A 114,101-nucleotide genomic window follows, 5' to 3' on the forward strand; every position below is an offset into this window, starting at 1 on the left:
CGGCCAGGTGCACTCCGTCGACCTGTCGCGCGTGCGCTTGGGCGAGTTCACGATGTCACCGCTGAAGGGCTGGCGTACCCCCGCCCACATCAGCCGGCACGACCCCGAGGGCTACGAGCTCTTCCTGGTCCACGACACGCCGATCCGGCTCCAGCAGCGGCGCAACGACTCCTGGTTGCAGGCCGGCGACATATCGCTGTTCGACACGTCCTTCCCCTACGCCACCGAATTCCTCGACATCGGCAGCCTGACCCGGTTGACGCTCCTGTTCCTGCCGCGCGACGCGGTGCCCCTGCCTCGCGGCCAGGTGGAACGATTACTCGCCACCAGGCTCCCGGCCCGTACCGGGTCGGGGGCGATGCTGGCCCGCTATCTCATCGGCCTGCGTGAACACGCGGCCGAATGCCACCCCACCGAGCTCCCCCGGCTCGGCACCATCGCCCTGGACCTGGTCACCGCCTTCCTCGCCGGCCGCCTCGACGCCGAGCAGGCCGTGCCGTCCGACAGCCGGCACCGGATGCTGGCCGCGCAGATCGACGCCTTCATCACCCAGCATCTCGGCGACCCGGAGCTGACGCCGTCGAACATCGCCGCGCACCACCACATCTCCGTACGCACCCTGCACGTGCTGTTCGAACAGCGGCCGGAGACCGTCAGCGCCGCGATCCGCCGGCGCCGGCTCGAACGTTGCCAAACCGACCTGGCCGACCCGCGGCTCAAGGACCGCCCGATCGGCGAGATCGGCGTCCGCTGGGGATTCCGGAACGGCGCCGAGTTCAGCCGCGCGTTCCGCACCACCTACGGCATCAGCCCGCGGGACCACCGCCGCCAGGCGCTCAGCGCGCACCAGCTCTCCCCGCCGCCGGGTCAGCCTCCGGCGAGGTCCCGGTAGGTGTCCCTGACGACCAGCAGGCGATCGCGGCGGAAGCGCGGGGGCTCGGCGGCGCGCACCTCCCGGCCGCGTACGGACCAGAACGCCTCCGCGGGGACGTCGTCCTGCCCCTCGGGGATGAACTTGAGCACTTCCTCCATCGCCGAACGCGCCATGGACAACGCCCGGCGAGCGTCCTCCGGGTCGTCGGGGACGTTGCCGGCCGTGAGGTCGGCCAGCCACATCCACTCTCCGGCGTCGAGCAGCTGGGACGGCTCCGGCCCCCCGAACGTCGGCCAGCCGACGGGCATGACCTCGCGCGCGGGCAGCGTGAACAGGTACTCCCGCTCCGCGCCGCAGCCCTCGCAGTCGCCTTCGTAGCACTTGACCAGCGCGCCCTCGACGCTGACCACGCCGCTGGCCCACTCGGTCTCCACTGAGCCGCACTCGCACGGGTTGAGGTCGAGGTACACGAGAGCCTCGTCGCGGGTGCGGGCTACCGGCCGATCCGTCACACGCGCAACCTACAGGGAAGCCGAGTGCACCTACTAGGGTGTCGCCATGCAGGCACCGACCGCGTTCGAGGAGCGGCTCCAGGAGGCGCACGCCCGGGAGGACCTGACCACCTGTCTCGCGTTGTTGCGGTACGCGGACTTCGCCTGCCCGGTGACCGACGCCGCCGCCAGGGGCGACGAGCCGGTCGCCTGGGCGACGTTCCCCGGGGCGGATCGGGTGTGGGTGGCGGTCTACACCTCGGCGGAGGCGATGCGGGAGGCGACGGGCGACGCCGTACGGCACTTCCGGATCCTGTCGCTGGTCGAGCTCGCGGCCGGCTGGCCCGATCCCCGCTGGGGCCTGGCGGTCAACGCGGGGCTGGAGCCGTCGTTCCTGCTCGAACCGGGCACGGTCGCGAGGCTGGCGGTGCCCACGCTGGAACAGGACCTGGCGGCCGAGCCGGACAGCGGACTCCCGATCGTGCAGAAGGTGCTCGAAGTGGCGCAGATCCAGGAGCTGCTGGGCGGCGGGCCGCCGCGGGTCTCCGGCTACTGCCATCACGCCCTCGACGTCGCGCACATCGCGACGCCGTCCGTGCTCGCCGACGCGTTGCTCCAGGAGGACGCGCTGACCTCGGAGGGCGCGGTCAACCTGTTGCGCTGGCCGGCGATCGGGCCGCAGCTCTACCGCACGCCGTACGGCGGGGTGGACGAGGCGGGCCGGACGGCGGTGGCGGGCTGGGTGATCGAGGAGCCGCCGTTCGCCGGCATGGGGCTGGTGCCGAACGCGGTCGAGACCATCAGGGAGTACAAGATCGACGGCATCGGCCTGCCGCACGGCGCCGAGATCGTGGAGCTGGCGGCCGACGGCGAGGAGCGGGTCCAGGCGAGGTACGACGCCGACCACGGCCGCTGGCTCATGGTGGAGCAGTCATGAACCCGGAGTCCTACCGCGCCCGCTGGGCGGGGACCGACCACGAGGCGGCGGCGGACCTCGTCGACGGCCGGCTCTTCATGCGCCTGTACGCCTCGGCCCCCGCCGACGGCTTCGCGGAGGTGGCGCCCGGCCGGTTCGTACGCACGGTTCCCGCGGCCGACTGCTCGGCGGTCTGGCACGTGACGACCGTCTGCGAGTGGCGTGGCGCCCCGTTCCTGGTGCACGCGGCACGGGAGACGGAGCTGCTCATCGAGTACACCGGCGGGAACGCGCTGAACGCGGCGGACCTCGGTCTGGAACGGATCGAGCGCGGCGTGTACCGCATCTGGGCGAAACGGGACGAGGTGTCGGCACTCAGCGAGAAGGTTGTGCTGATTGCTGGCATCTGATGAACAACGTGACTCTTGATCTCTTTCAGGCCGGATGATGTTGTTGTTATCCTCACCCCAGTTAGGGGGTGGGGCCTTGACCGAAGACGCTGACATAGTGGGACTCCAGGCCTACGCCGACGAGTTACGCGAGACGTTCATGCGCATGCAGCGCGAGGCGACCGATCTCAACGCCCGCGCTCAGGCGATCCAGGTCACCGAGAAGTCCGCCGACGGGCTCGTCTCGGCCACGGTCAGCGTCCGTGGCGAGCTGATCAGGCTGGACCTCGACCCTCGCCTGTACCGCCGCCCCGACGCCCGGGGGCTGGCCGACGCGATCACCGACACCATACGGCGGGCCACCGCCAAGGCCCTGAACGAACTGGTCGAACTCTTCGAACCGGTGGTGCCGCCCGAGCGGTTACGGGCTCATCTGGAGGGCGATCTGGAGACCGTGCTCGACCAGCTTTCCGGCCCGGTGCCGAGAGAGAGACGCCGTCGATGAGCGCCGACGACCGGGCGGACGTGCACATCCGCGAACCGATCAGCAACAGCCTGAACCAGTGGGACGCCATGGCGACCGACCTGGCCGCCGCCTGGCCGGCCATCGCCGCGCGGATCCGGGCGCTGAACGCCGCCAGCCCCCAGGGCGGCGGAGCGGACGGCGTGTCCTTCAGTTCGAGTTACCTGGCCGGCGGCGGACCCGAGAGGTTCCTGCGCGACACCGAAGAGCTGGTCAAGGAGATCTCCGGTTCCGGGCCGCTGCTGCGGGCGACGGTCTCCAACACGCTCACCACTGAACAGGCGATCGACCTGGGGCTGACGAACGCGTACCGCCGGGCATGATGGCGGGCAAAGGCGACGTCGACGCCAGCGAGGCGCACAAGGCGGCCGGCGGTACGGGCGCGTTCGACGGCGGGATCGCGACCAAGGACGTGGAGCCCGTCTGGCGGACCGAGGCGCTGCCCGGCTGGGTGGTCCACCACCTGATCCCGTTGCTCACGGCGGGCCAGAGCTGGCCCGAGGGCAGCGAGAGCAAGCTCTGGGAGTTACGCGTCGAGTACGTCAAGCTGATGAACCTGCTCATCGGCACGCTCGACCCGACCTCCACCACCGTCCAGACCCTGAACGGCAGCCTCCAGTCGCCCGCCAAACCGGCCATCTTCAAGCGGCTCGCCAAGCTCTACGACAACAAGGTCGGCGTGGTCGCGAAGGCGCAGGAGTCCTTCTCCTACGCGAAGATGGTCGACAACTTCGCCCGCGAGACCCAGTACACCAAGCTCTCGATCAACGTCGCGTTCTGGATCGCGGTGATCGCCGCGTTCACCGCCCTGATCGCCGCGGGCTTCTTCCCGCTGGCCAGCCTCATGCTGCGCAGCGTGGGCGCCGCGGGCGGGTCGAGGATCGCCCTGATCATGGAACGGCTGGCGCTGGTGGCCGCCAGGTCGGGCCCGGTCGCCGCGAGCGGCCAGATCTCCAAGCTCGCCGGAGCAGGCGCGGGCCGCTTCTTCAACGCGGCGCTGGCGGCCGAGCTGTTCGAGGAGATCTCCGAAGAGCTCGTCATCGACCTCACCACCCAGTACCAGCAGATCAAGATGGGCACCCGCGACTCGCTGGACTGGAAGAAGGTCAAGGCGGCGGCGATCGGCGCGGGCGCCGGCGCGGTCGCGGGCACCAAGCTCGGCGATCCGATGTCGCGCTTCGCCAACAACCTACCTGGCATCTCGCGGCTGAACCGGATCGCGGGCGACAACCGCGGCGTCGGCAACGCGTTCCTGCGGTTCCCCGGGCGTGCGCTGAACACCGGCCTGAACAACATGGTCGCCTCGCCCGCCGGCAGCATCGTCGCCAACTACGCCGTCTACGACCAGTTCGCGCTGCCGGGCGCGGAAGGCTTCTACGGCGGCTTCCTCGGCGGCGCAGGGCGTACGAACACCCTCAGCCCGACCAACCTGGAGGTCCTGCACGCGGCCGTCACCCCCGTGACCTCGTTGAGCGGCGTGTTCGCCGAGGCGATGGCGGCCCAGCGGAACGCGTCCACCATCACGACGGCTCCCGGCCTCGGGGACCTCTCCTCCGTCCCCGGCCCTCAGGCCGGTTCGCCCGACGCCGGCGGGAGCCCGGTGTTGCCGCAGGGCGACCTCCCCGGCGGGGGCAGGCGGGACCGTACGAGCACGGTCACCGAACCGGCGGCGCCCCAGCAGACCGCGCCGAAGGCGAGCCGAGCCGTACAGACGCCGGACGCCACCCCGGACACGCCGCAGGCCCCCCGCCCCCAGCACACCAACGACACCAAACCCCGCCAGGACACCCCCACCCCTCAAGTTCAATCCCAACCGCAGGCCCAGCCGCAGGACCAGCCGCAGGACCAGCAGGACCAGCAGGACCGATCGCAGGACCCGCGCCAAGACGCGCGACCGGCGTCCCAGCCGGCCGCGCAGGACGCCGCCCCCGCCGCCGATCAGCAGCCCGCGCCCACCACGGACCAGGCGCCCGCCGAAACGCCGCACACCTCCCGCGACTCGGACACCACCGCCTCCCAGACGCCGGCCACCGCCCCGGACGCGGCCACCACCCCTGATGCGGCCCCCGCTCCGGACACGACCACCACCCCGGACGCGACGCCCGCTCCCGACACGGCCGGGGCCCCGGCCGAGAACACCACCCCGGACAGCACCGCAACCCCGGACAGCACCGGCACCCCGGAGACCGCGCGGACCGGGGACCCGCAGAACGTCGGGGAGCCCCGTACCGCCGACCCCGCTCCGGCCCCGCAGGACACCGGCGCCCTCACCACGGCCGAGACGGCGGCCGCCCCCGGCCCCGCCCCGCAGACCCAGGCTGACCCCACCCCTGTCCCCGCACCCGCCCAGCAGCCCGCCACCTCCGGCCCCGCCCTGGTCACCAGGCTGATCGGCGCCGTTCGCCGTACCAGGGACGCCTATGCCCTCGTGAGCGGGCGGCCCATCAAGGACTCCAGGTTCGTCGCGAACGGCCGCGACCGCGGCGTGCCGGTGCTCACGGTGGCGGAGGCCAGGGCGGCGTTCGAGGTCGAGGTCCGCGCGTCCGACCTCGGATCGGAGATCACCGGCCTGCGCTGGACCGCCCCCGGCACGCTGGTGGTCGAGGTCGCGGGCCTCCCCGACCAGACGTTCACCTTCGAGGTGGGCCGCGTCTCCCGGCGCAGGCTCGGCCGTACCGTGTTGTACGCGAACGGCGTCAACGAGGTACGGCTGACCCCGCGCGTGGCCCCCGACCAGGTGGCCAGGCTGATGCTGCACGAGATCGCCGACACCCTGCACGCCAGGAAAGAGCCTCGCCAGGGCCTGCTGCGCCGCCTGATCACCCAGCCGAACGAGCGCGACGAGTGCCTGACCGCCCGCCACCGCGAGCTGGAGTTCCTGAACCGCCGGATCGACCTGACGAGCGGCGCCGAACGATCCGTCCTGGAGGAGGAGCGGGAGGCCGTACGCAGGATCCTGGAGGCCCACGGCGAGCTGGAAGAGGCCGGGGCGCGACCGGCGCCGGCCGGTCAGTCGACGAACGACCTGATCGGCCTGCTGACCCACCACGACCAGGCCGTCGCCCAGCTCGTACAGGATCTCGACCAGGCGCTGGCGCGGCAGATCGACCGGCTCCTGCGCGCGGAGTCCGACCTCCGGCTCCTGGCGATGACGGTGACCGACATGGGCACCTCCCCGCTGCTGACGGCGGTGTCCCAGGCGAGGGCCGCGTACGAGAGCGCCCAGTCGCTCGTGCACACCGCGGGCGCTCCCGGCAGGAGGGGCACCGAGTTCGCCAGGGCGCTGCACGCGGCCCACCAGCTCCGCCTGCGGTACGAGGAGCAGGTCGACCCGGCCGTCCTCGTTCCCGCGCTGTCCCAGGCCACCGAACCGGACGTGCTCGGCGCCCACATCGCCGCGCTGCGGGCGGCCGCCGCCGAGCTCATCAGCCCGGCGCGACGTTCACCGGGCACGGCGGCGGAACGCCAGAGCGCGGCCGACTCGGCCGTACGGGCCGCCGAGACGTACCAGTTGCTCCTCGACGAGACGGTTCGGGCGCGGCGCATCCTGATCACCCCGCCGCACGTGCTCGCCTCGCAGCTGTTCCGCCTGGGCGCCACCCATGAGGGGTACTACCGTCAGCTCACGACGCCGGACCGCCTGGCGAACAGGCGCGACGCCCAGGTCATCGACGACATGCTCGGCGACCTCCTCCAGAGTGTGTCGGACCGGCGGGCCACCGCCACGGCGCTGCGTACCACCATCGAGAGGTTCGACGGGGTCGTCAGGGCGCAGCGCGCGGCGGTACGCGCCTACAACGAGGCGGCGAGCGCGCCGTACGTGCTCGCGGCGGAGGCGCTGGCCCGGCAGGACCTGGAGGGCGCACGGAGGTGGCAGGCCACCGCGGCGCAGCTCGCCCGGCTCGGCGCGCTGCACGAGACGGCCGAACGCCTGGCGGTCGCCGCCCGCGACGTCCACGAGGTGCTCGCCGAACTGCTGAAGAACGTGGTCTCGGGAGAGCCGGTCGACCACGCCATGCTGAACGCCGTCGCGCGAGCGGCCGCCGCGGACATGAAGGCGTACCAGGATGCGGTCGCCGCGCTGCCGCCGGCGACACCGCCCGCCCTCTCGGTGCCCGAGCCCCCGCCCACCGCGCTGTCGCAGCTGAGGGCGGAGGTCGAGGCGGAGGAGAGGAGGCTGGAGGCCGCCTGGGCGCACAACCTCGAACTCAACAGCCGTCACCGGCACCATGCCGAAGAGTCCTGGGACAAGGCTCGGGAGGCCTGGAATCACGCTTTCCTGCACGGTCTGAACCAGGACGACGGCGCTCCCGAGCGCGCGCGTCAGCAGGTGCTGGCCGCCGAGCAGGCGGAGTCCGCCGCCAGGTACCACGCCCGGGCAGCCGAGCGGTACGCGGCCGCCGCGATCGCCGCGAACCAGGCACTCGAGGCCGCCGACGCGACAATGACCGCCCTGAACAGGGTGAACAGGCCGGACAAGCCCAGAACGCTCCAGGTCGAAGTCGCCCTCCAGGAGATGCGGAGCCGATCGGACGCCTACGACTCGGCACACCGGGAGGCACTGCCGCCGCCGCACGCCCTGCTCGCCGCCGCCGCCGCCGGCCCGATCGCCAACCTGGCCCCGCTGACCGAACTGGTCAACAAGCTGCTCACCGACCAGGGCCTTTCCACACGCTTCTCCCAGGAAGAGCTGAGGCGGGCGATCCGCCAGGCCTTCCAGACCGCGGTCGCGCCGGACGGCCTGCTGCTGCGCCTGAACGGGACCGAAGGCGCGGAACTGCGGATCCGGTTGACGCTCGACGACCTCATGGAGGTGGTGAAGCCGGCCGCCTCCCACTCCGAGACCATGCTCGGGCAGCTGCCGCAGGGCGGCGGCAGGGCGTCCGCCACCGGCCGCCGCTCCAAGGGGTTCACCTTCGACCGGGACATCGTGGACCTGGGCCGGCGGTGGATGCGGAGCACGTCCTCGGAGACCCTCCACTTCATCGCCGACCACGGTGTCATGAGGGTCAAGTGGGGCAGGGGTGGCGCTCACTCCGTCTCCACCGCGGCTCAGGACAACTGGCTGGGCGGCAACGTCGAGGACAACCGCGGCTCGGCCACCATGTTCACCGCCAAGGCGAGCTGGAACGTGGAACTGCGCACCGCGTCCGGCACCTCGGTGACCGCCTCGCTGCCCGCCGGGGAGACCACGCGTCAGAGCCTGTGGCTCTCGCACGCCTATCTCCTCGACCCCAGTGACAAGCCCCTCCAGCTTCCCGAGGCCGACCGGCGGCGCTCCCCCTTCCCCGAGCACGTCGTCGTCAGCATGACCGGCCTGCTCGATCTGGCCGAGCGGGTGACCGGACGGCTGACGAAGGCCATGCGCAGCTCCGTCGCCCGCAACCAGGTCGTCACGGCGATCACCGAGGACCTGCCCAGCAACCTCGGCGTGGCCGTCAACGATCCGGCGGGGCTGCGCCGGCCCATCATCGTGAACGGCCGGATCCGTGGCGTGATGACGATACGCACGACCGTGCTCCCCGGGGACACACGTGTCGGCGGCCCCAGCACCAAGCATCACCAGGAACGGCTGCGCGTCGGATCCTCCCAGGCGGGCCAGGGCCACTCCGACAGCCACGACACGGACCTCGGACTGACCGCGGGGTTGACCACGAAGACGGCCGACCAGACCGATCAGGACTACCCTGCATGGGAATCCACCCTCCGCGGCGGTGTGAGCAGAGCGGCATCCGCGTCCACCGGCGTGACCGGCGTGGCCATCCATCCGAGCGTGCAGCGATGGGCGGGTGAGACCCAGGGCTACCTGCTGAACATGGTGCACACGGTGACGATCCAGATGGGCCGTAACGACCCGATCACCCTCGTCTCCGACCCGAGCACCGGACTGTTCCGCATCCCCGAACCGGACGCCTACCGCTACGGCCTGCCGGTCGACCCGGCAGCGGAGATCGGGCGCGACGCGGACGGCAACGTCGTGCTCAGAGGCGATCCCGTCAAGGTCGATCCGCCCGGCAGAGTCGGCGCACTGCCCACCTGGTACGGGACGGGCGAGAACCAGACGCGCGGCGCGGGCCCGGCGCTGGTTCAGCAGATCACCGGCATGGACTCGATCCGGGAACAGGTCGAGGAGTATCTGCGCCGCGAAGGCGTGTTGCCGAAGCTCAAGAACGGCGTCCCCCACTACGCCATCGACCCTTCGGTCAGGGCGAGCCAGATGGCCAACGAGCAACTGGTCGCCGAGCAGTTCTCCGCCGAACGCCTGGAGACCGGCTACGACCAGGCAGCCCAGGCGGGCCTGATCGTCAACCTGGTCCACCACAACCCCCTCGGCCCGGCCGAGCACTACACCCTGCGGATCAGCCTGAGACAGGACTTCGACAACGCCGTCTACGAGGGGGTGACCGGCGCCGAGCCGGTGGTGAACCTGGACATCGGCTCCGACACCTACACCTCGTCCCGGAACATGACCGGGTCGTGGGGAGCGGGGTTGGGAAGCGGCCTCTCCCTGAAGGACGACCCCGGCCTCGATCTCGGGGGATCCAGCCTCTCCGTCGGCGGCGGCCGGAACCACCAGGTGGAGCTCACGACGGGCAGCACCGTCAACCAGGTGAAACTCCTGGAGGGCACCGGGCAGAGCGCGGTCTTCCGCATCCCGCACGTCGTCCAGGTCGAGCGACTGACCGGGGCGAACCTCGGACGGACCGTGGCGGAGGGACGGGCCGGGGACGCGCGGATCGTGCTCCCCTCCGATCTGCTCCCGCTCGCGCTGTCGTCCGACGGGCACCCGCGGCCGCCGGGGCCGCGGCACCCCACCTCGACGTCGGTGCTCCGGCGAGCCACCGTCGCCCACCTCGACCTCGGCGACATCGACGTCGGCGACATCGCGACGACCGTCGCGGACCTGCTCGACGGTTCGCTCGACCGCGGCTCGCCCGCGTTCCAGCACCTCGCGGCGTTCTTCAACGTACGCAGCCTGGTCAGCCACCCCGAGGTGTTCACCTCCGGTCACCGGACCGGGGTGGATGCCCAGACGGCGATGGGGACGGCGCGGCACCAGCCGGTCCGCCTCCGCCTGACGCAGGGCCAGTCGCGGTTCCTGTCCGCCACCGACATCCTGGTCGGCGACATCAACCTCACCCTCAGCTCCCAGAGCAGCACCACCCGGGTCTCCACCCCATGGGACGCCGGGGGCTCCGTGGGAGTGCCGGCGCCCGGTGAGCGGGAGGGCGAGGGGAGCGGCACCGCCTCGGGGGGGCGTACGACCTCGAACGAGCGGAAGATCATCTCCGGCCCCGAGCGACTGACCATCGACACGGGCAGGCACTACTCCTTCGTGATGGACGTCGCCACGGAAGTGACCGTGGGTTCCGGCATCGGCGCGAAGACGATCACGCGGAACGACGGCACCGCCGTCTACCTGCTCGCCGAACGCGACGCGCTCGACCTGTACGCGAACGGAGAGGTGGAGCTGCCGCTGCACCAGCTCGCCGACGCGGCCGAACGGTTGATGAACGGCGACCTGAAGCTCGGCCGCCGGGTGGCGGTCAGGTTCATCACCCGGTACCTCGAGGACCTGGCCAGCGCGAGGACCGCCCATCCGTCGGGTGTCCCGGGCCTGACCACCTTGCCCGGCGTCCCGCTCAGCTGGGGGCACGACACCGGCAGGGCCCTCGCCGCGCTCCTCGAACTGTTCTCCTCCGAGACGCTGGCCGAGATGATGCCGCCGGGGGTTCCGCCGGGCCGTCCCGGCGAGCTGCCTGCCGAGACCATCGACCGCATGCTGAGCCGGCCGGAGTTCCAGGACCACGTCAAGGCGCAACTGGAGGCGGCCGCCCGGCGGCTGGAGAACGGCGAGGTGGCCGCCGTGCTCGCGCCGACGTACCAGGACGCCATCGGCATGAGCACCGTCAAGGGGGTCAGCCTCCACCCGGAAGACCGGCCGCGCGCCGAGGTCGAGCTGCTGGACGAGATCACGGAGGCGGTCGAGGCGGTGGCTCCGGGCGCGCTCGCCCAGGACACCGACCTGTGGCGCGCGTTGTCGGCCGACTTCTCCGGCGACACCTGGCTGGGCAAGATCGACACTCTGCTCGACCCGGACTCCCCGCCCGCCGAGTACACCGTCAGGGGCGACGGGGTCACGGACACCCTTGAGGTCACCGTACGGGCCGTGCTGAGCGATGACGTCCAGTATCGGGGCGAGGTCTCCGACGTGGGGCAGATCCTCCAGCTCTACACCATGCACGAGGAGAACGTCTCCGAGTCCTCGGCGCTGACCGGCACCTTCGGCGGCAAGGACACGGAAGGCGGCACGGAGTCGGGTTCCACGGGCACCGACCGCGGACGCGGTGCCTCGGCCGCGAGCAACCTGCAGGAGACCCGGGTGCAGCGGGCGGCGTCGTTCGAGGGGACCAGGGCGGAGGTGCGCCAGGGCATCCGGCTCGTGGTCGACGTACGGCGGGTGAGGTCCTCGTCGCCTGTGGAGGACGCGTCGCTGGTGGCGGAGGCTTCCCGGCGCGTCTCGGGAACCATCGACCGGCTCATCCCGCCCGGCATGGTCGCGCGCGCGGGCACCGCTCCGCAGCCCGCCGTGGCCGATCCGCGGCCCTTCCCCGTGCCCGAGAACTTCATGGTCGAGAGCACGCGGGTGAAGGACCTCGCCAAGGCCGTCGAACGGCACCTGAAGGCGACGATGGGCCTCGACCTCTCCCGCCGGGAGTCCCGTACGCTCGCCCGGATCCTGACCGGCAACAACCGGAACACCAACTTCGAGCTCATGACGGCCGAGGACGGGCTCATGGTGCTCGAAGTGCCGCTGGCGCACGGCAGGGTGGCCCGCGTGCACGTCGGAGCGGTGTTGTCCGAGCCCGTGACGATCGCCCAGGGTCACAAGGACTACGAGATCGGGCAGGTCGACCGCAGGCAGTGGGGCACGTCCGCGAGCTCGAACCGTACCCGGTGGCTCCCGGCCGGGATCACCGTCGGGAGCAGCGACATGCGGAGCTGGCTCCCGTTCGACCTCAAGTTCGGCATGGGCGGCAGCTACCGCAGCCAGGGCGGCGACGGCGCGTCGGTCGGCGGCGGCAACCGCAGGGAGACCAGCGTCTTCGAGAAGGCCGACAGCAGCTCGGTCAGGTTCCGGGTCGACTACACCGTGCGCGTCGAGGTCTCGCCGGCCCCGAAGTCCGGGCAGAGGCCGCCGCAGGGGGCCGTCCGCGTCGCCACGGGCCACGCCGATGTGATCGTCTTCGACGAGGTCATGCGGGAGCTGGCCGAACAGGCCGAGAACCCGCCGCCGGTTGTCGGCCACGAGGCTCCCGGGCCGGCCACCGCTGCTGCCGCCGCCCTGCCGGGGCCGGTCGGCTCGGGGACCGGGCGGCCCGTTCGTTCGTACGGGGAGCTCAGGCAGGCGCAAGTGGACGCCCGCGATCGGAACGAGAACGTCCTGGTCACGCTCCTGCCTCCGTACGGGCCGCCCCTGACCTACGTCGCCACCCCCGACGGCCGCCTGACGGCACAGGCGGACGACGCGGGATTCGGGCGGCGCTTCGCCGGACTGCCGTCCTCCCTGATCGCGATGGCCGAGCAGCACGGGATGGACCTGCTGGCCCTGCACGAGCGCACCATGCCGAGGACGGACACGAACCCCGCCACCTCCATCGACCCCGCCGACCCCGCCGGACGCACTGAGCGGCAGGCGGAGCAGGCCCCCAGCCTCGCCGAGCACCTGAGGAACGAGCTGAGCAGGCGCGGCATCCTGCCGGCCGCGGATCCGGCGGCCTGGCCGGCCGAGAACAAGCCCGACGACGCGGAGAACGGGCCGGGCGGCGCGCCCCGTTCCACCCACGGCTCCCCCCTCCCCGACTCCGGGTTCGTCGCGGACGGCCGGGCCGCTGGGGAAAGCGACCTCACCGTCGACGAGGCCAGGCAGGCGTTCAACAACGAAGTGCTGCTGGAGGACTTCGGCGGCGTCGGCGGCACCTGGCGGGTGCTCTGGAACGACGGCGACACGCTCACACTGGAGTCCGACCTGCTCGGACGGCTGCACTTCCGGTTCCAGGTGGGGCCGGTCCAGGGCGGCTACCTCGGCGAGACCACGGCGACGAACGCCGGCACGCAGGGCGATCCGCACGTGGTGACCCTGGCCCCCCGCGTCGCCTCCGACCAGGTGGCCCGGCTCGTCCTGCACGAGATCAGCGACGTGCTCCAGTTCCGTACGGAGGGCGAGCACACGCACCCGCACGCGCCGGGAGAGGCCACGCGCGACGAGTGCGTCACCGCCCGCCGCAACGAGCTGCGCTTCCTGGAACGCAAGCAGCGCGAGGCCCTGGCGGCGGGCGACACCGCGGCCGCGGACCGGCTGGCCGCCGAGATCGCCGCGGTGGAGGCCGACCTCACCGCGCGCACCGGCCCCTCGCACCCCATCGACGCCCTGATCAACTGGACAGAAGAAACCGACACCCAGGAAGCCTCGGACCCCCGAACCGCCCCGGAGCCGGAGGTTCTGGGCGCCCCGAGTGATCCGGAGCTGGCGGCTCTGGGTGTCCGGGGTGAGCCGGAGCCCCTCGGCGCGAACGTCTCCAAGGTGACGCTGGCCGACGGCTCCCCCGCCCTGCTCCTTGAGGAGTCCACCCCCCAGAGCAGGAACCTGACCCTGCTGATGACGCAGCTGGCCCACCGCCTGGGCCTGGTCGGCCCCGCCAGGGCGGCCGGCGACCGGCACATCCTGATCGACTGGACGCCCACCGCCACCTCCGCCGGCTTCCTCGGCACCCGCGAGGCGGTGCTGACCGGATACCTCGCCGCCCTGGCCGACATCACGCCGCTCGTCACCAGACCGGCCCTCCACGTGCTTCCGACCAGCCGCCCGCTGCTCGACCTGTTCCTGCGCGAGGACGCCTCCGGCCGCCGCAACTGGGCGAGCAACCCGCTGTCCCTCTCGGACCTCGTGGCGCTGGAGACCATGCTGGTGGCCGCACGTGAGGACTTCGCGCGGTCGGGCCTGCAAGCCCAGTTCGACCAGATCATGGAACGCCACCGATCACTCGCCGGCGGCCCCTTCGTCAGCAACGCGGCCGGCCGGGAGAGCGTGCTGGCCGCCGCGCCGGGACAGTACCTGCGTCTCGGCAGGGTGGAGCAGCTCAGAGCCGCCACTGACCAAGGCTCGCCCTCGACACGTGCAGGCACGAAACCCGCGGCCGGGAGCCAGACCATCGATCCTGTTCTGCGCCTGCGTGACAATCTCCGGCAGGGCGTCGTGTCGAAGCGGCGTTCAGGCTCCCTGGGGGACGTCGTCACGTTCGCCGACGGGTCCCAGGGGCTTGAGGTCCCCACCCACCTGGCCGCGCAGGTCCTCGTCCAGGCGCTGGTCAGGCGGGTGATGGGCGTCGCCGGTCCAGCCGTGCACGTCGACGGGGACGGAGTGGTCTGGCGTACGTTCGGCAACGACAGGTTGCGGGTGAGCCTGACCACGGGCATCGCCCGCTCGGTCGAGGCCCCCGGAGCGTACGGACGTACGACCGAGGTGACCTTCGGCGACGGCCGGCGAGCGCTGCGCCACGAGTTTCCGACCCGTGCGCAGGCCGACGAGTTCGAGGCCACGCTGGAGGAGCTCATCGAGGCCCGCGACGACGGTGTGCCCGGCTCCCATCGGGCCGGCCCCACCGTCGTCTACGAAGAGATCACCACCGAGTCTCCCGCCGAGGCGGCGGGCCGCCTGGCCACCCGGGCGCTGTACGCCCTCCTTCGTCATGGCTCGTCGCCGGACCAGGCGACCCTGCGACGGCTGCTCGACGTCAACCCGCTCCTCGCCCGATTCGGGAAGACCGTCGACGGGCGATTCCACGCGGGCGCGCCGGTGTTGTCGGCCCGTGTCGTCGCCGACCTGACCGTCAAGCTGGAAGAGTTACGCGCCGTCTTCGCAGCGCTCGACCTCGACGCCCGGCACGAGTGGCTCCTGAACACGCTGAACAGCCTCACCGGCTCCGACGAGGCCGGGCTGATCCCGTTGGCGTTCTCCGAAGACCTGACCACGCCGGAGTACCGCGTGCCCGCGTGGCAGCCTCCGCTGGAATCGGATTCCCTGCTCGCCGAGCTCCTGCGGAACGACCATCTGGCACAGGCGTACGAGCGTGGGCTGTTCAGCCTGATCGCGCAGGCCCAAGCCGAACTGGCGGGACGGCCCACCGCCGCCGGGCACGTGTTCGCCTGGGTGCCCGGCCAGCTGATCCCTTCGAATGCCGCGCCTGGCGACGGGTTCTTCATGAAGCGCCTTATCGACGGCGTCGACGACGCCGACCTGCTGGCCGAACGTCCCACCGGCGTGCGGGTCACCGTCCTGTCGACCGACTACGTGCCGGTCGGGGATCTGTCGGGCAAACCGCATCATGTCACCCTCAGGACCGACGCCCCGTTCGCCGTGACGGCCGTGCTGCCGACGCCCGACGGCCCGCACTACTTTCTCACCCAGACGTCCGCCCGGCCCCGGACGGGCATTGTGGTCACACCGGCGATCAATCTCAACCAGCATCTTGCGCACGATCTGGCGGCCCACTTCCAGAACACGGTCCACAGGACCCCCGCGGGCGTACGCTTCCACAGCAGTCCGGCCCTTGACGCCGCGCCTTCCACGACGCCGGCCACCGAGGGCGTCTTCGTGGTAGAGGGACGTTACGTGGAGCGGGGCATGATGGTCGGCGACCGGCGCCTGCGGGCCGAGGCGGTCGCGGCGATGCTGCTGATCTTCGCGGATCTGCCGCCGGGCGCGACGATTCTGCTCGCCGGTCCCCATGACGGCACGACGGGCTTCGCGCAGGAGCTCGCTCGATTCACCGACCGGGTGGTGCTGGCCGCAGACGGCCAGAACGCCATCGGGTCACCGGCACGGTTCAAGATCTTCCTCCCCTCCGACACCTCGGGCGTCGTGGCGGCACAACTCCGGGCCTGGCTCCGCTCCGAGCTCCCGAAGATGAACGAGCCCTTGGATCTGCGCACGCCCGGTGGCTGGGCCGGGCGCGAACGTCTTCCACTCGCCGAGCTCCGCCCTCGCAACACGGGCAGGCTCTATGTGCCCAAGTCGTTGACGGAGGAGGAAGAAGGCTGGCTGCGTTCGGGCTACATTATGGTCAGAACGGTCCTTGAGCAGGCCGGCGGACGCGCACTCCGTGCCTCTGAGATCGAGCGCCTGCTGCCGTACATCAACCCCCTGAAGCGCAACCCGAGGGGCATGATCAACTGCGCTGAGGTGGCTCTCGCGGTCGACGACATCCTCGGCGGCCGGCCCGCCGTCGCCGGACTGATCGGTGAGCACGCCGGCACCTGGTATGGCCTCTACACCGGCCGCGCCATACGCGTTCCGTTGCGCATGACCTCCTCACTGGAGGAAGCGGAGAACCTCATCCGGCAGACCCCCGGCTCCCGCGGAATACTGGTGGGTCATCGCGCCAGCGCTCCGGGGCATGCCTGGAACATCGTCAACACCGATGCCGGCCTGCTCTACATAGACGGACAGTCCGGATGGATGAGCGCCGTCAATCGAAATGATCGCGGATACGTGTCCTACGTGCTCTACCAGACGGCCTGACGAAAGAACCACTATGATCGACAGAAGTGCAGCCGAGCGCATCGCCCTCGAGTTCGCGCGCGAGCTCCTCCCCCAGTACGACCCGGAAGAGCTCGTCCTCAACGACGAGGCGGCCATCGAGAAGCCGTACGGATGGCTGCTGGTCTTCACCACGGCCGCGTTCCTGCACACCCGCGACTGGGAGGACGCCCTGCTCGGGGCCGGTCCGCTGCTGGTCCTGCGGGAAGACGGCCAGGTCGTCGTCCTGCCCACGTTCTACTCCGAGGAGGACGCGTTGCGGGCGTACGAGGAAGGACGCCTCGACGAGGGGTTCGAACAGGCCGAATGAGCTGAACGCCGCCAGTACGTTTTCGACGCGAAAGACGCGTCAAGAAGCCGGGCCGGACCCCGGTCGATCGCGGCCGTCGTCCTTCCGAGCGGTCCCGTCAGCCGATTTTGCCGGAGACGGCGTCGCCCGCGTCGTTGCCCCAGACGTCGTCGTCCTCGTGCAGCCAGGTGCTGTTCTCCTTCTCCTCCTCCTCGCCGGCCGCCCCCGCGCCGCCCATCGGCATGAACGGGAGGCCGCTGCCGCTCGCGGACGCGGATCTGGCGTTGAGCGGGAGGGCGCCGACGCCGGTCATGGTGCCGCCGACACCGTTGCCGGTGCCGTTGCCCGCGGGCGGGATGTTCCCGTTCGGGAAGGAGGTGGAGGTGTTCGGGTTCCAGCCGGCCGGGCGCTGGAAGTCCTCCAGGGTGGTCGAGCCGGAGGTGTACATGAGGCCGCCCGTGCCCGGCAGGCCGGCGCCGGTGTCCGGGCCGGTGCCGCCGCCGGGGTACGCGGCGCGGTCGGCGCCGCCGGGATCCCTGCCACCGGGGGTGCCGGTGCCGGGGTAGGTCCCGCCGGGGTCGGTGCCCGTGCCGGAACCGTCCGGGGTGGTCCCGTCCGGGTAGCCGTCCGAGCCGAGGGTGTCGCCAGGCAGGTCGGGTGTGGACGTGTCGTCGGGCGAGGTGTCGTCGACGCCGTCGAAGTCGTCGCCCTGGAAGTCGTCGTCGGGACGGGTGAAGGAATCCGGATCGATGTCGTCGCCCCCGGTGTCGTCAGGCGTCTCCACCGGGGGGCTCGGAGCCGTCGGTTCCTTGAGGTCGGGCACGACCTTGTGGATGCTGAACGGCCACTGCTCGTAGATCTTGTGCAGGTCGTTGTTGAGCAGCCGGAGATGCTGGCCGGCCAGCTCGTCCGAGGAGCCCCACTCGTACCCGGCGTTCATCGTCTTGTACCAGCCGGGGATGCTGTCGTCCCAGGTCTCGTCGTTGTCGCTCCACGCCTCGCCCTTGTTCTCCACGAAATCCTGGTGGGCCAGGAGCCGTGTGCAGAGCGCCTCCAGCGGCCGGCCCACCGCCCGGAACTTCTCCGCCAGCTCGCGGATGGTGGCGTGCAGCGTGCGCAGCGACTGCTGCGACTCCACCGACGAGGGCCCTTCCCAGATCTTGGCCATCGCGGTCGCGCCCGATACCAGGGCCTCGTTCATCGAGGTGAGCCGATCGGCGGCCGACAGGTAGGACGCCGCCACCCGCTGGAGGGACGGCACGTCGATCTCGGTGATCACTCTCTTGATGCCCGCCACGCTCCGGCCGTCGTCGTCGACGGCGAAGGACGCGCCCCCGCTGGGGCGGATCGTGTGGTCACCGGACACGTCCACGGCCATCTCTAGCCCCCGTTCGCGGCGTCGGCGCGCTTGTAGTTGCCCGCGCCCGCGTCGATGAGCGCGAACGCGATCCTGAGCTTCTCGTTGACCTGCTCGTAGACCGTGGTCAACTCCTTGTGGCCCTGCACGAGCGCCGCGCCGAAGCTCTTGCCGCCGTCCCAGCGCTTCACCTGCGCAAGGTGATGGGCGAACACCTGCAACGATCCGCCCTGTGCCTCCACGTCGGGCTGGGAGCCCTGACCGGGCGTCGTGGCGGTGGTTGGCCGGGCGTTCGGATCGCTGCCGTACAGTTCGGGGAATTTCGCCCAAAGGGCGTTGGCTACTTTTACCAGCTCCGCCGGAGCGTACTCGACACCGTCCCTGTCGGCGACCAGACCCGGCCAGCTCTGCTCCAAATGCCAACCATTGTCGGTTGGTGCCATGACAGCCTCCCGCATGCGGTTGATCAAGAAGCCTACTAGGCGGCCATGCCGTATAAAAGCGTGATATCCATCATCATTAAGTTTCTTTCGCAACCTGCGTTACATTGTCCGTCATGCAGACCCGAAAGGATCTCTACCAGGCGCACAAACTGATGACCCAGCGCCTGGGTCTGGCGCTGTTGCAGGGCGAGCCCGATCTGCCCGAGTCCCCCATGCGGCGGTACAACGTGGCGACCTTCGCCGGCATCATCCTGCTGGTGCTGATCACGGCCGGGTTCGGGATCTGGGGCATGCTCAGCCCAGGAGGGGCCACCAAGCTCAAGGAGGCGGGCCAGCTCCTCGTGGAGGAGGAGACCGGCGCCTCCTACGTCTACAACCAGAGCGACGGCAAGCTCCAGCCGGTGGAGAACTACGTCTCCGCCAGGCTCCTGCTGGACAGCCAGGAGATCAAGGTCCGTACGGTGTCGGCCGAGTCGCTGGCCGGCTTCGCACGAGGGCAGAAGGTCGGCATCTCGGGCGCGCCCGACTCGCTGCCGAAGCCCCAGAAGCTGGTCAGATCTCCGTGGACGGTCTGCGTGGTCGAACAGCAGGACGCGACAGGGGTGCGGCGTCCGTACGTCACGCTGCTGGGCGGGATCGACGTCGGCGGCACGCCGGTGGGCACCGACGCGCTGCTCGTCGACGACGGGCAGCAGAACTGGGTGTTGTGGAACAACTACCGCATGCTGGTCAGCAGCCCGCGCCGGCTCACCGACCAGACGCCGCGCCGCGTACCGATCTCCTGGGTGAACTCCATCCCCGCGGGTCCGGACTTCGCCGCACCGGCGATCGCGCAGCGCGGCAAGCGGGTGCCGGGCCCCGGCGGCCCGCCCGCGCGGGTGGGGCAGGTCTTCACGCTGGCCGCCGTGCCCGGCGTGCCGGAACGCTGGTACGTGCTGCTCGCCGACGGCCTCACGCCCCTCACCCACACGCAGGCGACGCTCCTGCTCCAGGACCCGGACACCAAGATCGCCTACGGCGGCGGCCGGGTACGCCCGATCGCCGTGGACGCCGCCACCGTCAACGCCGCCAAGATGTCGGCCCTGCGCGTCCTGGGCGGCGCGGTGCCGGTCACCATGCCGCGCTTCCGCGCCCCGGCGGCGGACGCGCCCTTGTGCGCGGTGTACGCCGACACGCTCAAGGGCTCGGTCCGGGCACGGCTGACGACCGGGGCGACGCTGGCCATCCCGAAGCCGCCGAGCAGCGGCAACCCCGACCGCGTCGACCAGGTGCTGCTGCCTCCCGGCGGCGCGGCGCTGGCCGGCCAGCTCTCGGGCGAAGGCCAGACCGACGCCATCCACGAGTACTCCCTCATCACCGACGAGGGCAAACGGTTCCGGCTGGCCTCCCCCGACCTCGTCGGCACGCTGGGCTACGACGCCGCCCAGGTGGCGCCGGTGCCCGCGCATCTGCTGCGGCTCATCCCGGAGGGCCCGCTCCTGGACCCCGCCGCCGCGCGGAAGCCCGTCGCGGAGACGTCGTCCGAACGCCTCCCCCGCCGATCCTGAAGCCCGTCCACTCAGGTGCGGGGGAGACCGCCCTGCGTGTCCAGCTTGGGCATCAGCGAGTGGCTCTCCACGCTGTACTCGAGCGCGGTGCTGCTGAACTCCGGCAGGTCGCCGGACTTCAGGGTGTCGAGCTCGTTCGGTACGCCCTTCATCGTGGGGAACAACTTCCCGCTGGCCTCGGACTGCTGGACGGCCTGGTAGAACAGGGTGCCGAGGAGGGTGACCGCGATGCCGTGCTTGATCAGCACCTTCCTCCCGGCGCTGACGGCGGCCTTGCCGACCTTGAGGTCGAGCATGTAGGCGAACGGGACATAGCGTTTCACGGCGAGCATCGCCAGGGCGTATGTCAGCATCATGCCGGCGATGCTGACGAAGGTGAGCCCCCCTATGTAGTACAACTTCGCGCTCTGGTCGACCGCCTCGCCGGTGGCGTTCCGTGTCGACCTGAGGGTGGCCAGGGACTTGGTGAACTCCGCGTAGGCCTCGTCGAACTTCTGGCGTGCCGTGCCCTCCCAGGTGGTCCCCGTGCCCGTGACCGTGGCCTGCAGTTGCTTGAGCTGTTCCTCCAGCGCGGCCAGTTCGGAGGTCGTCCCGCCGTTGTCGGTGGTGCGCCAGGTCTTTGACGACCCCGACATGCGCCCCGGATCGGAGATCATGATCCCGATCATGCTCACTATGTAGAAGGCCCAGGGACGCCTGATCAGGACCGCCGCGCCCAAGGCGGTGGCGGCCGCCTTGTAGTACAGGCCCTTGCCCGACTCGTAGCTCATCTACGCCTCCTTGCCGATGATCTCGGGGGCGATGTCCTCGTCGTCTTCCCAGACGCCTTCGTCCTCCGACAGCAGCGAGCCTTCCTGCCGGTCGCGTTCGTCGAGGCCGTTGCCCGAACCAGCCATCGGCATCATGGGCATCATCGGCATGCCGCTGCCCATCCCCCCGGCCCCGGACGTGCCCATGCCGGGAACCCTCGGACCGGCGGCGGCGCCACCGCCCGAGCCCGCGCCGTTGCCGGTCGGCGACCCCCATGTGGTCCCGGGCCGGGTGCTCAGGTCGGTCAGGTTCGGGTTCGGCGTCCCGTTCAGGGCCCTGGGGTCGTACGACGACAGGCCGGTCGTGTCCTGCGGCGAGTTGATCGCCGAGTCGATGTCGGGGACCTTCATGTTCGGATCGCCGGCGCCGGACAGGCCGGAGTCCGGCCGGTCGATCCCCGGCAGGTCGGTGCCGGGAAGGTCGCTCCCGGGCCGGTCGCCGTTCGGCAGGTCGCCGTTCGGCAGGTCGCCGTTCGGCGGGTCCGTGCCGGGCAGGTCGGTGTCAGGCCGGTCCGGGACGGGCAGGTCGGCGTCCGGAAGGTCGGCACCGGGCGGGTCGGCGTCCGGCATGTTCAGCTCCGGCGTTTCGGGCATCTTCGGGGTCGGCACTCCGCCGCCGGTCGGGTCGTACTCCTCGTCCTTGCGGTACAGGCCGGCGTTCGCCTCCTCGGCTGCGTGGTAGTTGGCGTCGGCCGCCTTCAGCGCGGCCTGCCAGCTCTGCAGCGCCTTCTTGCCTCGCTCCAGGGCGGTGGACTGGGCCGCGATCGCCCTGTCATGGGCCCTGGTGAGCCCGTAGCCGATCACGCCGAAAGCGGGGAAGGGCACCCCCATGTGGCCGGACTTGGCCCGCAGTGTGTCGATGATCGCCGTCTGTCCGTTGATCTGGCCGCTCGCCGTGTTGAGCGCGCCGTCCGTGAAGGAGATGCCCGACGACGGCAGCGGCACCTGGGTGCTCATCGGGATGCCGTACTGGCCGTAGGTCTGCTGCCCGGTCTGCTGCGCGCCTGCGCCGTAGGGCTGTTGCCCGGTCGGCTGCGCGCCTGCGCCGTTGGGCTGTTGCCCGGTCGGCTGCGCGCCGGCGCCGTTCTTCTGCTGGTCGCTGCTCACCTGATCACCGGATCCGTCACATCATGGTTGCCGTTCCAGGCGGACCTGTCCTCCGACAGGTAGGTGGTGCGCTCCAGGTCTCCGCCCGCGTCCCCGACAGGGCCCGCGCCGCCCGTCATCGGCAGGAACGGCGTGCCGGACAGGCCCGCCGCGCTGCCGCCGCGCATCGCCCCGAGTCGCCCGCCGGGTGTGTACGCGCTGTTCGGCGAGCCGATCACCGACGGTACGGGCTGGTTCGTGGCGACCGGCGCCGCGGTCGTGTTGGGGGTCGCCACGAGAGGTGGACGCTCGCCGATCGTGGGCTGGTAGGCCGAGCTCTCGGTCCGGACCGGGTCGGCGCCGGGAGTGGCGTCGTCGAGCTCGGTCCGGTCCTGGGAGCCGATCACCGGCGGGGTGGTACCGTCCTCCGTGCCCGCGCCCGTGCCGGTGTTGCCGGCCTGGTCGCCGGGTTGTCGTCCGGGTGTGTCCCCGCCCGCGGGCTGGTCACCGCCTGCGGGCTGATCGCCCGGGGGCGTCCCCGGAGCGGCGTCGTCCTCGCCACCTGGGGGGACCTGGTCCTGCGTGCCGTCCGGCGCGCCCGGGTCACCGGCGGCGGTCGTGCTTCCCTCGCCCGTGCCCGTCCCGGTCGGGGCGCCCGCGCCGGTCGTGGGATCGCCGCTCCCGCCCGTCCCGCCGTAGGCGACGCTCGTCGTGGCGAGCGGGCCGCCCGGGACCGTGACGGCCGGCAGCTCATAGGTGATGTTGTACGGGACCGAGCCGAGATGCAGGTCGCGGATCTTCTCGTTGAGCTTCCGCAGCGCCGCCTGCGCCCGCATGTTCTCCAGCAGGGCGACGGCGTTGGCCTCGTCGTCACCCTGCCGGTCGAGCCCGTACAGCGCCCGGTGGACCCGTACGACCTCCTGGACGTCCGGGTCGTTCTTGTCCAGTTTGATGCCTTCGACCTCGGCGACGGCCACGGGGATGGAGGCGGCGTAGCCCTCCAGGCTGCGGCCCATCTCCGCGAGCTTGCGCGCCAGCTCGTTGCCGGTGGCGTACAGGAGCTCAAGCGCGACGCGGGCCCGGTCGGCATCCGGCCCCTTCCAGATGGTGAGGATCCGGCCCGCGTGGTCCTCGATCCCGACGACCGCGTTGAGGACCGCCTCGGCCGTGCTGACGTACATGGATCCGGCCAGTTTGACCAGGTCCGGCTGTGACGTCGCCAGCAGGCGCTGGATCTCCGCCTTCGGATGGACCTCCGTCGCGCCGGAGGGGACCTGGTCGCCCCAGATGACGATCGTCTCGCGCTTCGAGCCGGCCATGGTCACCCGCCCTCGTTCCGGGTGTCCGCCTCGGCGTGGTTTCCGGCGCTCGCCTCGATCGCGTCGATGACGCTCTTGTACGCCTTCACGAACTCGGCGTAGACCTGGCCGAACTTCTGCCCCGCGCCGTCCCGGCCCGCGGTCGAGCCGAACGCCTTGGCGTCGATCCACTCGCCGAACTCGGCGGCGCCGGGCTGGACGTCGGCCAGGGTGCGCCCGCTGACGCCCGGCCTCTCCATGGCCTGCAGATTCTTCGACAGGGCCTCGGCGATCGACCGCATCACGGAGGGTTCGTGCACCCTGCCGTCGCCCTGGAACTTGTCGGCCGTGTGCGGCGGGATGCCGAGCGGGTCGGTCTGCGGTTCGGGTTCCTGGTTGCCCATCGCTTACCCCTGCGGATGCGAGTCCCCGGTCACCGCGTCGCCACGGTGACCGGGGAGAGGAGACGCGTCAGTCCGTCCAGATGGCGATGTTGCGCCGCTCGGCGGCCTCGTAGTTGCCCTTGGCGATGTTGACCGCGGTGGCGGCCTCGAAGAGCTGCCTGCCCATCGCCTGCTCGTGGGCGTTCCACTGGTCCTTCTTGGTGTTGAAGAACTGCTCGGCCTCGCCCTCCCAGCTGGTCGCCAGCTCCTTCTTGATGTCGGCGAACAGGTCGTCGGTGACCTTGTCGAGCTCGCTCACGACCTTCTTGAGCTCCTCGTACGCCTGCTCCATGCTGCCGAACTTGACGAATGTGTGATCATCGGGAACGGTCACTGGGATCTCCGTGGCGTCGGCCGGCTAGTTGCTGTTGATGACGTTGTCGATCCGGCCCGTGAGACCGTCCCTGGCCAGGGATCCCGACAGCTCCATGTTCTGGTCGGCGGCGTTCCGGTAGACCCCGGCGCCCATGTTGAGCCGGTCGTGGATGTCCTCAAGGATCTTGATCACGGCCTTGAACTCGACGTCCCACTCGTCGAGGGCGTGGCTGAACTTCTGGGCCGCGCCGCCCCGCCACCCCTGGGTGGTCAGGTCGCCCTTGATCGTCTGAACGCGCTGGCGCATGCCTTCGATGTACTGCGCGGTGTCCTGGCAGTACCCGGCAGCGTTGGTCAACTGCGTCGGACTTGCTCCGTACAGTGCCACTGGACCTCCAAGTGGACATTTCCTTGTCTCGCATGCCGGTTGGCCGACATGAATAGGGCGAACCCCTGCGAAACAACATCGACTCGCATGTTAACCACCACCCATCCCAGCGATCACAACCGTCTGGTCGACAAGAAAAAATCTGCGCTCATTGCCAAAACATTCTGCGCTCTGCGCTAAAGACGCGGGGAATCCGGCATCACAGGATTGCCCCTCGGACAAATCGCCTTTTTGACTCCTTCGGAGATGAAGAACTTGAGAATCACGAAGAGGACGGCCGGTGCGGTCATCGCGACCGTGCTCGGCACGACGGCGGTCTTCACCGCCACCACCGCCTCGGCCTCCCGCCAGGCGGCCGAGACGCCCGCCGTCGTCTGCGGCCCGGGGTACACCGTCCAGCGTCAGGCCGCGTTCGCCGGCGGCGTCGCCTACCTGCTCTACAACCCCGGCAAGCAGAACGCCTGCGCGGTGACGTTCAAGACCAAGGGCGTGGGCACGCGCAGCATGGTCTGGTCCGCGGTGGACGTGAAGGGCGCGGGCGTGGTGAAGAACGAGGAGATCACCCCTCTGCACACCGTGCCGGTCTACCACGCCGCGCCGACCGGGTCGTGGGTGAAGTTCTCCGGCGGCGTCAAGAGCGCCGACTCCGGCGGCGCGTACGAACGCATCGGCTGAGACCCTCGGGCGGCCCCACGACGGCCGACCTGTACGGCTGACCGTCCACACGGTTAGTGTTTCTGATCGTTTGGGCGGGTCGCGGGTTTTGGGGGCGCGGATGGCCGAGTTCGGGAGCATCGACAGCCTCGTCAACTGGACCACGACCGAGGACTCGGCGGCGACCGAACGCATGTCCGCCACGGTCGTCACGAGCGACGGAGACACGGGTGAGCCCGGACTGGTCGCTCCTCTGACGGCCGCCGCCGGCCTCGGACAGGAGCCGTACGTCCAGGAGGCCGAGGACGACGGCGAGCACCGGCCGGACGGCGGCACCGTGGAGCCGGGAGACCCGGGCGACCTCGTCGAGATCTCCGGCGACGGCACCCCACCCGAGCCACACGATCCGCCCCCCACCGACCCGACGGCGTCCACCGCCCCGACGGACCCTGCCCGCGAGGACACCCCGGCCACCGAGGACGATCCGGCCCCCCAGAGCCCGCCCACCCTGGAGACCGCCCCTTCCGACTCCACCCCCTCGGAGCCCCCCACCGACCCCGAGACGCCCACGACCCCCGACCGTCCCGAGGAGACCCCGTCGTCCGGGGAGCCGACGCCCGACCGACCGGCCGCGACCACCCCCGAGGACACCACGAAGGTTCCCGACGTCGCGAAACCCCCTACGGCCACCACCCCCAAGGCGGACGACACCGAGGAATCTCCCGAGGAGACCGCCCCGGCGGGCGGCGGCGGGATGCCGAGCGGCGGCACCCCCACCGGCGCGACCCCGGACCCCACCGCCGCCGCCGCGAACAAGAACGGCTCCGGCACGGAACGCCCCCAGGACCCGAAGGCGACCGCGCTGAGCAACGGCGGCGTGTCCGGCGACTGGCGCAAGGCCAGCCCGGACGCCATGGAACGGCTGGGCCAGAGCCTCGCCCCGACGCAGGCGGGCGGTACGCACACACCGGGAGACCGGTTCAGGGCGGTGGAACGCACGGTCAGAGGCGCCACCCCCGGCTTCCCGGGCTTCGGCCTGGTCGGGAAGGTCGCCTTCGACGGCGCCTACGACGCGGCCCGCAACTCCGCCGCCGACTACCTCAAGCACGCCAAGAACCAGCTCGGCCGCTGGCAGACCCAGCTCGACGAGGGAGCCAAGGTCATCAGGGCCGCCAACGACAAGAGCACGCTGAAGAAGTAGGAACCATGGACCATTACCGCAACGGCACGACCATGTACACGATGGCCGTGGCCTCCTGCAACGCGGGCGCCATGCTGAAGGCCAACGTGGTGCTCTCCGTCGTCTGCAAGATGTGCGCCGCGCTGATCGGCACGATGTTGTCCAGCCCCGAGGACATCCGCGGCACGGCCCGCGAGGTACGCGCCGCGACGCACGAGGTCGAGCAGGCGAAGGAGAGCGTACGGCAGCTCATCGCCGGGGTCTCCAGCCAGGACTGGGAGCAGATGGCCCGGCCCGAGATGGAGAAGGTCGCCGAGAAGTTCACCCTTGAGGTGGCCAAGACCGGCGGCGTGTACAAGGAGCTGGCCCACACCCTCGACCAGCTCGCGAAGATGTCCCACACGGGTGCGGTCACGTCCGTCACCCTGGGCGGGTTGTTGCTGAGCCTCTCGGCCCTCGGGCACTTCTTCCCGGGCAGTCCGCTGGCGGCCTCGGCGGCCGTGCGGTTGCAGGGGGCGTTCAGGCGGTTCCTGTCCAAGATGCTCGTGGTGTACGGCTCGGCCGCCACCCTGGCCTGGCTCGCCAGCGGGCTGATGTCCGCCTTCAAGGACACGGGCATGTCGGAGGCGGTCGCGCTCACCGGCAAGGACGCGCCCGCCTTCGAGCAGGTCGTCATCGCCGACCTGCCCACGCAACGCCCGGCCTAGCTCACAACTCCAGCCGCCGCCGGATGCGATCGAGTTCGCCCATCACGTCCTCGAACGTGCGGTTGTAAGCGGACTCCGCCTCCTTGATCTGGTTCAGCGCGGCGTCCGGGTTCCTGAGGTACGTCATGGGGTTGTCCTCGGAGTCGCCGAACGTCTCACTCATGCCCTCGGCGACCTGCCGCTGCAGGTCGGCGGCGGCGTCGTTCAGCGCCGTCTTGATGAGGTCGGCCAGCTCGCCGGACGACAACCGCAGGCCCTTGGGGTGCAGTTGCAGCTCGCGGACGCCCTCGTGGCCGCACTCGACGGTGACCAGCCCCTGCTCGTCCTGGGCCCGTCCGACGAAGGAGTCCATCTTCTTCTGGAACTCCTCCATGCGGGCGAACTGCTGGTCGGCCCCCTTGAGCAGCTTCTCGATGTCGATGTTCGCGAAGTCTCCGAATTCCTGCACAGCCTTACTCCTCCGCTCGAAACGGCCAGCAAAGTATCAGCCCGACAACCCGCGTACCCAGGTGTAGAGCTCCAGCACGCCGGCCGCGAGCGGGAAGAGCTCGACGATCAGCAGCAGGTCCAGGATGTCCCCGGCCCGTCCCCAGAACGGCGACGGCTTGCCCGTGGCCAGCCCCCTCCCGACGCCGACCATCAGCAGGGACGCCCACAACACGCAGACCGCCACCGCCAGCGCGCCGATGACCCCGCCCTTGGAGCTGAGCGCGAAGGCCGTCATGGCGAGCCCCGCCATGCCCGGCCCGACCAGCCAGAGCCGCTGGCCGACGCCGGAGAACACGCGGGCGCGCATGATGAGCGTCAGCGAGAGCGCGACGGTCATGATGTACGCGATCAGGCCGTCGTGCAGCACCAGCAGAGCCTGGGCGACCAGCGCGGCCAGCCCGACTGCGACGATCTGCGCCGTGGCGTAACGCTGGGCGATCACGGTGCGCTCCTGGATCGCCGCCGCGTCGAGCCGCTGGTTGTCGGCGCGCAACTCCTCGGCCGTCGTGGGCATGGCCGGCAGCGGCACCCGGGCCAGCCGGAACGACAACGTCGGCACCAGCGGGCTCAGCGCCAGCAGCACGGCGATGGCCACGGCCGCCACCCCCGCTGGGACGGTTCCGGTCAACATGACCACCGCCGCACAGACCGCGCCACAGGTCGCGGCGATGGACGTACCGAGAAAGCCGGGAATGCCGTGCGAGATCGTCATCCCGGCGACGGCGGCGGCGAGCGCGGTGCAGGCGAACGCGGCGAGCAGATGGGGAGCGCCGATCCCGGCCAAGCCGCCGGTCCCGGCCTGGCCGCCGCTCCCGGCGGGCGTGAACAGCCCGGCCAGGAAGGCGTACGGCAGCGCCGCGTGACCGATCAGCGCGCTGGCCGTGGAGTCGCCCATGGCCCGCGACAACACGGTTCCGGCGGCGATGAGCAGCACGGCGAGCGTTCCGAAGACGACCGTGCCGACCAGCGGGGGCAGACCTGCCAGGGCCAGGCCGACGGCCCCGAGGACCAGCAGCCCCGTGGCTCCGGCCGCGCCGAGGGCAGCGGTGTGGGCCGCCGTCCACTTGCCCGGCCCCTCGCGCACGCCGGTGGCCACGACGTCGGCGACGTCGTCGAAGATCGCGGCCGGCAGGATCGACTCGCGGGGGCGGAGGTAGAGGATCTCGGCGTCGAGCACGCCGAGCGCGCTGAGGCTCTGCTCCAGGTCGAGCGGGGAGCCGCCGAGCCGCTGCAGGGTCCATCCCGGCGACGACGTGGCGTCACCGCCCACCTCGCCGAGCATGCGCAGCAGCCCCGGCAGCACGTGCGGCAGCGGTATGTCGGCGGGCAGCGTCAGGTCGGCCTTCCTGCCGGGCCCCACGATCGTCACGTTGCACAACACCGGCAGCGGCAACGGCAGTTGCGCGAGCGCGCCCTGCTGAACCGGCCCCGACGGCGTCGGTGCGGGCGGCCCGCCGGGGTCCTCCGCGGCCGGCCGAGACTCGGGCGGCGGCGGCTTCTGAACCATCGATCCCACGGTCCACTCCGTCCCAAGAGGATCACGGACAGCACAGAACATAGCGGGTCGATTCTGGTAAGAACGTCGCGTGAGCAAAGTGGTTGTCCGGCGCCCGGAGCGTCGCCCCGGCCCCAAGCCACCTCGCGGAGAAGTCATGCTGGAGTCTCCGCCGGAGATCCCTGAGGTCCAGGGCCAGGGCTTCATGCTGGTGCTTTCGTACCTGCCCATGGTGGCCGGAGCCGCCGCGATGGCGCTGATGTTCACCTCGGGCGGCAACTCCAACCCGATCATGTACGTGGCCAGCGGCCTGTTCGCGGTCTCCATGGTCGGCATGACCATCGGCCAGATGGGACGCCAGTCGGGCGAGCGCAAACACCGCCTGAACGGCGCGCGCCGCGACTACTTCCGCTATCTCGGACAGATCCGCAGGAAGGCCAGGCGCGCCGCCAAGCAGCAGCGCGAGGCCCTGGAGTGGAGCGGGCCGGAGCCGGACTCGCTGTGGTGGATCGCCATGGGCCCCCGCCTGTGGGAGCGCCGCCCCCGCGACGAGGACTTCAGCACGATCCGTCTCGGCACCGGTGTGCAGAAGCTGGCCATCCAGCTCTTCCCGCCGGACTCCAAGCCGGTCGAGGACCTGGACGCGCTCTCGTCCGGTGCGCTGCGCAGGTTCATGCGCGCCCACTCCACGCTCTCCCGGCTGCCCGTGGCCGTCGCCCTCGCCTCCTTCGCCCGGATCCGGCTCAGCGGCGACCTCGCGGCGATGCGGGATCTCGTACGGGCCGTGATCGGCCAGGTCGTCACCTTCCACTCCCCCGACGACATGCGCATCATGGTCTGCGCCGACCAGGAGCGTATGGCCCACTGGGAGTGGGTCAAGTGGCTGCCGCACGCCCTGCATCCCGACATGACTGACGCGTCCGGGCCTGTCCGCCTGATGGCCGAGAACCTGGGCGAGCTGGACCGGCTCGTCGGGGGCGACCTCAAGGAGCGGCCCAGGTTCCAGCCGGGCGCGCCCTCCGACGAGCTGCCGTACCACGTGCTGATCGTGGACGGCGGGCACATGCCGCACGACTCGCAGCTCGGCAGCGACGCCATCATGGGCGTGACCGTCATCGACCTGACCGGCTCCACCGGCGCCGTCGAGGAGGGCAACACGCTGCGGATGGAGGTCCAGCGGGACGATCTGTACATGGTGAAGGTCGACCACGCGGGCAAGGAACGCAAGACGCGGCTGGGCGCGCCGGACAGGCTCTCCTTCGTGTGGATGGAGGGGCTGGCCAGGCAGTTGTCCCCGCTCCGGGCCTCGTCCAAGAGCGGCGGCGACGGCGAGGACATGTTGTCGATCAACACGACGCTCACCGACCTGCTGGGCATCAGCGACCCGCGCGCCCTCGACCCGGCGGTCACCTGGCGGCCGCGGGCCGGCCGCAACCGGCTGCGCGTGCCGATCGGGCTCGGTGCGGACGGCCGCATGGTCGAGCTCGACATCAAGGAGTCGGCGCAGGGCGGCATGGGCCCCCACGGCCTGCTGATCGGAGCCACCGGCTCCGGAAAGTCGGAGCTGCTGCGCACGCTGGTGCTCGGGCTCGCCGTCACCCACTCCTCGGAGATCCTCAACTTCGTCCTGGTCGACTTCAAGGGCGGCGCGACCTTTCTCGGGCTCGACTCGCTCCCCCACGTCTCGGCCGTCATCACCAACCTTGAGGACGAGCTCCCGCTGGTCGACCGCATGCACGACGCGCTGCACGGCGAGATGGTGCGCAGGCAGGAGCTCCTGCGGGCGACGGGCAACCACGCCTCGCTGCGCGACTACGAACGGGCCAGCGAGCAGGGCGCCGACCTGTTGCCGCTGCCCACGCTCTTCGTCGTGCTCGACGAGTTCAGTGAGCTGCTGTCCACGAAGCCGGAGTTCATCGACCTGTTCGTGATGATCGGCCGGCTCGGCCGCTCGCTCGGCGTGCACCTGCTGTTGGCCTCCCAGCGCCTGGACGAGGGCAGGTTGCGGGGGCTCGACACCCATCTGTCGTACCGGATCGGCCTGCGGACGTTCTCGGCCATGGAGAGCCGGGCCGTGCTGGGCGTGGCCGACGCGTACGAGCTGCCCCCGGCGCCCGGCAACGGCTACCTCAAGTTCGAGACCACCGGCATGACCAGGTTCAAGGCCGCCTACGTCTCGGCCGCCTACCAGCCCGACCCCCGGCACCTGGTGAGCAACGGGCAGCCCGTGCCACGCGAGGTCATCGCGTACGGCCACGCCCACGCGCCGCTGCCCTCCGTCGAGACGCCGGAGGCCGAGGCGCCGGCGGAGGCGGAGGAGAGCGGCCCCCGGTCGAGCCTGCTCGACGTCGTGGTCGGCCGGCTGGAGGGACGCGGCCCCGCGGCGCACCGCATTTGGCTGCCGCCGCTGGCCGAGCCACCGACCCTGGCCCACCTGCTGCCCGCGTTGTCGGTGACTCCGGAGCTCGGGCTGTCCACGCCGGGCTGGGACGGCAGAGGACGCCTGCACGCCGTCATCGGCATCATCGACCGGCCCTTCGACCAGCGGCGGGACCCGTACTGGCTGAATCTGTCCGGCGCGGCCGGGCACGTCGGCATCGCGGGTGGCACGCAGAGCGGCAAGAGCACCGTGCTGCGCTCGCTGATCGCCAGCATGGCGCTCACGCACACGCCCAAGGAGGTGCAGTTCTACTGCCTGGACTTCGGCGGTGGCACCCTGGCGGCGCTGGAGGGCCTGCCGCACGTGGGCGGCGTGGCCAATCGGCAGAACGCCGACCGGGTCCGCCGTACGGTCGCCGAGATCTCGGCCCTCCTCCAGCAGCGCGAGCGGGACTTCGCCGACAAGGGCATCGACTCGATCGCCACGTACCGCAAGCGGCTGGCCGACGGCAGCGTCGAGGGCGACGGCTGGGGTGACGTGTTCCTGGTCGTGGACGGCTGGCTGACGATCCGGCAGGAGTACGAGAGCCTGGAGCAGGTGATCACCGACCTCGCCGCGCGCGGGCTCGGCTACGGCATCCATGTCATGGTGACCACCAACAAGTGGTCGGAGTACCGGCCGGGCATCCGCGACCTGTTCGGCACCAGGATCGAGCTGAAGCTCGGCGACGCCTACGAGTCGGAGGTCAGCCGCAGCGCGTCGCTGGCCGTGCCCGAGGGCACGCCTGGACGCGGGCTCACGAAGGACGGCATGCACTTCCTGTCCGCCCTCCCCCGCATCGACGGGGTACGCGGCGCCGACGACCTCGCCGACGGGCTGCGTTCCCTCGTGGACGTCGTCAGCGAGTCGTGGCAGGGCCCCTCGGCCCGGCCCGTACGGCTGCTGCCGTCGCTGCTGCCCGCGGCCGGTCTGCCGGGCCCGGAGGAGACCGGCAGGAGCCGCATCGCGATCGGCATCGACGAGGCGACCCTCTCCCCGGTCACCGTCGACTTCGACGTCGACCCGCACTTCGTCGTGTTCGGCGACACCGGGTGCGGCAAGTCGAACGCGCTGAAGCTGATCATGGAAGGGCTCGTCGCGCGCCGCACGCCCAAGGAGGCCAGGCTGGTCGTGATCGACTATCGCCGCTCGCTCCTGGACACCGCGGTCACCGAGCACCGCATCGGTTACGCCGTGTCCAGCGCGGCGGCCGCCGAGCTGGTGCAGGAGGTCCGCTTCGCCCTGCTCAAGCGCCTGCCGCCGGCCGACCTGACCCCCGACCAGCTCCGTGAGCGCAGCTGGTGGAAGGGGTCGGACCTCTACATCGTGGTGGACGACTACGACCTGGTCGCCACCTCGAACAACCCCCTGCAACCGCTGGCCGAGCTGCTGCCGCAGGCCCGCGACATCGGGCTGCACCTGATCCTCGCCCGCCAGATGGGCGGCGCCTCCCGGGCCATGTACGACCACGCGGTGCAGCGGCTCAAGGAGATGGCCACCCCGGCGCTGATCATGTCGGGGAACCGCGAGGAGGGCGTGCTGTTCGGCAAGGTGAGACCGCAGCCGCTCCCGCCCGGCCGGGCCTTCCATGTGGACAGAAGGTTCGGAGAGCGACTGATCCAGACAGCATCCCTTGAAGGGGAGTAAAACAGGTCTCTTCAACCTCAATGATCTCCATTATGCTCAACCTTCATGAGCCAGGGCTTGGTTGGTGTTTCCTACAAGGCGCTCGACGAGTGCAGGACGCAGATCAACATCGCGGCCAAGAAGTTCTCCGTCGACGAAATACTCAAAATCGGCCAACGGCCGCCACCCGCCGAGCTGACGGACGTCAAGTTGTTCGCCAAGCTGGACGGCGCACGCGAGCTGGCCACTCAGATGGACGCCACCTGGGTCGCCATCCGAGTCGAGATCGACAGCGGTCAGCTCAAGCTGGAGAGCGTTGAGCGGGCGCTCGACGACGTGGAGACCAACCTCCGCAAGGCGGAGACAGCCTCGGGCGCATGAGCGACAACACCCCGATCACGATCACCATCACCGCGCCGGACATCACCGAGGTGCCCCGCGGGCCGGAGTTGCAGGCGCTGCTCGACAAGGTGACCGGAGGGAACCCCGCAGGCATCAGAGCCATCGCCTTGACCTGGAAAACGAGCTCGTTCCACGTCGCCGCCCAGACTTCGGCGCTCGTCAAGAACATCAACGACGTCGACAAGAAATGGGAAGGCGACTCAGCGGACGCCTTCGACCGCTACATGCGCCTTTACCCCAAGGCGGGCGACGAGTTCAACACCACCGTCCTCGACTGCGCGAAGGCGCTCGACAACGCGGCGGGGGCTCTGGAGAGGGCATACACAGAAATCCGGACGCTTTGCGATAAAACGGTTGGAAGCGCAACGCTTGTCATAGGGAACTACCGTGCCAAGCACCCCGACAAGGACGAGGCCGACGCAAGACGCGCGCTGGCGGAGGACTCGGGCTTCGCCGGCACCGTGAACGGCAACATCGAGCAGGCCAAGGGGCTCGTCAAGACGGCCGAGGAGGCCCTCACGACCGCCAAGAACACGCTGGCCAGCCACATCAAGCCCGGCGGCCCCGGCGAGAACGCCGGAATGGGTTTCTTGTCCGCCCTCCCCTATCCCGGCGGCGCGGACTTCGATCCCGGCGACAAGAAGGTCGTCTGGAAGACGACGCCTCAGGGCAAGACGCAGTTGTCGGGTGACAACGGCTCGGGCGGCGGCTCGGACTCCGGCGGCTCCGGATCGGGTGGCGGTTCGGGGGCGGGTGGCGGTTCGGGGGCGGGCGGCGGGGGCTCGTCCGCGAAGTCCACGCCCGCGCCCAAGGCCGAGGTCGTCGAGTGGATCAAGCAGGCCCTCACCGTCATCAGATCCCCCGAGATGGCGGAGACCCTGCGCGGACGCGCCATCGACGTCGGCGACCTGGACCCGAACGACCCCCAGGACGTCCAGCGCATCTGGACGATCATCTACCACGAGTCCGGCGGCAACCCCAATTCCATCAACACCTGGGACATCAACGCCAAGAACGGCGTCCCGTCCCAGGGCCTGATGCAGACCATCCCGCCGACGTTCAACACGCACTCCCTGCCCGGCCACGGCAGGATCCTGGACCCGGTCGACAACATCATCGCGGGCGTCCTGTACACCTACAGCCGCTACGGCAACCTCGCCGGCCACCCCGGCATCTCCTCCCTTGAGCGAGGCGGCGGCTACCAGCCCTACTGACCGCCCGGCCCTCGCGTCCGGCCGGAGGCAGCCTTCCGAAGCGGCGACAGAAAACGGGCCCCACCCGGAAGTCTCCGAGTGGGGCCCGTCCGGCGCTGGATCAGCCGCAGTTCCCCCAGTCCGCGGCGGTGCCCTGCCCACCGGCGCTGCCGGAGAACTTCACGCACTTGCCCGGCGCGGCCAGCTTCACGGGGCCGGCGTAGTACTTGTAGTTGCCGCTGTCGGTCGAGCTGCCCCCGCCCTGGACCTCGAGCGTCGCGCTGACCGGGGTCTCCTTGCCCACGTTCACGCTCTTCATCGTCACCACGCAGTTCTGCTTGGTGCCGCTGTTGTAGAGCTGGAAGGTCTCACCGCCGTTGAACGCCTGCGAACGCTGCACGTAGAAGCCGGATCCGCACGCCTGAACCGGCGTGTAGGGGTTCTTCGCCTCCGGCTGCGGCTGCGGCTGCGCGGGCGGCGCGTCCGCGCTCTTGGTCTCCGCCGGCGCGGGAGCCTCCGTCGTGGGCGCCGGAGCGGGCGCCTGCGGCGTACTCCTGGTCGGCGTCGGGGACGGGGCCTCGGTGCTCCTGGTGGGAGTCGGCGACGGGGACTCGGCGCTCCTGGTGGGAGTCGGCGTCGGCGTCGGCGGCTCCGTGCTCTTCCTCGGAGAGGGGGACGGGGACGGTTCCTGGGACTGCTCCGGCGTCCTCGTGTTCCTGGCCGTCGGCGTGGGCGTCGGCGTCGGCGTGGCCGTGACCGTCTTGGTCGCCTGCGGGCTCTTCGGCTGCGTGGTCGTCGGCTGGGGGGTCGTCGGACGCGGAGTGGCGACCGCCTGGTTCGGCGGCGTCGACAACGTCGGCACCGAGCTGTACTTCGGCACGGTCGGGACGCCCGACGGCTCCTCGGTGGGCAGGATGAGCGGGCCCACGCCGTCCGAGTCGGTGTCGGACTCGGTCGCCCACGGCACGGTCACGTCGGGCTGCGGCTGGTCGACGCTCGGATCGCCCTGCTGCGGAACCGTCCCGTCACCGGGATCGGTCTTCGTCCCGTTCTCCTTCGAGCCGGCCCACCCGGTGGCGCCGCGGGTGGCCTTGCCGTCGGCCGAGACGCCGACCGAGTTGATCTGCTGGGTGTCCGTGTAGCGGCTGGCTCCCCAGAGGCCCACCCCCGACAACACCATGAGCGCGGCCACGGACGCGGCCAGACCGACCGGGAACTTGCGGCGCGGCGACGCCGGGTCCACGACCGACGCCTGCCACACCTGGGGCCGCTGCGGCGCGTCCCACATGGGCGGCTGCTGCTGCACCTTGGGCGGCTCCCAGACCTGCTGCTGCTGGGGATGGGGCTGGACCGGGGGCAGCGCCCACGGCTGCACCGGCACGCCTTCCAGCGGCGCCTCGCCCCCCGCCGGCGCGACAGCGGGCGGACCGAACGCCGGAAGCTGGACCTGAGCCCCCGGCGGCGGCAGCAGCTTCGCCGTGACCTCCGCGTCGGCCGCCGAGCCGCCGAGCAGGCGCAACAGCGCCTTGTACGTGCTCGGCCGCTGCGCGGCGTCCTTCGACAGTGCCTCGGACAACACGCCCCGGAGCGGCTCCGCCAGCGTGCCCAGCGCGGGCGTACCGGTCAGCACCGCTTCGGCGTCCTGACCGAACGGCGCCTTCCCGGTGGCCGCGAAGACGACCGTGGCCGCCCAGGCGAACAGGTCCGCCGCGGGGCCGTACGGCTCGTTCCTCAGCTGCTCGGGCGAGTGGTAGCCGATCTCGCCGGCTGCCTCGCCGAGGCCCAGGTCGGTCACCCGGAGGCCGTCGGGGCCGATGATGACGTTGCGGGGGTTCAGCCCCCCGTGCGTGACGGCCGCCAGGTGCGCGGCGGTGAGCGCGGTCAACGTGCCGACGGCCACCCGCTCGACCCCGTCGGCGTCGAGCGGTCCGTCGGCCGCGACGATCTCGGCGAGGCTGCGCCCCTCGACGTGCTCGCGTACGACGTAGAGGTGGCCTTCGTGCAGACCGGCGTCGACCGTTCGCGCGACGGAGGAGCTGGAGACGCGCCGGACCGCGGCGAAGCGCGCGACGCCTTCCGCGTCCTCGTCCGGCTTCGCGCTCAGCAGCTTGATCACCCGGAGGGGCGCGTCGTCCGACTCCCGGCCGAGGAATGACGTCCCTCGCGGCCCCTCCGGCAGACGTCCCGTCAGGTCGTAGTCACCCAACCTTGTGGGGTCGTCCGGTTGTAATGGGTGCATCTAGGTTCCCTTCGTACCAAAGTCTTTGTAGTCAACAAGGTCATCAGGTCGGCGTGCGTGCCCGCCACCCGCGACTTCTGCCGAGCGGCAACACGAATGCGAGCGCCCCGGCCACGCCGACGGCCAGCAGCGCACCCGCCGTCACCGCGAGCGAGACGTTCCGGGCCATGACATCCTCCCGTGGCACCCTGGCGATCGCATCCACCGGGATGCCCGGAGGCGGCGGCGCGGCCACCAACGGCCGGCCCGCGGGCTCGAAGGGCAGCACGGCGCTGACCGCCTGCACCGGATTGACCATGCCCGCCCCCGTCCCCTCGCCGACGGAGCCGTCAGCCGTTGCGATGATGCGCCGCCGTACCTGCTCCTGGTCGAGGTGCGGGAAGCGGGCGCGTACCAGTGCGGCGGTCCCGGACACGTAGGCGGCGCCGAAGCTGGACCCCTCAAGATCCAATTTGTACGCCCCACCCGGCCACGGCGCAATGACGCCGACCCCGGGTCCCAGGACGGCGACCGGCGTGGCCGTGTTGGAGGAGTCGGCGCGCCGCCCGTCGGGGGTGGCCGAGCCGACGGCCAGCACCCCCTCGTACGAGCCGGGATAGGCGGGCACGTCCTCCTTCTTGTCGGTGATGTTGCCCGCGGCGGCGACGATCACGATGTCGTTGGCCAGGGCGTTCCGTACGGCCGCCTTGAGCGCGGGGTTGTCGGCGGCCTTGATCGAGATGTTGATCACATCGGCCTTGAGCTGGACCGCCTTGTCGATGGCCGCCGCCAGCGTGGCCACGTGGCCCTCCGCCTGGCTGCTCTGCTTGAGCTCGATGACGGTTGCGCGCGGGGCCACGCCGTGGAAGGCCACGCCCGGGTAGACGCGGCCGGCGATGATCCCGGTGACGGCGGTGCCGTGCCCGACGCAGTCGGTGTAACCGGTTCCGGTGAAGTCGACGAACTCGGCGAGCCAGGGCAGTTGCGGATGCTTGACGTCGAGGCCGCTGTCGATGACCGCCACCCGTACGCCCGCGCCGGTGCTCAGCCGCCACGCCGTCTTGATGTCGAGCCGTTTCTGCGCCCAGGGCTCGCCGCCGGGCAGCTTCACCACCCCCGGCTCAGGGGTGCACGTCTCGTCCGCCGGTGCCGCGGCCGCCACCGCCGCGGCCGCCGGAGCGGCGGTGACGCCGAGGCCCAGCACGGCCGCCAGCAGCACCCGGCCGAGCACGGCCGGGCGTACCGGCCCGCGCCTCCGGGGGACCCGCTCCGAGGGAACATCAGGGCTTCCGGCCAGCACGGATGCGTGGCCCGCGCTCCACCGCTCTACCAGGGTCATCTCAGCCGTCCGGGGTCGAACCGCGTCTAACCGCCGAGTACGGCGATCAACACGACCAGCGGGGCGACGGGCGACGCGGGCGTCCTGGCCCCGGCATCCGCGCCCACGCACACCTGCCCCGATCGAGTCGCATTCGTTCGAAAGGCAGTCTTGCGACGCCCGGTGACCCATGTCGTTAGCGGAGAGTGCACGATATCTTGGCGAAGAGCGCAGATTGTCGGCCCGCGTCCCGGTTAGAGGTCGTCGTCCTGCCGGTAGAAGTCGTGCCGCACGTAATCGATCAGGTCCCGGCCGTACGTGATCATGTCCGATCCCCAGATCGACAACACCGGACTCCCGTACGTGCCACGTCCGGCCGGGATGAAGCGATGTGCGTAGAGGGGGATCAGCTTCAGGGGCCGCGCGAACTCGTGACCGGCGATCCTGACCGTCTCCGCGTCGTTTCCCGGAGCACGGTCCACGTCGTGAACCGGCCACTCCAGGTGGCGGCGGAGTTCCTCCTCGTCGCCGTCACGCCAGTCCGGCCAGGGGCGCTCCCAGGTGGCGCCCTCCTCCGGCCGGGCCGAGTTGATCGGGAGGCCGCCGGCGAGGAAGGCGCGGTGATCGTCGGCGAACTCGATGTCGTACTCGGCCTCGATCCGGGCGAACTCCCGGTCGGTCAGACCGGGCCTGAGCTCGCACACGCCGGACAACGCGAGAAGCCGGGTCGCTTCGCGGCCGAGATGGAGGGCGTCCGGGTGCGGCACGGCGTTCACCCTATCGAGAGGGTCGGCCGTCAAGGAAGGTCAGCAGGGCGGCGGCCAGTTCGTCCGGGGCCTCCTCGGCCATGTGGTGGCCGCTGTCGATCGGGTGGCCGGTCACGTCGCCGGCCCAGGTGCGCCAGATCGCCAGGGGGTCGCCGTACAGGTCCTCCATGTCGTCCCTGGCCGCCCAGAGGAACAGGGTCGGGCAGGTGAGGCGGCGACCGGCGGCGCGGTCGGCGTCGTCGGCGGCGCGGTCGTCGGTCAGGCCCGCGCGGTAGTCCTCGCACATCGCGTGCACGGTGTCCGGGTCGTGGACGGCCCTGCGGAAGTCCTCGTACGCCTCCTCGCCCATCTGCTCGGCGGTCGTCCCGTACCAGGCGTCAGGGTCGGCGTTGATGAGGCGTTCGGCGGGTCTGGCGGTCTGGCCGAGGAAGAACCAGTGCCACCAGGCCGCCGCGAAACGGGCGTCGGCCCTGGCCAGCGCCTCGCCGATGGGGATGCCGTCCATGACGGCCAGGCGGGTGACGGCGCCGGGATGGTCGGCGGCCAGGCGGTGGGCGACGTAGGCGCCGCGGTCGTGGCCGGCCACGGCGAACCGGTAGTGGCCCAGGGAACGCATGAGGGCGACCAGGTCGGCGGCCATGGCGCGCTTGGAGTAGGGGGCGTGGTCGGGGGTGGTGGGCGGCTTGCCCGAACGGCCGTAACCACGCAGATCCGGGCAGACCACCGTGTGGTACGGGGCGAGCAGCGGCGCGACGCGATGCCAGGTCGCATGCGTACGGGGGTGGCCGTGCAGCAGCAGGACGGGTGAGCCCGTGCCGCCGTGCCGGACGTACAGCTCGGTCTCGCCCACGTCGATCAGGCCGGTCGCGAAGTCGTCGAACATCCGCCGCCCCTACCCGGAACCGCGCCGCCCATCAGAGGGCACCCGCGACGCCGGTGACGCCCTACTGGCCGATGCGGCCGTCGATGCGCTCGCGCAGGAGGTCGACGTGGCCCAGGTGGCGGCCGTACTCCCAGACCATCCCGATCACGGCCTCGCGCATCGACATCTGGCCGCCGCCGCTGCCGTGCAGGTTGTCCGGGTCGTCGACGGTGTCGTCGAGGCTGGGCAGTTCGGTAAGGAAGCGGGTCGCGAAGTCGGCCTCCGCGCGCCACGCGGCCCACGCCTCGGCGACCACCCGGGGGTCGGCGACGGCGCCGTCGAAGTCACCGTCGCGGTCGGTCTCGCCGGTGAACAGCTTGGGCGCGTCCTGTCCGGCCATCAGCACCCGGAACGTCGCCCGCTCGACCTCGGCCAGGTGCCGTACGAGACCCAGGAGCGACATCGTCGACGGCTCGACGGACCGCCGCGCCATGGCCTCCGCGTCGAGGCCCTCGCACTTCATCTCCAGGGTGAGGCGGGCGCAGCGCAGCGTCTCGATCAGGGTGGCGCGCTCGTCGCCCAGGGTGGGCCCGTTCTCACGCGGGTCGTCCGCGGAGGGCCTGCCGTCCGCGGTGAACATGTCAGCTCGTCGTGTCGTGGCCATGACGGCCATCATCGACGACGGTCCCGGCGGCGACAAACGATTAACCACGGCGGGCTCCGGCCGCTGAAGGGTCAAGGGGACGTTCTAGTATCGGGCCATGCCCTTGACCGTGGACGACGTCGACCGGTTCGTGGCCGCCAGACCGCGCCTGGAGGCCGTCGCCTATCGCATGCTCGGCTCCGCCGCCGAGGCCGAGGACGCCGTGCAGGAGACGTTCCTGCGCTGGCAGGCCGCCGACGTCGACCGCATCGAGGTGCCCGAGGCCTGGCTGACGAAGGTGCTCACCAACCTCTGCCTCACCCAGCTCACCTCCGCGCGGGCGCGCCGCGAGACGTACGTGGGCCAGTGGCTGCCCGAGCCGCTGCTCGCCGGCGACCCGATGCTCGGCCCGGCCGACACCGCCGAGCAGCGCGAGTCGGTCTCCTACGCCGTCCTCACCCTGATGGAACGCCTCTCCCCCAACGAGCGGGCGGTCTACGTGCTGCGGGAGGCGTTCGGCTACGCGCACCGGGAGATCGCCGAGATCCTCGACCTTACCGAGGCCGCCAGCCAGCAGATCCTCCACCGCGCCAAGAAGCACGTCGCCCACGGCAAGACCCGCGCCGAGGTCGACGAGGCCGCCGCCCGGCGCATCGTCGAGGAGTTCCTGGCCGCCGCCACCAGCGGGCAGACCGAACCGCTCGTACGCCTGCTCACCCAGGACGCCATCGGCATCGGCGACGGGGGCGGGAAGATCCCGGCCCGTACCAAGGCGTTCGAGGGCGCCGTCGCGGTCGCGAAGTTCCTGCGTGGCCTGTTCAAACCGAGCGAGGCCAAGCGCACCCTGGCCGGCGGCATGCCCGAGATCCACTCCTGGGTCGCCAACGGCGACCCGGCCGTCGTGGCCGTCGTCGACGGCCAGGTCGTGGGCGTGATGTGCCTGGAGGTCACCGCCGACGGCATCGCCGCGTTCCGCAACCAGGTCAACCCCGACAAACTCGCACGCGCGACCGCCCAGTGGGCGGCCACCGAGCATGGGGAGCCCCTGTTCAGAGCCTTCTGATCGAGATGTGACGCGCTTCACACCGAGTTCCTGTCAGGAAAGCGCGGGTCGTCCGGTTCAGGTGGCGAACCCGCGCAAGACAGGAGCGAGGAAATGCAGCACCGCATCATCGTCCTCGGAGCCGGATACACCGGAGCCGTCGCCGCCGGCCGCCTCGCCAAGCGGCTGAGCCGCGAAGACGTCGCCATCACCCTGGTCAACGCCGAGCCCGACTTCGTGGAACGCGTCCGTATGCACCAGGTGGCGACCGGCCAGGACCTCAGGCCGCGGCCGTTCCACGAGATGTTCGCGGGCACCGGCGTCAAGCTGCGGCTCGCGACGGTCACCGGCATCGACGTCGACCGCAGGACCGTCACTGTCACCGGCACCCGCACCGGCGCGGACGCCGGGAACGGCGGCGAGGAACTGCCCTACGACACGCTCGTCTACGCGCTCGGCAGCGGCTGGGACGCCGAGGGCGTCCCCGGGGTCGCCGAGCACGCCCACGACATCGCCGGCCGTCCGGGGGCGCTGCGGCTGCGCGAGCGGCTGGCCCGGCTCGACGCCGGGCAGAGCGTGGTCGTCGTCGGCGGCGGGCTGACCGGGCTGGAGACCGCGACCGAGATCGCCGAGGCCCGCCCGGACCTCGACGTCGCCATCGTCGCCCGCGGCGGCCTCGGCGACTGGCTCTCGCCCAAGGGCCGCGCGCACGTGCGGAAGGTCTTCGCCGAGCTCGGGATCACCGTGCACGAGCACGTCGCCGTCACCGGCGTCGAGGCCGACCGCGTCACCACCGCCGGGGACGACGCCCTCCCCGCCGCGGTGACCGTCTGGACCGCCGGCTTCGCGGTGCACCCGATCGCGCGGGCGACCGCCATGGAGGTCACCGGCACCGGCCAGATCGTGGTCGACGGGACCATGCGCTCGGTCTCGCACCCCGACGTGTACGCCGTCGGCGACGCCGCCATGGCGATGGGCCCCGGCGACAAGCCGCTGCGGATGTCGTGCGCGTCGGGCATCCCCACCGCCTGGCAGGCCGCCGACTCGATCGCCGCGCGCCTGACCGGCCGGAAGCTCCCGAGCACGACGATGCGCTACTTCAACCAGTGCGTCTCGCTGGGCCGCAAGGAAGGTCTGATCCAGTACGTCACCGCCGACGACCGCGCCGTGTCGGCCGTGCTGACCGGACGGACCGCGGCCTTCTACAAGGAAGTGATCTGCAAGGGCGCCGCCTGGGGGGTCGCCAACCCGATGCTCGGCCTGCCGTCCCGGCGCCGCCGCGTCGCCCGGGGGCGGACCGCGACGGGCCAGGCCGTCCGGGCGCGGGCCTAGAGCGGGTGGACGGGACGGCGTCAGGGGGTGGTGAGGATGGCCAGTTGCCGCGTCGCCCTGGTCATCGCCACGTAGCGGTCGACCGCTCCCTCGACGCCCGCGCCGAACCTCTCCGGATCGACGAGGATCACCAGGTCGAACTCCAGCCCCTTCGACAACTCCGGCGTCAGCGACCGCACCCGGGACGTCTCCCGGAACGCCGGGTCCCCGATCACGCAGGCGACCCCCTCGGCGTTCGCGGCCAGCCAGTCAGCGAGGATCGCGTCCAGGTCCACGGCCGATCCGCGCACGACGGGGACGCCGCCGGCGCGGATGGAGGTCGGCACGTTCGCGTCCGGGAGCACGGCCCGGATGACCGGCTCGGCCTCCGCCATGATCTCCGCCGGGGTCCGGTAGTTGACGCTCAGGGAGGCCAGGGTGACGCGGTCGATCCCGACCCGGCCGAGCCGTTCCTCCCACGACTCGGTGAAGCCGTGCCTGGCCTGGGCGCGGTCCCCGACGATGGTGAAGCTCCTGGACGGGCAGCGCAGCAACAACATCTGCCACTCCGCGTCGGTGAGCTCCTGGGCCTCGTCCACGACGACGTGCGCGAAGGGGCCGGCGAGCAGGTCCGGCTCCGGCGCCGACAACTCCGACTCGTCGACCAGGTTCCGCTGGAGGTCCGCCCGGCGCAACTGCGTCACCAGGCCCTCGCCGTCGTCGTCGGCCTCGATCAGGTTGTCCACGACCTGGGCCATACGCTCGCGCTGGACGGCCAGGGCGGCCTCCTGCCGGCGCTTGCGCCGGGACGCCTCCGGGTCGCCGAGCCGCTGGCGGGCGGCGTCCAGGAGCGGCAGGTCGGAGACCGTCCACGCCTGGGCGTCGGCGCGTTGGAGCCGCCGGATCTCGTCCGGGGTGAGCCAGGGCGCGCACATCCGCAGGTAGGCGGGCACCGTCCACAGGTCGCCGACGAGGTCGGCCGGCTCGATCAGCGGCCAGGCGCGGTTGAACGCCGTGAGCAGCTCCCGGTTCCGCAGCAGTGACCTGCGCAGCAGATCGGCCGAGACGTCGTCCTCGTCGTGCTTGTCCATGAGGATCGTGAGCAGTTCCTCCCAGATCTGGTCGCGTGCCTCGTTGTGGGGCGTACCGGGGTCCGCCGCGTCGAACGCCTCGGCCCAGTCCTCGGCGCTCAGCCAGATGTCGGACCAGTGCGTCGTGACCGTCATGCCCTTTGCGGGCGGGTTCTCGTAGAACCGGACGGCCGGCTCGATCGCCTTCACCATGTCCGCGGACGCCTTCAGCCGGGCCGCCTCCGCGTCCTTCTCGGGCGTCGCCGCGGCCCCCTCCGGTACGAGGTCCCGCAGGGTGCAGGTCTGCACGCCCTCCTCTCCCAGGCTGGGGAGCACGTCGGCGACGTAGGCCAGGTAGGGCTGGTGCGGACCGACGAACAACACGCCGCCGCGGTGGTGGCCGAGCCTGGGGTCGGAGTAGAGGAGGTAGGCGGAGCGGTGCAGGGCGACGACGGTCTTGCCCGTACCGGGGCCGCCGTCCACGACGAGGGCGCCGCGGGACCCGGCGCGGATGACGGCGTCCTGGTCGGCCTGGATGGTGCCGAGGACGTCCCGCATCCTGGGTGAGCGGTTGCCGCCCAGGCTGGCGATGAAGGCGGACTGGTCGTCGAGCGCGGCGTGCCCCTCGAAGCCGTCGGCGGTGAACACCTCGTCCCAGTAGTCGCTGATCCGGCCGCGGGTCCAGCGGTACCTGCGGCGGCTGGTCAGCCCCATGGGGTTGGCGTGGGTGGCGCCGAAGAACGGCTCGGCCGCGGGCGAGCGCCAGTCGAGCAGCAGGCGGCGGCCCTGGCTGTCTGTGAGGCCGAGGCGTCCGATGTAGACCGGTTCGGGGTCGTCCGCGGTGACCATGTGGCCGAGGCACAGGTCCAGGCCGAAGCGGCGCAGCGTACGCAGGCGGGCGGCCAGGCGGTGGATCTCCAGGTCCCGGTCGAGTGCCTGCCGGCCCTTGCCGCCGGGGGCTTTGCGTTCGGCGTCGAGACGGGCGGACAGGTCGGCGATCGACTGCTCGAGGCTCCCGGCGAGGGCCGCGAAGTGCCGCTCGTCGGCGGCGATCAGCGCCGGGGCGGCCTTGGCGGCGAGGGTTTCGGGCAGCTCGAACACGCTGGTGGTCAGTGAATTCATCTTTTCCGGCTCCGCTACGAGGTGGCTGGCGATGTTGGCGCGTGGCATGGCGTCAGGGATCGGGGTGACCTGCCTGACGGTCACGACGGGCACACGGACGGCACCTCATACACTTCGTCCCCCATTTCCGCAGGTTCTGGCCTCGGCGGATGATTCTGCGGCACGATGGGGGTCTTGCCGCAAGCCCCCGGGTGCGCTATACGTTGAGAGTGGAAAGGGGTAATCACTCCTTTCCCCGACTTCTCACCGCGATCAGCTGCGGTTCCCTGGGCACCCCAGAGGGTCGGACGACCCGCCGTACGGGTCCCCGTTCATCAGGGCGTCACCGCCCGAAGCCAACCCGCGCTCTCCACCGACGCTCTTCGTCGGGCCGACGCGCATACGCCAGAGACGCGCGCGCCCCGCCCACCGGCGGGGACACCGTTGGCGAAGTAGATCAAAAAATAGCGGCCCCATGATCACGTCTGTGATCATGGGGCCGATCCTAGGGCGACCAGTCTTGCCCGAGCTGATGCAATGCTCGATCGCGCCCATCGTCGTGCGTTCTTCCTGGGCGATGAGCCTCGTCGTGGTCCTCACCGCGCTGCCCGCGCGGCCAAGAGCTGTTTCTTGGATCAGGTTCGTAGTTCGATGACTTGGCCGACCGGCCGCGCTTCCACGATTTCCCGGTGGAGGGATCGCTCAGCCGCTGTGACCGAGAGCCGGTGAGACTCTGTCGCAGCGATCCGGTGAGGGGCCGATCGCCTCGTCGTCCCTGTGTGAGCGGCCTAATGCTCGCCGCTGCCAGTGGATCTCTATGCTCGTAGCATGGACACGGCGGAAACCGTCCCCGACACCTGGCGGCCCGGGCGGGCGGTGGCGATCGTGCCGGCGGTCGTCGCGGCCCTGGCGACCGTATGGGCGACGAGCGTTCCAGGCTGGTCCCTGATGTGGCTGGCGTTGATCGCCAATGTCTGGGTCTTCATCGGTCTCATATGGCTGCTCACGTTGGGCCGCATGCTGTTCAGGCGTGAACCTTTAGCGCGGTTGCGTCGTGAATGGCCGGTATGGTCACTGCCGCCCCTGATCGTTCTGCTGGTTTGCGGCCTGCTATACGTGGGTGCGCCCCTGGAGGCGCGCTTCGCCCTGTCACGCCCCGCCCTCGACGGCCGCGCCCAGGCCATCTCACACGGCGCGCCGCTGCCCGCAGACGACGAATGGATAGGGCTGTTCCCGGTCGGACGGGCTGAGAGGATCCCTGGCGCAGTGCGTTTCGCCATCGACGGCACCGGGTTTCTCGGTACCACCGGATTCGCCTGGAGCCCTGAGGGCGAGCCGCCTGAGCCCGAGGGCGAGGACCTCTATGAACACTGGCACGGCCCCTGGTACCTCTGGAGTGAGTCCGAGTAGGGAGCCTCTCATCCGGATGGCGATTGCCCTGATCATCTGGCTCCGCACCTCATCCCTATCCTCGCAGGCGCGTTCATGGTCTCAGTGGTGAAGCCGGCCAGGTACACATCCCCCAACATGTGATACGGCCCCGTGATCACGTTGGTGATCACGGGGCCGCTTCTGTCTTGTCTACTTCGCCAACGGTGTCCCGGCGGGTGGGCGGGGCGGCGGGATCCGGTTCACCAGTCGCCGTCGCCGCTCTCGTCGTCGTCGCCTTCGAAGATCTCCTCGACGATCTCGCCCGCCACCAGGCCGCCGACCACGCCGACGACGGCGGCCGCGGCCACCGCGCCCCAGCCCGGCCCGCCCTGGTGCTGCTCGTGGTGCCCGTAGCCGTGATGGCCGCCGTGGTGGTCGCCATGATGGTCACCGTGGTGGCCGCCGTAGCCGCCGTGGTGGTCGCCGTAACCGCCGTGGCCGTGGGAGGCGAGGCCGGACAGCCAGCGGTCCAGCTCGCCGGCCCAGTCGGTGTGCAGGGCGTCGGCGTGGCTGACGGTGAAACGGCCGATCGCGTCGCCGGAGTAGCGGCCCGCACCCTTGTCGGCCTCCAGGACCACCTCCAGCCCGGCCGGGTCGGCCACGAAGGTCACTTCGAGCTCCCCGACCACACCGGCGTACCGGGCCGGCGGGTGGAACTCGATCTCCTGGTAGAACGGCAGCTGCTGGTGCACGCCGTACAGGCGGCCGGCCTCCAGGTCGGCGGACTTGAAGGCGAAGCCGAGCTGCAACAGCGCCTCCAGGATGCCCAGCTGGGAGGGCAGCGGCTCGACCGCGATCTCGTCGAGGTCACCCTTGTCGACCGCCTTGGCGATGGCGAGCTCGGTGCGTACGCCCAGCGCCATGCCGTGCAGCGGCTGCCCGCCGATCCGGCTGATCGGGGCCTCCCACGGCACGCCGATCTCGAAGGCGATCGTGCGCTCCTCGCCCTGGCGCAGCAGGAACGGCCCCGACACCTGGACGCGGGAGAACTCGCCCGCCCCCGCGTGCTCGCCGTCGCCGTGCTCGAACTCCACGCGGGCCACGAGGCCGAGGGTGACGTGCTCGATCTCGGCGTCGAAGTCGCCGCCCTTGAGCCGTACCTCGCCGGACAGCGTGCCACCCGGCTGGACGCGCGGGGTGGCCAGGACGGTGTCCACCGAGGGCGCGCCGACGCCGAAGGCACCCAGCATGCGTTTGAAGACCACGGCTTTGTTCTCCCTGTCGAAGATCGAATGTGTGCAGCCGCCCGGCACAACGATCTTCGGCCGACGCCGGTTCCGGTCATAGCGAAAACGTATGACCAAGGAGGACCGAGAACGGCAGGATCCCGGAGGCCTGGTGCCGTTCCTCCGGGATCCTGTGACATGTCCCGCCTTTACGGGACGCTGCGCCTGCCGTAGAGGCCCGCCGCGAGGGCCACGCCCACACCGGCCAGCACCACCTGGATGACCAGTTCGATCCAGTCGATGCCGCGGGTGTCGGCGACGCCGATCGCGGCGGCGATCGCGGTGCCGATGAGGGCGGCGACGATGCCGATCACGATGGTGAGCCAGATGGGGATGCTCTGACGGCCCGGTACGACGAGCCGGCCGAGTACGCCGATGACGAGTCCGATGATGAGGGCGGAGATGATGCCGGTGACTTCCACGCTGCACGCTCCCGTTCTGCCGCGCCGGGGGTGGCCCCCGTTCTCTTGGGGGAGGCGGGACCCCTGGCCTGACAGCGGCATAGCTTCCCTGCTGGATCTCGAAGAAACGGGACGAATCGGCCTGATATCGGTTCATGACGGGCCCGGTGGCCGAGTCATGACGGGGTGCGGGTGAGAAAGGTCGCCACGGTCAGGGCGAGGAGGGTGAAGCCGCTGAAGGCCGCGCCGCCGGTCAGGATCGCCAGCGCCGTCTGCACCCCGCCGATCCAGGCGAGGCCGCCCGCCACCACCGCGACCACGACGCCCGCCACGACGATGATCGCCAGCCAGATGCCCCTGGTGTTCATTCCGCTCTCCTCCCGCAGGTCACGCCCGCTCTTCCGGGTCACGTCCAGCCTGTGCCCGGCGGGCGGTGTTGCGGGGGACGGCAACGGTGCCCGTCTCCGCAACACCCTTGCCTGCCGCATGCAATGCCTCAGACTGGAACGATGAGCGCAGACGAAGGCCCGGCCGCCGGTCTGGAGATCCCCGGCGACCGGCCGGTCACGTTCCCCCCGGACGAGCCACCCGACCGGCTGCTCGCGCAGGTCCTCATGCGGCTCTTCCAGCAGGTGGCGAGCGCGCGGGAGCTGAGCCAGAACGGTTACGCGGCCCGCATCTACCAGTCGCCCGCCAGCGTGTCCCGCTGGCTGCGCGGGAAACGGGTGCCGCCCGCGCAGTTCGTCGAGCAGCTCATCCGCGACGTCGAGGAGGCGACCGAGGTCGTCATCCCGCCCGACGTGCGCGCCTCCATCGAGGACCTGCACGTGCGGGCGCTCGCCGCGGTGAGCCCGGCGGTCGCCAAGGAGCAGGCGTACGTCTACCGGCTGCACCAGGCCCAGGACCGCGTCCAGGAGGCCGAGGCCACCATCAGCCTCCTCCAGGCCGAGGTGGTGAGCCTGGAGGACAAGGTCAAGCAGCGGGACGCCGAGATCAGGCGGATCAAGGAACGCCACCGCCAGGCCGCGACCCACACCGCCGAGATCATCGCCGACTACGAGACCCGCGTCCGCCGCCTGGAGGACGAACGCGACGAGCTCGACGCCGACCTCACCCGCATGAAGGTCAGCGTCGAACGGTACGAGTCCGAACGGGAACGGGCCCGCCAGGAGTCGGAACGGCTCGAAACCGCCCTCGCCGAGATCCAGCACACGATGACGGTCGCGGACGGCGGCGACGAGCCGGCGGTCGCGGACGTCCCGGCCGGCCACGAGGTGGTGGTCGAGCCCGACCGGCAGCCCGCGGTCTGGGAGCGGGTCCCGCTGCGCAACCGCAACTTCACCGGCCGGGAGCAGGAGCTCAGGCGCATCCGGGACGACCTGCGCTCCTCCGCCCAGCCCGGCATGCCCCAGGCCGTGGTGCTCCAGGGCATGATCGGCGTCGGCAAGACCCAGCTCGCGATCGAGTACGCGTGGCGCAACCGGGCCTCCTACGACCTGGTGAGCTGGATCTCCGCCGACTCCCCCGCGTTGCTCGCCGTCCGCGTCGCCGCGATGGCGCCCCTGCTCGGCTTACCGCAGGAGGGGGCCGGGCGCGAGGAGACGGTGGCGGGCGTGGTCAAGGCACTGGGGCAGGGCAGGCCGTACGCGCGCTGGTTGCTGGTGTTCGACCAGGCGGTCGATCCGCGGGACGTGCTGGACCTGCTGCCGCCGGGGCCAGGCCACATCCTGATCACCTCCCGCAACCCGGAGTGGGAGGGCCCGTACGAGGTCCATCGCGTCGAGTGTTTCCCCCGGGAGGAGAGCGTCTCCTTCCTGCGGCGGCGGCTCGGCGTGGATCTCGGCGAGGAGTCCGACCGGCTCGCCGCCGAGCTCGGCGACCTGCCGCTGGCCCTGGAGCAGACGGCGGTGTTGCAGATCCACACCGGCATCTCGATCGAGGAGTGCCTTCCGCTGCTGCGGCAGAGCCCCACGGAGCTGCTGAACATGAGCAGGCCGCACGACTACCCGTCCACGCTTCCGGCGGCGTGCGCGGCGTCGATCGCGCGGCTGGCCGAGGAGTCACCGGACGCGGTCACCTTCATGTGGTGGTGTGCCCTTCTCGGGCCGGCGCCCGTCCCCCGCGCCTTCTTCCGGCGGTTGCCGCCCGGCCGGATGCGCGAGATCCTGTCCGACTCCCTGCGGCTGAGCCGGATCCTGCGCAGCCTCACGCGGCTCGCGCTCGTCCGGCTGGAGCCGGCCGGCGGCATGATCCACGTCCATCGGCTCGTCCAGGTGCTCTGCCGTGCCGACCTGCCGGAGGCCATGCTCGCGCAGAGCCGTCAGGACGTCTGCCGGCTGCTGGCGGTCAACACGCCGGACGACCCCGGGAACCCGGCCGGCTGGCCGGCCTTCCGGGCGCTGACGCCGCACGTCGTCCCGACCGGGCTGATCGGGTGGACCGAGCCGGAGGGGCCGCAGGCCGCGCTGCGCGTGACCCGCTACCTCTGCCTGTCGGGCGACTACGAGCGGGCCAGCGCGTTCCTGCGCGTCATGGACGACGAGTGGAACGTGAACGAGCGGGACCTGCACCTGTTCGCCGCCCGGAGCCTGCTGACCGACCTGCTGCGGGCCCTCGGCCAGTACACGGCGGCGTACAAACTCTCCAAGGAGAACGTCTCGGCGATGCGCGACGAGCTCGGCGGGGACCACCCCGAGACGCTCGCCGCGGTCAGCGGCTTCGGCGGCGCCCTTCGCGCGTGCGGCCGTTTCCTTGAGGCCCGCCACCTGCACAAGGAGAGCCTGCGCGACCACGAGCGGCACCTCGGCCCGGACGAGCCCGAGACCCTGCGGGTGATGAGCGAACTGGCCCACGACCACGGTCTCACCGGCGACCACGCCACCGCCGTCGAGCTGTTCCGGCGCGCACACGCCGGGCAGAGCACCGGCCCCCGGCGGGCCGGGCCCGTGGACGTGCTCGTCTCCCTGAGCGGCCTGGCCCGCGAACTGCGCCTGAACGGCCATCACGTGGAGGCCCGCGCGGTCGGCGAGGACGCGTACGCCCACGGCGCCGGGACGCTGGGGGCCGAGCACCACCTGACCCTGCTGGCCGCGAAGGACCTGGCGATCGCGGTCAGGAGGTGCGGCGCCGTGGGGCAGGCGCTCGACCTGGCCCGTGAGACCCACCTGCGGCTCCGGCTGCTCCTCGGCGACGAGCATCCCGACACCCTGGCGGCGGCGATCACGCTGTCGAACTCGCTGCGCTGGACCGGCCGGGTGGAGGAGGCGCTGACGCTGGCCAGGCACGCGGTGGCCGGGTACGCCGACGCCCTCGGCCCGGACCATCCCTTCAGCCACGCGTCCGGGATGACCGTCGCGCTGCTGAGCCGGTTGTGCGGCGTGCCCGCGACCAGCGAGCTCCGGCTCAGGCGGGCCCACGCCGGGCTGGTCGAGACGCTCGGCCAGGCGCACGACCTCGCGCTCGCCTGCGCCGTCAACCTCCAGTCGGACCTCGTCTCCTCGGGCGCGGTGGCGGAGGCGCGCGCGTTCGGCGAGGTCAACCTCGCGCACGCGCGCAAGGCGCTGGGCGAGGACCATCCCCTGACCCTGGCCTGCGCCGCCAACCACGCCCTGGACCTGGCGGCGGAGGGATCCGGCGACCTGTACGCCGAGACCGTCGAGCGATACCGGCGGGTTCTCGGGCCCGAACACCCCGAGACGGTGATCGTGCGCGAGGGGGGCCGGGTCCACTGCGACTTCGATCCCGTACCGCTGTGAACGGGGTGTGCCGGCCGCGGCGATGGCGGGATCGGCCCGCGACGCCTAGACTGCGCACACACCCCGAGTGACACAGCAGACGCGAACGAACGGCGCACCGACCCCCCAGGAGCCCTTTGTGACCGTCAGACGAATCGTGTTGTACGCCCTGCTCGCCGCGACGACCGCCGCGGGCGCGGCACCGGCCCACGCCGCCGCCTTCACACTGACCAGCACCGCCTTCGCCCCGGGTGGAATCATCCCGAAGGTGCACGAGTGCACCAGCGGCGGCCAGACCGACCCCGGCCGCCGCAACGAGTCGCCGCCCCTGACCTGGAGCGGCGGTCCGGCCGGCACCCAGAGCTACGCCCTGGTCATGAGAGACCTCGACAACGCCAACCTCATCCACTGGGTGATCCACGACATCCCGGCGGGCGCGACCTCGCTGCCCCAGAACGTCGATCACGCCTACCGTCCCACGGTCCCCGCGGGCGCCCGGCAGATCTACTACCGCGGCAGCGCGAGCCTGTACGGCTACCAGGGCCCGTGTTCCCCCTGGTCGATCAACACCTACCAGTTCACCGTCCACGCCCTCAACCGGGCGACCCTGTCCGAGCTGAGCTCCAGCTCGTCCACGACGACCGCGGCGCGGGTGATCTCCGGCGCGTCACTGGGCACGGCCACGCTCTCCGGCGAGTCCTGAGGTCCGGGAAGCAACAGGGCAGGCTCCAGAGCCCGGTGCCGGTCAGCCGAGTGCGCGGTCGAGGTTGAAGGCGGCGCTGATCAGCGCCAGGTGGGTGAACGCCTGCGGGAAGTTGCCCTGCTGCTCCCCGGTTTGGCCGATCTCCTCGGCGTACAGGCCGAGGTGGTTGGCGTAGGTCAGCATCTTCTCGAAGGCCAGGCGTGCCTCGTCCACCCGGCCGGCGCGGACCAGCGCCTCGACGTACCAGAAGGAGCAGATGGAGAACGTGCCCTCCTGGCCGCGCAGGCCGTCGGGGCTGGCGTCCGGGTCGTAGCGGTAGACCAGCGAGTCGGACACCAGGTCGGCGGTGAGCGCGTCGAGGGTGGACAACCACTTCGGGTCGGTGGGCGAGACGAACTTGGCCAGCGGCATCATCAGCAACGCCGCGTCGAGCACGTCGCCGTCCTCGTGCTGGACGAACGCCTTCCGTACGTCGGACCAGCCCTGGGCCATGATCTGCCGGTACAGGGCGTCGCGGGACTCCCGCCAGTGGGGGATGTCGGCCGGCAGGCCGCGGTGGGCGGCCATGCGCATGGCGCGTTCGATGGCGACCCAGCACATCAGCCGCGAGTACAGGAACTTCTTGCGCCCGCCCCTGGTCTCCCAGACGCCCTCGTCAGGCTGGTTCCAGTTGTCGCAGACCCAGTCGACCAGGGCGCAGACGGCGACCCAGTGGTCGCTGGAGATCGGCTCGCCCCACTTGTCGTAGAGGTAGATCGAGTCGAGCAGGGCGCCGTAGATGTCGAGCTGGAGCTGCCCGGCGGCGGCGTTGCCGACACGGACCGGGGCCGAGCCCCGGTAGCCCTCCAGGTGGTCGAGCCGCCGTTCGGGCAGGTCGGTACGGCCGTCGATGCCGTACATGATCTGGAGTGGGCCGGTCGGGCCGGCGCCGCGCAGGCTGACGTGCCGGGTCAGGAACGACATGAACGCCTCGGCCTCGCCGGTGAAGCCCAGCCGGAGCAGGGCGTAGACGCAGAAGGCGGCGTCGCGGACCCAGACGTAGCGGTAGTCCCAGTTGCGCTCGCCGCCGATCAGCTCGGGCAGGCTGGTCGTGGGGGCGGCGACCATCGCGCCGGTCGGGGCGTACGTCAGCAGCTTGAGCGTCAGCGCCGAGCGGTGGACCATCTCCCGCCACCTGCCCCGGTAGCGGGAGGCCGACAGCCACTTGCGCCAGAACGCCACCGTGGCGGTCATCGCCTCCTCCGCCTCGACGTGCGGGCACCCGAGCAGCGGCACCTCCTCCTCGACGCGGTCGAGCGCGAACACCTGCGTCTCGCCCTCCACGAGGGTGAAGGCCGCGCGTACGTCCCGGCCGTCGGACTCGACCGGCACGGTGGCGCTCAGCGAGAGCGTCAGGGACGCCGACTCGAAGATCGTGAGCCCGTCGCCCATCCGTACGGTGTGCGGGTCGGCGCCGTAGCCGAACCGCGGGGCCACCCGCGCGTGGAAGGGCAGCGAGCCGCGTACGCAGAGCACCCGGCGGATCAGCCGCTGCCGTCCGCCGCCGCCCTCGCCGGTGACCGGCATGAAGTCCTGGACCTCGCCCACGCCGTGCTCGGTGAAGAAGCGGGTGATGAGCACGTTGGTGTCGGGGAAGTAGAACTGCTTCGTACGCGCCGGGACGTCCGTGGCCAGCTCGAACGCCCCTCCCCGGTCGGCGTCGAGGATCGCGGCGAAGACGCTGGGCGAGTCGAAGGCCGGGCAGCAGTACCAGTCGATGGTGCCGTCGGTGCCGACCAGGGCCACGCTGCGCAGATCGCCGATGAGGCCGTGCTCGGCGATCGGCAGGTAACGGTCCCCGGCTGCTCCACCCATCGCAGCAGTTCTCCCAGGTCAGAGCCGTTCTCAAACCTCGCCGGCGGCCCCCTCGGCCCCGGCCAGGCGGCGGCGCAGGAGGGCGCGCTCGGGCTCGCTCCCGGCCGCTTCGAGGGCGGAACGGTAGGCCGCGGCGGCCTCCGGCAGGCGGCCGAGCCGGTGCAGCAGGTCGGCGCGGGCCGCCAGGTACGGCTGGTAGCCGCGCAGCAGCCGAGCGCCGGCCAGCTCCTCCAGCAGCGCCAGGCCGGCCTCGGGCCCGTCGCGCATGGCCACGGCCGCCGCCCTGTTCAGCGCGACCACCGGGGAGGGGTCAAGCGCGAGCAGCACGTCGTACAGGGCCACGACCTGCGGCCAGTCGGTCGCGGCCAGGTCGGGGGCCTCGTCGTGCAGTGCCGCGATCGCGGCCTGGACGGCGTACGGGCCGGGCGGGCCGCCGCTGAGCGCGGTCACCACCAGGGCCGTGCCCTCCTCGATCATGGACCGGTCCCAGAGGCCGCGGTCCTGCTCGTCGAGCAGCATCGGCTCGCCTCCCGGCCCGGTACGTGCCGCGCGCCGCGCGTGGACCAGCAGCAACAGCGCCAGCAGCCCGGCGACCTCCCGCTCGGCGGGCAGCAGCCGGCGCAGGATCCTGGCCAGCCTGATCGCCTCCTCGGCCAGGTCGAGCCGTTGCAGGCGGGGGCCGGAACTGGCCGCGTAGCCCTCGGTGAAGATCGAGTAGATCACCTGGAGCACGCCGGGCACCCGTTCCGGCAGCTCACCGGGGTCAGGCACGCGGAACGGGATGCGCGCCTCCCGGATCTTCTTCTTGGCACGTACGATGCGCTTGGCCATCGTCTGGGCCGGCACCAGGTAGGCCCGCGCCACCTCGGGGGTGGTCAGGCCGGCCAGGCAGCGCAACGTCAGCGCCCCGCGGTCCTCGGCGGGCAGCGCCGGATGCGCGCAGGTGAAGAAGAGCCGCAGCCGCTCGTCGGGCAGGCCGCCGTCCTCGCCCGCGGGCGCCTCGGGGGCCGCCCGCTCGGCCTCCGCCCACAGGACGGCCAGCCGGGTGGCCAGCGCCTGCTCGCGCCTGAGCCGGTCGACCGCCTTGCGCCGGGCCGTGGTCATCAGCCACGCGCCCGGGTTGGGCGGCACGCCCTCGACCGGCCAGTGCCTCAGCGCCGCCTCGACGGCGTCGGAGGTCACCTCCTCGGCCAGGTCGAGGTCGCCGAAGCGGCGGACGAGCGCGGCCAGCAACCGGCCGCGCTCCTCCCGGAAGACAGCCTCGACTTCACGCACCGAAGCCCTCACTCACCGAAGTCGGCGACCGGGCGCACCACCACCGAGCCGCCGCCGCGCGCGCCCGGGCAGCGGGCGGCCCAGTCGAGCGCGACGTCCAGGTCCGGCACGTCGATCACGTAGAAGCCGCCCAGGACCTCGCGGGTCTCGGCGTACGGGCCGTCGGTGACGGTGGGCGTGCCGTCGGCGCCGACGCGTACGGTCGTGGCGGTCACCAGGTCGGCCAGCGACTCGCCGGAGACCATGATGCCCGCCTCCCGGACGGCCTTGTCGTAGGCCATCCACTCCTGGAAGTCGCCCGGCTCCTGCTCGTCGGAGGTGCCGGCGTTGATCAGCAGCATGTACTTCACGGTGTTCCCTTCCCGGGGTCGGCGTACGGCGGGGCCGCCGTACGCCATCACCACGAACGGGACCCGCCCGGATGGACATGCCGTGGCGATGAGTTTTCCGGCCCCGGCCGGTCATTGTCACGACACGTCACTTCAGGAGGAGCGATGAGCGTACTGGAACGACGGATGCGCGACGTGCTGGGCGGCTTCGTGGCGCGGGGCGAGGTGCCGGGGCTGGTCGGGCTCGTCCACCACCGGGGAGAGACCCATCTCGTGGCCGAGGGCACGCTGGAGTCCGGCGGCGGGGCGCCCGTCGGGGGCGACTCCCTCTTCCGGATCGCGTCGCTGACCAAGGCCGTCACCGCGGCGGCGGCGATGGTCCTGGTGGAGGAGTGCGTGCTGCGGCTCGACGAGCCGATCGACGACCTGATCCCCGAGCTGGCCGGGCGCCGGGTGCTGCGCGCCCTCGACGCGCCGCTGGACGACACGGTGCCGGCGGTGCGGCCGATCACCGTACGCGACCTGCTGACCTTCCGCCTGGGCACGGGACAACTCTGGGTGCCGGGCGGTGAGGACTTCCCGATCCTGCGCGCGATGCGGGACCCCGCGATCGACCGCGGCCCGGACGGCCCCGACAGCGGCCCCGACGAATGGCTCGAACGGCTGGGCGCGCTGCCGCTGATGTACCAGCCGGGCGAACGCTGGGCCTACCACACGGGCGCCGACGTGCTGGGCGTCCTGATCGCGCGGGCCGCGGGCAGGGCGCTGCCCGACTTCGTGACCGAACGCGTCCTGGAGCCGCTGGGCATGCGCGACACCGGCTACCACCTGCCCGCCGCCGAGCTCCACCGGCTGGCCGGCTCCTACCGGCCGGACGGCTCCGGCGGCGTGACGCCCAGGCCGGATCCGCGTGTGTGGGACGAGCCGCCGCTCTTCCCGTCCGGCGGCGGCGCTCCCGGGCTTCTCACGACGCCCCTGGACTACGCCGCGTTCTGCCGCATGCTGCTCGCCAAGGGACGCCACGACGGCGGCCGGCTCCTGTCGCGGGCCTCGGTCGAGCTGATGACGACCGACCATCTGTCACCGGCCCAGAAGGCGGGCAGCGAGACGTTCCTCGGCGAGGGCGGGTGCCAGCACCAAGGCCCTTTTCCTGGCGGATAAGGTGGTTATGCGGCGTTTCGGGGGATTTCGCCGTACATGATCACGAGGGGGACGGGTGGCGGAGTCGTTCGGCACGATGTTGCGGAGCCTGAGACACGCGGCCGGGCTGACCATCGAGGAGCTCTCGCACGCCTCCGGCGTCAGCGTACGGGCCATCGGCGACATGGAGCGCGGGGCCAGCCGGGGGCCGCAGCGGCGTACCGTCGCGGCCTTGGCCGAGGCGCTGCACCTGGACGAGCCGCGCCAGGCCGCGCTGTCGGAGGCGGCCCGCGCCGGCCGGCCGCGCCAGGAGGCCCCAGCCCCGGGCGCCTGCGAACCGCCCCGCGGCGTCGGCGACTTCACCGGACGCGACCGGGAGCTGGGCCTGCTGTACGACCTGGCCACGCGCACCGCGGAGGACACGGACGCCGTCGTCGCCGCCGTCTCCGGGACCGCGGGCATCGGCAAGACCGCCCTGGCCGTACGCGCCGCCGGGCACCTGGCCGAGCTGTTCCCCGACGGCCGCTTCTACCTCGACCTGCGCGGCATGGACCCGGTACCGCTCGACCCGGGCACGGCGCTGTCCCGGCTGCTCAACGCCCTGGGCGTGGCCGAGCGGCGCATCCCCGCCGACGAGGACGACCGCGCCGGCCACTACCGCGCCCTGCTGCGCGGACGGCGCTGCCTGGTCATCCTGGACAACGCGGCGCACGAGGCCCAGGTCCGCCCGCTGCTGCCCGCCGAAGGACCGGCGATGACACTGGTCACCAGCCGCCGCCCGCTGGCCGGGCTCGAAGGCGTGCACCAGATGCCGCTGGCGCACCTGGCCGCGGGCGAGTCGGCCGCGCTGCTGCGCGCGATCGTCGGCGCCGAACGGGCCGAGGCCGACCCCGGCGGAGTGGCGCGGGTGGCCGACCTGTGCGACAACCTGCCGCTGGCGCTGCGCATCGCCGGCAACCGGCTGCAGAGCAGGCCCGGCTGGACCATCGGCCAGCTGGCCACCCGCCTCGGCGACGAGGGACGCCGGGTTGAGTCGCTGGCCGCCGGCGACCTGTCCGTGGCGGCGGCCTTCGCGCTGTCGTACCGGCAGCTCTCGGCGTCGGCGCGGCGCAGCTTCCGGCGCCTGGCGCTGGCCGCCGCGCCGGACTTCGGGGCGCCGATGACGGCGGTCCTCGCCGAGCTCGGCCCGGACGAGGCCGAGGACGCCCTGGGCCAGCTGGTCGACCTCGGCCTGTTGCAGTCGCCGTACCCCGGCCGCTACCGCTTCCACGATCTCGTACGGCTGTTCGCCCGCGCCCGGCTCTCCGACGAGGAGCCCATGACCGATCAGCGGCAGGCCCGGCGGCGGATGGACGACTGGCTGCTGGAGGTCGCCACCGTCGCCGGACGCTGGTTCGAGCCCGGCTTCGGCGCGCCGCCCGCCGGCTGGAGCTCGCTGGTCGAGCTGGACAACGCGCGGCAGGCACAGGAATGGCTCCAGGCGGAGGGCACGGCCTGGCTGGCGGCGCTGCGGCAGGCGGCCCGCGTCGGCGAGCACGCGCGGGTCGTCGAGGTGGCCGAGTCCATGCACTGGTTCTCCGACCTGTGGATGCACTGGGGACACTGGCCCGAGGTGTTCGAGTTGTCGTCCGCGGCCGCCCACGCGGCGGGTGACCGGGCGCAGGAGGCGGTGCACCTCAACTACCTGTCCTGGGCGCGGACGCACTGCCAGGGCCGCTACGACGAAGGCGAACGGACCGCGCTGCGCGCGCTGGAGCTGGCCCGCGAGCTCGGCGACGTACGCCAGCAGGGCTGGGCCCTGACCTACGCCACCTGGGCGCTGTGGGGGCGCGACGACCAGAACAGCCTGGAGACCGGCCTCGACCACGCGCGGCGGGCGGCCGAGTGCTTCCGGCAGGCCGGCGACCCGGAGGGGTACGCCCAGGCCATGCTCAGCGTGGGCAACGGCCTGCGCAGGCTCGGCCGGATCGAGGAGGCCGTACAGCACGGGCTGGCCCTGCTGGAACGGCTGCGTGACCCGGCGTTCGGCGGCACGCCGGTCATCGTCGCCCACGCGGTCGGCGCGGCGCTGGACCTGCTGAGCGACGGCTACTTCGCGCTCGGCCGCTGGCAGGAGGCCGCCGACCACTACCGCGAGGCGCTGGTCGAGCTGCGCAAACGCCCGATCAACCGGGCCACGGCGCAGACCCTCACGAGCCTCGGCCGGGCGCTGGTCGAGCTGGGACGGCGGGAGGAGGCCCGCGAGGCGTTCCAAGAGGCCCTGGAGCTGTACGAAGCCTCCGCCGACGCCACCCGCGCCGCCCGCGTGACCGCCGAACTCGCCCGGCTGACCCCGATCACCACCCCGCACACCACCCCCTGAAGCCCCCGGACGCGTCGCCTCACGGCTCCACGAAACGCTGGATGAAGGTCAGGGCGGTGCCGCAGACCTCGCGCCAGCCGTTGTCGACGGTCATCGAGTGCCCGCGTCCCGGCAGCTCGACGATCTCGGTCAGGTGGTGCTCGTTGCGCGTCTGGCACAGGTAGGAGTCGTGCGCGGCGGCCCACGGGACGACGCGGTCCATCTCGCCGGCGACCAGCAGCAGCGGCCCCCGGTCCGGCGACGTGCCGTCCACGCTCCACGGGTCGGCCGCCTCTCCCGCCGGGACCGCGTACCTGTCGTACAACCGCCGGGCCTCCTCCTCGCCGACGGCGTTGGCGACGGCGTGCCGGAACCGCCCGTACGTGAGCGCCCCCCGGAAGGGCGCCGGACTGACGGCCACGCACGCGCGAACCAGACCGAGCCCGGCGAGGACCTGCGCGACCAGCCCCCCGGCGGCGTGCCCGACGACGCAGGGCCGGCGCGCCAGCCCGCCGACCAGCCCCGCGAAGTGCCCCACCGCCTCACCGGCCGCCGCAGGCCAGGCCGGGATGACGGGTACGAACCCCGCCTGGCCGAACACCTCGGCCCAGGGCTCCCAGCTCTCGGCCAGCAACCACGGGTCGTGCACGAAGACGACCGGGACCCGGCCGGTGGCGTTGGCGTGGCGTACCTGGTCGAGGTCGTAGGCGGAGGACATGGCGCGGCGGGTCAGCTCTCGTGCAGGGCCCGGCGCAGCGTGCCGATGGCCAGCTCGATCGCCGACCCGGCCGCGTACGTGCCGCGCAGCGCGTTGAGCATGACGAAGTCGTGGATGATGCCCTGGTAGCGCACGGCGGTCACGGGCACCCCGGCCGCGCGCAGCTTGGCGGCGTACGCCTCGCCCTCGTCCCGCAGCACGTCCGCCTCGCCGGTGATGACCAGCGCCGGCGGCAGCCCGGCCAGCTCCTCGGTGGTGGCCCGCAGCGGGGACGCGGTGATCTCGGCGCGCTCGGCGGCGGAGGTCGTGTACTGGTCCCAGAACCACTGCATGCCGTCCCGGCGCAGGAAGTAGCCCTCGGCGAACTGCCGGTAGGAGTCGGTGTCGAAGGACGCGTCGGTCACCGGGTAGAACAGCACCTGCTGGCGCAGCGGCAGCCCGCCGCGCCGCTTGGCCATGATGGTCAGCGCGGCGGTCATGTTGCCGCCCACGGAGTCGCCGGCCACCGCGAGGCGAGTGGCGTCCAGGCCCTTGGACGCGCCCTCGGCGACGATCCAGCGGGCGACCGTCCAGTTCTGCTCGATGGCGACCGGGTAGCGGTGCTCGGGCGACAGGTCGTACCCGGCGAAGACGACGGCGGCGCCGGCGCCCACGGCCAGCTCGCGGACCAGCCGGTCGTGGGTGCGGGCGTTGCCGAACACCCAGCCCGCGCCGTGGATGTAGATGATCACGGGCAGGTCGCCGGCGCTGCCCGCGGGCCGCACGATGCGGGCCCTGACCTCGCCGGTGGGGCCGCCGGGGACCGTCACCCACTCCTCGTCGACGGCGGGCAGGTCGGCCGGGCCGGACTGCACCTCGTCCACGGCCTTGCGGCCCTCCTCCGGCGGGAGCTGGAAGAGGTACGGCGGCTCGGCGGTGGCCTCGGCGAACGACTGTGCGGCGGGTTCCAGGACGGGCTTGTTCATGATGGCTCCAAAAAAGGTGGAAAGCGGGGGGCCGTCGCCCATCAAAGCAACCCCCCCGGGTGAGGACGAGGCGGAACCACAGGCAGAAGTACGTTTCCGCCTCGTGCCCGCGCGTGGCCGGCTGTTTGGATCTCCGGTGGAGACAACCGGTCCCCGTATGCCCCGAGAAGGAGCTTTTCCCCATGACGCAGAGCACCACCCCGACGGCCGTCCTCGTGCACGGCGCGTTCGCCGACGCCGCGAGCTGGTCCGGCGTCATCGCCGGGCTGCAGCGGGACGGCATCCCCGTGCTGGCCCCGCCCAACCCGCTGCGCGGCCTGGCCGCGGACGCGGCGTACGTCGCCTCGGTGGCGGCCCAGGTCGACGGCCCGGTCGTGCTGGTGGGCCACTCCTACGGCGGCGCGGTCATCACCGTGGCCGGGGCCGCGGAGAACGTCGTCGGCCTCGTCTACGTCGCCGCGTACGTGCCGGAGGAGAACGAGAGCCTGGCCGACCTGCAAGGACGCTTCCCGGAACCGCCGCTCGCGGCCGGCCTGCGACAGGCGTCCTATCCCACGGCGGACGGCGGGCAGGCCGTGGAGTTCACCATCGCCGCCGACGCCTTCCCCGAGATCTTCGCCGCGGACGTGCCCGCCGAGGTCACCCGCGTCCTGGCGGTGGCGCAGCGGCCGCTGGCGGCCGGGGCGTTCACCGAGGCCCCGGGCACGGCGGCCTGGCGGACGAAGCCGTCGTGGGCCGTCATCGCGGACGCCGACCAGGCCATCAACCCCGACGTGCAGCGGTTCGGGGCCGAGCGGGCCGGGGCGAAGGCCGTGGAGGTCGCCGGCGCCTCGCACGCGGTCGCGGTGTCCCGTCCGGAGGAGGTCGCCGGCGTGATCCGCGAAGCGGTCCGCGCCACCGCCTCCTGACCGGCCGTCCCGGACGGCGGCGGGGCAGGTGCCGCCGTCCGGGGCCGGGATGGTCAGGACTGCTTGCCGAGCCCCTGGAAGCGGCTCTCGATGAAGTCGCCCCATGTGGAGTTCAGCGTCATCAGCTCGCCGTCCACCATCTTCCATTGACGTGCCTTGTGCTGCGGGTAGGCGAAGAGCACCGACGACAGGCGCTCGTACCCGGCGGGCATCGGCCTGGTGTGCACGCGGTGCGTGGACGGCCGGAACCGTCCGTCGGAGGCGCTGGTCAGCATCCGGCCGATGTTGCACAGCACCACGTCGGTCCCGGCGATCACCGGCTCGACCCACGTGCCGTCGTGCAGGACGTACTGGAGGCCCTGGTCGGACGGGGGTAGCTGGAGGCCGAGCATCTGGATGCCGGAGTGCTCGTGGGCCAGCACCTGGCGGTCGCCCACGTCCCGGTAGTGGATCACCCGCAGGTTCGTCGCGTCGTGCGACAGGTCCAGCTCGGGCGTGCCGGGCGGCAGCATGCCCCGGACGACCTCGCCGAACAGCGAGATCAGCCGGAAGGCGATGTCGAACACCTCGGCGGCACGGGTGCCGAACGCGGGGAAGGCGCGCAGCACGTCCCCCGCCCCGGGCGGCTGGTCGCCGATCATGGCGCCGCTGACGTGGATGAACTCCTTCGGGTCCGGCACGCCGTTGGCCAGACGCGGGATCTCCGAGTTGTACGGGAAGAACCCGTGCGTCCCGCCGACGGCGAGCTGCGGGACGGCGGTGTAGGCGTAGTCGGACAGGCGCGGCTCGGCCGATCCGCAGGCCGCGGCGAACTCGTTCATCATGGCCTCGACGCGCTCGCCGATGCCGGGGACCTCCGCGGCCATGAAGCCCCATCCGGTCAGCTGCGACCTGATGGCTTCGGTGGAGGCGGCCATGTCCGCCTCGATGTCATGCAGCCTGACGACGGGAGCGCGGCCGCTGAGTTCCATGAGAGGGACGTCCATTGCCACTCCATTTCTCGATGACCGTTCTGGGATGGTTCGTCGTACGTGCTACTTGCCGGTGGTGCTCAGATGGCGCTGGTTGCGGGAGTCGAGGCCGAGGCGCTGGGCGACCAGGGCGACCTCGGTGCGGTTGGAGCAGTTGAACTTGACGAGCAGGTTCGAGATGTGCCGTTTGACGCCGTGGATGGAGATGTCCATGGCACGGGCGATCTGGTGGTTGCTCATCCCGCGCAGCAGCAGCGCCAGGACGAGGTGCTCGCGTTCGGTCAGGCGTCCGAGCAGGTCAGGGCCGCGCCTGGACGGGACGGGCGCGTCGCCGCGCAGCAGCCGTTCGAAGGTGCCCGACAAGCCCGCGACATTGATCTCGTCCCACGGCAGGCAACCGGCCAGGTCGTACCGCTGGGCGAGGCAGGGGGCCGGTTCCTCCCCTTGCCGCACCATGGCCAGGATCCGCGGGCGCGCCCGTCGGGGACGCCCGCCCAGCACGTCCGGCAGGACGGCGAGCGGGATCACCGCCACGTCGAAGTCCTCACCTGCCAGCAGCAGCGCCCTGGCCTCCGACACGCTGCGCACGACCGCGACCCCGGCCACGTTCGACACCTTCATGAGCAACGGCGGGAGCCCGTAGTAGGAGACCTCGTCCTCGGCGAGCCAGAACACGGACAGCCTGGAGCACCTCGCACGGAGGCTGGAAGGGGAGGCCGGGATCGGCTGGCCGGCCTCCAGCGTGATGGCACTCATCGCATGATCCTCTCTGCGTCGGCGAACGGCGGTCGGTCGGTACGCGGCGGGAGTTCTGTCAGTCGCGGCGTCTCACCAGGTGGAAGGAGAAGTCGGTGCCCCTGTGGTAGTCCTGCGAATACAGCAGCGGCCGTCCGGCGCTGTCGTGGTGGGTCTGGAGGAGCAGCAGCCAGGCGCCGCCGTCCTCGTGGCTGCCGATGCGCTCGGCCTGGGCGTGGCTGAGGGTCACCGCGCGGACCTGGGCGACGGCGTACGCGATGGTGTGGCCGTACTCGGTGAGGAGCTGAAACAGCGACCCGGTCCAGTCCACCTCGTCCATGGGACGGCCGATGAGCGAGCGCGGGAACAGGTCGATCGAGTACAGCAGCGCGTCGTCCCGGTGCCGGCGCAGCCGTTCCAGCCGGACGATGGCCTCGCCGGGCGGGAGCTGGAGCAGCTCGCGCTGGTGCCGGTCCGGCTCGGTGGCCACGACGTCGAGGACGGTGTTGTCGGCGGTGAACCCGCGGCTGGCCAGCATCTCCGTCACGCCTTCGAGCCTGGTCAGCGGCCGGTCCAGGCTGGGTTGCGAGGTGAGGTAGCGGCCGTCGCCGTGGCGGGCCTGGATCAGCCCTTCCTGCTCCAGGAGCTTGAACGCCTCCCTGATGCTCGTACGCCCGACGTCGAACAGGGTCATGAGCTCGTTCTCCGAAGGCAGCCTGTCCCCGGGGCGCAACCCCTGTTCGACGATCAGGGCGTGCAGCCGGTCACGGATCTGGATGGCCAGGGTGGGATGACGTCGTGTCACGCGGGTCTCTCCTGCACGGACGGACCGTGGAGCGGGGCGATGCCGAGCTCTGCGGCCGATGGGTAGCTGGGGGCACAGAACCGGCGCGTGACCGAGACGGTCGCCACCTGACAGGCGAGCCGGACGCCGCGCACCAGGCCCGTGCCGGCGCGGAGGGCGGCCGCCAGCGCGCCGGTGAAGGCGTCACCCGCGCCGGTGGTGTCCACAACGCGCACGCTGGGGACGTCGATCAGCATAGTGCCGCCGTCGTCGGCGATCTCGGCGCCGTGCTCGCCGCGGGTGACGACGACGGTGCGTCCTCTGGTCCTGCCGCGCAGGTCGTCCAGGTCGCCGGGGGTGTCCCCGGCCAGGGCCGACAGCTCGCCCTCGTTGAGCACGAGCACGTCGGCGCGGGCCAGCAGCTCCTTGCCCGTACCCTCCCGGAACGGTCCCGCCGGGCTGGGGTTGAGCAGCACGCGCACGCCCACCGGGGCCGCCGTCGCGGCGGCGTACGAGATCTCCAGCGGGATCTCGCCCTGGAGCACGAGCACCGATCCGGTGGGCAGGTCGGCGACCGCGGTGGCCGCCTGGGCGGGCGGCAGCAGGTCGGCGGCCCCCGGCCAGGTCATGACCAGTTGCCCGCCACCGGCGTCGACGTAGACGAAGCTGCGCCCGGTCGCCACGCCGATGGCGGTGGTGCAGTCGCCGACGTCGATGCCCTCGGCGCGCAGCTCGGCCAGCGCCACCGGCCTGGCGCCGTCGTCGCCGAGGCAGCCGACGAAGCTGGTGGGGGCGCCCAGCCGGGCGGCGGCGACGGCCACGTTCGCGGCCTTGCCGCCGTGGGCGGTGGCGTAGTCGGCGGCGTTGACGCTCTGGCCCGGCTCCGGCAGCCGGTCGCCGAACATGTAGAGGTCGACGATGTAGGCGCCGATCGCGACGACGGTCATGAGCCCAGCCCCAGGGCGCACGGCGCGATGCTGTCGGCGTCCACGGTCACTCGTACGTCGGGGTGGCGGTGGGCGAAGGTCACCGGGAGCAGCACGTCCGGCTCGGTGGTGAGCAGGAGGACGCGGACGATGTAACGCTTCCATGCGCCCCCGTCGGTGATCAGGTGCAGCCGCCGGGCGGAGAGGATCTCCGACATGCCGACGGTGATCGCCATACGTGGGATCGCCTGCGTATATCCGCCGGTCACGCGGTGGGAGTGGGCCACGATCGTGTCTTCCAGCAGGGGGACGACGCGCGTGGTCGAGGCGGCGAACTCCTCGGCGGTGTACTGGTGCCAGCGCGTGGACGGCGGCTCGTTGAAGGCCAGGTGCCCCCGGTAGCCGAAGCCCGCGAAGCAGGTGTCTGCGCCGCCGGCCCGGCGCAGGCGCTCGCCGAAGGCGTCGGGGTCGAACACGTCGGGGAAGACGACGTTGTCCGGGTGGGGCCGCAGGTCGGGGTCGAGAAGCTGGTAGAGGTTGCGGTCGCAGTAACCCCGGAAGCTGAAGGGGTGCGACGGGTCCACCGGCCTGCCCTGCCAGTCGAGGAACTCGTCCATGTGGAAGGCGAACACGTCGGCCCAGCTGATGCGCTCCTCGTTGCAGATGCGCGCGAGGATCGGGTACTGCGCCTTCGGGCCCACGGGCAGGATCCAGCGGGTGGGCTCGCCGCGCATGTTGTTCGCGCGCAGCTCGTCGGCCATCTCCCGGGCCAGCCGGTAGTAGAGCTCGGTGGTGTCGGGGTAAACGGTCAGCGGATGGCGGGCGATCGCCGCCAGCTCCTCGGCGGGCATGGATAACATCTCGTCGGTCAGATCGCCCGACGTGCGGGGATAGGGGTAGTCGAGGTGCCTCGCGCTGGCGGTGGTCACGTCACTCCTCCTCACGAGCTGCGGGAGAGCAGGAATCGGGACAGGACGTTTCGGGTGATCCGCCTGATGTCACCATCACAGCAGGCAAGACTGGTCACCCAGTTGATGGATCCGGCGGCGAACACCGCACCGCCGTTCCCGAGCCGTCGCAGGGTCATGTCGGCGCGTACGGTCTCCGCACCCGGCCCGGCCTCCTCGGTGGGTGGCCGGTAGTGGTGGCTGTGGGCGCCCGCGGAGGTCGCGAGCAGCAGGGTGCCCGGCGGGGTGCCGAGCTCGGGCGCGGCCCGGTCGATCTCGTCCCCGGCGGCGCCGCCGAGCGCGAGACCGCAGGTCCCCACGGGGTTCGTCCCGACGCCCTCGAAGACCCAGGACGCCTCGTCCCGGTAGCTGTCGGGCAGGCGGGTGTAGCCGGGCGCGGGGCCCCAGCCCTGGGCGGCGAAGCCGACGCCGAGCAGCTCCTGCGGCGCGAGGCCGCGGTGGCGCCAGAGGCCGCCGGGCTCGCCGGTGGAGGTCAGCACGTCCTCGCCGGGCTCGTCGTCCCACCAGTCGCCGACGTGGCCGCGGCGGACCTCGATGGCGTGCGGGTGGCGGGGATCGACGCCGGTCACCCAGTAGAACCCGTTGCCGCCCAGGTACATGAGCCGGCCGCCGCCGGACACGTACGCGCTGAAGGCCGCGCGGCCGGGGGCGGTGACGTACTCGGGGTGGCTGCCGGTCAGGACGACGCGGTAGCCGGCCAGCAGGGCGGCGCCGCCTTCGTGCACGTCCTCGTCGGCCAGCACGTCGAAGTCGAACCCCTCGGAACGCAGCCAGCGCAGCAGCAGGAGGTCGGCGGCGAAGTGGCGCGGCGCGCCGGTCATCCACCAGCGGTAGCCGGGGTCGAGGTTGAGCACCGGGCGCAGCCTGGAGGAATGGGTGACGTGGCCGCCCTCCCGCCTCTGGTCGTAGAGGGACAGGCCGAGCTCGCGGTGCTCGTTGAGGTAGACGTCCACCGGGGAGAGCGTGATCCCGCGGTCGGTCACCCGCGTGTAGTCCCCGAAGTACTCGGCCTCGCTGGACTGCCGGTGGTTGGCGTAGGCGAGGTAGGTGAACGTGGGCAGGACGACCGCCACCCGGCTCCCGCGCGCCCCTCCCGGACCCGCGATCACCGGGACGACGCAGGACTGCCCCGCGGCGCGCAGCCGGACGCCGAGCACGGTCGAGCCGCAGTCCTCGGGGACGGTCAGCTCGCACGTCGCCGGCCAGCGGGCGTCGTCGAGGTCCTCCGGGCTGACCTGGAGGGCGGTGCGGGCGACGCCTCCCGGGCCGATCAGCCCCGCGAGCGGCCGGTTGACGGCGCCCGCGTGGTGGCCGTTCCCGCTGACGTCGGGTACGACCGGCGCGCCGGGGTCGCCGGACGGGTCCCACAGGGCCAGAAGGTCCGAGCCGAGGTGTTTGACCAGGTCGGGACCGGTGGTCAGGTCGCGCAGCAGGGTGTGTTCAGAGGTGGCGAGCAGGCTGGTCGTCACCATGGGCAGGGCGATCCGGCCCGCGTACGGGTGCTCGTCGCCCGCGCCGACCACCAGGTCGCCGGTCGGGGACGGCACCGGCAGCCGGCCCCGGCCCGAGCTCACCCCAGGGGCACGGAAGTCGGTCAGGTGCAGGACGGTCATCAGCGGCGTCGTCTCCCACGCCACCGCCAGCAACGTCCACTCGCCCGGCGGGACGGCGGAGCGCAGCCGGCAGCCCATGCTCCCGGACGGCGTCACCACGGCCGCCTCCGGCCGGCCCGCCTCGTCGAGCGTGAGCAGCAGCCGCCAGCCGGAGGCGCCCAGGCGGGCCACGACCTGCCGCGGGCCGAGCCGCTTCGGCCGGATCCAGAGGGCGAGGCCGCCCCTGGGCGGGGTCGGCACCGCGACCGCCTCCAGCCGGGAGCCGGGGCGCAGCGGCCGCGGCTCGATCGGCGCCGGTACGGGCGCGGTGAGGTCGCGCTCCCGTACGAGGTCCACGAGGGTGACGTCGGCGTCCCCGGCCGGGCCCGAGGCGTGCACGGTCAGCCGCTGTCCGGGGAGCGAGGACCAGCGGTCGGCGTAGCCCATCAGGCGGGGCTCGCGGTCTATGGCCATCACGCGTCTCCTCGCCGGTAGGGGATACCGACGTAGGCCGGCATGCGCAGTCGTTGGGCGACCGTGACCAGCACCAGGAGGGTGGTGAGGTACGGCGTGGCGTACACGAGCTGGGTGGGGACGGAGTCGGTGCCCTGGAAGAGCGCGAACGCGGCGGCGCCGAGCAGCGCCAGCGTCCCGGCCAGGCGGAGCCGCGTACGGACGAGGACGATCGCGGCGGCCCACGCCAGCACGGCCCCGAGGAGCAGCAGCACGTGCACGGCGCTGGCCTGGCGCAGTTGCAGGGCGTCGGCGTAGCCGAACAGCAGGGCGCCCGCGGCGGTGCCGGTCGGGCGCCAGTTGCCGAAGATCATGGCGGCGAGCCCGATGAAGCCCCGGCCGCCGGTCTGCCCCTCGCGGTAGACGGTCGAGGAGACGGTGACCAGGTACGCCCCGCCGAGCCCGGCCAGCCCGCCGGAGACCAGCACCCCGTAGTACCGCATCCGCAACACCGGCACGCCGAGCGAGTCCGCCGCGGCCGGGTGCTCCCCCGCCGACCGCAGCCGCAACCCGAACGCGGTGCGCCACAACAACAGGAAGCTGAGCGGGACCAGCGCGACGGCGACCACGGTGAGCAGCGAGACCTCGTGCAGCAGCCCCCGGACGATGCCCGCGAGGTCGGACAGCAGGAAGATCCGGGCCCGCTCCAGCCCGCCGAGCAGGTCGCCGCCGCCCCCGCCGCCCGCCAGGACGGGCACGCTCACCGTGCCGATCGTCCCGCGTACGGGCGGCGACTGGGTGGCGCCCGCCCCCGGCAGGCCGCTGAAGGCGATGACCGACATGAACCGGGCCACGCCCACCGCCAGGATATTGATCGCGATGCCGCAGACGACCTGGTCGACCCCGAACGTCACGGTGACGACCGCGTGCAGCAGCCCCGCGGCCACCCCGCCCAGCACCCCGGCCAGCACCCCGGCCCAGACGCCGTACGCGTACCCGGCCCAGGCGCCGCAGACCGTCCCGATGATCATCATGCCTTCGATGCCGAGGTTGGCGACGCCGGCCCGTTCGCTCCACAGGCCGCTGAGCCCGGCGAGCCCGATGGGGACCGCCAGCCGCAGCGCCGCCCCCACGACGCCGGACCCGGTGAGCTCGTCCACGCCGGTGACCGTCCTGACCGCCGACATCGCGAGCAGCAGGACGAGCGCCGCCCGCCACCACCGGTGCCGTCCCGTGGCCGCGCTCATACGGCCGACTCCAGCGCCGGGGAGCTCTGCTCCCGTACCAGCCGGGCGGCACGCCTGCGCTCCACGCGCCGCGCCACCTCGTACGCCACCACGACGCTGAGCACGATGACGCCCTGCATGATGGTGACGATCTCCTTGGGGATGCCCTCGATGTCGAGGATCAGCGCCGACCGTTCCAGGAACCCGAAGAGCAGGGCGGCCAGCGCGATGCCCGCCGGGGTGTTGCGGCCGAGCAGGGCCACGGCGATGCCGGTGAAGCCCGCGCCGGAGGGGAAGTCCATGCCGTACCGGTAGGTGTCGCCCAGCAGGTCGGGCAGCCCGGCCAGGCCCGCCAGGCCGCCGGACAGGAGCATCGTGACGAGGACCATCCGGCGCGGGTCGACGCCGTGGACGCGGGCCGCCGCCGGGTTCAGGCCGCCGGCCTTCAGCTCGTAGCCGTAGCGGGTGCGGGTGAGCATCAGGTGCACGGCCACCCCCAGGACGACCGCGCCCAGCGTGGCCGAGCCGAGCTGGTCGCCCGAGGGCAGCGTGAGCTCGGGCAGGCGGGCCGACGGCGGCAGGTCCGGCGTCGACCCGGACGGGCTGCCCACCGCGAAGACCTCGGCCAGCAGGTAGGCGACGAGGGCGGTGGCGACGTAGTTGAGCAGCAGCGTGGACAGCACCTCGGAGACCCCGCGCCACACCTTGAGCACGGCGGCGATCCCGGCCCACAGGGCCCCGGCGACCACGGCGACCAGGCAGACGAAGGCCAGGTGCAGCGGGCCCGGCAGCCGTACGGCCGCCCCGGCGACCGCCGCGAACAGCGCGGCCACGTGGTACTGGCCCTCGACCCCGATGTTGAACAGCTTCATCCGGAACGTCACGGCCACGGCGAGGGCGGCGAAGAAGTAGACGGCCGCCCGGTTCACCGCCGAGACGAGCGAGTCCGGCCGGAGCCCGAACTCCAGCATCGTCAGGTACGTCCGCCCCGGCGCGGCCCCCACCGCGGCCAGCAGCGCGGTGGCGACCGTGAGCGCGATCAGCAGCGCGAGCGCCGGTACGGCGAGCACGCCCAGCGCTTCCCGGCCCGCCGCCCGCGCCCGGCTCATCGGCTCTCCGCCGGCCTGACGGGCACCTTGATCTCGCCCGAGACGATCTGCTTGCGAAGCTGCTCCAGGCGCGGCTGGATGTCGGCCAGCTCGCCGCCGCTGGTGGCGTAGCCGACGCCGCCCTCCTTGAGCCCGAACTCGTGCACCCCGTTGATCGGGCGGCCCGCCGCCGCGTCGCGGACGATGCTCAGCACCGCGACGTCGAGCTGCTTGGTGGCGCTGGTCAGGATCACCCCGGCGAGCCCCGCGTCGACCGTCTTGCGCTGGTCGACGTCCACGCCGATCGCCCACTTGCCGGCCGCCTTGGCCGCCTGGAAGACGCCGAGCCCGGACGCGCCGGCGGCGTGGTAGACCACGTCGGCGCCGCCGTCGTACATGCCGCGGGCGGCTTCCTGAGCCTTGTCGGGGACGGAGAAGCCGCTGAAGTCGGGCGGCTGGGACATGAACACGCTGGAGAGCCGGATGCCGGGGTTGACCGCGCGGGCGCCGGCCTCGTAACCGGCCAGGAACTTCTCCTGCGGCGGGGTCTGCACGCCGCCGACGAAGCCGATGCGGCCGGTGGCGGACTTGAGCGCGGCCGCCGCGCCGACCAGGTAGCTGGCCTGCTCCTCGCGGAACACCACGTTGGTGACGTTGGGCAGCTTCACGGTGGCGTCGTCGATGATGACGAACTGGGTGCGGGGGAAGGCGGGCGCGACCTTCGCCAGCGGCTGGGCGTAGAAGAAGCCGACGGCCAGCACGGGGTTGTGGCCGGTCTCGGCCAGCAGCCGCAGGATCTCCTCCAGGTCGGACCCGGCGGCGTTGGGGCTGAGCTCCTTGGCGGAGACGCCCAGCTCGGCCTTCGCACGGTCGACCCCGGCCCCCACCGAGTCGTTGAAGGATCTGTCGCCCCGCCCGCCGCGGCTGAAGGCCACGCCGACCGAGGTGGCGCCCTTCGCTCCGGCCTCCTTCGTTCCGGCGGCCGGGGAGACGGCGGTGCAGGCGGCGAGCGAGCACAACGCCGTGCAGACGGCGAGGACGCGCACGAATACAGGGGCAACGACTAATCGGGGCACTGGAGGCACCTCTCAGACGGGACGCCCGCGCGTGCCGCGGGCCGTGGCGGCCTGCCTCCGCAGGCCGATCCTGGCCGGTGTGTTCCCGGCTCCAGCGACCATCATGAATAGTCGTCAGACAAGCGTCAATACTTCTCTGAGAAATCGGCCGTGGCGTGCCGTTCCAGCCAGGCGGCCACCCCGTCGTCGTCGTTGGACGCGGTCACCTCGCCGACCGCGCCGAGCACCGAGGGATGGGCGTTGGCGACCGCCACCGCGGTCCCGGCCCAGGTCAGCATGGGGAGATCGTTCGGCATGTCACCGAACGCGATCACGTCCGCGCTGCCGAACCCGAGCCGGTCCGCCATCGACTCCAGGGCCGCCGCCTTGGTGACGCCGGCCCGCATCACCTCGCAGAACACGTCCGCCGAGATGGTGACCTCGCAGCCGGTCAGGACCCCGCGTACGGTCTCGTAGTACTGGCGGGCGGCGCCTTCGAGCTGCACCATGAGCTTGCCGACGTCGTGCCGGTCGATCTCGCCCTCCAGCCGGGGCACCCGCCGCGCGCCCCGGGACAGCGGCTCGGGCAGGTGGAACTCGTCCTCCAGCAGGAGCTCCAGGCGGCATTCGGCGCCCAGGCGGACACCAGGGAACCGGTCGCGGAGCGCCGACAGGGCCGCGGCGAGCGGCTGCCGGTCCAGCGGGCGGTAGTCGACCACCTCGTCGCGGCCGAAGTCGAAGGTGATCGAGCCGTTCCCGCACACGGCGACGGCCGCGTCGTCCAGGGCCGCGGCCACCGGACGGGTGTCGCGGACCGGGCGCGCGGTGGCGATGACGAACACGTGCCCGGCGGCGCGGGCGCGGCGCACCGCCGTACGGGTGCGCTCGGAGACCTGACCGCGGGAGTCCAGCAGCGTCCCGTCGAGGTCGCACACGATCATCCGGCGGCTCACGGCGTGACGTCTTTCCCGACGTGCGACTCGATGACGTCGAGGGCGCCCGCGGCCAGGATGCCGCCGATGGTCTCGGCCAGTCCCCGGCGGGCCGCCAGCCCCTGGACGACCACCAGCCCCTCCGTCAGGCCGGTCCCGGCCCGCCAGGACCGCTCCGGCATGGAACCGGCCACGCTCGGCAGGTTGCGCGAGGAGGTGCGGACGGTCAGCAGCACGTGCGCCGCTCCCCCGTCCACCGCGGCCAGCAGCCGTGCGACCTTCTGGATCGCGGCCCGTTTCCCGGTCTCCCGCCAGGCGGCCGGGCTCGCGACGAGCTGCGGGACGCACGTGCGCAGCGTGGCGATGACCCGCAGGTCGTGCTCGTCGAAGGCGGAGTCGGGGCCGTCGGCCTCGATGACGGCGTCGGCGAGCTCAGGGACCTTGGCCTCCGTCGCGCCGAAGGACGGCACGATCCGTACGGGCAGCGGCACGCTCTGGAAGAACTGCCGGGCGATCTTCGGGAACCCGGTCGCGACCCGGACCCCGGGCGGCAGGCCGGCGACGTCCACGGCGGGATGATCGGCGGGTACGGCGAGCACCAGCCGCCACGGGGGCACGCACCCGCTCGTGTCGACCAGTTCGACCTTCGCGCCGGTCTCCTCGATCCAGTCGGCGCCGGTCACGCCGAAGTCGAAGATGCCCTTCTCCACGGCGAGCGGGATCTCGCGCGCCTTGTGGAAGGCCACCTCGATGTCGCCGTCGTAGTCGATGCGCGCCCGATAACTGCGTTCGGACGGCCGCCGCACCTCCAGCCCGGCGGCGGCGAACCGGCCGAGGACGGGACGTTCCAGGTAAGAGCCTTTGGGCAGCGCGAGCGAGACCATGCAGTCCTCCTCGGAACAGGGGGACCGAACCCCCGGTGGCGTCCAGCGCGCACCGGCAAGCGTCCCCGTCCGGCCGGGCGGCGGCAAGTGAACCATGGGGGTGGCCGAAGGTTGACTTCGATTCCTGACCATTGTCGACCATGATGGGAAAGGGGGGTTCACGGGAGAGGAAACGACGAGTGTCCACATGCCTGACCCTCCTGCCCGCCGTTGACGTGCGCGGCGGCCGGGCCGTCCGCCTGGTACGCGGCGAGTCCGGGACCGAGACCTGGTACGGCGACCCGCTCGACGCGGCCCCGGCCTGGCAGGACGCGGGCGCCGACTGGGTGCACCTGGTGGACCTCGACGCCGCCTTCGGCACCGGCACGAACCGCGCGCGCATCGCCGAGGTCGTCGGGGCCCTCGACGTCCCGGTCGAGCTGTGCGGCGGCGTACGCGACGACGACGGGCTCGCGGCGGCGCTGGCCACCGGCTGCGGCCGGGTGGTGCTCGGCACCGGCGCGCTGGAACGTCCGGAGTGGGTGGCGGGCGTGATCGCCCGGCACGGCGACCGGGTCGCCGTCGAGCTGGACGTCTGGGGCACCACCGTACGCAGCCACGGCTGGACCCGCGACGCCGGCGACCTGTACGAGACCCTGGCCCGCCTGGACGCGGCCGGCTGCGCCCGGTACGTCGTCACCGACATCGCCAGGGACGGCACGCTCGGCGGCCCCAACCTCGGCCTGCTGCGCGACGTCTGCGCCGCCACCGGCCGGCCCGTCGTGGCCTCCGGCGGGGTGTCCTGCCTCGACGACCTGCGCGCCATCGCGTCCCTGACCTCGCTCGGCGTCGAGGGCGTGGTGGTGGGCAAGGCGCTGTACGCCGGCAGGTTCACCCTCGGGCAGGCCCTGGACGCGGTACGCAAGCCGGAGTCCTAACCCGGCCGCATGGCCAGCGCGCGCAGGGCCAGCTGGATCATGCCGGACTCGGCGGACCCGGCGGCCAGGCGGCGCAGCTCGTCCTCCTCCAGCCAGCGGGCCTCGTCGAACTTGTCCCGTTCGATCCTGGGCCGGGTCAGGTCGCCCTCGACCGTGGCCAGCACGTCGATCTCGCGCCGGAGGCCGCCGTCGCCGCCGGTCCAGTCGAAGACGTCCACCAGGCCGCCCACCTCCAGCAGGCGCCAGCCCGTCTCCTCCTCGATCTCCCTGGCGAGCGCCGCGCACAGGGTCTCGCCCTGCTCGACGTGCCCGCCGACGATGTCCCAGCAGCCGGGGAAGAGCCGTACGTGCTCCGCCCGGCGCTGGAGGAACACCTCGCCGCGCGGGTTGACCAGCACGGCGCCCACCACACACCGCACGCCCGCCGCGGACGCCTCCCGCTGGATCGGCTCGAACTCCGCCGGATGGGGGGCACAGGTCATGCGGACTCCTGATGGGCGTAGTAGGTGGCGTAGAGCGCGGCGAACGGGCCGTCGCGGCGCAGCAGTTCGTCGAAGCCGCCCTGCTCGGCGATCTCGCCGCCGTGCAGCACCAGGACGCGGTCGGCGCGCCGGATGGTGGAGAGCCGGTGGGCGATCACCAGCACGGTGCGATCGGCGCACAACCGGGACAGCGCGTCCTGGATGCCGCGTTCGGTCAGCGGGTCGACGCTGGCGGTGGGCTCGTCCAGCAGCAGGATGTCCGGTTCGCGAACGAACATCCGGGCCAGGGCGATGAGCTGCCGCTGCCCGACGGACACCCCCTGGCCGCCGGCGGCCAACGGGTCGTCCAGCGACATCGGCATGCTGCGGTCCCACACACGGTGGCCGATCCGCTCGACGGCCCGTACGACGTCGGCGCGGTCCGCGCCGGGCCGGCCGTAGGCGATGTTCTCCGCGAGCGTGCCGGCGAAGATGAACGGATGTTGCGGCACGACGCCCACCCGCCGCCGGTAGGCCCGCAGGTCGAGACCGCGGATGTCACGGCCGTCGACCAGCAGTTCGCCGCCCTGGAAGTCGTAGGCGCGGGCGATCAGCTTGGCCAGCGTGGACTTGCCGCCGCCCGTGTGCCCGACGACCGCCACCGTCTCGCGGGGGGCGAGGCGCACGTCGAAGTCCCGGAACACGGTGGCGCCGGAGCCGTACCGGAAGTGCAGGCCGCGGGCCTCGACCGCGCCGGTCAGCGCGGTCACCGGCGCGTTCCCGCTCTGGACGACGGCGTGGTCGCTGTCGATCAGCGCGAACACCCGCTCGGCGGCGGCCAGCCCCTGCTGGAACAGGCTCCAGAACGAGGCGGCCTGGGTGACCGGCTGCCACAACATGCCGAGCGCCTGGAGGGCGAAGTACCACTCACCCGCCGAGAGCCGGCCGAGCACCGCGAACCGCCCGCCCTGGTACAGCACGACGGCCGTGGCCAGCCCGGCCAGCAGCGTCAGGACCGGCAGGATGACCGCGTAGATGAGGCCCTGCCGGACGTACACGCGGTACGACAGGCGGTTGACCTCGTCGAAGTCGCCGTAGACGGCCTGCTCGCGGCCGAAGTTCTTGGCGACCGCGATGCCGAGCATGGTCTCGTGCACGTTGGCGTTGACCTTGGCCATGACCCGCCGCGTGGCCGACGCCGCCGTACGGGCCACCCGGCGGAAGGCCAGGGCCGTGCCCAGCAGGAACGGCAGCGCCGCCACGATGACCAGGCCGAGCCCGGGGTCGATCCAGAACACCACGCCGCCGAGCAGCACCACCAGGAAGAGCTGGCTGATCAGGTTGAGGGTGAGGGTGAGCACCGAGCCGAAGCCCTCGGTGTCGCCGGTGACCCGGCTGAGCACCTTGCCGACCGAGTTCTCGTCGTAGAAGGCGACGTCCTTGGCGAGCGCGGCGTCGGCGGCCTCGCTCTGCAACTGGTACACCATGCCGCCGACCAGCCGGGCGGTGATCGCCTGGCGGGCCCAGTTCATCGCCCAGGCCAGCACCGCCGCCACGACCACGAACAGGCACAGCAGCAGGCCCGGCCCGCTGCCGCCGCCGGCCTGGTCGATCAGGCGGGAGACGACGATCGGCACCGCGGCGGTCAGCAACACCGAACCCGCGACGAGCAGGGCCGAACCGACCATTCCGGCGCGGTGGGCGCGCAACTGACGCAGGATGCGGGCCAGCAGGCGGCGGTTGCCGTACACGCGGTCGTAGGCATCGGCGTGCAGACCCGCGAACAGGTCGCTCACGGCCGCCGCCGATCCTGGGCGTCATCCACTGTAGATCTCCCGGTAGAGCGCGCAGCGCGCCATCAGTTCGTCGTGCGACCCCTGGTCGACGACCCGGCCGCCGTCCAGCAGCAGGATCACGTCGGCGCGGCGGATCTGGCCGGGGCGGTGCGAGACCAGCACCGTCGTACGGCCCGCCGTCGCGTGCTCGATCGCCTCGGTGATGGCCGCCTCGGTACGGGCGTCCACCGCGCTGGTCGCGTCGTCGAGGGTGAGGATGCGCGGCTCGGTCAGCAGGGCCCTGGCGATGGCCAGCCGCTGCCGTTGCCCGCCGGACAGCGTGGTGCCGCCCTCGTTGAGCGTGGTGGCGTAGCCGTCGGACATCGCCTGGACGAACTCGTCCGCGCACGCCTGCTTGGCGACGCGCTGGACGTCCTCGTACCCGGCGGCGTGCGGCGCGCCGAAGGCGATGTTGTCCAGCACGCTCTTGGAGAACAGGAAGATCTCCTGGTCCACATGGCCGATCTGGCGGCGCAGCGCGCCCGGCTCCCACTCCCGTACGTCCCGCCCGTCGATCAGCACGCGGCCGTCGGTGGCGTCGTACATGCGGTTGACCAGCTTGATCAGCATGCTCTTGCCGCTGCCGGTGGGGCCGACGACGGCGAGGGTGCGCCCGGCGGGCAGGTGGAAGGAGACCTCGCGCAGGATGTCCCGGCCCTCGTGGCGCAGCGAGACCCGGTCGAAGGTGATCGCCCCCTGGACGGCCTGCGTCGTGCCGTGCGTGTCCTCGCGCTCGCCCGGGGCGCCGTCGATGATCTGCCGCATGCGGGCGGCGGCGGCGAACCCCTCCTGGATGACCGGCACGGCCTGCTCGGACATGGTGACGGGCTGCGCGAACAGCAACAACCAGCCGAGATACGTGACCACCTGGGCCAGGGTGAGCTGCCCCTGCGAGTAGAGGTAGAGCGAGTGCAGGGAGCCGGTCACCATCGCCAGTGCGAAGCTCAGCGCGGGCAGGTAGACCGCCTGCGCCCGGCCGCGCCGGACGAACGCGTCCCGGTAGGCGGCGGCGGCCGATCTGAGGGCGTGCCGCTCGTGGTCCTCCTGCGTGGCGGCCTTGACGGTGGCGATGCCCGAGAGCGTCGTGGAGAAACGTTCGTTGAGGTCGGCGAAGGTCTCGCGGGTGCGCATGACCAGCGGGTAGAGCCGCCGCAGGTGGTAGCGCAGCGCGTAGGCGAACACCAGGACCAGCACGCCGGGGGCCAGCAGCAGCCACGGGTCCAGCGAGGCGATGAACAGGATCGGGACCAGCAGGGCCAGGACGCCGTTGGCGGCGGTGGCCGCGCCTGGGCTGAGCATGTAGTCGACGAGCCTGGCGTCGTTGATGGCGCGGGCCAGGATGTCGCCGATGCGCTGCTGGTCGTGGAAGGACATGCGTTTGGCCAGCAGGCTGCGGTACAGCTCGTCCCGCAGGTCCCGTTTGACGCGCTGGGCGACGACCTCCATCGAGCCGTTCGACAGCAGGTCGGCGACGAACCGGCCGGCCGCCAGCAGCGCGGCGGCCACCGCCGCCGCCCCGACCGCGCCGAGGTCGTGGCGGGGGCCGGACACCTCGGCGAACGCCGCGCCGATCTGCACGGGGACGAGCGTGGAGCACAGGCTCGCCGCCACGGCCGCCACGGTGAACAGCAGCAACGACGGCCGCTGCCGCCGCAGGTGACCGGCGACCCATCGCCCTACGCGCGGTGACGCGACCGGCCGCCCGCTCGCAGCCGGTCGCGCCCGTTCAGTCATGCCTCCCCCTCTTGGTCAACGGCCCCCGCCTAGGCCGAGGCCCGGACGGAGTCGGTCAGGTAACCGAGGCCGTTCGTCGCGGCGGCGTCCAGCTCCGCCATCACCCGGTCGCACAGGGCCGAGGCGGCGAGCGCGTCGGAGATCGACGGCACGCCCTTGACCGGGGCACGACCGCCCGTGTGAGGCTCGGACTGCTGCCCGGCGCAGGCGTCCACGAACGCCTGGAGCTCCGGCCCGAAGCCGCTGCGCCCCCACCCGTGGTCCAGGTTGCGGGTGGCGTGCAGTTCCTGCCCGTACGGCAGCCCGTCGGACAGTTCGAGGGTCACCCGTTCCAGGGACGGCGCGCTGTACCGGCTGCCGTCCATGCCCTGCACGGTGACGCCCACCAGGAACCGCTTGACGTGGTTGCCCATGCGCAGCGTCGACAGCGAGCCGTCGTGGTGCCGCAGGAACAGGTTGACCTGGAACCGGTCGGCGTCGCCGATGGCGTGCGCGTCCAGCTGGACGACCGGCGACGGCGTGAACCACCGGGCCAGGTCGAGGGCGTGCACCCCGTTGTGCCGGATCCACGCCTCCAGGGTGGTGTCCACCCCCCACTGCGGCGCGGACGGGTGGCGGCTGTAGAAGTCGACGGTCACCGAGCACGGCGTGGCCCGGATCTCCTCGCTCAGCTCGTGCAGCCGCTGGAGCGTCTCGGCGTAGCGGAAGTTGAAGCCCACCTGGACGTGCCGCCCGCTGCGGCGCACCACGTGCTCCAGGTCCTGGAGCGCGGGCGTGGACGGCCCGGCCGGTTTCTCGACGAAGCAGTCGATCCCGCTCTCGGCGAGCTGCCGGACCAGCCGGTACGACGGCTCCGGCGGTACGGCCAGCACCGCGGCGTCCACGGTCTCCAGGTCCAGGTCGTCCACCGACGACGCACAGGTCGCCCCGCCGGCCAGCGACTGGACGTCGGCGGCCAGCGACAGGTCGGGGTCGACGCAGGCCACGACCTGGTGGCCGCGGATGCGTTGCAGGAACGGGAACAGGTTCTGTTGCATCTGGCGGCCGCAGCCGACCAGGGCCAGGCGCAGGAGGTCAGCCACGGCCGGCCCCCGCGGTCGCGTTCCACGCCTCGAACGCCTGGCGGGCCCGCTCGCGCAGGTCGCCCCAGTCGATGTCGCGGTGTGCCAGGCACACGAAGGACGGGTGGCCTTCGAGCAGCAGGATGCCGACGGCGGCCAGCTCGGCCAGCAGCGCCTCGCGGCGCTCCTTGTCGCCCAGCAGGTCCACGTCGTGGTAGACCAGCTCGAACATGCCGCCGCCGAGCACCGGGCGGGCGCCGACCAGCGCCTCGACCCCGGCGTCCGCGGCGGCCGCGGTGAAGGCGGCGGCCGTCTCCGTGCCGATCCGGCCGATCTCGGTCCACCCGTCGGGCGCGTCGCCGACCGGCTTCTCCAGGATGTCCCGGGTGGCCAGCGCGGCGTAGACCGCGATCATTTCCTTGGAGAACGTGCCGCTCAGCCGGGCCCGCTCGGCGAGCGCGAGCAGGTCGGCGTCGCCGGCCAGGATGCTCAGCGGGGCGCCGTTGGCCAGCGCCTTGCCGATCACGATCAGGTCCGAGCCGAGGGCGTTGTCGTGGTCGTAGCCGAGCGCCGAGATGCGGCCGCCGGTCTTGGTCTCGTCGAAGACCGTGAGCAGACCGGCCTCGCGGCACATCGCGACGGCCTGGCGCAGCACGTCGGGCGTGGTGAAGGAGGCCAGGTAGGCGTCGAAGACGAAGCAGCCCAGCCGGCCGCGGTGCCGTTCGAGCAGCTCGGCGAGGGATTCCAGGCGCAGGTCCACCCAGTTGGCCACCGGCTCGGTGTCGCCGATGCCGCGCATGCCGTCGGTGTAGCGGAGCTTGTTCCGCAGCGGGGAGTGCAGGGGCTCGTGCCACTTCAGGGAGTCGGCGATCTGCGCGTCGTGCCAGCCGACGTAGCCGCTGCGGATGATGCCGAGCCGGCCGGTGCGCATCGCGGCCAGCCGGAAGGCGGCGGTGACGGCCTCGGAGGCGGTCTTGAAGAACGCGCCGCGGTCGCCGGGCAGCGTGCCGAGCAGCCGGTCCAGGTATTCCTGGTGGAACGTGGTGTAGCCCGGCAGCATGACGCCGTTGCCGAGATAACCGCACAGAATTTCGTTGAATTGGGCGTCCGCGTGACCGATTATCACTGGGCCATAACCCATGACGAAATCGATGTACGGCACGCCGTTCGCGTCCGAAACCTCGCCCCGCCGCCCCCGCGAGAACAAGAGCTGCTGCCCCGCGGACCGGAACTTACGAGTGATCTTCGAATGAGCGATGCGCTCATATTCTGACAACGATCCTCCCCCCATTGGGATTCTTAATAAGATCGGGAATTTCAATTTCTGAAGACAGTACCGTCAGGCCGCCGGGCTCCGTCAAGTACTCTTTCTTCCAGGAGTCACGGGCCGGACCGGCGACATATCAAGACCGTGAGAGCCCCGTCAAGTGCACCTTTTTCCAGGGTCACGTCTCCTTGACAATCGGGTACCCGCAATATCAAGTTGTGTGGGCCATTGTCGGTGGATGGAGGCGACGTGGATTACGGATCCGATCCGGGAAGTCCGGCCGGTGCGGGAGAGCCGGATATCGTCGGACGCAGTAAGCGTCTGTGGCTGCTGCCCGGCGGGCGGTGCCTCGTGCAGATAATCCCCAGCCTGCGCAGTTTCACGTACCACCGTGATGAAATCGTCGAGCGCACCGGGCCGCTCCGGCTGGATTTCTATGAAAGGGCGGCGGGCCGGCTGGCGGACGCCGGGGTGCCCTGCGCGTTCAGGGAACGTGTCTCGGCCGACTCGTACGTGGCCGACTACTGCCCGGCGCCGCCGTTCGAGGTGATCGTGAAGAACCGGGCCACAGGATCGACCACCCGCAAGTACCCCGGCCTGTTCGAGGACGGCGCCCCGCTGCCGCGCCCGGTGGTGAAGTTCGACTACCGGACCGACCCGGAGGACCAGCCGATCGGCGAGGACTACCTGCGGGCGCTCGGCCTGCCGGTCGAGGAGATGCGCGAGCAGGCCCTCGCCGTCAACGACGTGCTGCGGGCCTGGCTGAGTCCGCTGGAGGTGTGGGACTTCTGCCTCATCTTCGGGCAGACGGAGGACGGCGGGCTGACCGTCATCTCCGAGATCTCCCAGGACTGCATGCGCCTGCGCCACCAGGACGGCTCCCCGCTGGACAAGGACCTGTTCCGGGACGGCGTCGCGGGCGAGGAGATCGTGAACCAGTGGAGCCGCGTCCTCGATGTCATCACATGAGACCCCGCCCGCCGAGAGGCCGGGCAGCGGGGGGCCGTACGGGAAGAGGCCGGTCGCCGGGAGGCCGGTCGCGTTGGTCACCGGGAGCAACCGCGGCAGTGGCCGGGCCATCGCCGAGGAACTGCGCGAGCGCGGCTACCGCGTCTTCTCCCTGAACCGCTCGCTCGCCGGCGAGGACTGGCTCGGCGAGCGCGAGTGCGACCTCGCGGACCCCGCGCAGATCAGGGAGGCGGCCGGCCAGGTGCTCGACGAGGCGGGCCGGCTCGACGTCTGCGTGTCCAACGCGGTGGACCGGGTGCTCGACCCGATCGCCGACCTCAGCGGCGAGGACTGGGAGCGGCTGGTCGCGATCAACCTGAGCGCCTGCTTCCACCTGCTCAAAGCCGTCCTGCCGGCGCTGCGGGCCGCCGGTGGGATGTTCGTCGCGATGGGCAGCCACGCCGGCACCCGGTACTTCGAGGGCGGCGCCGCCTACAGCGCCACCAAGGCCGGGTTGAAGGCGCTGGTCGAGACGCTGCTGCTGGAGGAGCGCCGCAACGGGGTGCGTGCCTGCCTGGTCTCGCCGGGCGCCATCGCCAACCTCGACGGCGACGGCTCGCCGCACAAGATGAGCACCCGCTCGGTCGCCCGCTGCGTGGGCACCATCGTCGACTCCTGGCCGGGCGACCTCGTGGTGGGCGAGATCGAGGTGCGGCCGTCCTGCCTGCCCGAGCCGCCGATCATCGGCATCGACCGGCTGCTGCACGTGTGAGCCCGTGTCCCCTTCGCCCCCGCCGCGCCCGCAAGGAGGAAGCATGATCTCGCTCGCCCTGCCGAAGGGGTCGCTGGAGCGGCGGGCCCTGGAGCTCTTCGCCGCCGCCGGGCTGCCCGTACGGCGGCGCTCGGAACGCTCCTACCGCGGCACGGTCGACCACACCGGCGTGTCGCACGTGGCCTTCTACAAGCCGCGCGAGATCCCCCTGGTGGTCGGGGACGGCACGTTCGACCTGGGGCTGACCGGAGCCGACTGGGTGGAGGAGACCGGGGCCGAGGTCGAGGTGGTGGAGTCGTTCGACTACTCCAGGAACACCGAACGGCCCTGGCGGCTGGTGCTCGCGGTGCCGTCCGGCCATCCCGCGCGCAGCGCCGCCGACCTCGACGACGGCGTCCGGGTGGCCACCGAGTACCCGAACATCGGCCGCCGCTTCTTCCGCGAGGCGGGCCGGCGGGCCGAGGTGATCGTGTCGTACGGCGCGACCGAGGCCAAGATCCCCGAGCTGGCCGACGCCATGATGGACGTCGTCGAGACCGGCCACTCCCTCCGGCAGAACGACCTGCGCGTCATCGAGATCGTACGGACCTGCGGCGCGCAGCTCGTCGCCAACCCGGCCGCCTACGCCGACCCGGCCAGGCGCGGCGTGATCAGGAACGTCGCCCTGCTGCTGCGCGCCGCCTGGGTGGGCCCGGCCCACGTCCTGCTGACGGTCCGCGCGCCCGCCGACCGGCTGGCCGAGGTGGTGCCCGCCATGCCGGGGCAGTCCTGGCGCGCCGGGCCCGGCCTGGCGGACGCGACCATGGTCGTCCTCCAGGGTGTCCTGCCCAGGCGGGACGTGCCGGAGACGATCGACGCACTGCTGTCGGCGGGGGCCGTCAACGTCACCGAGTCGGGCATCGGCATCTTCGCCACGGGAGAAGCGGGTTGATCGGCGCCGCCCGCATGGCGAAGATCGTACGTGGGAACCCTGGCCCGCGCGACGCAGTGCGAAGGAGACTCATGGACCCCCGGCCGGTGGCAGACATCTCGGAGGCGCCCCCTCGGCGCTCCCCTTGGCTGACGATCCTCATCGTCTACGCCGGCGGGGTGGTCGCGGCGGTGAGCCTCGGCAAGTTCTCCTCGGTCGGTCCCGACGTGGCGGCCCAGCTCGGGTTGTCGCTGTCGGAGCTGGGCTGGGTGATCTCGGCGGTGGTCGGCGTCGGGGCCGTCGTCGGCCTGCCCGCCGGCTACCTCGTCCGCCGTTTCGGCACCGAGAGGTCGCTGGTCGCCGGGCTGGCCACGATCGCCCTGGCGGGCGCGGCGAGCATGGCGGCGAACGACTTCGCCTGGCTGCTCATCGCCCGCGGCGTCGAGGGCATCGGCTACGTCCTGGTCACCATCTCCTGCCCGGCGCTGATCCTGCGCCTGGCCCACGAACGTGACCGCGGCACCGCCCTGTCCGTGTGGGCCACGTTCGTCCCGGTGGGGCTCGGGGCCGCCACGCTGGCCGGCGGCGCGGCGGGCTCCGCGCTGGGGTGGCGCGGCTGGGTGGGGCTGATCGCCGGGCTCACGCTGCTCATGGCGGTGGTGAGCTGGGTGCGGCTGCCGCGCGCCGCCGGGGCGCAGGCCGCCGGGCCGGTTCCCCGGGCGCGGGCGCTGGCCTGGCCGGGCGTGCTCGCCGGGGCCTTCTGCCTGACCGCGCTGGTGACCATCCCGGTGGTCGTGCTCCTGCCCACTTTGCTCATCGAGCAGTACGGCCGCTCGGCCGCCGCCGCGGGCGCGCTGACCTCGGTGATCTCGCTGCTCGGTGTGGCCGGCGGCCTGGCGGTGGGCGTCCTGCTGCGCAAGGGCGTACGGGTGGGCGTGCTGGCCCTGTCGGGGCTCCTCGTCGTACCGGCCGCCTGGATCCTCTACTCCGGTGGCTCCTCCGGCGAGGCGCTCACCGGCGCCGGCGTCATCTCCATGGAGAACGGCTTCCTGGGCGCCCTCGTCTTCGCCGCGCTCCCCCTGGTCCTGGAGCGTCTCGACCACGCCGACGTCGGCAACGGCGTCATCGCCCAGGCCGGCAGCCTCGGCTCACTGCTCGGCCCCCCGATGTTCGGCCTGGTGGCGGGCGAGCTGGGCTACCCGGCGCTCATCCCCGTCATCGCCGTCGGCAGCCTCGCCGCCGTCGGCGCCCTGCTGCTGATCGGCAGGCGGGCGGCCCGGCCGCTCCCGGCCGCGGACTGACACGGACCGACGCGGACCGACCTCGGCGGGGGCAACCCATCGCGGAGTACGCAGGAAGGTGCGACCATGCGCGGAGACGACCCGCTCGACGACACCGAACAGGCCCTGCTGCCCGCCCCCGCCCGGGGTCTGGCGGTCGCGCTGCTACTGATCGCCGTGGCCGGCGTGGCGATCCTGCTCGTGTTCGGGCCGGGCGCGCAGCCGGCCGGGCACGCTGCCGCGCCGGCCCCGCACGCGGGGGTGGCCCCGGCCCAGTCGATCCTGCGGTTGTCCTTCGCGGTGGCGGTCATCGGCGGGCTGGCCTCGCTGGGCGGCGTCCTGGCGCGCCGGGCCGGACAGCCGTCCGTGGTGGGTCAGATGGTGGCCGGGCTGCTGCTGGGGCCGTCCGCGCTGGGGGCGCTGGCACCGGGTGTGTCGGCGCTGATCCTGCCCGGGTGGGTCGCGCCGCAACTCGAACTGCTGGCCCAGGCCGGGCTGGCGATCTTCATGTTCACCGTGGGCCGGGAGTTCGATCCCACCGCCCTCGGCCGGCAGCGCACGGTGGTGGGCGTCGCCGCGCTGGCCATGATGGCCGTGCCCTTCGCCCTGGGGACGGTCGCCGCGCTCCCGTTCGCCGACGCGCTCGCCGGGCCGTCGGCCTCGGGCACGGCGTTCGTGTTGTTCGCCGGGACCGCGTTGAGCGTCACCGCGTTCCCCGTGCTGGCCAGGATCCTTCAGGAGGCGGGGCTGACCGTCACCCGGCTGGGCTCGCTGGCCATCCTCTGCGCGGGCCTGGCCGACGTGCTCGCCTGGTGCGCGCTGGCCGCGGTGATCGCGCTGGCCCACGCCGGTTCCCCCGCGGGCGTGCTGACCTCGCTGGCGCTGGCCGCCGCCCTGGTGCTCGTCGTGGTCCTCGTCGTACGCCCCGGGCTCGCCGCCCTGGCCGCCCGGTACGACGGGCGCAGGCTGCCCACCCCCGCCGCGCTCGCGATCGTCCTGGGCCTGATCTTCGCCCTGGCGGCCGCGACCGACGCCATCGGCGTGCACGCGATCTTCGGCGCGCTCCTGGCGGGGGTCGCGTTCCCGCGCGAGACCCGCGTACTCGGCACGGTGCCGGAACGCCTCGGGTCGCTCAACCGCGCGCTGCTGCTGCCGGTGTTCTTCGCCTCGATCGGGCTGCGCACCGATGTGCACCTGGCCTTCGGCCACCCGGCGGTGCTGCTGGGCGGGGCCGTCCTGCTCGCCGCGGCGGTCCTCGGCAAGCTGGGCGCGGCCGGGGTGATCGCCTGGGCGGGCGGCATGCCGGGGCGGCTCGCGCTCGGGCTCGGCGTGCTCATGAACGCCCGCGGCGTCACCGAGATCGTCGTGCTCAGCACCGGGCTCAGCATGGGACTGATCGCGCCCGGCACGTTCACGGTGCTCGTGCTGATGGCCCTGATCACCACCATGATGACCGCCCCGGCCCTCCGCCTGCTCGGCCTCTACGCCCCGGCCAGGGCCGAACCGAGGACGCCGCAACCGGCCTGAGCAGCGGCTACTCGGCCCCCGCAGCCCGGACGGCGGTGAGCACCAGGACGTCGTAGTGGACGGTGAACGCGCCGCCCGCCGCGTCTACGGCGGCGCCGAGGCCGTCCAGCAGTTCCCGAAGCTGCTCCGGCGGCAGCCCGGTGGCGGGGCCGTGCGTGGGCACCTGCTCCAGCCACTCGTCACGGGTGTAGACCCGCTCCCAGCCGTACCGCCACTCCTCCGGCTCGCCGAACGCGCCCACCGCCCGGATCCCGTCGGCGATCTTGTCGAGCAGCGACAGATACATGCCCACGGCCGGGCCGGCCTGGGCGAGCGCGGGCATGCCGGGCAGCACGCGGCGGTAGACCTCGGCGAAGACGTCGCCCAGCGCGGCGGGCGGCTGGAACACGTTCCAGAACAGCGCCAGCCGGCCGCCGGGCCGCAGGACCTCGGCCGCCTTGGCCGCGCCCGCCACCGGGTCGATCCAGTGCCAGGTCTGCCCGGCGACGACCCCGTCGAACGTGCGCCCGGCCGGGTCCCACGACTCGAAGGCGGACACCTCCACCTCGATGCCGTCACGGCGGGCGAGCCCGGCCATCCGGGCATCGACGTCCACCCCGAACACCTCGCAGCCGGCCGCCTGGAACTGCCGGGCCGCGATGCCGGTGCCGATGCCGACGTCGAGCACGTACGGGCCGGGCAGGGACTCGGCGACCCTGGTCACCATCGCCTCCGGGTAGCGGGGGCGGGTCCGGTCGTAGCGGTCGGCGTCGGTGCCGAAGGACTCGGCCATCCGGCGCTGCTGGTGTGGCTCGTTCTCGGAGGGGCCTGGCGCCCCTGTCGCAATAGTGGGCATGCGCCCACTCTAGTGGGCACGTGCCCACTCGTCTAGGCTGGGCAGGGGTTCGGCGGAAGAAGGAGACAGGCTCGGTGCCCACAGGCGTAGCGCTCCGCGACGTGCGCGAGCAGCTCTTCGACGCCGCCGAGCGCATCCTGCTCAGAGACGGCCCCAACGCGCTGACCAGCCGCGCGGTCACCGCCGAGGCGGGCTGCGCCAAGGGCGTGCTCCACCGGCACTTCGCCGACTTCGACGCCTTCCTCGCCGAGCTGGTGACCGACCGCATCCGCCGGGTCGAGGCCCAGGCCGCCGCCCTGCGCGAGGACGCCGGCACGGCCACCGTCGCGGAGAACCTCACGCTCGCGCTGCTGGAGTTGTTCGGTTCGGTCGCCGTGGCCGTCGTCAGCCTCGTCATCGCCCGCGACGGGCTGCGCGCCCGCCTGCGCCTGGCCGGGTCCACGGGCATCCCGGTCCTGTCCGAGGCCACGTCCATGATCGCCGCCTACCTGACCGCCGAGCGCGAGATGGGCCGCATCGCGGTCGACGCCGACGTCGACGCCCTCGCGCTCACCCTGATCGGCAGCGGCCACCTGCTGTTCGCCGGCCGCGAGGACAACCCGCCCGACGCCGCCGCCGTCCAGTGGATCGTGACCACGGCCATCGCCGACGTGGTGCAAAGACGCCTGCTCTGACCCGTCCGGATCAGGACGGCCGGACGGGGGCGCTGGTGGCGATCTTGGGGCTACGATCTTTCAGGTAGTCCCTTTCGTCCGGAAGGCGTCGCGATGAGCGAACGTTCGCTGAACACCGATGTTCCGAGCCCCGCCCGCATCTACGACCTGTGGCTGGGCGGCAAGGACAACTACGAGATCGACCGGGTGGTGAGCGAGCAGATCCTGGCCGCCGTACCGGACCTGCCGGTGCTGGCGCGTACGAACAGGGAGTTCCTCGGGCGCGCGGTGCGGTACATGGCCGGGGAGGCGGGCATCCGGCAGTTCCTGGACATCGGCACCGGCATCCCCACGGCGGACAACACCCACCAGGTCGCCCAGGCGGTGGCCCCCGACAGCAACGTCGTGTACGTCGACAACGACCCCATGGTCCTCGCGCACGCGCGGGCGCTGCTGCGTGCCGCGCCCGCGGGCACGACCGCCTTCATCGACGCCGACCTGCGCGAGCCCGGCAAGATCCTGGCCGCCGCCGGCGAGCACCTCGACTTCGACCGGCCGATCGGGCTGACGCTGCTCGGCGTCGTCGACTTCCTCCCCGGCACCGACCAGGCCCGGTCGATCATCGCCGAGCTGCTGGCACCCATGGCCCCGGGCAGCCACCTGGCCATCTCCCACGGGCTCGTCGGCAGGCAGCTCGAAGAGGGCGTCCGCCACTGGAACGAGAGCGGCGGCGCGCCCATGACGCTGCGCACCCTGGAGGAGGTCACGAGCTTCTTCGACGGGCTGGAGCTGCTGGAGCCGGGCGTGGTCCCGCTGCCGCGCTGGCGTCCCGCCCCCGAGACGCTGTACGCCGACCGGGAGGCCGTCTACTACGCGGGCGTCGGCCGCAAGCGCTGAGGCCCGCGTTTTCCGGCCGTACCCGGGGTTCTCGACCGGCGGACGCCACCGAGTGGGCGCGCGTACCCTGAGTCCTCGATCGACTTCGCTGGGTTACGGGACGGGTGCGCATGGACGAGGGGTTCGGGGCAAGGCTGGGGCGAGCGTGGGGGCGGTACGCACGGGATCCGTGCCTGTTTCCCGGGCCGTTCGCGGCGGGCGGGACCGGGTGGTTCGCCGTCGTCCGGGAGGTTCGGGGGCTGCTGCTGGCGCTCGCGGCACTGGTGGTGGTGGCCGGGGCGGCGGCCGGGCTGGCATGGCGGGAGAGCGGGCGCGCCGGCACCGCGCGCGTCATCGCGCTCGCCGAACGGGCCGCCGACCAGGCACGCGCGCTGCGGGCGACCGATCCGGAGCTGGCCGCGCAGGTGTCGGTGGCCGCCCACGACCTGGCCGACACCCCGCGGACCCGCGGCGCGCTGCTCAACAGCGCCGAGCCGTACGCCACCCGCCTGCGTTCCTCCGGCGACCGGCTGCGGATGATCGCGTACAGCCAGGACCGTGCCGTGCTCGCGACCGGCGCCGACAACGGCGTGGTCGAGTTGTGGGACGCCGCCGACCCGCGCCGCCGCACCCCGCTCGCCACTCTGCCGCGCACCGCCGGCGGGCCGGTGGGCGCGCTCGCCTTCCGTCCGGCCGGCGGGGACCGGGTGCTGCTCGCGGCCACCCGGCGCGGCGTCGAGTTGTGGAACGTCGTGAACCCCGCCCGCCCCCGCCACGTCGCCGCCCTGCCCGGCGCGGCCGCGGCGGCGTTCACGCCGGACGGCCGCACGGTGCTCGCCGCCGCCGCGCGCGGCGTCGGGCGGTGGAGCCTGGCCGGCAAGCCGGTCCCGCTGCCCCCCGTACGCACCTCCGCCCAGGTCACCCGCTTCGCCGTCGGCGACGACACGGTGGTCACCGGCCACGGCGACGGAAGCGTACGTGTGTGGGATCCCGCCACGCCCGCCACCCCCGCGGACACGATCAGGACCGGCGCCAGGAACGGCCCCGCCGCGCTCGCGATCAGCCCCGACGGTGGCACGCTGGCCTGGTCCGCCCCGGAACGCGGCACCTGGCTCTGCCGCCTGGACGCCCGCCGCTGCGGCAGGCCCACCCGGTACGGCGCCCCCGCCGGCGCCCTGGCGTTCAGCCCCGACGGCGCCACCCTGGCCACCGCCGGCGACGACCGGACGGTCCGCCTGTGGAGCCTGGCCACCCGCGCGCAGGTCACCTCGTTCCGGCACCCCGACCGAGTCCTCGGCCTGGCCTTCGCCTCCGACGGGCAGGCGCTGGCCGCCGGGTCCGTGGCCGGCGCCTTCTACCAGTGGCACCACGCGGCCCGCGTGCCCGACCCGGTGACCGGCCTGGTCCTGAGCCGGGACCGGACCTTGATGGCCACGACCGGCGCGCGCGGCGGCGCCCTGTGGGACGTCCGCGACCCCTGGCACCGCGTCCTGCTGTCCCGCTGGAACGTTCCACCGACCACCCGGATGGCCATGAGCGGCGACGCCCGCCGCCTGGCCACCGTCGAGGACGGCGAGGCCGTGACCGTGTGGGACCTGCGCGACCGCTACGCCCCCGCCCGGCACGCCCGCCTGCCGGTACCCGGGCTCGCGGCCGCCGCGCTCAGCCCCGACGGCCGTACCCTCGCCACCGGCGACCACGCCGGCCGGCTGCTGCTCTGGGACGTCGCCGCCCGGCCCCGCCGCCTGGCCGCCCGGGACGGCTTCGGCGACGTCGGCGCCCTCGACTTCAGTCCCGACGGCGGCCTGCTGGCCAGCGGCGGGGCCGACCGCGGCGTACGGCTGTGGGACGTACGCCGGGGCGCCCTCGACGAGGTCGCCCACCACGAGGAGCACGAGGACGCGGTGGCCGGCGTGCGCTTCGGCCCCAAGGGAGACGTGCTCGTCAGCACCGGCCGCGACCGGACCGCCCGCGTCTGGAGCATCGCCGACCCCCGGCACGCGCCGCGCCCGGCGGCCCTGCGCGGCCACGGCGACACCGTGGGAGGCGCCGGGTTCAGCCCCGACGGCGCGGCCCTGGCCACCACGGACGTCTCGGGCACCACCCGCCTGTGGGACCTGCGCGCCGGGCGGCTCATCGCCGAGCTGACCCACCCCGACCTGGGCACCGTCCTGTACGCCGACGACCGCACGCTCGTCTCGGCCGCCGGGCGCGACCTGCGGTTGTGGGACCTGCGGCCGGAGGGGGTGGCCGCGCGGGTGTGCGAGGTCGCCGGGATGCCCCTCACGCGGGTGGGGTGGCGGCGGTACTTCGGCGACGTCCCGTACCGGCCGCCCTGTCCCTCGGCAGGGCGCTGACAGAGATCTGGCAGCGGGCCCTGGCACGGTCGCCGCATGACAGACAGGACGGACGTGCTCATCGTCGGCGCCGGACCCACCGGCCTCACCCTCGCCGTGGAGCTGGCCAGGCGCGGGATCGCGCACCGCGTCGTCGAACGGGCGGCGGCGCCCTCGCCGGGTTCCAAGGGCAAGGGCCTGCAACCGCGTACGCAGGAGATCTTCGACGACCTCGGGATCATCGACCGGGTGCTGCCCGCGACGACGCTCTACCCGCCGATCCGGGTCAGGATCGGACGGCTGCCGGTCTACCAGGGACGCATGCACAAACCGGCGGCGGCGACGGACGAGGTGCCGTACCCGGCGGTGCGGATGCACCCGCAGTGGCGCACCGAGGCGGTGCTGCGGGAGCGGCTGGCCGAGCTGGGCGGCACGGTCGAGTACGGCGTCGAGCTGGCCGGGTTCGAGCAGGACGCGCAGGGTGTCACGGCCCGGCTGGGCGCCGGGGCGCGGCTGCGGGCCGGCTACCTGGTCGCGGCCGACGGCGGCAGGAGCACGGTCCGCAAGGCGCTCGGCGTCGGGTTCACCGGCGAGACCCGCGAGGAGCAGCGCATGGCACTCGGCGACGTGCGCGTCGAGGGGCTGGACCGGGAGCACATCCACGCCTGGGTACGGCCGGGGAAGGGGATGGTGGCGCTCTACCCCATGGCCGGCACCGACACCTTCCAGTTCATGGCGTCGCTCAAGCCGGGCGCGACGCCGGACCTGACGCTGGGCGGCTTCCGGCGCATCCTCGCCGAACGCTCGATGCTGCGCGGGCTGCGCGTGACCGAGTTGTTGTGGTCCTCCCTCTACCGGGTCAACATCCGCCTGGCCGACGCCTACCGCTCGGGTCGCGTCCTCCTGGCCGGGGACGCCGCCCACGTGCACTCCCCGGCGGGCGGCCAGGGGCTCAACACCGGGGTGCAGGACGCCTACAACCTGGGCTGGAAGCTCGCCCGCGTGCTCACCGGGGGGCCGGCGTCGCTGCTCGACACGTACGAGGAGGAGCGCCGGCCGGTCGCGGCCCTCGTGCTCGGGCTCAGCACCGACCTGCACGACAGGAAATCGTTCAGACGGGACGAGGAGACCTACCAGCTCCGGATCGGCTACCGGGGCGGCTCGCTGGCCCGCCACGGCGGCGAACGGGTGCCCGACGGGCCGCTGCGCCTGGCCGACGGCTCTCGCGTGCGCCTGTTCGACCTGCTGCGCGGGCCGCACTTCACGTTGTTGTCGCCGGATCCCGCGCCGCGCGTGCCGGGCGGGCCGGAGGTGCGGGCGTACGCGCCGGCCGAACCGTACGGCGGGTTTCGGCACACGCTCGTACGGCCGGACGGCCACGTCGGCATCGCCACGGACTCGGCCGAGGAGCTGGCCGCCTATCTGGAGCTGGTGTGAGCCCTCTCGTACGTGCGGCTCAGCCGCAGACGGGCCGGTAGGGCAGCGCGGGCACGTACGTCCGCCACTCCCGTTCGGTCAGCGCGCGCCCGGCGCGGTCGCAGACCATCCGTTCGACCAGGCCGGCGGCGGCCGGTACCCGCCCGACGGTGCCCCCGGCGTCCACGGTCAGGACGTGCGAGCCGTCGGGGGTGAAGGCGACCGACAGCAGCTCGCCCTCGTCCCGGTCGAGGCCGCCGCCGGGGTCCGCGGACCGGCCGAGGTCGGTGCCCGTACGCGGGTCGATCAGGCGCACGCGCCCCTCCCCCACGTCGACCGCGACGAGGTCCTCGGCCGGCGAGTACGCGGGCGTCCCGGCGTAGGCGAACCCCTCGGTCTCCTCGACCAGGCGCCGGCCGCCCGCGTCCCACGTGCTCATACGGCCGCGCGAGTCGAACACGACCACCCCGTCCCCCGCATGCGTGAACCGCACCCAGTTCCCCAGCACACCCTGGCCGTACGCGCCGAACGGCGAGCCGGCCGCCTTGCCGTCCGCCGCCCGCAGCAGGCGTACGTCCAGCCCGGTCAGCGCCAGCCGTCCGCCGTCGGGGGAGAACGCCAGGTCCACGACCCCGCCCGCGCGCGTGCTCCACAGGCGGCGCCGCGCCTGCCAGTCCCAGAGCTCGACCGCGTCCGTGCCGCTTCCCGGGCCGTCGAGCACGAGTGCGACCCGGCCGCCGTCGGGGCTGAAGCGGACGACCTGGGGCCGTGTGCCGCCCGTACCGGCGGTGAAAGCGGCCACGGGTTTCCTCGTCGCGGTGTCCAGGACGGTGACGTCGTGCCCGGACAGCAGGGCGAGCCGCCGGCCGTCGCGGCTGAAGCCGAGCGCGTCCGAGGCGGGCAGGCGTCCGGACGTCCCACCCTGGACCGGGCCTCCCTGGCCGACCGGGTGCAGGGTGCCGTCCATGACGAGGTGCAGCCCGTCCTCGCCGAAGTCGGCCCGCTCGTACGGCGGGCCCTCGGCCGGCTCGGTCAGCAGGTCGGCGACGTCCACGGCGAACACCTGGTCGCCGACGAGGTAGCGGAAGGTCGTACCGTCGAAGGCGGCGGCGGGCGGCGTCCCGGTGTCCCCGTCGCCGCGTACCGGGACGGCGCTCAGCAGGTGCGTGTCGGGCAGGCGCCAGAACTGGACGGTGGTGTCGGTGACGGTGGCCAGCAGCCGGCCGGAGCGGTCGAAGACGGGGCCGCCCTTGTTCCAGGCGCCTTCCGTGCCCTCGCCGACCTCCTCCGTCCAGCCCTCCTTGAGCTGGGTCAGGGTCAGGGTCCCGTCGCCGGACATGGCCAGCCACCGCCCGTCGGGACTCTGCGTGCCACGTCTGGCGGCGGGGTCGGCGGCGTCGGCGACGTTCCACTGCCCGCTGTCGTCCGGTCTGACGATCACCTTCCTGCCTTCGTGCCGGCGGACGGCTTCCGTCCAGCCCTCGGTCAGGTCGCGGGACCGGCGGCGCGGCCAGGTGGAGATCGGCCGTCCGGTGGCGGTGTCCCAGGCGCGGGCGCGGCGCGCGGTGGCCGCGACCAGCGTGCGGCCCGAGGGGGACAATCCGATGTCGGTCACCCGCTCGCCGCCGAGGCCCAGGCCGGAGATCAGCGTGGTGCGGCGGCCCGTGCGCACGTCCCACAGCCGGGCCGCGTCCTGGCCGACGCTGAGCAGCGTGCGCCCGTCGGCGGCCAGCGCCCGCAACGTGCCGCGCGCGGCGGCCGGGTCGCGGAACATGCCGCGCTCGCGCCGCGCGAGCGCGGCGGTCAACGCCGCCCTGGCCTGCGGTGTCGCCCGCAGCCGCCAGGCGGCGACGGCGAGCAGCCCGGCGAGCACGGGATCGTCGCGCCCGGCTGCCTCGGAGCGTGCGGCCAGGCGCGTGGACTCCGACGTCGTCAGACGGTCGTGCAACTCGTCGGCGCGGGCGGCGGCGACCCGGCTCTGCTGGACGGCCACGCCACCCGCGGCGAGCGCGACCCGCAGCAGCCCCGCCAGGCTCAGCGTCAGGAGCCGGGCGCGGCGGGCCCGGCGTTTGCCCAGCCGCGCCGACGACTCCAGGAAGTCGCGCTCGGCCTGGGACAGCCTGATGTCGCGGCGGACGGTGGCGGCCCAGTTCAGGGCCTCGTCGAGCATCGTGCCGTGGAACAGGCCGCCGTCCCTGCGGCCGCCCTCGTCCCAGCGCCGGACGGCGGCCAGGATCGGCGCGTGGACGGCCAGCCCTTCCCTGTTGGCCTCGATCCAGCGCCGCAGCCGCGGCCAGGCGTGCGGCAGGGCCGGGCGGGCCAGCCAGACCTGCTCGCCGTCGCGGCCCAGCAGGTACGCGAACACCTCCAGGATCCTGGTCACCGCCGGGACCTCGCCCGCCGGCCTGCCCGCCACCAGCTCGTCCAGGCGGGCCCTGCGGATGGCCAGCTCGCCCTGCCCGTCCACGGTGAACAGGCGCAGGAACACCTCGGGCGCCAGCTCCCGTTCGGCCGGGGCGAGCAGCTCGTAGGAGTCCTCGGCCAGCGTGCCGAGCGCGGGGTCGCCGCCGGTCCCGGCCACGCGCGCGGCGGCGCGTCCCCGTTCGAGCAGCCGTCCGGTGTCCAGGCCGCCGTCCCCGCTGACCAGCGCGAGCAGCAGTTGGCGGGCCTCGGGACGCAGGCCGGGCTCCTTGCTCAGCGCCGCCGACACCAGCGGGCGCAGCGACTCCGGCAGCGCGGACAGGTCGGGGGTGGCCGACAACACCCGGTGCATGACCCCGCCCAGGCTTTCGGCCTCGAACGGGTCGGCGCCCGTGGCCGCGTACAGGACGACGCAGCCCCAGGCGAACACGTCCGCGGGCGCGCCGGCCCGCTGCCCGCCGAACACCTCGGGTGCCATGTACGTCGGCGTGCCGGTGACCAGGCCGGTCGCGGTCAGCGACATCTCGGCGGTCCGCGCGATGCCGAAGTCGATGACCCGCGGGCCGTCCGGGCCCAACAGCACGTTGTCCGGTTTGAGGTCGCGGTGCACCACGCCGGCCTCGTGGATGGCGGTGAGCGCCGTGGCCACCGCCGTGGCCAGGCGGTGCAGGTCGCCGCCGAGGAACCGGCGGCCCCCGGCGATCGCCTGGCGCAGGCTCGGGCCGGCGACGTACTCGCTGACGATGTAGGGCCGCGGGCCGTCCAGCTCGGCGGCCAGCACGCGGGCGGTGCAGAACGAGGCGACCCGCCGCGCCGTCTCGGCCTCCTTGGCCAGCCGTCCGGCCTCGTCGCCGTGCAGCACCTTGATCGCCACTCTGGCGCCGTCCTCGGCGTAGCCCTCGTAGACGACGCCCTGACCGCCGACGCCCAGCCGTCCGGCGAGCCAGTAGTCGCCCAGGCGTTGCGGATCTTCCGCGGTCAGCACGTTCACGGCACGTTGGATGCGGTGATCGACCAGAAAGTTGCGATCATTTTTCCCGAAATATCCGCCCTTGACAGGGTTCTCGGAGCGTGACCTATGATCGCCGCCGTGCTCATGACCTTGACGCTCAGCGCCGCGCTCGTCCTGACCGGAACGCCCGCGCAAGCCACGAAATCCGTATCTTTCCAGGGCTTCACCATCCAGATCCCGGCCGCGTGGAAAGTGAAGAAAGACCCGGTAGGCGGCCTTGCCGTGGTGACCGGCGCCTGCTCCAAGCGGGCGGCGGAGTGCCCCGGATTCTCCATCGGCGGGGCGCGGGACATCGCCTACGCCTCCGAGGGCGGCCCGTACAAGGTGGGCGCGCCGTACCACCCCAGCAGCGGGGTGATGGAGTGCGTCCCCGACAAGCGTTACTGGGAGGGCGTTCAGCCCGTCAAGCCCGCCCGTACCTCGACCGTCGCCGTGGGGGCCGGGCGTACGGCCCGCTTCACGGAGTGGAGGCTGACCTGCCAGACGAAGACGAGCAAGCCGACCTCGGTGGCCTACACCCAGCGCATCTGGTACCTGCGCAAGGAGAAGGTGCTGGTCGTCGACCAGTGGAAGACGCCCGGACTCGGGAACATCCTGGCCAAGGCCGTCTGGAAGTGACCGGGTTGCCCGCCCGCCCTGCGGGCAGGGGGCCGTCATGCGCAGCAAGCGGCTCTCGACGGTCGAGGAGCAGACGTACGCGGTCGTCCTCGACCGCGGCGACGAGGTGGTCGAGAGCCTGACGGAGTGGGCGGCCGAGAACGGGATCCGGGCCGCCCGGCTCACCGGCATCGGCGGGTTCCGGCAGGTCACGCTGGGTTTCTTCGACCCGGGGACGCTCGACTACCGCCGGATCCCGGTGGACCGCCAGACCGAGGTGCTGTCCCTCATCGGCGACTTCGCCATGGCCGAGGACGACGTACGTCCGCAACTGCACGCCCATGTGGTCGTCGGCCTGCCCGACGGCACGACGCGCGGCGGCCATCTGCTGTCCGGCGAGGTCTGGCCGACCCTCGAAGTGCTCGTCACCCAGTCGCCGCGCTACCTGAAACGCCGCCACGACCCCGCCACCGGCCTGGCCCTCATCGACCTCGACTGACCCCCGCCCCCGGGGGTTCAGCGAGAGCTCTGGCGCAGCCCCAGCAGGGCCAGGACCACCGAGACGAACGGAATGAGGTCCGGCCAGGCCAGGACGATGACGATCACCGTGGCGGTGAGCACCGCCTGCGTGACGTCGGGGCGTTCCCTCCGCGGCTCAGGAGGGAGGGGGTTGCGGGGAAGCGGTTCGTTCATGATGCCCGCCCGTCATTTCTATATAGAAGTTGGAGGACAAGCGCACCACACCCACCGCAGAGCGGTCTATATCTAGCAGGTCAGGGTGATGTGGACGGGAAGACTGGAGAAATCGTCCAAGAGGTCTACGATCGGGGGAGCGTCCACTTCTGTAGAGAAAAACTGGGAGCCTCCACTCGTGACGGCAAGCCGTACACCTCCTCCTCGGCGTGCGATGTACGAGCGCATCGCGGACGACCTGCGCGACGCGATCCGCAACAACACCCTGAGAGACGACCAGAACAATCCGACCGATCAACTGCCCGGCGAGATCGCTCTCGCCGAGCAGTACGGCGTATCTCTCGGTACCGCCCAACGCGCCCTCAACCAGCTGAGGGACGAGGGCCTCATCGATCGCACCCCCAAGCGGGGCAGCCGGGTCAGGCAGGCCCGCAGGAAGTTCCTCCGCGACGGCATCCGGCGCCTGGAAGGGGACTCCGAGCACCGGTTCATGCTCGCCGACATCGACACCCGCCAGTTGCAGGTGCGGCACTTCGAGTCCGGCAGCCGTACGGCGGAGGCGCACGAGGAGGAGATGGTCCGCTGCTTCGGCAGCCACATGCGGCTGCTCTACCGGCATCGCGTGTACGAGGTGGACGACAGCCCCGCCTCCCTGGCCACCAGCTACCTGCCGCTCTACCTGTTCCCCGACGGCGGCGAGGCCCTTCTGCGGCCGGACTCGGGCAGCGGCGGCATCTGGGCCCGGCTGGCCGAGGCCGGGCACGAGGTCGTGGACGCGGACGAATATCTCGACTGCCGCATGCCCACCGCGGAGGAGGCCCAGGAACTGCGGATCCCTCCTCGTACGCCGGTCTTCGTCCTTTACCGGGTCGCGGAGAACAGCCGCGGACAGGTCGTCGACCTGGCGGTCATCGTCCTGCCGGGCGACCGGTGGCGACTTCGCTACAAGGTCCTCCAGCAGGTGCCGGCCAGGAACGCCGGGGCCCGCGGCTGACCGTCGGACGGGGAAGGGGGCGTCCTGACACTGGGTGAGACGCCACAACCTCGGGACGCCCCCTTCTTGCCCGAACTGTAGGCAGAAGAGCGTTTTCTGACAGGGCCCCCAAGGGCGACATTCGCCTGGCGGCCTTCGCGGGCCCGCGGCTACTCGAAGTCGTCCGGGTTCAGTTCCTTGAGGTGTTCGAAGCGTTCGCGCTCCTCGTCGTACGGTTCCTCGTCCTGCGGACCTTCGAGGTCGGCCGCCGGTGTCTCCGGCTCTTCGGGTTCCTTGCGTCGCATCATCGTCATCCCCCCGGAAGATGAGCGCGGGGGCGCCCCCGTGCCCTCGTTCCGGCTACCCCCGCGACCTGCGGGCAAACGGGTACGCCGCCCGATGCCGACCGGCGCTTGTTGACCGGCTCTTGTGCAGGCTCGTGGGGGCCCTTGGCGCGGCAGAGGGGAGGTTTCCGGGCGATTGTTCCGACTATCTGAGGAGATGTACGTGCCCACCAAACGTGCCACCAAGCCCACCCGGTCGAAGCCCGACAGCCAGCCGTGGCTGCACGTCAACGGCGTGGAGATCCAGGAGTTCGGCAGCGTGCGGATGTTCCCGCTCGGCCTCTCCCGCGACGCCCGCGAGTACTCCTGCCAGCGGCTCAACCAGATCCTGGCCGACACCCAGATCCTCTACAGCCTCTACAAGAAGCACCACTGGCTGATGCGCGGCCCGACCTTCTACCAGCTCCACCTGCTGCTGGACAAGCACGCCTCGGAGCAGGTCGAGCTGGTGGACGAGATGGCCGAGCGCGTCCAGACCCTCGGCGGCGTCGCGGTGGGCGACCCGCGCCACGTGGCCGAGATCACGGTGATCCCGCGTCCGCCGAACGGCTGCGAGGAGGTGCCGGCCATGCTCTCGCGCCTGATCGAGGCGCACGAGACCATCCTGGTGGCCGCCCACGACGCGGCGAACCGGGCGCAGGAGATGGGTGACGACGGCACCAACGACCTGCTGGTCTCCGACGTCATCAGGACGAACGAGCTGCAGACCTGGTTCCTGATCGAGCACCTGGTCGACACCCCGCTGGTGGAGAAGCCGGGGAGGTGATCGAGGGCCCCGGTAAGCCGGGAGCCGATCGCAGGTGAAGGAAATGTCTGGATTTCTACGGACATCGCCCTCCGGACGTAACGGTTCATTCCGGGCGCAGTAAGGCACCGCATCGAGCCTGCGCCCCCGGGTACGGGAGGAGCGCGGGCCTGTGGGGGGCGCCGGCGAAACCGCCCGCGCCACCACAGAGGCACGCCCACGAGGCGGGGACGCCCTCCGACCAGGACTGCCCCGGACCGGGGGCCACTTCCGACCGGGAGCGACGGAGAACGACATGACCGAACCGCTGACCTCACCGCCCGCCCCCGCACACGGCGTCGCGGAACGGGAGCGGCGGCCATGAGCCTGTCGGACCGCGAACGCCGCATCCTGGCCGAGATCGAGCAGGATCTGCGCTGGCAGGACCGCGACTTCGCCTGCCGCATCGACGCGCTCAACGCCAAGCCGGCCCGGCGCCGCCGCTGCCCGGTGACCCGGCGGGAGATGGCGTTCGTCCTGATCATCGTGGTCGCCATGTCGCTGCTGTCGGCGGTCGTGTTCGTCGCGGCCGGCCGGCCGCGTACGCCGCCCGCGCCGCGTCCCACCCGCGAGGTGGTGACCACCTCGCCCCAGGTCACCCAGCATTGACCGGACGCCGGGGAAGCACGCCTTCGGCCCGTGTCCCGTGGCGGAGCGCTGCCCGGCCTCCGTACGGGCAGCGCTCCCGGGGTCTCACGACCCGGCGGCTCCTGGCACGGCCCCGCCTGACTTCCCAGCCTCGGAATACTCGGTCACCAGCCGGGTCCCGCCGGTGCGGACGTCCACCGCGTAGGCGCGGACGGCCTGCCCTCGCTGGACGAGGAGCGTGACCTCCGACGGGCTCTGCCAGATCGTGGTTCCGTGGATGCCGGCGCCCTTCGGCAGGCCCTTCACGGCCACCTTCCGCAGGATGCGGCCGGACCGGGCGTCGAGCAGGGTGAGCCTGCGGGTCGCGTATTCGGGCGTGCCCTTTCCCTTGTCCGGGAACTCGAAGGCGGCCACCGTGCGGCCGTCCGGGGCCAGCTCGCTGAACATGATGAAGACGCCGTCGAAGCGTACCGGCCGGCCGCCGCCGGTGACCGGCATCAGCAGCAGGTCGGTCTTGATGTACCGGACCAGTTCGGCGACGCCGTCCTTGATGCTGACCGGTTCGTACACGCCGGGCACCGACACCGTCCTGCCGGTCCGCATGTCGATCAGCAGGCCCGGGTCCTTGGTGCCCTCGCGCGGGTCGAACGCCACGTACCGGCCGTCGTCGGAGACCACGAGCATGGAGCCGCGGCCGATCCGCTCCTCCGGCACCGCGACCGGGGAGACCGTCTCCGCACCGGTCACCATGTCGCGGACGACGTGCGCCCCCGCCTCCCTGCTGTAGTAGGCGAGCATGCGCCCGTCGCGGCTGATCGCGACGGGCACCTTCGACCTCTTGGTCTCCGCGAGCGCCTGGGGCATCCGGTACGTCACGCCGTCGCGCGTGACCACCAGCCATTCCGCCGCCGGGCAGTCGGGCGGCCCGCCCTTTTTCTTGGGCGGCCGGCAGCCCGGCCGGTAGGCGTGGCTGAGCACCCCCACCTGGCCGGCGGGCAGCGTCGGCACGGCGGCCGGGCTCTGCGCCGCGGCGCTCTCCATCCGCCGCGGCATCGCGAGCAGCACGGTCGCCGTCACCCCGGTCAGCACCGCGACCGTCGCGACGGCCGCCAGCGTCGCCGTGGCCCGGCGTCTGCGCCGGTATCCGGTCACGGCCAGCTCGGCCAGCTCGGCCAGGTCCGCCGGAGGGGCCTCCTCGGCGATGCCGTCGAGTGCGTCACGCAGTCTGGTCATCGGGCCATCTCCTGAGCGGCTTGTGAGTCCATCAGGTCGGGAGCGAGTTCGCGCAGGCGTGCCAGCGCGTGGTGGGTCTGGCTCTTCACCGTGCCGACCGCGCAGCCGAGCGCGTCTGCCGTCTGGGCCTCGGTGAGGTCCTCCCAGAAGCGCAGGACGATCACCGCGCGCTGCTTGCGGGTCAGCTTGCCCAGCGCCTGGCGGAGCACGATCCGGTCGAGCGCGGCCTCGTCGTAGCTGATCCCGTGCTCGGGCGGGTCGGCGCTCGGCAGCTCGCGACTCGGGCGCCGCCGCCACGAGATGTACTGGTTGACCAGCGCCCGGCGGGTGTACGCCTCCGGGTTGCCGTCCCGCGCCAGCTTGGGCCAGTGCGCCACGACCTTGACCAGCACGCTCTGGAGCAGGTCCTCGGCCTGGTGGGGGTCGCCCACGAGCAGGTAGGCGGTCCGCATCAGCACCTGTTGCCGGGCGACGACGAACTCGCGGAAGCCGTCATGAGCGTTCAAAATGGTGATCTCCCTTCGTCCGTTCCCAACGCGGGAGGCGGGGCAAAGGGTTGCAGGGGTCACCCAGGTTTCTACGGCCTCACGGGACCCGCTGGGCCGGACGGCTCCCCCACGTGGCCCAGCGCCACAACCACTCCATCGGGCCGAAGCGGTACCGGCGCAGCCAGAGGGTGGACCACACCCATTGCAGGACCAGGATGACGGCGGCGATCGACACGATCGTGGTCAGCGACCAGCTCTCCGGCCTTCCGCCGACCACCTTGCCGATGATCAGGACCAGGGCCGTGGCGCTCAGGTAGTTGGTCAGCGCCATGCGGCCCAGCGGGGCGAACAGGGTGCGCAGCACCGGGCGCAACGGGGTCCTGAACAGGACGAGCAGGGTGCACACGTACAGGCCGGCCATGGCCAGGCCGGACGCGGCCATCGGGAGGCCCTCCGCGCTGCCCTGAAGGGTGAGGGTGGCGACCGTGCCCGCGCCGAAGAGCAGGGCCAGCAGGGCCGGGACGAGGGTGGAGCTCTCGATCCGGGCGATGACGCCGTACCTGGTCAGGGCCGAGCCCAGCAGGAACAGGCCAGGAACGATCATGGTGCCGCCGCCGAAGACGATCATCGCCGCGGCGACCAGCACGACGGCGAGCCCGGCCACGGCCCAGCGCGGCAGCCAGGTCGAGGGCAGCAGCACCACCAGGCCGACGAGCGCGTAGATCGTCAGGATGTCGCCGCGCCACAACAGGAACATGTGCGCCAGACCCATGACGAGCAGCACGAGGAGCCTGCGTACGAGCAACACCCGCGGACGGGGGACGCGCCGGCCCGCGGAGTCGAGCAACAACGAGAAGCCGACGCCGAACAGCAGCGAGAAGATCGGGAAGAAGCGCTGCTCGACGAGCAGGCCCAGCCATCGGGCGGCGTCGTCGATCGTCGCCTGCGCCTCGGTGACGGCGGTGGTGCCGATGTGGGAGATCGGCTGGACGTTGGCGAGCAGGATCCCGCACAGGGCGAACCCGCGTACGACGTCGAGCGCGATGATGCGCGGACGGCCAGGGGCGGCGGGCGGGGGCATGGTGCGGGCGTGCCGCGGGTCTTCTTGGGGCATGGGGCCTCATCCTGCGGTGGCGGCGCGGGGCGCGGGGAGGGTCGAAAGCAGGGTTCGGGCCGGCTCGACCGTACTTTCGGCCGGTGTGGCGGACGGGCCCGGCTCCCGAGCCTGGAGGCGTGAACGTGGGGAACCTGCCGGCGTCCGCCTGGCCGGGCGGGCGGGCCGTGCACGGCGGCGCGGCCGTGACGGCGGAGGTGGCGCTCGGGGTCGCGGCCGTCGTCGTCCTGGTCTTCTGGGCCCGCCTGATCGCCGCGAGCTGGGGCGGCGGCTACTGGGTGTTCGACATCGCGGTGGGAGCCGCGGTGTGTGCCCTGGCCCTGACCCGCCGCCGCGGTCGGGTGTGGACGGCCGCGGCCGGGCTGGGGATCGCGGTGGTGGCCGTCGTGGTCGCCGCGGCCGCCGATCTGCCGAACGAGCCGGGGCCGGGCATGGCACTGGGCCTGTCCGTGCTGGTCGGATCGGCGGTCAGGACGCTGCCCGCGCGGCCGGCCGGCGCCGTCGCGGCCGGCGGGCTCCTCGTGGCCGCCGCGAGCGCGCCCATGGCCCACAACGGGTCCGTGGTGGTGCTCAACGCGGGCGGCTGGCTGGCCGCCGTGACCGTGGGCGGCGGCCTGAGGCTGCTGGCCGAGCGCCGCCGGGCGGCCGCCGACCGGGTACGCCACGACGAGCGCCGCCGCCTGGCCAGGGAGCTGCACGACGTGGCCGCGCACCACATGACCGGCATCGTGCTGCAGGCCCAGGCCGCCCGGCTGCTGGCCCGCAGGCGTTCCCGGCTTCTGGAGGAGTCGCTGGAGGACATCGAGGAGGCCAGCACCGGAGCCCTGTCCGCGCTGCGCCGCGTCGTCGGCCTGCTCCGCGAGGCGGCCGACGGCGTACCCGGGCCGCCCGGCCGCCTCACCGACCTGATCGACCGCTTCGACGGCCCGCCCGTGACCCTGCGCGGCCCCGCCGACGCGGGAGACTGGCCGCCGGAGGTGACCAGCACCGTGTACCGGATCGTCCAGGAGTCACTGACGAACGTCGCCCGCCACGCCCCCCGCGCCCGCTCGGTCACCGTCGAGATCGGCGGCGGGGACGGCACGGTCGTCGTCGAGGTCGCCGACGACGCCCCGCCCACGCCGCCGTCCCGGAACCGCGGCGGCTACGGCCTGCTCGGCATGCGCGAACGCGTCGAGGCCCTCGACGGCACCCTGCGCGCGGGCCCGCGGCCGGAGGGCGGCTGGTCGGTCCGGGCCGCGCTCCCCCTCGGAGCACGCCGATGACGATCGGAGTGCTGCTGGCCGACGACCAGGCGATGGTCCGCCGGGGCCTGCGGCTGATCCTGGAGGACCAGCCCGACATCCGCGTGGTCGCCGAGGCCCGGGACGGCGAGGAGGCCGTGGAGCTGGCCCGGCGCGTACGCCCCGACGTGTGCCTCGTGGACATCCTGATGCCCGGCATGGACGGCATCGCGGTCACCCGCGCCCTGGCCGGCCCCGGCGTGCCCGACCCGCTGCCCGTGGTCGTGGTCACCACCTTCGACCTCGACGAGTACGTCTACGACGCGCTGCGCGGCGGCGCGGCCGGGTTCGTGCTGAAGGACGCCGGCCCGGCCCTGCTCGCCGAGGCCGTACGGGCGGCGAGCGGCGGGGACGCCCTGATCTCGCCGTCGATCACGCACCGCCTGCTGGGCCGGCTGGCCGGGCGGGCGCCGCGGGCCGAGGGGGCGGTGCGCCCGCTGTCGGAGCGGGAGACCGACGTGGTGCGGGCCGTGGCGGCCGGGCGTACCAACCGGGAGATCGCCGGGGACCTGTGCATCTCGCTGAGCACGGTCAAGGGCCACATCTCCGCCGTCCTGGACAAGCTCGGCGTGCGCAACCGCGTCGAGATCATCGCGTGGGCCTGGGAGAACCGGGTGGCGGGCTAGCGGGACTCGTCGCCCAGCCGCACGCTCGCCCCGGCGATGTCAGCCAGGGTGATGTCGGCCAGCATCATCTCCTCGTGGTCGCGCAGCGCGCTCCACACCTCGGCGAGCGGGCTGGCGACCCCGGGGTATCCCCCGTGGTCGCCACCCTCGGAGACCCCTTCGACGATCACCACGATGTCGGCGAGGGTGATCTCGCCGGCGGGCCTGGCCAGCCAGTAGCCGCCGTCGGGGCCGCGCTGGCTGTGCAGCAGACCGGCCCGGCGGAGCTGGAGCAGGATGTTGTCGAGGAACTTGCGCGGGATGCCCTGGGCCGTGGCGATCTTCTCGGCGGGCATGGGGCCCGGCGGCGCGGCGGCCAGTTCGGCCGCGGCGCGCAGGGCGTACTGAGTTCTGGCGGAGATCCGCATGACCGTCTACTGCTCAGGTGCTCACCTGGTGCAGGCCCCAGCGGCGGCGCAACGCGCCGTCGGCCACGCCGAAGACGCGGTCCACCACGATGCCGATGACCAGAATGACGATCATGGTGGCGAGCAGGCCGGGTGAGTCGGCCAGCTCGCGGGCGTAGTGGAGCTGCTCGCCCAGCGAGGCCTGGTTGGCGATGATGACCAGCAGCTCACCGGCCATCAGGGAGCGCCAGGCGAAGGCCCAGCCCTGCTTGAGTCCGGCCAGGAACGACGGCAGCGAGGCCGGCAGGATGACGTGCCGGTAGAGCGAGATCCGGCGGAAGCCGAGCATGTGCCCGGCGCGCAGCAGGATCGGCGGCGTGTAGTCCACCCCGGCGATCAGGCCGTTGGCGATGGACGGCGCGGCGCCCAGCACCACCACGAACAGGATCGCGCTCTCGGACAACCCGAACAGCAGGATGGCCAGCGGGAACCAGGCGATGGACGGCATCGTCTGCAACCCGGTGATCAGCGAGCCCGTGGCCCGGCGCAGCGGCCCGATCCGCGAGACCAGCGCGCCGACGACCAGCCCGACGGCGATGGCCAGCGCGAACCCGGTCACCGCGCGGCGCATGGTGACCGTCAGCGCCGTGTAGAACTCGGGGTCGCCGAGCCGGTGCCCGAGCTCGGAGAGTGTGGTGACCGGGCCGGCGAAGACGTACTCGGGCCACCAGCCGGCCCACACCACGGCCTGCCAGATCGCCAGCACGATGACCACCGCCGAGGCGATCGGCCACAGGCCGGACCACAGCCGGGAGGCCAGACCGGCGCGGTGGCCGGTGCCCAGTTCCAGCGCGTCGAGGCCGGCGAGCTGCTGGGCGTGGGTGTCCGTCGTCGTCATGCGGGCTCCTCCTGGCGGGCGTGGCGCAGGACCTCCTGGCGGAGGCGGCCGGTGATCTCCCCCGCCAGCTCGGCCACCTCGCCCGAGTCGGTACGGCGGGGCCGCTGCAGCTCGACGGGGAAGTCCTCCACCACCCGCCCCGGCCGGCTGGACAGCAGGACGACCCGGTCGCCGAGCCGTACGGCCTCGCGCACGTTGTGGGTGACGAACAGCACCGACAGAGAACGTTCCCGCCAGATGCGTTCGAGCTCGTCGTGCAGCAGGTCGCGGGTCATGGCGTCCAGGGCGCCGAACGGCTCGTCCATCAGCAGCACGTCGGCGTCCTGGGCGAGCGCCCTGGCCAGGGCGACGCGCTGGCGCATGCCGCCGGACAGCTCGTGCGGCCGCTTCTTGCCGAACCCGCCCAGGTGGACGATGTCGAGGAACTCGGCGGCCCGGTCCCGGCGTTCCTGCTTGCCCACGCCCTTGGCGCGCAGCGCCATCTCGACGTTGGCCGAGACGGTCAGCCAGGGGAACAGCGCGGGCTCCTGGAACATGAGCGCGACGCGGCTGTCGTCGGCGTCGATGTGGCCGGCCGTGGCCCGGTCGAGCCCGGCCACCAGCGAGAGCAGCGTGCTCTTGCCGCAGCCGGAGGCGCCGAGCAGGCAGACGAACTCGCCGGGGGCCACCGACAGGGAGACCTGGTCGAGGGCCAGCAGGGCCGTCCGGCCCTGGCCGTAGATCTTGGAGACGGCCTCCAGCCGGATCGCGGGACGCTGCCCCTCGATCCGGCCGGTGGCCTGCTCCGTGAGCGGAGCGGACATGGTGTACGCCTCCTACTTGTCGGAGATGGCCTGCTGGCCCTTGGCGGCGAGGACCTCGTTGAGGACCTTGAGGTCGTAGATGCCGTTCAGGTCGACCGGGTCGAGGAGGCCGACCTTCGTCGCGTGCTCGGCGCTGCCCACCAGCGACGAGGCGATCGGGTCGTTGGTGAAGGTGATGTTCTTGAACGCGCTGTCGAGCACCTCGGGCTTGAGCGCCTTGCCGGTGAGCTTCTGCAGGGCGGCGTTGGCGGTCTGCGCGGCGCCGGCCGGGTCCTTGGCGATGACGTCGTTGGCCTCGACGTGCGCCTCGATCAGCTTCTTGAGCAGGTCGGGGTGCTCCTTGGCCCACTCCTGGCGGACGATGAGGTGGGTGATCACGAACTGCTTGTTGGGCCACAGGTCGCGCTCGTCCACCAGCACCTTGCCGCCGCTCTCCTTGATCAGGCGGCTGGCGAACGGCTCGGGCACCCAGGCGCCGTCGATGTCGCCGGTGGCGAAGGTCTGGATGGTCTGGGAGTTCTCCTGGGGCACGATCGAGACCTCGCCACCACCCTTGGTGTCGGTCTTGATGCCCTTCTCCGTCAGCCAGTAGCGCAGGGCGACGTCCTGGGTGTTGCCGAGCTGCGGCGTGGCGATCTTCTTCCCCTTGAGGTCCTCCACCGAGTTGATCCCGGGCTTGACCACGAGGAACACGCCGCCGGACGCCGCGCCCGCGACGATCTTGATGGCCTGGCCCTTCGACTTCGACCAGGCGTTGATGGCCGGGTTGGGGCCGACGTAGGTGGCGTCGATGGCGCCGGAGAACACGGCCTCGATCGCGGCCGGGCCGGCGTTGAACGTGCTGGTCTTGGGCTCGGCGCCGAGGTACTTGGTGAAGATGCCCTTCTCCACGCCGACCAGGGCGGTGGCGTGGGTGATGTTGGGGAAGAAGCCGAGACGCACCTGCGTCGTGCCGGCCCCTCCGCTCTTCGCGCCGGTGTCCGCAGGGCTGCCGCTGCCCCCACAGGCGGCCGCCATGGTCGTGAGCGCCAGGGCGGCCAGAGTGGCCACCGTTACGCGAACCCTGCGAGCGTTCATTGCTTCTCCCTATTTCCCACTTATTTAGTGGCTTTAGAGTGTTTATAGGAGGAAGGGAGGAGGCCCGTCAAGCCCACCGAGGGTCACAGACTCGCCACGAAAGGCAGTCGCCCGCCGGCGTTCACCCCTTCTGGCGCGGCAGGCCCGGCGGGTTGATCCTGGACTCGGGCACCGCCTCGTTGCCCAGCCCCCACCGGTCGAGCACCTGCTGGTACGTGCCGTTCCTGATCACCGTGTTCAGCGCCTCGCCGACCGGCCCGATCAGGCCGTTGCCCTTCTTCGTCATCGCCGCGATGAGCCCCTGGAGGTCCGGCCCGGCGCCCGAGGCGGTGCCCACGATCCTGGAGTCCCCGCTGATCGCGACGTTGTAGGCGATGGTCGGGTTGGGACCGAAGTACGCCTGGACGCGCCCCGACTTCAGCGCGAGCAGCACGTCGCCGTACTTCTGGTAGTAGAGGATCTCGACCGGCCGGCGGCCGGCCTTCCTGTTCTGCTTGTCCCAGTCGAGCAGGATCTTCTCCTGGTTGGTGCCCGAACGTACCGAGACGCGCAGCCCGGCGATGTCGGCCGGTACGGAGATCTTCCTGATCGGGCTGGAGCCGGGCACCTGCCAGCCGAGCTGATCGACACGGTACGTCGCGAAGTCGTAGACGTCCTTGCGCTCCTCGGTGACGGTGACGTTGTTGAGGACGAGCTCGTACTTGCCGGACCTGGCGCCGAGGAACAGGTTCTCCCAGGACGACCGCTCCGACCGCAGCTCCAGGCCCAGCACGTCGGCCACGAGCTGGGCGAGGTCGGTCTCCACGCCGATCAGCGTGGTGTCGTCACTGGCCGGGAAGACCAGCGGCGGCGTGCCGTCGCCGCCGCTGAAGCCGACGGTGAGCAGGCCGTCCCGCGCGATCTCGGCGGGCACCCGGGCGGCGATGCCCGCGACCTCGGCGGTGCGCACCCGCTTCTGGTCGGGACCGGTGTCGATGGTGCGCCCGGCGGGGGCGGGGACGGCCTTGGGGACGAGCGCGGGCTCGCCCGCGCAGGCGGCGGCGGACAGGAGCAGCAGGAGTGCGGGCACGGCGATGAGACGCATGGCGGTTCCTTGGGTCAGAGGACCTTGCCGATGAAGGCGCGGGTGCGTTCGTGACGCGGGGCGTCCAGGACCTGGGCGGCCCGGCCGCGCTCGACGATGCGGCCCTCGTCCATGAACACGACGGTGTCGGCCACCTCGCGCGCGAAGCCGAGCTCGTGCGTGACGACGATCATGGTGGTGCCGCTGCGGGCGAGGTCCTTCATGACCTCCAGGACCTCGCCGACGAGCTCGGGGTCGAGCGCGGAGGTGGGCTCGTCGAACAGCACCACCTTGGGCTCCAGGGCCAGCGCCCTGGCGATGGCGACGCGCTGCTGCTGGCCGCCGGAGAGCGTCCGCGGATAGGCCGCGGCCTTGTCGGCCAGGCCGACCCGGTCGAGCAGGCGGGCGGTCAGCTCGGCCACCTCGGCGCGCGGCCGGCGCTGGGCCGACAGCGGGGCCTCGGCGATGTTCTGGCTGACGGTCAGGTGGGGGAAGAGGTTGAAGTTCTGGAAGACGAAGCCGATGCCGGCCCGTTGGCGGAGGATGTCGCGTTCGGGCAGCTCGTACAGTTTGTCGCCGGACCGGCGGTAGCCCAGGAGCTCGCCGTCGACCGTGACCGTCCCGCGTTCGACCTTCTCCAGATGGTTGATCACGCGCAGCAGGGTGGACTTGCCCGAGCCGGACGGGCCGAGCACCACCGTCACCTCGCCCTGACGTACGCGCAGGTCGATGCCCTTGAGCACGTGCAGCGCGCCGAAGCTCTTGTGCACGCCGGCCAGCTCGACCATCATGAGCGGCCCCTGCCGTAGTGGCGTTCCAGGAAGTGTTGCCCGATCGAGAGCGTGGTCGTCAGGACGAGGTACCAGATGGTCGCGACCAGCAGCAGCGCCATCACCCTGCCATTGCGGTTGTAGATCACCTGCACCTGGTAGAACAGCTCGGGCAGGGCCATGATGTAGACCACCGAGGTGCCCTTGACCAGGCCCACGATCTCGTTGCCGGCGTTCGGCACGATCGTCCGCATGGCCTGCGGGAGGATGATCCGGAACAGTCTGCGGCCCCTCGGGATGCCCAGTGCCGCCGCGGCCTGCCGCGGCCCGGGATCGACCGACAGCAGGCCGCCGCGGACGATCTCGGCGGCGTAGGCGGCCTGGTGCAGCGAGAGCCCGAGCGCGGCGGCCGTGAGCGGCCCGATCAGGTCCATCGTCCCGACGTCGAAGAAGGCGGGCCCGAACGGCACCCCGAACGACAACCTCGGGTACAGCAGCGCCAGGTTGTACCAGAACAGCAGTTGCAGGATCAGCGGCACCGAGCGGAACAACCACACGTACCCCCACGCCACCGACGACAGCAGCCGGTTGGGCGACAGGCGCATGAGGGCGAGCACGGTGCCGAGCGCGAACCCGAGCCCGATGCCGAGCACGGTCAGCTCCAGCGTGAGCAGCACCGAACGCACCACCGAGGGCGCGAACAGGTACGCCCCGACGACGTCCCACTCCCACGCCGGGTTGGTGACCAGGGCGTTGGCCGCCATCGCCAGCAGCACCAGCACGCCGAGCGCGGCCAGCAGGCGTGACGGATGGCGGGCGGTCACGACCTTCGGCGCGGGCTCCTGCCGTCCGGCCGCCGGGACGGCCTCGGCCGTGTCATGCAGCGTCATGGTCCGCACGCGCGGCGTCGCGCCTGGCCACTTCCGCGCGGACGAGCGGGATCACGTGACGGCCGAAGTCGACGGCGTCGTCCAGGATGGCGTAGCCGCGGGCCGAGAGGATCTCCACGCCCAGGTCGTAGTAGTCGAGCAGGGCCCGCGCCACGGTCTCCGGGGTGCCGACGAGGGCCGTCGAGTTGCCCGCGCCGCCGGTGGCCGCCGCGGTGGGCGTCCACAGGGCGCGGTCGTGCCGCTCGCCTCTGGCGGCCACCTCCAGCAGCCGTTGCGACCCGGCGTTCTGCGGCGGTCCCGCGGGACGCCGCCGCGGGTTCGCGCCCGCCTGCCGCAGGTCGCCCAGGATCCGGTACGCCTTCTCCCAGGCCAGTTCCTCGGTGGGCGCGATGATCGGCCGGAAGGCCACCTGGATGCGCGGCACGTCGGTACGCCCGGCCGCGCGGGCCGCCTCCTTGACCGCCTCGATCTGCTGCGCGGTCTCGGCCAGCGGCTCGCCCCACAGGCAGTAGACGTCGGCCTCGGCCCCGCCCGCCGCGTACGCCGCCGGCGAGGAGCCCCCGAACGAGACCTGCGGCCGAGGCTGCTGGACCGGGAAGACGTCGGAGACGAAGTCCCTGAAGGAGTAGTGGGCGCCCTCGTGGTCGAACGGCTCCCTGGAGGTCCAGCCGCGCTTGACGATCCGGATGTACTCCCGCGTCCTGGCGTACCGATCGTCCTTGGTCAGGCGGTCGCCCTCCCTGCCCTGCTCGTGGTCGTTGCCGCCGGTGATGAAGTGCACGGTCAGGCGGCCGTCGCTGATCTGGTCGAGGGTGGCGAAGGTCTTGAGCGCGTACGTCGGGTAGGACACGTTCGGCCGGTGGGCCAGCAGGATCCGCAGGTCCTCGACCCGGCTCGCGACGTAGGCGGCGACCTGGGCGGGGTCGGGCGCGCCGGAACCGTAGGCGAACAACACCCGGTCCCAGCCGTACTCCTGGTGGGCCCGCGCGAGCCTGAGGGTGTACTGCTTGTCGAAGGACGGGCCCGAGCGGGGCGTGGTCTCCGAGCCGTCGTTGGTGCCGCCGATACCGAGAAACTCCACAGGCATGTCGAGCCCTTTCTCGCGTCCGTGAACGCCCTTCACCCCAGCACGGTGATCGTATTCCGTCAAGCCCTACCAATTTAGTTGGTTTTTATTTACGGTGGAGGCGTACGGAAGGAAGGACACCATGCCATCCCTGACCATCACCCCCGTCGCCGGCCGTATAGGCGCCGAGATCACCGGCGTGCGGCTCGGCGGCGACCTGCACCCCGACGTCGTCGCCGAACTCCGCCAAGCCCTGCTCACCCACAAAGTGATCTTTCTGCGCGGTCAGGACCACCTCGACGAGCAGGGCCAGGTGGGCTTCGCCCGGCTGCTCGGCGAGCCGACCGCCGCCCACCCGACCGTCCCCGCGCTGCACGGCAACGCCCACATCCTCGACCTCGACTACAGCAACGGCCACAAGGTCGACCGCTGGCACACCGACGTGACCTTCGTGGACCGGCCGCCGCTGGCCTCGGTGTTGCGGGCGGTCATCGTGCCGGAGGCCGGCGGCGACACGTTGTGGGCCAACACCGTCAGCGCGTACGAACATCTGCCCGTCGAGCTGCGCGACCTGCTCGACCGGCTGCGCGCCGTCCACACCAACCAGTACGACTACGTCCGCGCGGCCACCGTTGACGAGCGGGCCCGCGAGCACGCCGAGGTGTTCACCTCCACGCTGTTCGAGACCGAGCACCCGGTGGTGCGCGTGCACCCGGAGACCGGGGAACGCTCGATCCTGCTCGGCGACTTCGCCAAGCGCCTGAGCGGGCTGTCCGCGCTCACGTCCGGCTCGGTCATCCGGCTGGTCCAGGAGCACGTCACCGAGGTGGAGAACACCGTGCGCTGGCGCTGGTCGCCCGGTGACGTGGCGATCTGGGACAACCGGGCCACCCAGCACCGCGTGGTGCACGACTTCGGCGACCGTCCCCGCCGCCTGCACCGCGTCACGATCGCCGGGGACGTCCCGGTGGGCGTGGACGGCCGCGCCAGCACCGTGCTGTCCGGGGACGCCGCCGCCTACTCGCCGATCGCCGCCTGACCCTCGCCCCGGCCGCCCCGGCCGCGAACGTCGCCGTGGCCGGTGCACGCGATCGGCGTCAACCGTGCGGGCGGGGTTGGCTGGGCCCCGCCCGCACGTTCCACCCCCCACGAAAGGCACGTACATGAGCACCGACGATTCCCCCACCGCACGCGAGAGCCGCGTCGCGATCAGCGAGGACTGGGCCGCCACGGCCGTCGGCCTGATCCTGCTCGTCCTCGTCCTCACCGGCGTCGTCCCCGTCGGGCTGGTGCCCTGATGAGCGCCGGAACCGCCACCAGGGACCGCCTCACCTGGCAGAAGACGGCGCTCGGCGTCCTGGTCGTCCTCGTGCTGGCCGCCGCCACGCGTTTCCTGGAGAAGGGCGTCCCGGGCTGGTTCCCGGACTCCGGCCTGGCCAAGGCCGTCGAGTTCCCGGTCTACGCGATCGCCGCCGGACTGCTCGGCAACGCGCTGCTCACCGCCACCGGCCTGCGGGACCGGCTGGCCGGCGGGTTCCGCACGGAGTTCTTCATCAAGACCGGGCTGGTCCTGCTCGGCGCGTCCATCAACCTCAAGGTCATCGTGACCGCCGCCGGGCCGGCCGTGCTCCAGGCGATCGTGCTGATCAGCGCGGTGTTCCTGTTCACCTGGTGGCTCGGCGGCCGGCTCGGGCTGGACGACCGGCTGCGCGCGCTGCTGTCGTCGGCCGTGTCGATCTGCGGGGTCAGCGCCGCCATCGCGGCGGCGGGGGCCGTACAGGCCAGGAAGGAGCAGCTCGCCTACAGCGCGAGCCTGGTGATCGCGTTCGCGCTGCCGTCGATCTTCATCCTGCCCGCGCTCGCCTCGCTGTTCGGGCTCTCGCCCGAGGTCGCGGGGGCCTGGATCGGCGGCAACATCGACACCACCGCCGCCGTCACGGCGGCGGGCACGATCGCGGGCGAGGACGCCCTGGCCATCGCCACGATCGTCAAGGTCACCCAGAACGCGCTCATCGGCGTCGTCGTGGTCGTGCTGACCGCCTGGTTCGCCTTCCGCGTCGAGCGCCGGGCCGACGCCGAACGGCCCGGCCTGATCGAGTTGTGGCGGCGTTTCCCGAAGTTCGTGCTCGGGTTCGTGGCCGCGTCGGTGATCGCGACCTGGTGGCTCACGACCGTCCCGGCCGCCGAGGGCAAGGCGGTCATCGGGGTCGCCAACGACCTGCGGACCTGGTTCCTGATCCTGGCGTTCGTCAGCATCGGG

At 72.1% G+C, this 114,101-nt stretch carries 98 protein-coding genes (2 of these 98 running past the window's edge); 42 read left to right on the top strand and 56 right to left on the bottom strand.

What is annotated here, in order from left to right:
- Nucleotides 1-892, top strand: the 3' portion of a protein-coding gene (locus DMB42_RS07490; RefSeq protein WP_185844502.1) for a helix-turn-helix domain-containing protein. The gene continues 197 nt to the left of window position 1, outside the view; 892 of the gene's 1,089 nt are visible here — the last part of the coding sequence; its start codon lies beyond the left edge, outside the window; the stop codon is at nucleotides 890-892.
- Here DMB42_RS07490 and DMB42_RS07495 read toward each other — a convergent pair.
- Complete coding sequence (locus DMB42_RS07495; protein ID WP_125631956.1) at nucleotides 868-1,386, bottom strand: hypothetical protein; 519 nt, start codon at nucleotides 1,384-1,386, stop codon at nucleotides 868-870. The genes DMB42_RS07490 and DMB42_RS07495 overlap by 25 nt on opposite strands.
- A gap of 46 nt (nucleotides 1,387-1,432) precedes the next feature.
- Here DMB42_RS07495 and DMB42_RS07500 point away from each other — a divergent pair, with 46 nt between their 5' ends.
- From DMB42_RS07500 to DMB42_RS07525, 6 genes are all read left to right on the top strand, one after another.
- Nucleotides 1,433-2,302 (top strand): SseB family protein, encoded by an 870-nt coding sequence (locus tag DMB42_RS07500; protein WP_125631958.1) that lies wholly within the window; start codon nucleotides 1,433-1,435, stop codon nucleotides 2,300-2,302.
- Entirely contained in the window at nucleotides 2,299-2,691 is a 393-nt protein-coding gene (locus tag DMB42_RS07505) for a hypothetical protein (RefSeq protein WP_125631960.1), read from the top strand. The genes DMB42_RS07500 and DMB42_RS07505 overlap by 4 nt, the downstream gene beginning before the upstream one ends.
- A gap of 97 nt (nucleotides 2,692-2,788) precedes the next feature.
- Nucleotides 2,789-3,175 (top strand): YbaB/EbfC family nucleoid-associated protein, encoded by a 387-nt coding sequence (locus tag DMB42_RS07510; RefSeq protein WP_260477547.1) that lies wholly within the window; start codon nucleotides 2,789-2,791, stop codon nucleotides 3,173-3,175.
- Complete coding sequence (locus DMB42_RS07515; protein WP_125631962.1) at nucleotides 3,172-3,516, top strand: hypothetical protein; 345 nt, start codon at nucleotides 3,172-3,174, stop codon at nucleotides 3,514-3,516. The genes DMB42_RS07510 and DMB42_RS07515 overlap by 4 nt, the downstream gene beginning before the upstream one ends.
- Entirely contained in the window at nucleotides 3,513-16,775 is a 13,263-nt protein-coding gene (locus DMB42_RS07520; protein ID WP_125631964.1) for a toxin glutamine deamidase domain-containing protein, read from the top strand. The genes DMB42_RS07515 and DMB42_RS07520 overlap by 4 nt, the downstream gene beginning before the upstream one ends.
- 13 nt (nucleotides 16,776-16,788) lie before the next feature.
- Nucleotides 16,789-17,103: a YrhB domain-containing protein gene (locus DMB42_RS07525; RefSeq protein WP_185844503.1), complete on the top strand. Its 315-nt coding sequence runs from the start codon at nucleotides 16,789-16,791 to the stop codon at nucleotides 17,101-17,103.
- Nucleotides 17,104-17,200: 97 nt separating this feature from the next.
- Here DMB42_RS07525 and DMB42_RS07530 read toward each other — a convergent pair whose 3' ends face one another.
- Nucleotides 17,201-18,460, bottom strand: coding sequence for a hypothetical protein (locus DMB42_RS07530; RefSeq protein ID WP_125631968.1), 1,260 nt, complete (start codon nucleotides 18,458-18,460; stop codon nucleotides 17,201-17,203).
- Between the two features lie 2 nt (nucleotides 18,461-18,462).
- A complete protein-coding gene (locus tag DMB42_RS07535; RefSeq protein ID WP_125631970.1) occupies nucleotides 18,463-18,882 on the bottom strand; it encodes a hypothetical protein in 420 nt (139 codons plus the stop codon).
- A gap of 113 nt (nucleotides 18,883-18,995) precedes the next feature.
- Here DMB42_RS07535 and eccB point away from each other — a divergent pair, with 113 nt between their 5' ends.
- Entirely contained in the window at nucleotides 18,996-20,429 is a 1,434-nt protein-coding gene (eccB, locus tag DMB42_RS07540) for a type VII secretion protein EccB (RefSeq protein ID WP_125631972.1), read from the top strand.
- An 11-nt stretch (nucleotides 20,430-20,440) separates the two neighbouring features.
- On the opposite strand, the gene DMB42_RS07545 is transcribed toward eccB, so the two are convergent.
- From DMB42_RS07545 to DMB42_RS07570, 6 genes are all read right to left on the bottom strand, one after another.
- Complete coding sequence (locus DMB42_RS07545) at nucleotides 20,441-21,199, bottom strand: WXG100 family type VII secretion target (protein ID WP_125631974.1); 759 nt, start codon at nucleotides 21,197-21,199, stop codon at nucleotides 20,441-20,443.
- Nucleotides 21,200-22,345, bottom strand: coding sequence for a hypothetical protein (locus DMB42_RS07550; RefSeq protein ID WP_125631976.1), 1,146 nt, complete (start codon nucleotides 22,343-22,345; stop codon nucleotides 21,200-21,202).
- On the bottom strand, nucleotides 22,342-23,643 hold the full coding sequence (locus tag DMB42_RS07555) for a hypothetical protein (RefSeq protein ID WP_125631978.1): 1,302 nt from the start codon (nucleotides 23,641-23,643) through the stop codon (nucleotides 22,342-22,344). Before DMB42_RS07555 ends, DMB42_RS07550 begins: the two co-directional genes overlap by 4 nt.
- Nucleotides 23,644-23,645: 2 nt before the next feature.
- Nucleotides 23,646-24,026, bottom strand: coding sequence for a hypothetical protein (locus tag DMB42_RS07560; protein WP_125631980.1), 381 nt, complete (start codon nucleotides 24,024-24,026; stop codon nucleotides 23,646-23,648).
- A 67-nt stretch (nucleotides 24,027-24,093) separates the two neighbouring features.
- Nucleotides 24,094-24,399 (bottom strand): WXG100 family type VII secretion target, encoded by a 306-nt coding sequence (locus tag DMB42_RS07565; RefSeq protein WP_125631982.1) that lies wholly within the window; start codon nucleotides 24,397-24,399, stop codon nucleotides 24,094-24,096.
- A gap of 24 nt (nucleotides 24,400-24,423) precedes the next feature.
- Nucleotides 24,424-24,738, bottom strand: coding sequence for a WXG100 family type VII secretion target (locus DMB42_RS07570; RefSeq protein ID WP_185844504.1), 315 nt, complete (start codon nucleotides 24,736-24,738; stop codon nucleotides 24,424-24,426).
- 285 nt (nucleotides 24,739-25,023) lie between these two features.
- On the opposite strand from DMB42_RS07570, the gene DMB42_RS07575 reads away from it, so the two are divergent.
- From DMB42_RS07575 to DMB42_RS07585, 3 genes are all read left to right on the top strand, one after another.
- Complete coding sequence (locus tag DMB42_RS07575) at nucleotides 25,024-25,443, top strand: hypothetical protein (RefSeq protein ID WP_125631986.1); 420 nt, start codon at nucleotides 25,024-25,026, stop codon at nucleotides 25,441-25,443.
- A 100-nt stretch (nucleotides 25,444-25,543) separates the two neighbouring features.
- Entirely contained in the window at nucleotides 25,544-26,623 is a 1,080-nt protein-coding gene (locus tag DMB42_RS07580; RefSeq protein ID WP_125631988.1) for a hypothetical protein, read from the top strand.
- 5 nt (nucleotides 26,624-26,628) lie between these two features.
- A complete protein-coding gene (locus DMB42_RS07585) occupies nucleotides 26,629-27,309 on the top strand; it encodes a hypothetical protein (protein ID WP_125631990.1) in 681 nt (226 codons plus the stop codon).
- A gap of 1 nt (nucleotide 27,310) precedes the next feature.
- Here the strand turns inward: DMB42_RS07585 and DMB42_RS07590 are convergent, their stop codons facing one another.
- Both DMB42_RS07590 and eccD read right to left on the bottom strand, forming a co-directional pair.
- Nucleotides 27,311-27,757 carry a YbaB/EbfC family nucleoid-associated protein gene (locus tag DMB42_RS07590; protein WP_125631992.1) on the bottom strand — a complete coding sequence of 149 codons (447 nt, stop codon included), beginning with the start codon at nucleotides 27,755-27,757 and terminating at the stop codon, nucleotides 27,311-27,313.
- 36 nt (nucleotides 27,758-27,793) lie between these two features.
- Nucleotides 27,794-29,305 carry a type VII secretion integral membrane protein EccD gene (eccD, locus tag DMB42_RS07595; protein ID WP_260477581.1) on the bottom strand — a complete coding sequence of 504 codons (1,512 nt, stop codon included), beginning with the start codon at nucleotides 29,303-29,305 and terminating at the stop codon, nucleotides 27,794-27,796.
- Between the two features lie 145 nt (nucleotides 29,306-29,450).
- Between eccD and eccCa the strand changes: the two genes are divergently transcribed.
- From eccCa to DMB42_RS07610, 3 genes are read left to right on the top strand one after another with little or no spacing between them, the layout of a single operon-like run.
- Nucleotides 29,451-33,359 carry a type VII secretion protein EccCa gene (gene eccCa, locus DMB42_RS07600; protein WP_260477549.1) on the top strand — a complete coding sequence of 1,303 codons (3,909 nt, stop codon included), beginning with the start codon at nucleotides 29,451-29,453 and terminating at the stop codon, nucleotides 33,357-33,359.
- A gap of 45 nt (nucleotides 33,360-33,404) precedes the next feature.
- On the top strand, nucleotides 33,405-33,719 hold the full coding sequence (locus tag DMB42_RS07605) for a hypothetical protein (RefSeq protein ID WP_125631996.1): 315 nt from the start codon (nucleotides 33,405-33,407) through the stop codon (nucleotides 33,717-33,719).
- On the top strand, nucleotides 33,716-34,954 hold the full coding sequence (locus tag DMB42_RS07610; protein WP_125631997.1) for a transglycosylase SLT domain-containing protein: 1,239 nt from the start codon (nucleotides 33,716-33,718) through the stop codon (nucleotides 34,952-34,954). Before DMB42_RS07605 ends, DMB42_RS07610 begins: the two co-directional genes overlap by 4 nt.
- Nucleotides 34,955-35,054: 100 nt before the next feature.
- Here DMB42_RS07610 and DMB42_RS07615 read toward each other — a convergent pair whose 3' ends face one another.
- The 5 genes from DMB42_RS07615 to DMB42_RS07635 all read right to left on the bottom strand — a co-directional run bounded on the left by DMB42_RS07615 (nucleotide 35,055) and on the right by DMB42_RS07635 (nucleotide 40,762).
- On the bottom strand, nucleotides 35,055-37,172 hold the full coding sequence (locus DMB42_RS07615) for a protein kinase domain-containing protein (RefSeq protein WP_125631999.1): 2,118 nt from the start codon (nucleotides 37,170-37,172) through the stop codon (nucleotides 35,055-35,057).
- A 43-nt stretch (nucleotides 37,173-37,215) separates the two neighbouring features.
- Entirely contained in the window at nucleotides 37,216-38,490 is a 1,275-nt protein-coding gene (locus tag DMB42_RS07620; RefSeq protein ID WP_125632001.1) for a S8 family serine peptidase, read from the bottom strand.
- Nucleotides 38,491-38,723: 233 nt separating this feature from the next.
- Nucleotides 38,724-39,236: a hypothetical protein gene (locus tag DMB42_RS07625; protein WP_125632003.1), complete on the bottom strand. Its 513-nt coding sequence runs from the start codon at nucleotides 39,234-39,236 to the stop codon at nucleotides 38,724-38,726.
- Between the two features lie 10 nt (nucleotides 39,237-39,246).
- Entirely contained in the window at nucleotides 39,247-40,119 is an 873-nt protein-coding gene (locus tag DMB42_RS07630; RefSeq protein ID WP_125632005.1) for an alpha/beta fold hydrolase, read from the bottom strand.
- 61 nt (nucleotides 40,120-40,180) lie between these two features.
- Nucleotides 40,181-40,762 carry a DUF664 domain-containing protein gene (locus DMB42_RS07635; RefSeq protein WP_221762043.1) on the bottom strand — a complete coding sequence of 194 codons (582 nt, stop codon included), beginning with the start codon at nucleotides 40,760-40,762 and terminating at the stop codon, nucleotides 40,181-40,183.
- A gap of 97 nt (nucleotides 40,763-40,859) precedes the next feature.
- On the opposite strand from DMB42_RS07635, the gene DMB42_RS07640 reads away from it, so the two are divergent.
- Entirely contained in the window at nucleotides 40,860-41,804 is a 945-nt protein-coding gene (locus DMB42_RS07640) for an RNA polymerase sigma-70 factor (protein ID WP_125632007.1), read from the top strand.
- Nucleotides 41,805-41,897: 93 nt separating this feature from the next.
- A complete protein-coding gene (locus DMB42_RS07645; RefSeq protein ID WP_125632009.1) occupies nucleotides 41,898-43,115 on the top strand; it encodes an NAD(P)/FAD-dependent oxidoreductase in 1,218 nt (405 codons plus the stop codon).
- A 20-nt stretch (nucleotides 43,116-43,135) separates the two neighbouring features.
- On the opposite strand, the gene helR is transcribed toward DMB42_RS07645, so the two are convergent.
- Nucleotides 43,136-45,286 (bottom strand): RNA polymerase recycling motor ATPase HelR, encoded by a 2,151-nt coding sequence (helR, locus tag DMB42_RS07650; RefSeq protein ID WP_125632011.1) that lies wholly within the window; start codon nucleotides 45,284-45,286, stop codon nucleotides 43,136-43,138.
- Nucleotides 45,287-46,093: 807 nt separating this feature from the next.
- Here helR and DMB42_RS07655 point away from each other — a divergent pair.
- Nucleotides 46,094-46,675 (top strand): hypothetical protein, encoded by a 582-nt coding sequence (locus tag DMB42_RS07655; RefSeq protein ID WP_125632013.1) that lies wholly within the window; start codon nucleotides 46,094-46,096, stop codon nucleotides 46,673-46,675.
- A gap of 221 nt (nucleotides 46,676-46,896) precedes the next feature.
- Here the strand turns inward: DMB42_RS07655 and DMB42_RS07660 are convergent, their stop codons facing one another.
- The 3 genes from DMB42_RS07660 to DMB42_RS07670 form a co-directional block, all read right to left on the bottom strand.
- A complete protein-coding gene (locus tag DMB42_RS07660; RefSeq protein ID WP_125632014.1) occupies nucleotides 46,897-47,901 on the bottom strand; it encodes a sporulation protein in 1,005 nt (334 codons plus the stop codon).
- Between the two features lie 170 nt (nucleotides 47,902-48,071).
- Nucleotides 48,072-48,344: a GlsB/YeaQ/YmgE family stress response membrane protein gene (locus DMB42_RS07665; RefSeq protein WP_125632016.1), complete on the bottom strand. Its 273-nt coding sequence runs from the start codon at nucleotides 48,342-48,344 to the stop codon at nucleotides 48,072-48,074.
- 155 nt (nucleotides 48,345-48,499) lie between these two features.
- Complete coding sequence (locus tag DMB42_RS07670; RefSeq protein WP_125632018.1) at nucleotides 48,500-48,691, bottom strand: hypothetical protein; 192 nt, start codon at nucleotides 48,689-48,691, stop codon at nucleotides 48,500-48,502.
- Nucleotides 48,692-48,832: 141 nt separating this feature from the next.
- On the opposite strand from DMB42_RS07670, the gene fxsT reads away from it, so the two are divergent.
- Both fxsT and DMB42_RS07680 read left to right on the top strand, forming a co-directional pair.
- A complete protein-coding gene (gene fxsT, locus DMB42_RS07675; RefSeq protein ID WP_125632020.1) occupies nucleotides 48,833-52,078 on the top strand; it encodes an FxSxx-COOH system tetratricopeptide repeat protein in 3,246 nt (1,081 codons plus the stop codon).
- Between the two features lie 118 nt (nucleotides 52,079-52,196).
- Nucleotides 52,197-52,760, top strand: coding sequence for a YbhB/YbcL family Raf kinase inhibitor-like protein (locus DMB42_RS07680; protein WP_125632021.1), 564 nt, complete (start codon nucleotides 52,197-52,199; stop codon nucleotides 52,758-52,760).
- 42 nt (nucleotides 52,761-52,802) lie between these two features.
- Here DMB42_RS07680 and DMB42_RS07685 read toward each other — a convergent pair whose 3' ends face one another.
- From DMB42_RS07685 to DMB42_RS07695, 3 genes are read right to left on the bottom strand one after another with little or no spacing between them, the layout of a single operon-like run.
- A complete protein-coding gene (locus tag DMB42_RS07685) occupies nucleotides 52,803-54,614 on the bottom strand; it encodes a glycoside hydrolase family 15 protein (RefSeq protein ID WP_125632023.1) in 1,812 nt (603 codons plus the stop codon).
- A 30-nt stretch (nucleotides 54,615-54,644) separates the two neighbouring features.
- Nucleotides 54,645-55,889: an RNA polymerase sigma factor gene (locus tag DMB42_RS07690; RefSeq protein ID WP_260477550.1), complete on the bottom strand. Its 1,245-nt coding sequence runs from the start codon at nucleotides 55,887-55,889 to the stop codon at nucleotides 54,645-54,647.
- Nucleotides 55,890-55,897: 8 nt separating this feature from the next.
- Nucleotides 55,898-56,230, bottom strand: coding sequence for a YciI family protein (locus DMB42_RS07695; RefSeq protein ID WP_260477582.1), 333 nt, complete (start codon nucleotides 56,228-56,230; stop codon nucleotides 55,898-55,900).
- Between the two features lie 153 nt (nucleotides 56,231-56,383).
- Here DMB42_RS07695 and DMB42_RS07700 point away from each other — a divergent pair, with 153 nt between their 5' ends.
- Nucleotides 56,384-57,379: a serine hydrolase gene (locus tag DMB42_RS07700; RefSeq protein ID WP_125632028.1), complete on the top strand. Its 996-nt coding sequence runs from the start codon at nucleotides 56,384-56,386 to the stop codon at nucleotides 57,377-57,379.
- A gap of 55 nt (nucleotides 57,380-57,434) precedes the next feature.
- Nucleotides 57,435-59,720, top strand: coding sequence for a tetratricopeptide repeat protein (locus tag DMB42_RS07705; RefSeq protein ID WP_125632030.1), 2,286 nt, complete (start codon nucleotides 57,435-57,437; stop codon nucleotides 59,718-59,720).
- Nucleotides 59,721-59,739: 19 nt separating this feature from the next.
- Here the strand turns inward: DMB42_RS07705 and DMB42_RS07710 are convergent, their stop codons facing one another.
- Nucleotides 59,740-60,417 carry an alpha/beta hydrolase gene (locus tag DMB42_RS07710; RefSeq protein WP_125632032.1) on the bottom strand — a complete coding sequence of 226 codons (678 nt, stop codon included), beginning with the start codon at nucleotides 60,415-60,417 and terminating at the stop codon, nucleotides 59,740-59,742.
- 11 nt (nucleotides 60,418-60,428) lie between these two features.
- Nucleotides 60,429-61,382, bottom strand: coding sequence for an alpha/beta hydrolase (locus DMB42_RS07715; RefSeq protein WP_125632034.1), 954 nt, complete (start codon nucleotides 61,380-61,382; stop codon nucleotides 60,429-60,431).
- Nucleotides 61,383-61,564: 182 nt separating this feature from the next.
- Here DMB42_RS07715 and DMB42_RS07720 point away from each other — a divergent pair, with 182 nt between their 5' ends.
- Nucleotides 61,565-62,290 (top strand): alpha/beta fold hydrolase, encoded by a 726-nt coding sequence (locus tag DMB42_RS07720; RefSeq protein ID WP_125632036.1) that lies wholly within the window; start codon nucleotides 61,565-61,567, stop codon nucleotides 62,288-62,290.
- 53 nt (nucleotides 62,291-62,343) lie between these two features.
- Here the strand turns inward: DMB42_RS07720 and DMB42_RS07725 are convergent, their stop codons facing one another.
- The 11 genes from DMB42_RS07725 to hisG (DMB42_RS07770) form a co-directional block, all read right to left on the bottom strand.
- The gene (locus DMB42_RS07725; RefSeq protein WP_125632038.1) at nucleotides 62,344-63,276 is read right to left on the bottom strand and encodes an isopenicillin N synthase family oxygenase; all 933 of its coding nucleotides are present in this window, start codon (nucleotides 63,274-63,276) and stop codon (nucleotides 62,344-62,346) included.
- 48 nt (nucleotides 63,277-63,324) lie between these two features.
- Nucleotides 63,325-64,017, bottom strand: a complete 693-nt coding sequence (locus DMB42_RS54130; protein WP_221762044.1) for a helix-turn-helix transcriptional regulator — start codon at nucleotides 64,015-64,017, stop codon at nucleotides 63,325-63,327.
- Nucleotides 64,018-64,075: 58 nt separating this feature from the next.
- Nucleotides 64,076-64,801 carry a GntR family transcriptional regulator gene (locus DMB42_RS07735; RefSeq protein WP_125632040.1) on the bottom strand — a complete coding sequence of 242 codons (726 nt, stop codon included), beginning with the start codon at nucleotides 64,799-64,801 and terminating at the stop codon, nucleotides 64,076-64,078.
- The gene (locus DMB42_RS07740) at nucleotides 64,798-65,727 is read right to left on the bottom strand and encodes a PfkB family carbohydrate kinase (protein ID WP_185844505.1); all 930 of its coding nucleotides are present in this window, start codon (nucleotides 65,725-65,727) and stop codon (nucleotides 64,798-64,800) included. The genes DMB42_RS07735 and DMB42_RS07740 overlap by 4 nt, the downstream gene beginning before the upstream one ends.
- Nucleotides 65,724-66,635 carry a 6-phosphogluconolactonase gene (locus DMB42_RS53000; RefSeq protein WP_185844506.1) on the bottom strand — a complete coding sequence of 304 codons (912 nt, stop codon included), beginning with the start codon at nucleotides 66,633-66,635 and terminating at the stop codon, nucleotides 65,724-65,726. The genes DMB42_RS07740 and DMB42_RS53000 overlap by 4 nt, the downstream gene beginning before the upstream one ends.
- An 11-nt stretch (nucleotides 66,636-66,646) precedes the next feature.
- Nucleotides 66,647-68,740, bottom strand: a complete 2,094-nt coding sequence (locus DMB42_RS53005) for a N,N-dimethylformamidase beta subunit family domain-containing protein (protein WP_185844507.1) — start codon at nucleotides 68,738-68,740, stop codon at nucleotides 66,647-66,649.
- Nucleotides 68,740-69,966: an ABC transporter permease gene (locus DMB42_RS07750; RefSeq protein WP_125632044.1), complete on the bottom strand. Its 1,227-nt coding sequence runs from the start codon at nucleotides 69,964-69,966 to the stop codon at nucleotides 68,740-68,742. The genes DMB42_RS53005 and DMB42_RS07750 overlap by 1 nt, the downstream gene beginning before the upstream one ends.
- Nucleotides 69,963-71,054, bottom strand: a complete 1,092-nt coding sequence (locus DMB42_RS07755) for an ABC transporter permease (RefSeq protein ID WP_125632046.1) — start codon at nucleotides 71,052-71,054, stop codon at nucleotides 69,963-69,965. Before DMB42_RS07755 ends, DMB42_RS07750 begins: the two co-directional genes overlap by 4 nt.
- Nucleotides 71,051-72,079 carry a BMP family protein gene (locus DMB42_RS07760; protein ID WP_185844508.1) on the bottom strand — a complete coding sequence of 343 codons (1,029 nt, stop codon included), beginning with the start codon at nucleotides 72,077-72,079 and terminating at the stop codon, nucleotides 71,051-71,053. Before DMB42_RS07760 ends, DMB42_RS07755 begins: the two co-directional genes overlap by 4 nt.
- 155 nt (nucleotides 72,080-72,234) lie before the next feature.
- Nucleotides 72,235-73,041, bottom strand: coding sequence for an HAD family hydrolase (locus tag DMB42_RS07765; protein WP_125632050.1), 807 nt, complete (start codon nucleotides 73,039-73,041; stop codon nucleotides 72,235-72,237).
- Entirely contained in the window at nucleotides 73,038-73,904 is an 867-nt protein-coding gene (gene hisG / locus DMB42_RS07770; RefSeq protein WP_185844509.1) for an ATP phosphoribosyltransferase, read from the bottom strand. The genes DMB42_RS07765 and hisG (DMB42_RS07770) overlap by 4 nt, the downstream gene beginning before the upstream one ends.
- A gap of 179 nt (nucleotides 73,905-74,083) precedes the next feature.
- Here hisG (DMB42_RS07770) and priA point away from each other — a divergent pair, with 179 nt between their 5' ends.
- The gene (gene priA / locus DMB42_RS07775; protein WP_221762045.1) at nucleotides 74,084-74,821 is read left to right on the top strand and encodes a bifunctional 1-(5-phosphoribosyl)-5-((5-phosphoribosylamino)methylideneamino)imidazole-4-carboxamide isomerase/phosphoribosylanthranilate isomerase PriA; all 738 of its coding nucleotides are present in this window, start codon (nucleotides 74,084-74,086) and stop codon (nucleotides 74,819-74,821) included.
- Here priA and DMB42_RS07780 read toward each other — a convergent pair.
- Genes DMB42_RS07780 through DMB42_RS07800 form a run of 5 tightly spaced genes read right to left on the bottom strand, consistent with a single transcriptional unit; the run spans nucleotide 74,818 to nucleotide 81,203 of the window.
- The gene (locus DMB42_RS07780; protein ID WP_125632054.1) at nucleotides 74,818-75,303 is read right to left on the bottom strand and encodes an NUDIX domain-containing protein; all 486 of its coding nucleotides are present in this window, start codon (nucleotides 75,301-75,303) and stop codon (nucleotides 74,818-74,820) included. The two genes, priA and DMB42_RS07780, sit on opposite strands and share 4 nt — an antisense overlap.
- The gene (locus DMB42_RS07785) at nucleotides 75,300-77,078 is read right to left on the bottom strand and encodes an ABC transporter ATP-binding protein (protein WP_125632056.1); all 1,779 of its coding nucleotides are present in this window, start codon (nucleotides 77,076-77,078) and stop codon (nucleotides 75,300-75,302) included. Before DMB42_RS07785 ends, DMB42_RS07780 begins: the two co-directional genes overlap by 4 nt.
- A 21-nt stretch (nucleotides 77,079-77,099) precedes the next feature.
- On the bottom strand, nucleotides 77,100-78,851 hold the full coding sequence (locus tag DMB42_RS07790; protein WP_125632058.1) for an ABC transporter ATP-binding protein: 1,752 nt from the start codon (nucleotides 78,849-78,851) through the stop codon (nucleotides 77,100-77,102).
- Nucleotides 78,852-78,880: 29 nt separating this feature from the next.
- Nucleotides 78,881-79,933 (bottom strand): Gfo/Idh/MocA family protein, encoded by a 1,053-nt coding sequence (locus DMB42_RS07795; RefSeq protein WP_125632060.1) that lies wholly within the window; start codon nucleotides 79,931-79,933, stop codon nucleotides 78,881-78,883.
- Nucleotides 79,926-81,203, bottom strand: a complete 1,278-nt coding sequence (locus DMB42_RS07800) for an aminotransferase class III-fold pyridoxal phosphate-dependent enzyme (RefSeq protein ID WP_125632062.1) — start codon at nucleotides 81,201-81,203, stop codon at nucleotides 79,926-79,928. The genes DMB42_RS07795 and DMB42_RS07800 overlap by 8 nt, the downstream gene beginning before the upstream one ends.
- A gap of 327 nt (nucleotides 81,204-81,530) precedes the next feature.
- Here DMB42_RS07800 and DMB42_RS07805 point away from each other — a divergent pair, with 327 nt between their 5' ends.
- From DMB42_RS07805 to DMB42_RS07825, 5 genes are all read left to right on the top strand, one after another.
- The gene (locus DMB42_RS07805; RefSeq protein WP_221762046.1) at nucleotides 81,531-82,148 is read left to right on the top strand and encodes a phosphoribosylaminoimidazolesuccinocarboxamide synthase; all 618 of its coding nucleotides are present in this window, start codon (nucleotides 81,531-81,533) and stop codon (nucleotides 82,146-82,148) included.
- On the top strand, nucleotides 82,135-82,899 hold the full coding sequence (locus DMB42_RS07810; RefSeq protein ID WP_125632066.1) for an SDR family oxidoreductase: 765 nt from the start codon (nucleotides 82,135-82,137) through the stop codon (nucleotides 82,897-82,899). The genes DMB42_RS07805 and DMB42_RS07810 overlap by 14 nt, the downstream gene beginning before the upstream one ends.
- A gap of 43 nt (nucleotides 82,900-82,942) precedes the next feature.
- Entirely contained in the window at nucleotides 82,943-83,830 is an 888-nt protein-coding gene (gene hisG, locus DMB42_RS07815) for an ATP phosphoribosyltransferase (protein ID WP_125632067.1), read from the top strand.
- Nucleotides 83,831-83,901: 71 nt separating this feature from the next.
- Nucleotides 83,902-85,110, top strand: coding sequence for a CynX/NimT family MFS transporter (locus DMB42_RS07820; RefSeq protein WP_185844511.1), 1,209 nt, complete (start codon nucleotides 83,902-83,904; stop codon nucleotides 85,108-85,110).
- Nucleotides 85,111-85,176: 66 nt separating this feature from the next.
- A complete protein-coding gene (locus tag DMB42_RS07825; protein WP_125632071.1) occupies nucleotides 85,177-86,616 on the top strand; it encodes a cation:proton antiporter in 1,440 nt (479 codons plus the stop codon).
- A 7-nt stretch (nucleotides 86,617-86,623) separates the two neighbouring features.
- Here the strand turns inward: DMB42_RS07825 and DMB42_RS07830 are convergent, their stop codons facing one another.
- Entirely contained in the window at nucleotides 86,624-87,451 is an 828-nt protein-coding gene (locus DMB42_RS07830) for a class I SAM-dependent methyltransferase (RefSeq protein WP_260477551.1), read from the bottom strand.
- Between the two features lie 74 nt (nucleotides 87,452-87,525).
- Between DMB42_RS07830 and DMB42_RS07835 the strand changes: the two genes are divergently transcribed.
- The 4 genes from DMB42_RS07835 (at nucleotide 87,526) to DMB42_RS07850 (ending at nucleotide 92,753) form a co-directional block, all read left to right on the top strand.
- Nucleotides 87,526-88,125 (top strand): TetR/AcrR family transcriptional regulator, encoded by a 600-nt coding sequence (locus tag DMB42_RS07835; RefSeq protein ID WP_125632073.1) that lies wholly within the window; start codon nucleotides 87,526-87,528, stop codon nucleotides 88,123-88,125.
- Nucleotides 88,126-88,218: 93 nt separating this feature from the next.
- Complete coding sequence (locus DMB42_RS07840; RefSeq protein WP_125632075.1) at nucleotides 88,219-89,001, top strand: SAM-dependent methyltransferase; 783 nt, start codon at nucleotides 88,219-88,221, stop codon at nucleotides 88,999-89,001.
- Between the two features lie 110 nt (nucleotides 89,002-89,111).
- Nucleotides 89,112-91,337: a WD40 repeat domain-containing protein gene (locus tag DMB42_RS07845; RefSeq protein ID WP_125632077.1), complete on the top strand. Its 2,226-nt coding sequence runs from the start codon at nucleotides 89,112-89,114 to the stop codon at nucleotides 91,335-91,337.
- Between the two features lie 36 nt (nucleotides 91,338-91,373).
- Nucleotides 91,374-92,753, top strand: a complete 1,380-nt coding sequence (locus tag DMB42_RS07850; protein ID WP_125632079.1) for an FAD-dependent monooxygenase — start codon at nucleotides 91,374-91,376, stop codon at nucleotides 92,751-92,753.
- Between the two features lie 19 nt (nucleotides 92,754-92,772).
- Here DMB42_RS07850 and DMB42_RS07855 read toward each other — a convergent pair whose 3' ends face one another.
- Nucleotides 92,773-96,144 (bottom strand): serine/threonine-protein kinase, encoded by a 3,372-nt coding sequence (locus DMB42_RS07855; protein ID WP_185844512.1) that lies wholly within the window; start codon nucleotides 96,142-96,144, stop codon nucleotides 92,773-92,775.
- 99 nt (nucleotides 96,145-96,243) lie between these two features.
- Here DMB42_RS07855 and DMB42_RS53010 point away from each other — a divergent pair, with 99 nt between their 5' ends.
- Nucleotides 96,244-96,783 (top strand): hypothetical protein, encoded by a 540-nt coding sequence (locus tag DMB42_RS53010; protein WP_185844513.1) that lies wholly within the window; start codon nucleotides 96,244-96,246, stop codon nucleotides 96,781-96,783.
- Nucleotides 96,784-96,820: 37 nt separating this feature from the next.
- Nucleotides 96,821-97,261, top strand: coding sequence for a PPC domain-containing DNA-binding protein (locus DMB42_RS07860; RefSeq protein ID WP_125632083.1), 441 nt, complete (start codon nucleotides 96,821-96,823; stop codon nucleotides 97,259-97,261).
- A gap of 17 nt (nucleotides 97,262-97,278) precedes the next feature.
- Here the strand turns inward: DMB42_RS07860 and DMB42_RS53015 are convergent, their stop codons facing one another.
- A complete protein-coding gene (locus tag DMB42_RS53015; RefSeq protein WP_185844514.1) occupies nucleotides 97,279-97,455 on the bottom strand; it encodes a hypothetical protein in 177 nt (58 codons plus the stop codon).
- A gap of 214 nt (nucleotides 97,456-97,669) precedes the next feature.
- Between DMB42_RS53015 and DMB42_RS07865 the strand changes: the two genes are divergently transcribed.
- Nucleotides 97,670-98,449: a GntR family transcriptional regulator gene (locus DMB42_RS07865; RefSeq protein ID WP_185844515.1), complete on the top strand. Its 780-nt coding sequence runs from the start codon at nucleotides 97,670-97,672 to the stop codon at nucleotides 98,447-98,449.
- Nucleotides 98,450-98,598: 149 nt separating this feature from the next.
- Here DMB42_RS07865 and DMB42_RS53020 read toward each other — a convergent pair whose 3' ends face one another.
- Nucleotides 98,599-98,742, bottom strand: coding sequence for a hypothetical protein (locus DMB42_RS53020; protein WP_185844516.1), 144 nt, complete (start codon nucleotides 98,740-98,742; stop codon nucleotides 98,599-98,601).
- A 193-nt stretch (nucleotides 98,743-98,935) separates the two neighbouring features.
- On the opposite strand from DMB42_RS53020, the gene DMB42_RS07870 reads away from it, so the two are divergent.
- Entirely contained in the window at nucleotides 98,936-99,538 is a 603-nt protein-coding gene (locus DMB42_RS07870) for a Dps family protein (RefSeq protein WP_229824391.1), read from the top strand.
- A gap of 339 nt (nucleotides 99,539-99,877) precedes the next feature.
- Complete coding sequence (locus DMB42_RS07875; protein ID WP_125632089.1) at nucleotides 99,878-100,165, top strand: DUF3040 domain-containing protein; 288 nt, start codon at nucleotides 99,878-99,880, stop codon at nucleotides 100,163-100,165.
- A gap of 84 nt (nucleotides 100,166-100,249) precedes the next feature.
- Here the strand turns inward: DMB42_RS07875 and DMB42_RS07880 are convergent, their stop codons facing one another.
- The 3 genes from DMB42_RS07880 to DMB42_RS07890 all read right to left on the bottom strand — a co-directional run bounded on the left by DMB42_RS07880 (nucleotide 100,250) and on the right by DMB42_RS07890 (nucleotide 102,979).
- Nucleotides 100,250-101,377, bottom strand: coding sequence for a hypothetical protein (locus tag DMB42_RS07880; RefSeq protein ID WP_125632091.1), 1,128 nt, complete (start codon nucleotides 101,375-101,377; stop codon nucleotides 100,250-100,252).
- A complete protein-coding gene (locus tag DMB42_RS07885; RefSeq protein ID WP_125632093.1) occupies nucleotides 101,374-101,883 on the bottom strand; it encodes a SigE family RNA polymerase sigma factor in 510 nt (169 codons plus the stop codon). The genes DMB42_RS07880 and DMB42_RS07885 overlap by 4 nt, the downstream gene beginning before the upstream one ends.
- Before the next feature lie 79 nt (nucleotides 101,884-101,962).
- Complete coding sequence (locus DMB42_RS07890; protein ID WP_260477552.1) at nucleotides 101,963-102,979, bottom strand: DUF418 domain-containing protein; 1,017 nt, start codon at nucleotides 102,977-102,979, stop codon at nucleotides 101,963-101,965.
- A gap of 119 nt (nucleotides 102,980-103,098) precedes the next feature.
- Between DMB42_RS07890 and DMB42_RS07895 the strand changes: the two genes are divergently transcribed.
- The gene (locus DMB42_RS07895; protein ID WP_260477553.1) at nucleotides 103,099-104,244 is read left to right on the top strand and encodes a sensor histidine kinase; all 1,146 of its coding nucleotides are present in this window, start codon (nucleotides 103,099-103,101) and stop codon (nucleotides 104,242-104,244) included.
- Nucleotides 104,241-104,888, top strand: a complete 648-nt coding sequence (locus tag DMB42_RS07900; protein WP_125632094.1) for a response regulator transcription factor — start codon at nucleotides 104,241-104,243, stop codon at nucleotides 104,886-104,888. The genes DMB42_RS07895 and DMB42_RS07900 overlap by 4 nt, the downstream gene beginning before the upstream one ends.
- Here DMB42_RS07900 and DMB42_RS07905 read toward each other — a convergent pair.
- From DMB42_RS07905 to DMB42_RS07940, 8 genes are all read right to left on the bottom strand, one after another.
- Nucleotides 104,885-105,295 carry an Rrf2 family transcriptional regulator gene (locus tag DMB42_RS07905; protein ID WP_125632096.1) on the bottom strand — a complete coding sequence of 137 codons (411 nt, stop codon included), beginning with the start codon at nucleotides 105,293-105,295 and terminating at the stop codon, nucleotides 104,885-104,887. The genes DMB42_RS07900 and DMB42_RS07905 overlap by 4 nt on opposite strands.
- A gap of 13 nt (nucleotides 105,296-105,308) precedes the next feature.
- Nucleotides 105,309-106,172, bottom strand: coding sequence for an ABC transporter permease (locus DMB42_RS07910; RefSeq protein WP_125632098.1), 864 nt, complete (start codon nucleotides 106,170-106,172; stop codon nucleotides 105,309-105,311).
- Nucleotides 106,169-106,975 (bottom strand): ABC transporter ATP-binding protein, encoded by an 807-nt coding sequence (locus tag DMB42_RS07915; protein WP_125632100.1) that lies wholly within the window; start codon nucleotides 106,973-106,975, stop codon nucleotides 106,169-106,171. Before DMB42_RS07915 ends, DMB42_RS07910 begins: the two co-directional genes overlap by 4 nt.
- 12 nt (nucleotides 106,976-106,987) lie before the next feature.
- The gene (locus DMB42_RS07920) at nucleotides 106,988-108,052 is read right to left on the bottom strand and encodes an ABC transporter substrate-binding protein (RefSeq protein ID WP_125632102.1); all 1,065 of its coding nucleotides are present in this window, start codon (nucleotides 108,050-108,052) and stop codon (nucleotides 106,988-106,990) included.
- A gap of 121 nt (nucleotides 108,053-108,173) precedes the next feature.
- Nucleotides 108,174-109,136: an ABC transporter substrate-binding protein gene (locus DMB42_RS07925; RefSeq protein ID WP_125632104.1), complete on the bottom strand. Its 963-nt coding sequence runs from the start codon at nucleotides 109,134-109,136 to the stop codon at nucleotides 108,174-108,176.
- A gap of 14 nt (nucleotides 109,137-109,150) precedes the next feature.
- Nucleotides 109,151-109,906, bottom strand: coding sequence for an amino acid ABC transporter ATP-binding protein (locus DMB42_RS07930; RefSeq protein WP_125632106.1), 756 nt, complete (start codon nucleotides 109,904-109,906; stop codon nucleotides 109,151-109,153).
- Complete coding sequence (locus DMB42_RS07935) at nucleotides 109,903-110,775, bottom strand: amino acid ABC transporter permease (protein WP_125632108.1); 873 nt, start codon at nucleotides 110,773-110,775, stop codon at nucleotides 109,903-109,905. The genes DMB42_RS07930 and DMB42_RS07935 overlap by 4 nt, the downstream gene beginning before the upstream one ends.
- The gene (locus DMB42_RS07940) at nucleotides 110,762-111,862 is read right to left on the bottom strand and encodes an LLM class flavin-dependent oxidoreductase (protein WP_125632110.1); all 1,101 of its coding nucleotides are present in this window, start codon (nucleotides 111,860-111,862) and stop codon (nucleotides 110,762-110,764) included. The genes DMB42_RS07935 and DMB42_RS07940 overlap by 14 nt, the downstream gene beginning before the upstream one ends.
- A 121-nt stretch (nucleotides 111,863-111,983) precedes the next feature.
- Between DMB42_RS07940 and DMB42_RS07945 the strand changes: the two genes are divergently transcribed.
- From DMB42_RS07945 to DMB42_RS07950, 3 genes are all read left to right on the top strand, one after another.
- Entirely contained in the window at nucleotides 111,984-112,880 is an 897-nt protein-coding gene (locus DMB42_RS07945) for a TauD/TfdA family dioxygenase (RefSeq protein WP_125632112.1), read from the top strand.
- A gap of 124 nt (nucleotides 112,881-113,004) precedes the next feature.
- Complete coding sequence (locus DMB42_RS54815; RefSeq protein ID WP_260477554.1) at nucleotides 113,005-113,139, top strand: hypothetical protein; 135 nt, start codon at nucleotides 113,005-113,007, stop codon at nucleotides 113,137-113,139.
- Nucleotides 113,139-114,101, top strand: the 5' portion of a protein-coding gene (locus DMB42_RS07950; protein ID WP_125632114.1) for a YeiH family protein. The gene runs 135 nt beyond the window's last position; 963 of the gene's 1,098 nt are visible here — the first part of the coding sequence; its start codon is at nucleotides 113,139-113,141; the stop codon falls past the right edge of the window. The genes DMB42_RS54815 and DMB42_RS07950 overlap by 1 nt, the downstream gene beginning before the upstream one ends.

This window comes from Nonomuraea sp. WAC 01424, from assembly GCF_003947315.1.
Taxonomy (GTDB): Bacteria; Actinomycetota; Actinomycetes; order Streptosporangiales; family Streptosporangiaceae; genus Nonomuraea; species Nonomuraea spiralis.

Coding starts and splice junctions, on each gene's coding strand:
- DMB42_RS07780 (WP_125632054.1), bottom strand. CDS start 75,303: ATGACCTGTGCCCCCCATCCGGCGGAGTTCGAGCCGATCCAGCGGGAG.
- DMB42_RS07900 (WP_125632094.1), top strand. CDS start 104,241: ATGACGATCGGAGTGCTGCTGGCCGACGACCAGGCGATGGTCCGCCGG.
- DMB42_RS07915 (WP_125632100.1), bottom strand. CDS start 106,975: ATGTCCGCTCCGCTCACGGAGCAGGCCACCGGCCGGATCGAGGGGCAG.
- DMB42_RS07860 (WP_125632083.1), top strand. CDS start 96,821: ATGCGCAGCAAGCGGCTCTCGACGGTCGAGGAGCAGACGTACGCGGTC.
- DMB42_RS07920 (WP_125632102.1), bottom strand. CDS start 108,052: ATGAACGCTCGCAGGGTTCGCGTAACGGTGGCCACTCTGGCCGCCCTG.
- DMB42_RS07790 (WP_125632058.1), bottom strand. CDS start 78,851: ATGACTGAACGGGCGCGACCGGCTGCGAGCGGGCGGCCGGTCGCGTCA.
- DMB42_RS07525 (WP_185844503.1), top strand. CDS start 16,789: ATGATCGACAGAAGTGCAGCCGAGCGCATCGCCCTCGAGTTCGCGCGC.
- DMB42_RS07630 (WP_125632005.1), bottom strand. CDS start 40,119: ATGTTCGACGACTTCGCGACCGGCCTGATCGACGTGGGCGAGACCGAG.
- eccB (WP_125631972.1), top strand. CDS start 18,996: ATGCAGACCCGAAAGGATCTCTACCAGGCGCACAAACTGATGACCCAG.
- hisG (WP_125632067.1), top strand. CDS start 82,943: ATGATCTCGCTCGCCCTGCCGAAGGGGTCGCTGGAGCGGCGGGCCCTG.
- DMB42_RS07750 (WP_125632044.1), bottom strand. CDS start 69,966: ATGAGCGCGGCCACGGGACGGCACCGGTGGTGGCGGGCGGCGCTCGTC.
- DMB42_RS07530 (WP_125631968.1), bottom strand. CDS start 18,460: ATGGCCGTGGACGTGTCCGGTGACCACACGATCCGCCCCAGCGGGGGC.
- DMB42_RS07585 (WP_125631990.1), top strand. CDS start 26,629: ATGGACCATTACCGCAACGGCACGACCATGTACACGATGGCCGTGGCC.
- DMB42_RS07505 (WP_125631960.1), top strand. CDS start 2,299: ATGAACCCGGAGTCCTACCGCGCCCGCTGGGCGGGGACCGACCACGAG.
- DMB42_RS07945 (WP_125632112.1), top strand. CDS start 111,984: ATGCCATCCCTGACCATCACCCCCGTCGCCGGCCGTATAGGCGCCGAG.
- DMB42_RS07620 (WP_125632001.1), bottom strand. CDS start 38,490: ATGACCCTGGTAGAGCGGTGGAGCGCGGGCCACGCATCCGTGCTGGCC.
- DMB42_RS07930 (WP_125632106.1), bottom strand. CDS start 109,906: ATGATGGTCGAGCTGGCCGGCGTGCACAAGAGCTTCGGCGCGCTGCAC.
- DMB42_RS07925 (WP_125632104.1), bottom strand. CDS start 109,136: ATGCGTCTCATCGCCGTGCCCGCACTCCTGCTGCTCCTGTCCGCCGCC.
- DMB42_RS07910 (WP_125632098.1), bottom strand. CDS start 106,172: ATGACGACGACGGACACCCACGCCCAGCAGCTCGCCGGCCTCGACGCG.
- DMB42_RS07605 (WP_125631996.1), top strand. CDS start 33,405: ATGAGCCAGGGCTTGGTTGGTGTTTCCTACAAGGCGCTCGACGAGTGC.
- DMB42_RS07515 (WP_125631962.1), top strand. CDS start 3,172: ATGAGCGCCGACGACCGGGCGGACGTGCACATCCGCGAACCGATCAGC.
- DMB42_RS07520 (WP_125631964.1), top strand. CDS start 3,513: ATGATGGCGGGCAAAGGCGACGTCGACGCCAGCGAGGCGCACAAGGCG.
- DMB42_RS07875 (WP_125632089.1), top strand. CDS start 99,878: ATGAGCCTGTCGGACCGCGAACGCCGCATCCTGGCCGAGATCGAGCAG.
- DMB42_RS53015 (WP_185844514.1), bottom strand. CDS start 97,455: ATGAACGAACCGCTTCCCCGCAACCCCCTCCCTCCTGAGCCGCGGAGG.
- DMB42_RS07710 (WP_125632032.1), bottom strand. CDS start 60,417: ATGTCCTCCGCCTACGACCTCGACCAGGTACGCCACGCCAACGCCACC.
- DMB42_RS53020 (WP_185844516.1), bottom strand. CDS start 98,742: ATGACGATGATGCGACGCAAGGAACCCGAAGAGCCGGAGACACCGGCG.
- DMB42_RS07695 (WP_260477582.1), bottom strand. CDS start 56,230: ATGCTGCTGATCAACGCCGGCACCTCCGACGAGCAGGAGCCGGGCGAC.
- DMB42_RS07645 (WP_125632009.1), top strand. CDS start 41,898: ATGCAGCACCGCATCATCGTCCTCGGAGCCGGATACACCGGAGCCGTC.
- DMB42_RS07670 (WP_125632018.1), bottom strand. CDS start 48,691: ATGAACACCAGGGGCATCTGGCTGGCGATCATCGTCGTGGCGGGCGTC.
- DMB42_RS07715 (WP_125632034.1), bottom strand. CDS start 61,382: ATGAACAAGCCCGTCCTGGAACCCGCCGCACAGTCGTTCGCCGAGGCC.
- eccCa (WP_260477549.1), top strand. CDS start 29,451: ATGCTGGAGTCTCCGCCGGAGATCCCTGAGGTCCAGGGCCAGGGCTTC.
- DMB42_RS07615 (WP_125631999.1), bottom strand. CDS start 37,172: ATGCACCCATTACAACCGGACGACCCCACAAGGTTGGGTGACTACGAC.
- DMB42_RS54130 (WP_221762044.1), bottom strand. CDS start 64,017: ATGAGTGCCATCACGCTGGAGGCCGGCCAGCCGATCCCGGCCTCCCCT.
- DMB42_RS07880 (WP_125632091.1), bottom strand. CDS start 101,377: ATGACCAGACTGCGTGACGCACTCGACGGCATCGCCGAGGAGGCCCCT.
- DMB42_RS07720 (WP_125632036.1), top strand. CDS start 61,565: ATGACGCAGAGCACCACCCCGACGGCCGTCCTCGTGCACGGCGCGTTC.
- DMB42_RS07635 (WP_221762043.1), bottom strand. CDS start 40,762: ATGGCCACGACACGACGAGCTGACATGTTCACCGCGGACGGCAGGCCC.
- DMB42_RS07825 (WP_125632071.1), top strand. CDS start 85,177: ATGCGCGGAGACGACCCGCTCGACGACACCGAACAGGCCCTGCTGCCC.
- DMB42_RS07845 (WP_125632077.1), top strand. CDS start 89,112: ATGGACGAGGGGTTCGGGGCAAGGCTGGGGCGAGCGTGGGGGCGGTAC.
- DMB42_RS54815 (WP_260477554.1), top strand. CDS start 113,005: ATGAGCACCGACGATTCCCCCACCGCACGCGAGAGCCGCGTCGCGATC.
- DMB42_RS07940 (WP_125632110.1), bottom strand. CDS start 111,862: ATGCCTGTGGAGTTTCTCGGTATCGGCGGCACCAACGACGGCTCGGAG.
- DMB42_RS07555 (WP_125631978.1), bottom strand. CDS start 23,643: ATGGCCGGCTCGAAGCGCGAGACGATCGTCATCTGGGGCGACCAGGTC.
- hisG (WP_185844509.1), bottom strand. CDS start 73,904: ATGGTCTCGCTCGCGCTGCCCAAAGGCTCTTACCTGGAACGTCCCGTC.
- DMB42_RS07655 (WP_125632013.1), top strand. CDS start 46,094: ATGGACACGGCGGAAACCGTCCCCGACACCTGGCGGCCCGGGCGGGCG.
- DMB42_RS07800 (WP_125632062.1), bottom strand. CDS start 81,203: ATGGGGGGAGGATCGTTGTCAGAATATGAGCGCATCGCTCATTCGAAG.
- DMB42_RS07840 (WP_125632075.1), top strand. CDS start 88,219: ATGAGCGAACGTTCGCTGAACACCGATGTTCCGAGCCCCGCCCGCATC.
- DMB42_RS07905 (WP_125632096.1), bottom strand. CDS start 105,295: ATGCGGATCTCCGCCAGAACTCAGTACGCCCTGCGCGCCGCGGCCGAA.
- DMB42_RS07560 (WP_125631980.1), bottom strand. CDS start 24,026: ATGGGCAACCAGGAACCCGAACCGCAGACCGACCCGCTCGGCATCCCG.
- DMB42_RS07535 (WP_125631970.1), bottom strand. CDS start 18,882: ATGGCACCAACCGACAATGGTTGGCATTTGGAGCAGAGCTGGCCGGGT.
- fxsT (WP_125632020.1), top strand. CDS start 48,833: ATGAGCGCAGACGAAGGCCCGGCCGCCGGTCTGGAGATCCCCGGCGAC.
- DMB42_RS07725 (WP_125632038.1), bottom strand. CDS start 63,276: ATGGACGTCCCTCTCATGGAACTCAGCGGCCGCGCTCCCGTCGTCAGG.
- DMB42_RS07830 (WP_260477551.1), bottom strand. CDS start 87,451: ATGCCCACTATTGCGACAGGGGCGCCAGGCCCCTCCGAGAACGAGCCA.
- DMB42_RS07850 (WP_125632079.1), top strand. CDS start 91,374: ATGACAGACAGGACGGACGTGCTCATCGTCGGCGCCGGACCCACCGGC.
- DMB42_RS07820 (WP_185844511.1), top strand. CDS start 83,902: ATGGACCCCCGGCCGGTGGCAGACATCTCGGAGGCGCCCCCTCGGCGC.
- DMB42_RS07935 (WP_125632108.1), bottom strand. CDS start 110,775: ATGACGCTGCATGACACGGCCGAGGCCGTCCCGGCGGCCGGACGGCAG.
- DMB42_RS07810 (WP_125632066.1), top strand. CDS start 82,135: ATGTCATCACATGAGACCCCGCCCGCCGAGAGGCCGGGCAGCGGGGGG.
- DMB42_RS07685 (WP_125632023.1), bottom strand. CDS start 54,614: ATGGGTGGAGCAGCCGGGGACCGTTACCTGCCGATCGCCGAGCACGGC.
- DMB42_RS07865 (WP_185844515.1), top strand. CDS start 97,670: ATGTACGAGCGCATCGCGGACGACCTGCGCGACGCGATCCGCAACAAC.
- DMB42_RS07610 (WP_125631997.1), top strand. CDS start 33,716: ATGAGCGACAACACCCCGATCACGATCACCATCACCGCGCCGGACATC.
- DMB42_RS07580 (WP_125631988.1), top strand. CDS start 25,544: ATGGCCGAGTTCGGGAGCATCGACAGCCTCGTCAACTGGACCACGACC.
- DMB42_RS07640 (WP_125632007.1), top strand. CDS start 40,860: ATGCCCTTGACCGTGGACGACGTCGACCGGTTCGTGGCCGCCAGACCG.
- helR (WP_125632011.1), bottom strand. CDS start 45,286: ATGAATTCACTGACCACCAGCGTGTTCGAGCTGCCCGAAACCCTCGCC.
- DMB42_RS07545 (WP_125631974.1), bottom strand. CDS start 21,199: ATGAGCTACGAGTCGGGCAAGGGCCTGTACTACAAGGCGGCCGCCACC.
- DMB42_RS07700 (WP_125632028.1), top strand. CDS start 56,384: ATGAGCGTACTGGAACGACGGATGCGCGACGTGCTGGGCGGCTTCGTG.
- DMB42_RS53005 (WP_185844507.1), bottom strand. CDS start 68,740: ATGGCCATAGACCGCGAGCCCCGCCTGATGGGCTACGCCGACCGCTGG.
- DMB42_RS07500 (WP_125631958.1), top strand. CDS start 1,433: ATGCAGGCACCGACCGCGTTCGAGGAGCGGCTCCAGGAGGCGCACGCC.
- eccD (WP_260477581.1), bottom strand. CDS start 29,305: ATGGTTCAGAAGCCGCCGCCGCCCGAGTCTCGGCCGGCCGCGGAGGAC.
- DMB42_RS07740 (WP_185844505.1), bottom strand. CDS start 65,727: ATGACCGTCGTCGCGATCGGCGCCTACATCGTCGACCTCTACATGTTC.
- DMB42_RS07890 (WP_260477552.1), bottom strand. CDS start 102,979: ATGCCCCAAGAAGACCCGCGGCACGCCCGCACCATGCCCCCGCCCGCC.
- DMB42_RS07755 (WP_125632046.1), bottom strand. CDS start 71,054: ATGAGCCGGGCGCGGGCGGCGGGCCGGGAAGCGCTGGGCGTGCTCGCC.